Below are 112,383 nucleotides of genomic sequence, written 5' to 3'. Positions count from 1 at the left end.
CTGACCTCCTTGCCGGACGGCGGCGGCGGGGTCGCGCGTCGTTGGGCCGTCCCGCTCCATGTTGTGTCTTGGAAAAGCGTACGTCCCGGGAACAGCCTTTCCACGTGCTGGGTCCCGCCCGGTGAGACGACCTTCTCACGTAGGAGTCAGGGTTACCTTACTTGTGAGCGAAAGCACTGCTCGGAGGGCTACTCCACGGCCGGCATGTCGAGGGCGGTCGTGCTGTCGTCTTCTATACGGCGGCGTAGCGAGGTGGTCGCCAGCGTTATCGCCAGCACCACCAGCAGGACCGAGACGACCACCAGGGCCAGCGCGGTCTTCTGCACGCCGCTGAGGCCGCCTCGGCTGCCGGCGACCGGCGCGAACCCACCGATCGTGCCCTGCGAAGCGGTCGGCCCGATCGCGCCCTCCGGCGTCGGCGACGGCGTGGCGGTGGCCTCCGCGGCGGTGATCCGGAAGCTCATCTGCATCTGTTTGGTGCCCCGGCCCGAGGTCAGGGTGCCGAACACGGCGCCGGACAGCGGCGCGAGGCGCTGGGCCTCGAGGGTCGCCACCAGCGGCAGCGTCGTGGTCGCGGTCTGGCCCCCGCGCAGCCGGCCAAGGTCGCAATGCGTGCGCGGGCCGGCGGCCCGGCAACCGCTCGGCTGGCCGACGACCGTCACCCCATCGGGGAGCAGCACCTCGACCGAACCGGCCGGCGAGCCGTCACCGGTGTTGCTCAGCCGGACCTCGAGGTTGGCCGGCTGGGTCGGCGAGCCGAACGCGACCTCCGAGGCCGCCAAGCTGATCCCGGCCACCGGCGGACCGGGCGGGAAGAGCACCGCGAAGCCCTGGTTGTCGGTCACCGTGCCGAGGTCGGGCCGGCTGAGCGCACCGGCGGTGACGTCGACCGAGCCACCCAACGGCATCTTCCGCCAGGCGTCGCCGGCCACCCGGACCCGGATCGAGGCCGAGAAACGCAGGCCGGGCCCGGCGATCCAGGAACCGCACACATACGTACGCCCGGTGGCGAGCGAGCATCCCGGCGTGCCGGCGTCGGTCACGCCCACCGGCAGCGTGTAGCGCATCGCCACCCGTTCGACGATCGAACCGGTGTTGGCCACCGTCACCCGCAGGTCCGTGGCGCTGCTCGAGCGCGACCAGTAGGACCGGCCGAGGGTGATGTCACTTGTCCAGACCAGCGCACCCAACTGCGGCCGCTGGCCCGGCAGCACCGGGCCGGGCTGGCCCGGCGGCTTGATGGTCGGCCCCGGCCCGCCGGTCGGCTGCACCGGCGGCGCCGTGGTCGGCTCCGGGTCGGTGGTCGCCTCGCCGGTCGGCTGCTCGGTCTCGGGATCGGTCGGCGGCGGCGGGACGGTCGGCTCCTCCGTCGGCTGCTCGGTCGGCTCGGCGACGGTCGGCGGAGCATCGGGCTCGGTCGCGCCCGGGTCGGGCTCGCCACCGTCGCCGCCCGGATCGGCGCCTGGGTCGAACGCGACGGCGACGCCGCCCGGGCCGGTCGCGCCGGCTCCCATCGACGGGATCGTCACGACGAGCACCATCACACCGGCCGCGATCAGACCGGCGGCGAGCGCCCGCAGAAGCGCGAACGCGCGGCGTCTGCTCGACATGGCACCTCCGGCCTACGTTGGGGTGCTTCATTATTCGGCGATAGTTGCCTCCGGACACCAGTTGGGTCGGAAACAAAACCGTAACTACCGCCGCTCCGCCGACCAGCGCGGACTTATCGGTCGGCACGAATAGCCCGAACGGCGGTAAAGTCCCGGCCATGACGGGTTACCTCGGGTCCTACGTGACGCTGGGGCTCCTGTTGGTGGCCAGCGTCTTCATCTTCGTCGGCGCGTTCACGGCCAACCGACTGCTCAGCCCCGCCGATCCGGCCGAGCCGGAGGGCAAGCGCAAGACCTACGAGAGCGGCGTCGACCCGGTCGGCGGCGACTGGGCGCAGGTGCAGATCCGGTATTACGTCTACGCGTACCTTTATGTGCTCTTCGCGGTCGAGGCCGTTTTCCTCTTCCCGTGGGCAGTCGTCTTCGACCGCCCGGGCTTCGGTGTGACCACACTGGTGGAAATGGCCATCTTCGTGGCGGTCCTGGCGCTCGGCATCCTCTATGCCTGGCGGAAGAAGATCCTCAACTGGACCTAGGCCAGCCCGCGCCGGGAGACGGCCGGCGGGCGGTCGCCGCGGATCGACGAGACGGTGTCGAGCACCCGGCGGGTCTCGCGCACCTGGTGTGCCCGGAAGAGCCGGGCGCCGAGCCAGGCGGAGACCGCCGTCGCGGCGAGGGTGCCCTCCAGCCGCTGGTCGACCGGCAGGTCGAGGGTCTCGCCGATGAAATCCTTGTTGGACAGCGCGACCAGCACCGGCCAGCCGGTCGCGACCAGGTCGCCGAGCCGGCGGGTGAGTTCCAGCGAGTGCCGGGTGTTCTTGCCGAAATCGTGTGCGGGGTCGACGACGATGCCGTCGGGGCGTACACCCAGATCGGTTGCCCTCCGCGCCAGCGTTGTGACCGTCTCGACCACGTCGGCGACCACGTCGTCGAAGGCCGCCCGGTGCGGGCGCGTGCGGGGGCGCAGGCCGCCGGCGTGGGTGCAGACCAGCCCGGCACCGGTCGCGGCGGCCACCTCGGCCAGGTGCGGGTCGGCGCCGGCCCAGGTGTCGTTGATCAGGTCCGCGCCGGCCGCGACCGCCTCGGTGGCGACCTCGGCCCGCCAGGTGTCGATCGAGATCACCGTCTCCGGGAACGCGGCGCGCACCGCGGCCACCGTCGCCACCGTGCGGGTGATCTCCTCGACCGGGTCGACGTGATCACCGGGGCCGGCCTTGACCCCGCCGATGTCGATGATGTCGGCCCCGTCGCGGACGGCGGCCTCGACCGCGTGCAGGGCGGCGTCCGCGGCATATGTGGCGCCGCGGTCGAAGAACGAGTCCGGTGTCCGGTTGACGATCGCCATCACGACGAGGTCGGTCGGGCCGAAGGTCCGCGGTCCCAGCCGCAACTCGCCCGACATGCGCTCTCCTCGTGTGTCGCCCTGGGTCCTCCGGCTTGATCCTTGCCCGCGAAGGTGGACGACGGGGTGGCGGGGTCGACCCTCCCGGCCCGACATGCCACGATCGGGCGTATGGGTCAGCTACTCCTTATTGTGGTCGTGGCGGTCACCGTCGCGGCGGTCGTGTTCGGCGTGACCGTGTTGGTCAGCGGGCGCGACGCCGGGCTGCAGCCCGCCGAGCCCGACGGGCGGGCGTTGCCGCTGCCCACGACCCGGCCACTGCAGGAGTCCGACCTCGGCGAGGTGCGCTTCGACCTGGCCACCCGCGGTTACCGAATGGCACAGGTCGACCAGGCGATGCGCCGGGCGGCCTACGACATCGGCTACAAGGACGAGTTGATCGGAGTGCTGGAGGCCGAGGTCGGCGCGCTCCGCGAGGGCCGGGTGCTCGATGCCGACGCCCTTCGCCGGGCCCGCGAGGCGGCCCAGGCACCGGCCACGACGCAGGCCGGGGCGGCCGAGCCGGCCAAGCGCGACTGGACCGAGTTCACCCGCCCGGCTGAAGCTGACGAAATCGCGACCGAGCCGGCGGCGACCGAAACTGACCCGGCCGGCACCGCGGAGCCGACCGCCGACCGGGCCGCGGCGCCCGCCGACGAACCGGCCGCCGACCGGGCCGCGGCGGCCGCCGACGTACCGCCCGCCGACCGGGCCACGGCGCCCGTCGACGAACCGGCCGCTGCGGGCGAACTGGTCGACCGCTTGGTCGGGAGCGGGGCGACCGCCGGTTCCGACCAGCCTGCTGAGCAGCCGTCAAGCGACGAGCCGGCCACCCACCGGGCAGCCGACGAGCAGCCGGCCGCGGCCCCGTTCGACCAGGCAGCCGCCGGTCGGGCCGGCAATGACCTGGCAGCTACCGACCCGGCGGAGACGGACCGGGCGAGCCAGGCCCAGGAGCCGGTCGCCGAGGCGAGCGCCGAAGGCGCCTCGCCGGCGACGGCAGCCGAGCCGGCCACCGACGAGGCGGTCGCGCCGGCCAAGGCCCGCACCCCCGCGCGCCGCACGGCCACCCGGACCTCGCGTCCCACGAAGCGGACAGCGGCGCCGGCCGATCTGGGTCCTTCCGCAGAAGACGCGGATTCCGCCAAACAGCGCGACGAGGCCGAAACCTCTTCGGGCGTCGGCACGCCGACGGAGGACGCGGGATCGGCACGCCGATGAGGGAGGAAGACCTGCGCGAGGCCGCCCAGCCCGGCGCCGGAGAGGTCACCGCGACGGTCATCATCAAGGCACCCGCGAAGCAGGTGTACGAGGCGTTCACCGCCTGGCGCCGGCAGGGCGAGTGGATCCCGTTCACCACCGTCCGGGTGGTCTCCGGCGACGGCGGCGAGGGCACCGTGATCGAGGCCGTCACCGCACTCGGGCCGGCCGTGCTCCGCGACGAGTTCCGGGTGGCCCGGCTCGACCCGCCCTACGAGGTGCGGGTCATCCACCAGGGCCGGCTGCTGCGCGGGCCGGGCGTGCTGCGCTGCACCCCGATGGGCACGGACCGCACCCAGGTGGTCTGGCACGAGTGGTTCCACCTGCCTGGTGGCGCCGCCGGCCGGGTCGCCTGGCCGGTGCTCTGGCCTGGTTCGAAGCTGAGCCTGACCCAGGCCCTCAAGCGCTTCGCCCGGCTGGTCGAGGCCGGCCGGCTGCCCTGACGTTCTGTCGTACCCCACTCATAGGGTTTTGCCTGTGACAGACCTCGTGATCGGCGCCGACGGCAAGGCGCGCTGCCCGTGGGGCAGCAGTCCCGACTACCTCGCCTACCACGACACCGAGTGGGGCCAGCCGCTGCACGGCGACGATCACCTCTACGAGCGGATGACCCTGGAGGCGTTCCAGTCGGGCCTGTCCTGGCTGACCATCCTGCGCAAACGGGAAAACTTCCGGAAGGCGTTCGGGAAATTCAAGATCAAGACCGTCGCGGCGTACGACGAGGGCGACGTCGCCCGCCTGATGGCCGACACCGGCATCGTGCGCAACCGGCAGAAGGTCGACGCCGCGATCAGCAACGCCCGCGCCGCACTGTCGGTCGAGGGCGGGCTGAGCAAGCTGCTGTGGTCCTACGCGCCGCCGCCGCGCGAGCACCGGCCGCGCTCGGGCGCCGAGGTCCCGCCGATCACCCCCGAGTCCACGGCGATGGCCAAAGACCTCAAGAAGCGCGGCTTCCGCTTCGTCGGCCCCACGACGGCCTACGCGCTGATGCAGGCCACCGGCATGGTCGACGACCACATCGAGGGCTGCCACGTGCCGCCGCACTGACCCGGCCGCCCGCTGTGATGGGATGGTTGACATGGCACAGTGGGCGGTCGTCATCCCCGAGGCTCGGCTGGCCGCCGAGCGGCTCTTCCACCACGAGACGCTGGAGCTCTCCGACGTCGGCGACGCCCCCCGCCCCGTCGCGGGCGACGAGGTGCTGGTCATCGCCGAGGCCGAGCCTCCGCAGATCGTCGCCCTGGGCCGGGTCGCCTCGGCGGCCGGCCGTTCCGACGACGACCCCGACAACGCCGACGTGGCCGCGCCCGGCCCGGTGGTGGTCACCTACACCCGGCGGTTCTTCGACGACCCGGCCGCGGCCGCCGAGCTGACCCCGGCCGGCCCGGTCACCCCGGTCGACGGCAGCACCTTCGCGACCCTGACCGCCCGCGTCGCGCCCGCCGTCGACAACCGCACCTGGCTGGTCAGCCTCGACCTGCCCATCGAGGCACCCAACCCGGCCGAGGCCGTCCGCCTCTTCTGGTCCTACGTGATGGAACTGGGCCCGCGCGAACTCCCCACCTACGTCTCACCGTCCGACGACGAGCTGGCCATGCAGGCCTTCGTCCTCGGCGAGGAAGCCAACCAGGACCCGGAAGAAGACGACTAGAACCGCGCGGCCTTGATGCCGCCGCTAGCGGCCCTCGAACGTGGGCTTGCGCTTCTCGACGAAGGCCAGCGTGGCGTTGCGGTGGTCGGCCGTGGCGCCGCTGATGGTCTGGGCCTGGGCCTCCGCGGCCAGCGCGTCGTTGAGCGTGCCGGCGTCGCCGACCGAGAGTTCGCGTTTGATCGCGCCGTAGGCCACCGTCGGGCCCGCCGCCAGCCGCGCGGCCAGTGCCTGGGCCGCCGGCAGCACGTCGGCGTCGGCCTCGACCACCCGGGTGAGCAGGCCCAGCCGCTCGGCCGCCTCGGCCTTGACCGGTTCGGCCAGCATCAGCAACTCGATCGCCTTGGCGTGGCCGACCAGGCGGGGCAGGGACCAGGACAGGCCGGTGTCGGCGGCCAGGCCGACGTTGGCGAACGCCATCAGGAACGAGGTGCTCGGGCCGCCGATGCGGAAGTCGGCCAACAGGGCGAGGCCCGCGCCGGCGCCGGCCGCCATCCCGCCGACCGCGGCGACCACCGGTTTGGGCATGCTGCCCAGCCGGGACGCGATCGGGTTGTAGTGGCGGCGGACCGTGTCGAGCGAGTCGGACGTGCCCGACTCGAGCACCCCGACGTGCTCGCGCAGGTCCTGACCGGCGCAGAACGCCCGGCCGGCGCCGGCCAGTACGACCGCGCGGCAGGACCGGTCGGTTTCCAGCGCGGCCAGCGCGTCGCGGAGCGCCTCCTTCAGCGGCACGTCGAGCGCGTTCATCGCCTCGGGCCGGTTGAGCGTCAGCGTCACCACCGCGTCGGTGCGGTCGACCAGCAGCACGTCACTCACGTCTCAGGAACCTTTCGATCGGGCGGCCCGCAGGCCCGCGTCGAGACAGCTTTCCACGTAGCGGTCGGCGGCCGGGCGCAACCGCGTCGCGTGCCGGTCGAAGAACGCGGCCGCGTTGCTGCCGGCCCAGCGCTCGGGCAGCAGGGCCGGCGGCAGTTGCGGGTCGCGGAACAGGAACGTGCGCCAGGCGTGCACGAGCCGGAACCGCGCCGCGTACGCGAGTTCGTCATCGCTGCGCGGCGTGACCTGGGACAGCAACGGCCGCTGCTCGGCCACGAACGTCTCGTAGGCGTTGCCGATCTCTTCCAGGTCCCAGGCGCGGCGCACGACCGCCATCGCGCCGGACGTGCCGGCGGCGTGGGTCGCGGTGAACCGCTCGTAGCCGATGCCGGTCTCCACCAGGAGGGCGTCGACGTCGGCGCCGGGCCGGGTGGCGACCCAGGTGCGCTCGTCGAGCATCCCGTAGCCGAGATAGCTCAGGTTGGCGCCGAGCCGCTGCCGTTCCCGGCGCGCGGCCGGCGCCTCCAGGACGATCAGGTCGAACCGGCCGTCCCAGCCTGCCCGGTTGGTGCGGTAGATCCGGGCGGCGGCCTCGTCGAGTCGCCTGGCCGCTTTGGACGTGATCAGATAGCCGGGCCCGGTGCTCAGCCGCAGCGGGTGCAGCCAGCCTTGTCGCACCATGCGGGACACGGCTGTGCGCACCGCGGGCGGTGCGATGCCGAGGGGTGCGAGCAGGCGCACCAGGGCGGCGACGGGAGCCCTGCCGCCACGGGGGCGCAGGTAGTCGCCGTAGAGGTCGAAGAGTGCCGACCGTGCCTGCATGACCGCACATTGTGACAGCCACTTTCAAGATAAGCTAGATGCTGTCACATCAATACCGCCTCGGTTTGGGTCCAGCGGTGGTTATCAGGGAAAATCATTGGTCGGCGCCCTGCGAGGCGCCCTCGGGTAATACGGTGCCACGGGCCGTAGCGTGGTGCCGCTGTAACGAAGTGGCTGTGGGATAACCCACCACCCTGGCGAGTCTGAGGGGAGACAACATGGCGGCGATGAAGCCGCGGACGGGCGATGGTCCGCTGGAGGTCACCAAGGAGGGCCGGGGCATCGTGATGCGGGTTCCGCTGGAAGGCGGAGGGCGGCTCGTCGTTGAGATGACCCCTGACGAGGCCAACGCGCTCGGTGACGCACTGAAGACCGCCGCCGGCTGACGTCCGACCGCGCCCGCCGGCACGCCCACCCGGGCTGCCGGCGGGCCTCCTTGTTCAGCGACACAGTCTCGAAGCGACACCAGTTCCACAGCACAGAGCCCGGGAGGCCGGCGTGCCCACAATCCGTTTCATCGACCCCGCAGACGCCGACGCCGACACGATCGTCGTGCCCATCCGGGCCGGCGCGCCGCTGACCGAGGGCCTGCCCGACGACGTGGTCGCGATGGCCGCGACGCACAGCGGCAAGCCCGGCGCCGTGGAGGTGCTGCCCCGACCGACCCAACGACCGTCGAAGGTGCTGCTGGTCGGCGCCGGGGAGGGCGCGAGCGGCTGGCGCGCCGCCGGCGCGGGCCTGGCCCGTTCCACCGCCCGCACCGCCTCGGTCACCGTCGCCCTGCCGACGGCCGAAGACCCCGACATCCGCGCGTTCGCCGAGGGTGTCCTGCTCGGCTCCTACCGGTTCCGGCTCGCCGGCCCCCGTGCCGACGGCCCGCCTGAGCTCACCGAGGTGCTGCTGGCCGGCCCGGCCGACGAGGCCGCGCTCGCCGCCGCCCGGGCCACCGCGGCCGCCACCACGCTGGCGCGCGACCTGACCAACATGCCGTCCGACGTGAAGACCCCGCAGTGGTTCGCCGAGCGGGTCACCGAGGCCGCGGCCGCGTACCCCGGCTTGACCGTCTCGGTTCGTGACCCTGAGCAACTGGCGGCCGAGGGCTTCGGTGGCATCCTGGCCGTCGGCGGCGGTTCGTCGCGCGGCCCCCGCCTGGTCGAGATGTCGTGGGCGCCGGAGGGCGCGTCCCAGCACGTGGTGCTGGTCGGCAAGGGCATCACCTTCGACACCGGCGGCATCTCGATCAAGCCGCGCGACTCGATGAAGCTAATGCGCAAAGACATGGGCGGCGCCGCGGCCATCATCGCCGCCACGATCGGCGCCGCCGCCCTCGACCTGCCGGTGCGGATCACGGCGCTCGCCCCGCTCGCCGAGAACATGGTCAGCGGCTCGGCCTACCGGCCCGGCGACGTGATCCGGCACTGGGGCGGCCGCACGAGCGAGAGCAACAACAGCGACGCCGAGGGCCGCCTGGTCCTGGCCGACGCGCTCGCCTACGCGGTCGCCCGGCTCGAGCCCGACCTGATCGTCGACCTCGCGACGCTGACCGGCGCCAACGCGGTCGCGCTCGGCAAGCGCACGGCCGCGCTCTTCAGCGACAACGACGCGCTGGTCAAGGCGCTCAGCGACGCCGCGGCCGACGCCGGGGAGCAGGTCTGGCGGATGCCGCTGACGACCGACTACCGCGACTTCCTCAGCAGCGAGGTCGCCGACCTGAGCAGCGTGACCTCCGAGGGCGGGGCCGGTGCGGTGATGGCCGCCCTCTACCTGGCCGAGTTCACCGGGCCGCTGCGCGACCGGTGGGCCCACATCGACATGTCGGCGCCGTCCTGGGTCGACAGCGACAGCTCCGAGCTGACCAAGGGCGCCACCGGCTGGGGCGTACGCACGCTGCTGCGCTGGCTGGCCAACTTCTAGCGGCGGACGGCGGTGAGCAGGCCGGCGCCGGTGGGTAGCAGCGCCGGCACCCAGTCGTCGGCGTCGCGCAGGTCGCGGACCACCTCGCGGATCAGCACGGTCTCGGGGTCGCGGGCGGCCGGGTCACCGATCCGGCCGCCGGCCAGCGCGTTGTTGACGGCCAGCACCCCGCCGGGCCGCAACAGCCGGCCGGCGGCGGCGACACAGGCGGCGTACTCGGTCGGGTCGGCGTCGACGAAGACCAGGTCGTACCCCCGGTCGGTGAGCCGGGGCAGCACGTCGAGCGCACGCCCGGTGATGATCCGGGTACGCGACGGCGCGAACCCGGCCTCCTGGAAGATCCGCCGGGCCACCCGCTGGTGTTCGTTCTCCACGTCGATCGTGGTCAGCACGCCGTCGGGGCGCATGCCGCGGAGCAGCCAGACACCGCTCACCCCCGTGCCGGTGCCGATCTCCACCAGTGAGCGGGCGTTGCCGGCGGCGGCGAGCAACCGCAGCGCCGCGCCCGAGCCGGGCGACACGCACGGCAGCCCCACCTCCTCGGCGAGCCGCCGGGCGGTCTGCAACACCAGGTCCTCCGGCGGGTACGCGTCGGCGAACTGCAGCGCCTGCGCTGTGGTCGGGCCGGCGGTGCCCATGGGTGAACCTCCGTGCGAGGGGAGCGGGGGGACCGGGTATGAGCGTAGAACCCACCGTCGGTGTTGGATGGACGGGCGGGTGGTTGGGCGTTCGGCAACTTCTGAATGCTCTTCAGCTATCCATGCAATCCTTGAGTCGGGGTAATGGGCGGGCGATCGGGAGGCGATGTGACCGACGGCTGGAATTGGCAGCAGCCTGGCGGCGGCCGGCCCACGGGCCAGCCGGTCCCGGGCGCCACGCCACCCAGCCACGGGCCGATCCCACCCAGCCACGGACCGTCGCCAGCCAGCCACGGGCCCACGCCAGCCAACCACGGGCCGATGCCGCCCGGTGCGGGTGCCGCGCCGACCAGCCCGACGCCCTACAACCCCGGCAGCGCGCCGGCCAGCCCGGTGCCCTACAACGCCGGCAGCGAGCCGACCAGCCCGATGCCCTACAACCCCGGCAGCGTGCCGGCCCGCCCGGTGCCCTACAACGCCGGCAGTGTGCCGGCCAGCCCGTGGTGGTCCGACGCCCTCGGCGACCCGTGGCGCGACCCGCACGCACCGGCCGCGGTCGTGTTGCGACCGACCACGACCGGCGCGGCCGAGCCGGAACCCGTCGTCGACCCCGACGCGCCGCGGCCGCCCGGCAACCGCTCGGTGCTGCTCGTCGCCGTGGTCTCCGCGCTTCTTGCCGGCCTGCTCGGCGGCTCGCTCGGCTACGCGTTCGCGGCCCGCAACGGCATCGGCGGCAGCCACACCGCGCTCGGCGGCAACGGCGCCTCACCGCCGGCCGCCGCCAACCGCCCGCCCGACTCGCTGGCCGGCGTCGCCGCGCGGCTGCTGCCCAGCGTGGTCACGGTGCGGGTGGCGTCGAGCGCCGGTTCGAGCCTCGGTTCCGGGTTCGTGGTGTCGCCCGACGGCTATGTGATCACCAACGACCACGTGGTCGAGGGCGGTGGCACGCAGACCTTCACCGCCGTGTTCAGCGACGGCAACACCGTGTCGGCCAAGCTGGTCGGGCAAGACCCGGAATCCGACATCGCGGTGATCAAGCTGGCCAAGGACGGCCTGACACCGGTGCAGTTCGGCGACTCCGACGCGATCGCGGTCGGCGACCCGGTGCTGGCCATCGGGTCGCCGCTGGCGCTGGCCAACACGGTCACCTCGGGCATCGTCAGCGCCGTCGACCGTACGATCCAGGCCGGCGACCCGGGCGGTCCGGTCCGCTACTACGCGGCGATCCAGACCGACGCGGCGGTCAACCAGGGCAACTCCGGCGGCCCGCTGGTCGACGGCGGTGGCCGGGTGATCGGCGTCAACGCGGTGATCAAATCGCTGGCCGCCGACGAGCAGAGCGCCGGCAACATCGGCCTGGCCTTCGCCATCCCGATCAACCAGGCGAAGCGGGTGGCGCAGGACATCATCGACACCGGCAAGGCCCGCCGCACGGTGATCGGGGCCAAGGTCACCAGCGGCCGCACCACCGGCACCGGGGTGCGCCTCGACACGGTCGAGCCGGGTGGCCCGGCGGCGTCCGCCGGGTTGCGGGCCGGTGACGTGGTGACCCGGATCGACCGGCACCCGCTGGAAGAGGCCACCGACCTGATCGCGTTGGTCCGCAAATACGCGCCGGGCGCCGTCGTCACGGTCGAGTACCGGCGTGGCTCGGAGACCCAGACCGCGTCAGTGACGTTGGCCGCAGACGCCCAGTAGCCGGGGTCCCGGGGCGTTCCCTTCCGGCGCGGGCCGCGCGTATGGTTGCGCCGGGGATCGCAAGAGGGAGGCCCGGGTGTTCGAAAACCTCAACTGGTGGGAGATCGGTCTCCTGATCCTGGTGGCCCTGTTGATCTTCGGCGACAAGCTGCCCAACGTGATCAGCGACGGCCTGCGGATGGTTCGCAACCTGCGCCGGATGGCCAGCAACGCGACCGGTGACCTGAGCCGCGAGCTCGGCACCGACATCCAGCTCGAAGACCTGCACCCGAAGGCGTTCATCCGCAAGCACCTGCTGAGCGAGGAAGAGCAGGAGAACCTGCGCAAGCCGCTGCAGAAGATGTTCGAAGACGCCAAGTCCGACCTCAGCGGCGTGCACCAGGATCTCAAAGACGTGGCGCAGGCCGCCGACCTCAAGTCAGCGACCCGCAAGCCGGTCACCGACACGGCGGCGAGCACCCCGCCGCCGCGCCGCTCGTTCGACGACTTTACGTAGAGCCCGTCAGCGACCCGCCGGGCGCAGGCCCAGCGACTTGCCGATCAGGGAGTCGCGCCGCACCGCGAGCCGGTCGGCGACCGCCGAGATGGCCTGGGCGGCCGGGGCGGTGGGCTCCGAGAGCACGATCGGCAGGCCGGCGTCGCCCGATTCCCGGACCCGGGTGTCGAGCGGGATCTGACCCAGCAGCGGCACCTCGGCGCCGAGCGTGCGGCTGAGCTTCTCGGCCACCACCGCGCCACCGCCGGAGCCGAAGATCTCCATCCGCTCGCCGGTGGGCAGTTCCAGCCACGACATGTTCTCCACGACGCCGATCAGGCGCTGGTGGGTCTGCAGCGAGATCGCGCCGGCCCGCTCGGCGACCTCGGCCGCTGCGAGCTGCGGGGTGGTGACCACCAGGATCTCGGCGCTGGGCAGCAGTTGGGCCAGCGAGATGGCCACGTCACCGGTGCCCGGCGGCAGGTCGAGCAGCAGCACGTCGAGGTCGCCCCAGTAGACGTCGGCGAGGAACTGCTGGAGCGCCCGGTGCAGCATCGGACCGCGCCAGACCACCGCCGCGTTCTGCGCGGTGAACATGCCGATCGAGATCACCTTTACGCCGTGCGCTTCCGGCGGCATGATCATGTCTTCGACCCGGGTGGGCCGGCCGGCCGCGCCCAGCATCCGGGGCACCGAATGGCCGTAGATGTCGGCGTCGACCACCCCGACCGAGAGGCCGCGGGCGGCCAGCGCGGCGGCCAGGTTGACGGTGACGCTCGACTTGCCGACGCCGCCCTTGCCGCTGGCGATCGCGTACACCCGGGTGCGGGATCCGGGCTGGGCGAAGGGGATCACCGGCTCGGCGCCGCCACCGCCACGGAGCCGGGTCTGCAGGTCCTGGCGCTGCTCGGCGCTCATCACGCCGAAGTCGATTTCCACGCCGCGCACCCCGGGGACCGCCGTGACCGCACTGGTGATGTCGGTGCGCAGCTTGTCGCGCAAGGGGCAGCCGGCAACGGTCAGCAACAGCTCGACCAGAACGAGCCCGTCTTCGTCGATCTTGAAGGATTTGACCATGCCCAGGTCGGTGATCGGGCGGTGGATCTCCGGGTCTTCGACCGTGGCGAGGGCGGCCTGGATGGCTTCCTCACGAGACGTGGCAGGTGCAGACATGGTGCAACTGTATGTCGCGGACGCGGTCGGGTCAGGCGTCGGTGTCGGCGTGGTCGTCGGGCTCACCACTGGGCGCCTTCGACCGCTTCTTCTTGCCCCGCTGCCGGTCCTCTAGTTCCTCGGCCAGGCGACCCAGCTCGGACCGCAGGAAGTCACGGGTGGCGACCTCACCGATCGCGAGCCGCAGCGACGCGATCTCCCGGGTGAGGTATTCGGTGTCGGCCTTCTGCGCCGCCGCCCGCCGCCGGTCCTCCTCCAGCGAGAGCCGGTCGCGGTCGGCCTGCCGGTTCTGCGCGAGCAGGATCAGCGGCGCCGCGTAGGACGCCTGCAACGACAGGATCAAGGTCAGGAACGTGAAGGTGTACGGGTCGAAGCGCCACCCCGACGGCGCCAGTGTGTTCCAGCCCACCCAGAGCAGGATGAACACGCTCATGTAGACCAGGAACCGCGCGGTGCCGAGGGCCCGGGCGATCGCCTCCGACCAGCGGCCGAACGACTCCGGGTCGAAGCGGGGGAGCTTGAGCCGGCGCGGCTCGCGCGGCTGGTCGAGCCGCGGTGCCTGCCGGGGCTCAGCCATCGGCGTTGCCGTTGCGCCCGTTGGGCGTCGTCGCGCGCGGCGGCACGGCCACCGGCGACGCGGGCGGCTCGTCGGGCACGTCGCGGTCGCGCCAGTCCGGCGGCAGCGTGTGGTCGAGCACGTCGTCGACCGTCACGGCGCCGACGAGCCGGTTGTTTGCGTCGACGACCGGCATCGCGACCAGGTCGTACATCGCCATCCGGCGGGTGATCTCGATCAGTGGAGTCTCTGGCCGCAACGGGCTGATGCCGCTGTCGACGACGCCGCCGATGATCTCCGACGGGGGCTCCCGGAGCAGTTTCTGGAAATGCACCATGCCCAGGTAGCGACCGGTCGGCGTGGCCATCGGGGGCCGGGCGACGAAGACCTGCGCGGCCACCGCCGGCGGAAGCTGCGGCTCGCGGATCCGGGCCAGCGCGTCGGCGACCGTCGCGTCCGGGGTGAGGATCACCGGCTCCGAGGTCATCACGCTGCCCGCCGTGCCGGCCGCGTATTTGAGCAGCTGCCGCACCGGCTCGGCCTCGTCGGGCTCCATCAGGTCCAGCAGCGCCTGGCGGTCGGGGCCGGGTAGCTCACCGAGCAGGTCGGCCGCGTCGTCGGCGTCCATCTCCTCCAGGATGTCGGCGGCCCGTTCCTGGTCGAGCACGGCCAGGATCTCCACCTGGTCGTGTTCGGGCAACTCGCTGAGCACGTCGGCGAGGCGCTCGTCGTCGAGGGCCGCGGCGACCTCGTTGCGCCGGGTGTCGGACATCTCCTGCAGCGCGTTGGCGAGGTCGGCCGGGCGCATCTGCTCCAACACGGCCAGCAGGCCGGCGGTGCCCTGGGTGTCGGTCAGCCCGATCAGCCCGCGGACCCGGTCCCATTCGAGCTCGACGAGCTGGCCCCGGCGGGTCAGCCGCCGGCTCGGCTGCCGCACGGCGACCCGGGCCAGCGACCACTCACCGGTGCGATTGGTGTCCATCGCCAGGTCGACCACGGTGCCGGGGGTCTCCTCGGGCATGATCGTGACCCGGCGGTCGAGCAGGTCTTCGAGGACCAGCAGCTCGTTGGGGCGCTTCTCGAACCGCCGCAGGTTCAGCATGCCGGTGTTGAGCACGACCGCCTCGGGGTCGATCGAGGTGAACCGGCCCATCGGCAGGAAGATCCGGCGGCGGCTGGTCATCTCGGCCACCAGGCCCACCACCTGGGGCGGGCGGTTGGTGGTGCGCAGCCGGGCGACGGCGTCACGGATCCGGCCGACCTGGTCACCGTTGGGGTCGTAGACCGGTAGGCCGGCGAGCCTGGCGATGTAGACCCGCGCCGTCGTCACTACCCAAGACTAATTGCCTAGGCTGATCCTCATGACGAGCGTGGCGTACGAGATCGTCGACGTCTTCACCGACCGGCCGTTCACCGGCAACCCGTTGGCGGTGGTGTTCGGCGCCGAGGAGCTGGCGGGCTCCCAGATGCAGGCCCTGGCCCGCGAGTTCAACCTGTCCGAGACGGTGTTCGTGCTGCCCCCGTCGCCCGGTGCCGACGCGACCTACCGGGCCCGGATCTTCACCCCGAACAGCGAGTTGCCGTTCGCTGGCCACCCGAGTGTCGGCGCGGCGGTGACCGCGAGCAACCGTGGGGTGTTCGCCGCCGGCCCGGTCGTGCAGGAGTGCGGCGCGGGTCTACTCCCGGTCGTGGTGTCCGGCTCGACCGCCACCCTGACCGGCGGCGTGGCCACGGTCGGCGAACCGCTCGACCCCGGCCCACTGCTGGCCGCGGTCGGCCTGACCGCCGAAGACCTCGACCCGGTCGCCCCGCCCCGGGTCGCCGGCTGCGGTCTCGAGTTCCCCTACCTGCCGGTCCGACCCGACGCGGTGGCCCGGGCCCGGCTCGACAGCTCCATGTCCACCGACGTGGACGTGTTCGCCTGGGACCCGCTGACGCGGACCGCGCACGTCCGGGTCTTCGTACCCGGCCTCGCGGTCCCCGAGGACCCGGCCACCGGCTCGGCGGCGCTGGGCCTCGGCGTGTGGCTGGTGACCGGGGGATTGCTGCCCGCCGACGGCGAGTCGAGCTACGTGGTGCACCAGGGCCTCGAGCTGCACCGCCCGTCGGTGCTGGAGTGCGTGGTCACCGCCGCGGACGGCGCGGTCACCAACGCCCGGGTGACCGGCAACGTCGTCCCGATCGCCCGCGGCGAGATGACGGTGCCGCCCTTCGTTGGATGAGCCGACTACCGGTATATGCCGATGGTCGGTAGCATCGACGCATGGCCATGCAGGAGCCGACCTTCTTCATCCTGACCGCGCTCGCCGGGCAGCCGTTGCACGGCTACGGCGTGATCCGGGCCGTCGCGGACCTGTCCGGCGGGCGGATAACGCTGCGCGCCGGCACCCTCTACGCCGCCCTCGACCGGCTGACCGAGGAAGGGCTGCTCGTCCTCGACCGGGAAGAGGCCGTCGACGGGCGGCTGCGCCGCTACTACCGGCTGACCGACGACGGCGGCGCCGCGCTGTCGGCCGAGGCCGACCGGATGCGGGCGAACGCGGCCATGGCCACCGCGCGGTTGCGCCGCATCGCTTTCGGGCCGGCGTCGTGAACACGCTCGAGCGCCGCTACCGCCGCCTTCTGCTGGCCTTCCCGCCGGCCTATCGCCGCCAGCGGGGCGAGGAGATGCTGACGACGCTGATGGACGGCGCCCCGCCCGACCGGACCCGCCCACCCGCGTCCGAGGCGTGGGAACTGCTGCGCGTCGGCCTGCGCCTGCGCCTCGGGCCGCCGCGTGGCCGGGTCTTCGGCGCGGTGACCGTCGTCGCGGCGATCACGATCGGCTACGCCGGCCTGAGCGCGGTCGCTCGGCAGACGGCCGACATGGGCCGCGAGACGATGGTGACGGCCATGTCGCTGTTGCCCGAGTCGATGGTGACGGGCAATGCCGACCGCATGCTGACCGCTTTCGGCGGCCCGACCGAGGTCGAAGCCATCTATCCGGCGGGGCCGGAGGCGCTCGACGGGCTGGCAACCGGCCTGCGCGACCGCGCGGTGGCCGACGGCTGGGCGGCGGGCCCGATCGGCCCCGGCCACCGCTTCACGTTGGATCGGGCCGGCGAGAGTCTGGTCGTCAGCGTCCTGCCCGGCGACCCCGGCCCGGGGAGCGGAGCCGCCTTCCAGGTGCGCTATCCGTGGCCGGCCTGGGCCCTACCGGTCGGTGCCGCCGTGGTCCTGCTGGGCGGGCTGACCGGTTGGCTGGTCGCCGCGTGGGTGCTCCGCCGCTTTCGGTCCCGTGTGCCGGCGGCCCGACTCGGGCTGGCGCTGCTCGGCCTGCCGAGCCTGCTGTTCGTCATCGCGGGCGGGGTCAGCACCGCGGCGGCCCTCTGGTCCGGGGCCATCCAGGTGGGCTTCGCCGGGCCGCTGACCGAGCGGCTGGGCCTGCTCGGTCTCGCGGCGACCCTGGTCCTGGCGCTGGTCCTGCCGGCCGAGCGCGCCACGGCCACGCCGCCGCAGCCGACCGACCCGGTCCGGTGGGGTGCCCGGCTGGTCCTGGCCGCGCACCTCGCGTTCGGCCTGGCCATTGCCACCGTCCTGGTCACCTTCACGGCCCGGATGCTCACCAGCGGCGTCGACCGGGCAACCATGCTCAGCGGCGCCCAGGACCCGAAGGACCTGTTGCCGCTGCCGGTGTTTCTCCCGGTGGCGCTGCTCTACTACGCCGGCGTGATCCTGTCGCCGCTGCTGCTCACCGTCTCGGTGCCGCTGCTGGCGACCGGCCGCCAGCGGGTCGGGCCGCTGGCCTGGAACGTGCTGCTGGTCGCGGCCGTCTCGGCCGTGGCACTGCCGGCCCTGCTGCTCACCCCCTACGGCGGCGACGCCGCCCGCTGGTGGCTCGACTAGCGCCGCTGGCCGCGCACCTTGTGCAGGCGGAACGGCTTGCGGGTGGGGCTGGTCGCCGCCGTCTCCCGGGGCGGCTCGGCCAGGCTGCCGTCGGGCAGGTCGGGCCGGGTCACCGCCGGCGTGTCCGCGGCCGGGGTCAGGCAGCTCAGCGTGCAGTCCATCGCCCAGCGTTCGAGCAGCTTCTCGGTCGGGCCCGAGGCGTTCAGCCGCTTGCCGCCCACCTGGGGCGCGACCGAGTTCCACTCCTCGTCGCCGGGCTGCACGCGGCGGACCTCGGCGGTGAAGGTGACGATCCGCCCACCGTGGTCGCCGCGCAGCGTCACCTCGGCGGTCGCGGCCTTGGCCAGGCCGGGCGCCTGCTGCTCGCCGATGCCGCTGACCAGGTAGAGCGCCCCGTCCACCGGCACGCACCAGAGCACCCGGGGTGCCGCGCCGTCGACAGACACCCAGGCCACGGCCGCCTTCTTGATCGCCTCTTGCACCACCGGGTCGCTCACCCCCTCATCCTGCCCGGCGCCGTGGCCCGCTGGCCATGGTCGACCTCGTCGAGCACGCCGCCGAGTCGGGTCACCGCGCGGCCGGACCAGTCGACGTCGGCGCCGAAGACCAGGTGGTCGACGAGGTCGGGAGCGGCCAGCCGGACGGCGGTCATGCCGACCTCGACCGCGCCGGTCAGCTCGTGGCTGCCACCGTCGCCGACGTAGAGGCACTCGGCCGGCGCGACACCGAGCCGCTGGCAGGCGGCCAGGTAGATGTTCGGGTCGGGCTTGCAGACGCCCTCCTCGACGGAGAACACGGCCGTGTCGAGCAGCGGGGCGACCGACAGGCTGGGCAGCAGCAGCGGCAACTCGTGGGTGCAGTCACTGACCACTGCCGTACGCAGCCCGCGCAGCCGCAACGCCCACAGCACCGGCACGGCCTCGTTCCGCAACTCCGTGTCGTGCCGGACGGCCCGCAGCCGGCTCGCCACCGCCGCCTGGACCGTCTCGTCGGACGGGTCGGCGCCGGCCCGGGCGGCGATCCAGCGCAGGTTGTCGGCCGCGGAGCCGAGGTCGCCGCTGGCCCGCCGGTAGTAGGACGCGTCCAGTAGGGCCGTCATCAGCGCCGGGTCGCATCCCAGGATGCGGGCGGTCTCGAGGTGGTCGGGGCCGCGGCGGACCGGCCGGGTCAGAGTGCCGAAGAAGTCGAACACGACCGCGCGTAATGCGGGCACCGTCAGCCTCCATGGCATGACCCGGGGCAGTAGCTGGCAAGACCGGGGAAGCTTATCGACGGCGACCGGAGAGACCTATCGGCTGATCGACCGACCGTAGTCGGATAGCCGCAGTATGTGATTTGTGAGGATGGTTCACTGTGCACCGCCCCTCGCTCGACCCCGCCGCCACCCTGGCGCTGGTCGTCGCCGTCCTCGCCGTCTCCACCTCGGGCCCGCTGATCGCGTTCGCCGCCGCCGCGCCGGCCCTGGCCATCGCCTTCTGGCGCAACGCCCTCGCGGTCGGGGTGCTCGGCCCGATGTCGCTGATCGCCAAGCGCCACGAGTACGCCAACCTGGGCCGCCGCGAGGGCCTGTTCTGCGTGCTGGCCGGTGTCGCGCTCGCGGCACACTTCGCCGCCTGGATGCCCAGCATCCGGTTCACCACGGTCGCGGCGTCCACAGCGCTGGTCGCCACCCAGCCGGTCTGGCAGGGGTTGATCTCGGTCGCCTCGGGCCGCCGGCTGCGCACGGTGACCTGGATCGGCATCGGCGTCGCGGTGCTCGGCGCGGCGCTGGCCACCGGCGCCGACTTCGGCGTCTCGTCCCGGGCGGTGCTGGGTGACCTGCTGGCGCTGGTCGGCGCGATGATGGCGGCGGCATACACGGCGCTCGGCGAGCGCGCCCGGGTGACGCTCAGCACCAGCACGTACACCACCATCTGTTATGGGGTCTGCGCCGTGCTCCTGCTGGTCATCTGCCTGGCGTCGGGGCAGCGGCTGGGCGGCTACCCGGGCTCCAGTTGGCTGGCGATCCTCGGCCTGGTGGCCGGTGCACAGTTGCTCGGGCACACGATGTTCAACTACGCGCTGCGCCGGGTCTCGGCGACCACGATCAGCGTGCTGATCCTGCTGGAGGTCCCGGGCGCGGCGATCATCGCCTGGCTCTGGCTCGGCCAGGTGCCGCCGGCCAACTCGCTGCCGGGCCTGGCCCTGCTCCTGGTCGGCGTCGCGATCGTGGTGCTCGGCGGCGCCCAGGCCGGCCGCCGGGAGCGGGCCCGCGCCGCCCGCGATCTGGAAACCGCCGCCCTGCCCTAGCCTGTCGCCTGCTCGCTGGCCTTCCAGAGCGCGGCGGCCAGGGCCGGGTCGGTCGCCTTGGCCGAAACCCGGCGCGGCTTCTTGTCGTAGTAGTAGGCGCCGTTGACCAGCCGAGCCGGGTCGGCGGTGGCCAGCCAGACCAGCGTCTCGGCGCCCTTGTCGGGGCCGCGCAGCAGCGGGCTGTGCTTCATGCCCCAGGCGACGAACCGGTTGTCGTTGTAGAACCGGGTGCGCACCGCGCCCGGGTGGAACGAGTAGGCCAGCATGCCCGGGAACTGCCGGGCCGCCTCGCCGGCGAACAGGATGTTCGCCTGCTTGCTCGTGCCGTAGGCCAGGAACGGGATGTAGCGCTCCAGCGGCCGGTTGAGGTCGCGCGGGTCGAGGTTGCCCCAGCGGTAGGCGCCGGACGCGGTCACCACCGTGCGCCCGATCCGGTCGTGCAGCAGCACCGTCAGCAGGAAGCTGGCCAGGTGGTTGGCCTGGATGGTCAACTCGTTGCCGTCGACGGTGGTGGCCGGGTGCAGCACGATCGCGCCGGCGTTGTTGGCGAGCACGTCGATCCGGTCGTACGCGGAGCGCAGGTGCGCGGCCAGCGTGCGCACGTCGTCGAGCGAGGAGAAGTCGGCGCGGTAGGAGGCCGGGAGCGTGCCGGTCGCGTCGCGTACTTCGGAGGCGGCCGCGGTGAGTCGGGCCGGGTCGCGACCGACCAGGACGACCTGGTCACCGCGTCGGGCCAGGGCGACAGCGGCGGACAGACCGATGCCGGAACTGGCGCCGGTGATCACTACGACTCGCCCGGTCACATCTTCCACTGCTTGGTTCTCCTCGGTCTTCGCGCGAGGTTACCGTTTGGCTAACTGTAACGATCGTGAGGAGCAGTCGATGGTCGCTGCCGGCCGCCCGCGCCGATCCTGTCTCGCCGTACCCGGTTCCAGCCTGAAGATGCTCGACAAGGCCCGGGGACTGCCGGCCGATCAGGTGTTCCTCGACCTGGAGGACGCGGTCGCGCCGCTGGCCAAGCCGGAGGCCCGCAAGAACGTGGTCGCCGCGCTCAACGAGGGCGACTGGGGCGACAAGACCCGGGTGGTGCGGGTCAACGACCTGACGACAGCGTGGACGTACCGCGACGTGGTCGAGGTGGTCGAGGGCGCCGGGGCCAACCTGGACTGCGTGATGCTGCCCAAGGTCCAGTCGGCCGCACACGTCGAGTGGCTCGACCTCACGCTCACCCAGATCGAGAAGACGATCGGCCTGCCGGTCGGCGGGATCGGCATCGAGGCGCAGATCGAGAACGCGGCCGGGCTGGTCAACGTGGACGCGATCGCGGCCGCCTCGCCCCGGGTCGAGACGATCATCTTCGGGCCGGCCGACTTCATGGCCTCGATCAACATGCGGTCGATGGTGGTCGGCGGGCTGATCCCGGACTATCCCGGCGATCCCTACCACTACATCCTCATGCGACTGTTGATGGCCGCGCGGATGCACGACAAGCAGGCCATCGACGGCCCGTTCCTGCAGATCCGCGACGTCGACGCGTTCCGCGCGGTCGCGAAGCGCTCGGCCGCGCTCGGGTTCGACGGCAAGTGGGTGCTGCACCCGGGGCAGATCGACGCGGCCAACGAGATCTACGCGCCGGCGCAGGACGACTACGACCGGGCCGAACTGATTCTCGACGCCTACGAGCACGCCACCTCGGAAGCGGGCGGCAAGCTCGGCGCGGTGATGCTCGGTGACGAGATGATCGACGAGGCGTCGCGCAAGATGGCCCTGGTGATCGCGGCCAAGGGCCGGGCCGCCGGGCTGACCCGCACCACCAGGTTCACCCCACCGGAGTCCTGAGGTCAGGCCCCGTCGTTGCCGGTGTTGACCGGACCGGGCAGGATCGCTGGCATGGAAATCGACACTCAGGCCGACGACGGGTTGACCAGCGTTCGCCTCGACGGCCGGGTCGCCGTGGTCACCGGCGCGGGCAGCCCCGACGGCATCGGCTACGCGACCGCCCGCCGGCTGCGCCAACTCGGTGCCAAGGTGGCCATCGTGTCGACCACCCGCCGTATCCACGACCGCGCCACCGAACTCGGCGCCGTCGGGTTCGTCGCCGACCTGACCGACGAGGCCGAGGTCGGCGCGCTCGCTGACGCCGTCACCGAGCTGCTCGGCGACGTCGAGGTGCTGGTCAACAACGCCGGCCTGGCGAGCCGGGCGAGTCCCGAGGTGCTCCGCCCGGTCGCCCAGCTCACCTTCGACGAGTGGCGCTCCGAGATCGACCGCAACCTCAGCACGGCGTTCCTGTGCAGCCGGGCGTTCATCGGCGGCATGTCGGAACGCGGCTGGGGCCGCATCGTCAACCTCTCGGCCACCGCCGGCCCGGTCAACGCGTTGCCGACCGAGGCCGCCTACGCCGCGGCCAAGGCCGGGGTGATCGGCCTGACCCGGGCGCTGGCGATGGAGATGGTTGCCGACGGCGTGACCGTGAACGCGGTCGCGCCCGGCACGATCTACACCGCCGCGTCCACGGTCACCGAGCTCAAGCAGGGCCTCGGCACGCCGATCGGGCGGCCGGGCACCCCTGACGAGGTGGCCGCCGCGATCGCGTTCCTGTGCTCGCCCGCCGCGTCCTACATCACCGGCCAGATGCTGGTGGTCGACGGCGGCAACAGCGTGCGCGAGGCCCAGTTCCGCTAGGGCTAGTAGCCGCCGGTGTTGCCGATGCTGTCGTTCGTCGCGCCGAACCAGCCGAGCCCGAGGATTCCGCAGCAGATCAGCACCGAGAGGCCGGTGAAGATGTAGCTCAGCACCAGGCCCGCCGTGGCCAGGCCGCTGCCGTCTTCGCCGGAGGTGCGCAACTGCTTCTTCGCGATGTGGCCGAGCACGATGCCGGCCGGCGCGAAGACGAAGGCGAACACCAGCGACAGGATCGCCATGACGTTGGTGCCGCGCGCCTGCGGATATCCGTAGGCCGGCTGCTGCGGCGCGTAGCCGGGGTAGGCCTGCGCGTAGGGGTCCGGCTGCCCATAGGCGTTGGGCTGGGCGTAGGGGTCCGGCTGCCCATAGGGTGCGGGCTGGCCCGAGCTGGGCTGCCCCGGGATCTGCTGGCCGGGCGCGGGCGAGCCGGAGACCGGCGGCCCGTACGCCGGCGGGCCGGACTGCTGCGGGTCGTAGGGCTGCCCGGGCTGATAGGGGTCGGACTGGTTGCCGGGCGGTGGGTAGGTCATCGTCACTCTCCTGAGTCGTCCCCGGCACGCTACTAAACGCGAGGAAGCGAATCGCATCCCGAGTACGCCGTCAGGAGGAAAGATGTGGTCATGGCGCGCCTTGCCCAGACCCCCGGCCTCACCGACGTGCAGGCGTCGATCCTCGAAACGGTCCGCGAGTTCGTCGACAAAGAGATCGTTCCGCACGCGCAGCGACTCGAGCACGCCGACGAATATCCGGCCGACATCGTCGACGGCATGCGCGAGATGGGCCTTTTCGGACTGACGATCGACGAGGAGCACGGCGGCCTCGGTGAGTCGCTGCTGACCTACGCCCTCGTCGTCGAGGAGTTGTCCCGCGGCTGGATGTCGGTCTCGGGCATCGTCAACACCCACTTCATCGTCGCCTACCTGGTCGCACAGCACGGGTCGGCCGAGCAGCGGGCCGCCCTGCTGCCGCGGATGGCGACCGGCGAGGTGCGCGGCGCCTTCTCGATGTCGGAGCCGGGCTGCGGCTCCGACGTCGCCGCCATCCGGTCGACGGCCCGGCGCGACGGCGACGCGTACGTCCTCGACGGTCAGAAGATGTGGCTGACCAACGGCGCCCAGTCCGGGGTGGTGGCGACGCTGGTCAAGACCGACCCGGCCGCGGAGCCGGTCTACCGCGGCATGACCTGCTTCCTGTTGGAGAAGGAGCCCGGGTTCGGCGAGACCGCACCGGGGCTGACCATTCCCGGCAAGATCGCCAAGATGGGCTACAAGGGCGTCGAGACGACGGAGATGATCCTCGACGGCGTCGCGGTGCCGGCCTCGGCGGTGCTCGGCGGCCCCGACCAGGTCGGCCAGGGCTTCTACCAGATGATGGACGGCATCGAGGTGGGCCGGGTGAACGTCGCCGCGCGCGCCTGCGGCATCGCGATCAGGGCCTTCGAGCTGGCCATCGCGTACGCCCAGCAGCGGCACACGTTCGGCGAGCCGCTCGCCGGCCACCAGGCCATCGCCTTCAAGCTGGCCGAAATGGCTACGAAGATCGAGGCCGCACACCAGATGATGGTCAATGCCGCCCGGCTCAAAGACGCCGGCGCGCGCAACGACGTCGAGGCCGGGATGGCCAAGCTGCTCGCGTCGGAATACTGCGCCGAGGTGGTGCAGGAGTCGTTCCGCATCCACGGCGGGTACGGGTACTCGACCGAATACGAGATCGAGCGGCTGATGCGCGAGGCCCCGTTCCTGTTGATCGGCGAGGGCACCTCGGAGATCCAGAAGACGATCATCTCGCGGGGCCTGCTGAAGGAATACCGCCTCTAATGTGAGGGCGTGTCCTCACCGCCGCTGCGCCGCGACCGCAACTTCGTGCTGTTCTGGATCCTCCAGGGTGTCTCGGTCGCCGGTGACTCGCTGACCACACTGGCCGTGCCCGTCCTGGTGCTGGCGCTCACCGACTCGGTCTTCCAGATGGGCCTGGTCACCGGCGCGGTCGGCGCCGCCTGGCTGGTCTCCGGCGTGCTGGCCGGCTCGATCGTCGACCGCTTCGACCGCCGCACCGTGATGGTCGCCTGCGACGTGGCCCGGGCCGCCCTCTACGCCCTGGTCCCGCTGGCCTGGCTGGTCGAGCCGCACCTCTGGGTGCTCTACGTGGCGATGCCGCTCGGCGCCGCGGCCGGCATGCTCTATTCGGTCGCCTACATCACCGCCGTGCCCGCGCTGGTCGCCCGGGACCAGATCACCGAGGCCAACGGCCTGCTCTCGGCGACGTTCGCGGTCGCCGGCATCACCGGCCCGCTGATCGCCGGCGCCCTCTTCGCGGTGCTCGACCCGGCGTGGGTGATCGGCATCGACGCGGTCACCTTCGGGTTGTCGGCGGTCGCGATGTCGTTCGTGCGGATCAGGCCGCGGGAGGGCGCGCCCGAGCGCGAGTCGCCGATCCGCGGCTTCCTGACCGGGGCCAGGTTCCTCTGGGAGAACCCCGTGCTGCGCACCCTCACGCTGCTGCTGTGTGGGGTCATCCTGTTGACGTACACCATGGATGATCTGCTGATTTTCCGCCTGAAGAATGATTTGCACCAGGGCGGCGGCGCGGTCGGGGTGGTCTTCGCGATCGGCGCCGCCGGCAGCGTCGTGGCGGGCCTGGTCGTCGCGGCCGTGCGCCGGCGGCTCGGTTTCGGCGCGTGCTGGATCGGCGCCTACGCGCTGTCCGGGGTCGCCCTGGCCGGCGCCGGCAGCGCCACCGTGGTGCCGCTGCTCGCGGGCCTGGTCGCGGTGATCCTGTTCTGCCAGGGGATCGCCGGCACCTGCTCGATGTCGCTGCGGCAGGAGATCACCCCGGAACCCCTGCTCGGGCGGGTCACCTCGGCGTTCTGGACCATCCACTACCTGCCGGGCCCGCTCGGCGCGCCGCTGATCACGTTCGCCGCCGCGCGCGCCGGTGTGCCGGCGGTGACGCTCGCGCTGGGCGTCGGCCTAGCCGCGATCGCCCTGATCGCCGCCTTCTCCCCGCTGCGGCTGGGCGGCTTCAATCGCCCGGCGCATGGTGAAGCTCTGTAGCCGGGTCGTGTAGCCCAGGTGCTCGTTGAGCCGCCGCATGTCGGCGTTGCCCTTCTGCGTCCAGGTGTAGACCTCGGTGATGCCGACCTTTGCGGCATGGGCCAGTGACAGCCGCTTGAGATGAGCGGCGACCCCGCGCCCACGCCAGTCGCGGTCGACCACGGTGAGCGCGTTCTCCGCCCGGTGCGGGTTGTCGTCGTCGGCGATCAGCCCGGCCAGCCCGACCGGCGCCCCGCCGGCGACGGCCACGAACATGGCGGCCGGGTCCCCGATCCAGCTCACCCGCCACTCGTCGATCGGCGCGTGCATCGGCGCGATCAACGCCATGTCCTGGAACGCCTGCAGCGCGAGCCGCTCGTAGACCACGTCCCAGATCTCCGGCCGCTCGGCCACGGTGACGACCTCGACGTCAGCGCGCGGCCGCGGTGTCGGCTCCTGCCCGATCGCGCGAACCTGCTCGACCTGGCGGTCCACCTCAGCGAAGCCATGCCGCTCGGCGAACGCTTTGGACCCTAGGTCGTCAGCATGCCCAAGCACCTGGTCGACGCCGAGCGAGACGGCGTGCGCGAGCAGATGCGGCATGACCCGGCTGCCGATGCCTCGCCGCCGAAACTCAGGCAACACCCGCGGCGTGACCGTGGCCGCACCCGTGATGCTGGACCGATCGGCGACGGCGCTGCCCGCCAGCTGGCCGTCGAGCTCGACCAGCAGCACCAGGCTGTCGCGGGTGAGCGACGCCCGCATCTCGGCAACCGACGGCGCCCGCTCATAGGGCACCACGGTCATCCGCACGCGCCGCACCATCGCGAGGTCGTCATCGGAGGTCGCCCGCCGCACCGTCAACATGCCCGGACGCTAGCTCCCCGCCGGTCTTGTCGCGAGCGCATTTGTCGGCAACCCCCGCTTGCTCTGCACCCCTGTGGGAAGCGCGCCAGTCGCGGGGCGCCTACTCCTCCGCTCCGGTGGACGTCTCCTCAATCTGAGGTGCGGGCTTCCTCGTCTTGAACAGCGAAGCCGCCGCGCCGGCGATCGCTCCGCCCACACCCTTCACCGCGGTCAGCGCCTGCGGTGCGTCCGGGATGCCGTCGCCGTCGAGGTCGACACTTCTGAACGGACGAGCCACAGCGCCCGCCGCGGTCGATACGCCGCCACCCACCGCATTTGCGGCGTCGGAGACCCAAGTCGCGTCGCCTTCGCCGCGTCTTCCAACGCGGCGAATGCCCGATTCGGTTCGGCCTCGTCGTCGTCCTCGGGCTTCGGCTTCTCCGGAACGGCCAAATGCGCCGGGAACTGCGCCGGAGCATCAGCGAAGGCTACCCGGGCGGCCTCGACCACCTCGCGACCGAATACGAAGCGCGTAACGCCTCCGGCCAATGCGCCGACTCCGTATTCGACCGCCGCTTGCTGCTTCCCACTCAAGTTGGGACGCACCGCGTCCAGCTGGCCCGTCCGGATGGTGCGAACGAGGCTCTGCGCCGCGCCCCCGGGAAGCGTGTCCGCGAGTGTGTTGGCCCAGTGCGACCAATCGGTCCGACCGGCGGCGATCGCGTGTCCGACACCAACCGCACCTCCCGTCGACACACTCGCGAGGTCGGTTGCCATCGTCGCGATCTGCTGTTGGCTCACGCGCCCGTTCGACAGCCCGTACACCAGGGCGTGTGCTTGCTCTTTGTCGAGGTCCATGTGGTGAATGTCAGCGATGGCGAGCCCGAAGATCGCCGTGATCTCGAACTGGAGCTGCTCGTCGCCCGCCGGGAGAAGCGCGGCGACCCGCTCGGCTCCCGTCTTAGCGGCACCGAGCGCCACACTCTTGGCCGCCTTCGCGGCCATGCCCTTTACGGCCTCCTTGCCCGCCTTCTTCGCCGCTTGCTTGCCCAGACTCTTGGCGCCGCTCGTCGCGGCGCCACCGAGAGGAATCAGTGCGATGCCGACCTCGGCCGCTATGGCGCCGGCGGTAATGACGGCGCCCGCGGTGCTGATGGCGGTGACGTAGTGCCGTTCGAGCAGCCGGATCACTTCGGCGGGCGTCGCATCGGGATTTCGGCGGCGGACGCGCATGACGTATTTGCGAGCAATCGAATGTCGAGCGCTGACCGCCTTCGCGATATCGCGCGCGGCCTCCTCTTCGACGAGTTCAGCCTCGAATGTGCCCTCGGTCATGTCGGTCATCGATCAACCCGCTCCGGCTCTTTGAATATCCACTCGCGGACGGCTGGCGCGACAGTCTGGCATTTCCCTGCGGCAGGGCGCTTCCTACAGGGGTGCAGAGCAAAGCCTCCGGAAGGTACCTTCCGCGGGTCCAGACGGGTGGGGATGCGGGGCTAGAGCAGGCTCAGGTTGGCGACCGCGCGTTCGACCGCGACGCAGCGGTTTTCGACATAGTCCAGGCCCGCCTCGGTGGCCAGCTTGCGGGCCTCGGCCGAGACGATGTCGAGCTGCAGCCAGACGGCGGGCGCCCCGGCCGCGATCGCGTCGCGGACCACGCCTGCGGCGTCGCGGGCCGGGCGGAAGACGTTGACCAGGTCGACCGGGAACGGGATCTCGGCGACCGTGCGGTAGACCTTCTCCCCGAACAGCTCGTCGGCGTAGGGGTTGACCGGGATGATGCGCCAGCCGTGGCGCTGCATCTGGCGAGGGACGGAATGCGCGGCCTTGTTGGGGTCGCGCGACGCACCCACGACCGCGATCACCTTGGCGTCGGCGAGGAGTTCCTGAGCATCACGCACGTTTCCGACTCTATCTCCGGTGCCCGGCCGGCGACTCGTCCGGCGCCGTGGCCTGGCGCACGATCGTCGGAGTGCGGCCGGGCGGCAGCGCCGGGGGAGCGCCGCCGTCGCGGAGGCGCCGGGAGAGCCGCTCCAGTTCGGCCGGGCGGCCGATCGCCGCGCGGTGCTCCGGATGCGCGACGTAATAGCGGATCGCGTCGGCCAGGAACCACGGGTGGATGTCGAGCACGTCGATCGGCACGTCGAGGCGTGGCCGGCGCTCGCGCGGCGGGCGCACCAGATAGCCGGTGCCGATCAACAGTTCCAATTTCTGGGTACGCAGCCGCGGCGCCCACGGCGTACCCGGGCGGATCGCCTCCCAGGGCACGTCGACGCGGTGCAGCCGGCCGGGGATGCGCAGCCCTTCCGGGCGCAGTTCGACCGTCGGCGGGATCAACAGCGAGTGCAGCAGCAGCGCGGCGGCGAGCAGGGCGGGCAGCGCGGACAGGGCGACGTCGACCGCGCCGCCGTCGGACGCGATCCAGTCGATGCCCAGTGCGGTCGCGGAGATCAGCACGACCAGCAGCGCGGATACCTCGATCGTGCGACGGCGGTTGGTCGGCGCCACGAACGAGTCGGCCTGGACGTCGAACGTGGCCGGCCCGGCCGGGCGCCAGCCGACCAGCGCGACCGTCACCACCACGCCGGCCAGCAGCGGGCCCAGGTGCAGCAGGAAGTCGAGGATCCAGACGGGGATGTCGAACGCGATCGCCGCCGCGCCCCAGACCACTCCCACGGTCACGGCGCCGAGCAGCCATCGCTGGTGCATGGCCGGAGCGTACCGGGGATAGGCGATCGTCAGTCGTCGTGCCCCGACCGAACGGGTTCGTCGCCGTCGCACCTGATCTTGATTTCGAACCTGCCACGCGGGCCCCGGAACTTCAGCTCGGCCTCGCGGCCCGCTCCCTGCTCGAGGTCGTCCACCGCGTAGCCCAGAGCCGGCGAGTAGCTCTTGATCGTCGCGACCCCGTCGACACACAGAGCGAAGGCGGTGCCGCCCGGGCTCGAGAAGCTCTTGAGCCCGGGTTCGGTGGCCGGGGCGGTCGTCGGCGCGGCCGTCGGCGCGGCCGTCGGGCTCGGTGTCGCGGTGCCGGTTGACGGCGCCGGTCGCGCAGTGGCCGCCGCCAGGTCGCGGGCCACGTCGGCCTGGCTGCGCACGCCACCGGGTGTGCTGGCGAGGCTGTCACCGACGAGCCGCAGGGCGCCGACGCCGGCCAGCGTCGCCACGATCACCACGGCGAGCCATCCGAGGACGGCGAGGCTCCGGCGGGACATCACCCGACTATGCCCTGCCCCGCGCTAAAAGCGGCACCGGCCGACGCTAAGAGAGGGTTAAGGGCTCCGCCGGCCGGCGCTGCGGGGGATACCGTGCGAGCTGTGCCGCGCCTGCTGCTCATCGAAGACGACCCCGCGATCCGCACCCCGCTGCTGCGGGCGCTGCGCGACCGCGGGCATGCCGTCGCGGCCGCGAGCACCGCGATGGAAGGGCTGCGGGCCGCGCTCGACGACAAGCCCGACCTGGTCGTGCTCGACCTGGGCCTGCCCGACGTCGACGGCGCCGAACTGCTCCGGATGCTGCGCGCGGTCAGCCGGGTGGCGGTGATCGTCGCCACGGCCCGCGACGCCGAGTCGGAGATCGTCCGGGTGCTCGACGCGGGCGCCGACGACTACCTGGTCAAGCCGTTCACCGCCGCACAGCTCGACGCCCGGGTGCGGGCGGTGCTGCGCCGCGGCGGTTCCGCCGCCGCGCCCGACGAGGCCATCGTCGTGGGCGGTCTGGAGATCCAACCAAGGTCACGCGGCGTACGCCTGGACGGTGCGCCGCTGGACCTGACACCCCGCGAGTTCGACCTGCTGCACCATCTCGCCACCCGGCGGGACGAGGTGGTCACCAAGCGCGAGCTGCTCACCGAGGTGTGGCAGATCCCCTATGGCGGCGCCGACAAGACGGTCGACGTGCACCTGTCCTGGTTGCGCCGAAAGCTCGGCGAGACCGCCTCCGCGCCGCGCTATCTGCACACCGTGCGCGGCGTGGGGGTCCGCCTGTCCGCACCCGGCGGCACCCCGTGAGGCGCCGGCTCACCCTGCTCGTCGCCGCGACCACGACGCTGACCCTGATCGCGTTCCTGGTGCCGCTGGCCCTGCTGCTCCGCGCCGTCGCCGAGGACCGGGCGACCGGCCGGGCGACGGCCGACATCCAGGGCATCGTGCCGGTGGTCGGCACCGACGACCGGCCCACCATCGAGCTCGTCGTCGGCCAGTTGGTGGCGATGTCCGGGCGGCCGGTCACGGTCTTCCTGCCCGACGGCGGTGCCCCGATCGGCACAGCGGTGAACCGCACGCCCGCGGTCGACCTGGCGGCGACCGGCACGAGCCTGACCGCCGAACTCGACGGCGGTCGGGAGATCGTGATCGGCGTCGGCCGCGCTGGTGGCACCGCGGTGATCCGCACGGTCGTTCCCCGGTCCGCCCTGACCGCCGGCGTGACCCGGGCCTGGTTGGTGCTGGCGGCGCTGGGGCTGCTCCTGGTGGTTCTCGGGCTGCTCGTGGCCGACCGGTTGGCGCGCAGCCTGGTGCGGCCGATCGACGAACTGTCGGCCGTCTCGCACCGGCTGGCCCGGGCCGAACTCGGAGCCCGGGCCACGATGCCGCCGGGTCCGCCGGAACTGCGCCAGGTGGCCGGGGCGCTCAACCACCTGGCCGAGCGGATCCAGGTGCTGCTGCGCGAGGAGCGCGAGCAGGTGGCCGACCTGTCGCACCGCTTGCGTACCCCGTTGACGGCGTTGCGCCTGGAAGCCGAGTCGGTCGGCGACCCCGATGACCGGACCCGCGTGACCGCGGGCGTCGACTCGCTGGAGCGGGCGGTCACCGGGCTGATCCGGCAGGCCCGCTGGCGCAGCGCCGAGTCGACCGACGCGTTCTGCGACGCGGTGGCGGTCGTACGCGATCGGGTCGAGTTCTGGACGGTCCTGGCCGAAGACACCGGGCGCGCGATGCGGTTGTCGCTGGTCGAGGGCCCGTTGCTGGTCGGTGTCGCCGCCGACGACCTGGCCGCGGCCGTCGACGCCCTGCTCGGCAACGTCTTCGCGCACACGCCCGACGGGACCCCGTTCGCGGTGTCGCTGTCGGCCGACCGGGTGCTGGTGGTGTCGGACTCCGGCCCGGGCCTGGCCGGCGCGGTGGTGTCCCGGGGCGTGTCGCGGGACGGCGGCACCGGCCTGGGTCTCGACATCGCCCGGCAGGCGGCGGGTGGCGCGCTCGACATCTCCGAGAATCCGGGTGGCGGCGCGGTCGTCGCGCTGCGGCTCGGGCCGCCGTCGCGTTCTTAACGCGTCCTTAGCGATCGCACAGCGCGGTGCTATCCGTCGCTCAGCGAACCTCGTCGGTATCGAAGCCGATACGGAGGTCACAAGAATGAAGCGCACACCGGTGATCGTCACGCTGGCCGGCCTGGCGGCTCTCGCCGTCACGGGTACGGCGCTGGCCGCGACCGACGACCCCTCGCCCGCGGGCAGCGCGGTCGCCAGCACCGCCGAGCCGACGCCGACGTTCGACGACAACCCTGGCCCGGACGACTCGCCGAGCCCCGACGCCGTGCCGACCGACGACGCGGCGCCGACTCCCAGCGACTCGGCGACCGACACCCAACCCCCGCTGCGCGGCAACGTCAGCGCCGCGGAAGCCGAGCGGATCGCGCTCGCCAGGGTCGGCGGTGGGAGCGTCACGAAGATCGAGTCCGAGTACGAGCACGGGTTCTCGACCTGGAAGGTGGAGGTCGTGCGGTCCGGCGTGGAGCACGACGTCTACGTCGACCGGGCCACCGGCCGGGTCATCAAGTCCGACAGCGAGGCGACCGACGACCGCGTCGGTGGCGGCCGGGACGACGGCCCGACCCACGACGCCGACGACGACAAGGGCGGCGACCGAGCCACCGGCGGCGACGACGACGGCCCGAACGACGACGCCGGCGACGACAAGGGCGGCGAACGCGGCGGCCGGCACTGAGCTCACCTTCCTGGCCACCCCCGCCCGCACCAGGGCGGGGGTGGCTCCGTCGTGATCCAGACTGGCGACATGACGTTGATCCTTGGCCGCAGCGACATCGCCGCGGCCGTCGACCTCGACGCGGTGTTGGACCTGCTGGCGTCGGGCTACCGGGCCGCCGCCGCCGATCCGGCGCCGCTGCGGATCCGCACCGGCCTGCCCGGCCCGGGCACCGCGACCTGCCTGCTGCCGGGCCTGCTGGCGGACGTGCCGGCGTACACGGTGAAAGTCAATGCGAAGTTTCCCGCCACGGCGCCCGCGCTGCGCGGTGTCGTCTGCCTGCACGCCCTGGCCGACGGTGAGTTGCTCGCGCTGCTCGACTCGGCGAGCGTGACCGCGTGGCGGACGGGCCTCGCGGCCGCGCTGGCTACCCATACGCTCGCGCCGCCGACCGCCACGACGCTCGGCTTCGTCGGTGCCGGCGCGCAGGCCACGACCACCCTGGCCGGCCTGCGCCACCTGCGTTCCTGGTCGCGGATCGTGGCGGCCGACCTCGACCCGGCCCGCGCGGCGGCTCTGCCGGCAGCGGTCGTGCCCACCGCGGTCGCCGCCGCGGCCGACGTGGTCGTGCTGGCCACCTGGTCGCGGGAGCCGTTGGTCGGCCTCGCCGACGTCCGCCCGGGCCAGCACCTGACCTCGCTGGGCGCCGACGAGCCCGGCAAGCGCGAGTTGGCCACCGACCTGCTGCGGGCCAGCCGCTTGATCGTCGACGACGTCGACCTCGCGCTCGCGGGTGGCGCGCTCGGCAGCGCCGGCCTCGACGCGGCGGCGTGCGACGGCACGCTCGGCGAGATCCTGCGCGGCACGCTGCCGGCAGCCGCACCGCCGGAGCGGCCGAGCGTCTACAGCCCGGTCGGCCTACCGTGGCAGGACCTCGCCCTGTCCTGGGCGGTCTACCGACACGCGGTGCGCACCGGCGCCGGCACCCGCGTCGACCTGCTGGGTTAGGAGACTGAAAACCATGACCTATCGGCGTTCGGCCGGTTCGCCGCGGGGCGAGGCGCGGCGGCGGGAACTGCTCGACCTCGTCACCGAGGACCTGGCCGTCAACGGTCTGGTCGACTTCTCCCTGCGCCGGGCGGCCCGGGCGGCCGGCACGACCCACAAGGTGCTGCTCTACCACTTCGAGAGCGCCGAGGATCTGCTCGGGCGGGCGGTGGAGCAGTTGCGCGAGCGGCGGATCTCGCGCAGCCTGGGCGCCGCGGCCGACGAGCCCACGCTCGCGGGGCGGGTGCGGGCCCTGTGGCCGGTGTTGACCAGCGGCGAGTCGTGGGTGCTGGACCAGGCGATCGGCCTGGCGATCTACGACGCCGATCGGCACGGCGGTCTGGCCCGGGGTGGGACACAGCAGTACCTGCCGGCACTCGTGTCCCTCTGCCCGCCCGGGTGGTCGGCCCAGCGCAAGGCCGAGGTGGCCGCGATGATCCTGGCCACCCTTCGCGGTTTCCTGATCGACCTGCGCACCAGCGGCGGCGACCCGGTGAGCGTGGAGGCGGGCTTCCTCGCGCTCAGCCGGGCCCTCGACCGCGAGGAAGCAGCGGGGTAGACGCTTTTGCGAACCGCGTGGTTCACTTCGAGGTAGACGACCTGGAAGGGGGACCCCGACATGGAAACCATCCAGACCTCGGCGGGCCCGATCGCCTACACCGACACCGGGGGCACCGGACCGACCATTGTGTTGCTGCACGGCATGCTGATGGACGGCTCACTGTGGGACGACACCGTCGGCGCTCTGGCCCGCGGCCACCGTTGCATCGTCCCGACCCTGCCGATGGGCGCTCACCAGGTGCCCGCGCGGCCGGCCGCCGACCTCTCACTGCCCGGCCTGGCCCGCGTGGTGACCGACCTGCTGGCGGCGCTGGACCTGCACGACGTCACCCTGGTCGGCAACGACACGGGCGGCGCCCTGGCCCAACTAGTCGTGGCCGCCGGCGCTCCGCGGGTGTCCCGGTTGGTGCTGGCGTCGTGCGAGGCCTTCGACAACGTCCCACCCGGCCTGACGGGCCGCACCCTGGCGCTGACCGGCCTGCTTCCGCCGCGCCTGTTCGGCCTGTTCATGGAGCAGATGCGGCTGCGCGCCCTGCGCCGCCTCCCGATCGCCTTCGGCTGGCTGACCAGACGCGGCGACGCGCACACCGCCCGCTGGATCCGCCCGGTGCTGCGTGACCAGGCCATCCGCCGCGACGCCACCCGGATGCTCCGGGCGATCCGAGCCGATCGCGAGGTGCTGAACCGCGAAGCCGTGCCGCGACTGTCCGCTTTCGACGGCCCGGCCCTGATCCTCTGGGCCCGCGGCGACCGCGTCATGCCGCCCGCACACGGCCGCCGCCTGGCTTCGTTGCTGCCGCACGCCCGCTTGGTCGAGGTCGACGACACCGCGACGCTCATTCCGCTGGACCAGCCCGATGTCTTCGCCGCCGCCGTGGCCGAGTTCGTCCGGGCGGAAGAACTCATTGGATGAGCTGCGCGCGCTGGTGACAGCGTGCCCCTGGCTGATGGCCGCACTCACCGCCGTGCGCGACTCGGGCCTGCCGGACGCCTGGATCGGCGCGGGCGTGCTGCGTGACCTGGTCTGGGACGAGCGTTTCGGGTCCGGCTTCGACCCGGCCCGGGTCAAGGACGTCGACGTCGCGTTCTTCGACCCGACCGATCTGGCCCGCGACGGTAAGGCGACCGAGTTGCTGGCGACCCTGCTGCCGGCGGTGCCGTGGGAGGCGACGAACCAGGCCGCCGTACACACCTGGTTCCACACGCATTTCGGCGGCGCGCCGGTGCCGCCGCTGGTCAGCCTCGCCGAGGCGGTCGCGACCTGGCCGGAGACGGCAACCGCCGTGGCGGTCCGCCTCGACGCCGCCGGCGGGCTGGAGGTGTGCGCCCCCTACGGCCTGACCGACCTGCTCGGCGGCGTCTGGCGGCACAACCCGCGCCGGACCACGATGGAGCAGTCCCGCCGGCGGCTGGCCCGGCAACAACCGACCCAGCGCTGGCCCGGCGTCCGGGTGGAGCCGGCTACGGGGTGATCAGCGCGGCGCTGCGACCGGCGGCGGCCAGGGCGTCGAGGTGACCGGTGCTCGACCGCCGTGCCGGTGAATTTGTTGATCGGGCTACGGCTGGTAACGCGCCGCCCGGAAGGCCAGCTCGTGCGCCGGCTCGGCCAGCGACTGCTCGTTGCGCGCGCGTCGGTGATCCGGTCGCTGGGCGAGGGCAGCGGGTCCAGCCGGCGCCCGTAGCGGTCGACGACGTTCGGCGTACCCCCGTCTGATCATGACCTCGACCGCCATCGGGCCGTCCAGCGCCGCATCCTTCGTCGTCATGGCGGCATCCCGACGCGCGGCCGAGGCACCGTCATCCGTGGTGACCACCCACCTACCACCTATCGGTTGCGATCTCGGTCGGGTTGGTGACATCGGCGACGGAACGGAAATCGTCATTGGAGAAGCTGTTCGAGGGGCCGGTCGTCTTGTCGGAAACAGCGCTCGACGGTCGCCGGGATGGGGCAGGATCGCAATGCGGGAAGCGAGCAGGAGGCCGCCGGTGAACGACAGGAAACGGTTGTCCCGGGCCGGGTTGGCCGACCTGTTCGCGGTCGGTCCGCACCGGGCCGAACTGGTCGGTGTCGAGGTCGAGCACGGTCTGGTCGACCAGGCCACCGGTCTGTGCATTTCTTATCCGGCCGCCCGTCGACTGCTGAAAGCGTTCGTTGACGAGTTCGACGGCGCGCATTTCTTCGATGGCGAATTTCCGGTGGGAGTCGATCTGCCCAATGGTGCGAGCCTGAGCCTGGAGACCGGGGGCGCACTCGAATACGCTTCGGCGCCGCACGCCACCCTTTCGGCCACTGTGGAGCAGACCCGCGGCGACCTTCAGCGGGCCGCGGGGGTGGCGGCCGGGCACGGTGTGGCGCTGCTGTCCGGCGGCAACATCCCGTTCGCCGCGCGCGCCGGCATCCCGTGGATCCCGAAGCCGCGCGTCGACATCATGCGACGTTACTTCCGCAGTCTCGGCGCTGACGGGGCGTACGCGGACGAAGTGATGGGCCTGACCCTGTCGACACAGACCTCGCTCGACTACGTCTCCGAGTCGGACCTGCTGGAAAAGGTCCGCCTGCACGTGCTGGCGGCGCCGGCGGTGAGCGCGCTGTTCGTCAACTCGCCGATCGCCGAGGGCGTCGAGACGGGGGTGCTGTCCCGCCGGATGCAGTATTGGCGGCGTTTCGAGCCGGCCCGCTGTGGCGTGCTCGGCGCCGGTTCGCGGGCCGACTGCACCGTGTCTGACCTGGTCGACTGGGCCGCCCGACTCCCGATGATCTACCGCCTGGTCGGCGGCGCCCACGTGCCCGCGCCCGCGGTCCCGTTCGCGATTGTGCTGGAGCAGGGCTTCGGCGACGGCACCTGGCCCACCCTCGACGACTGGGCGCTGCACCTGTCGCAGACCTGGCCGCACGTCCGCGTCCGGCGCACGATCGAGGCCCGCGCCTGCGACGGCCTGCCCTGGCCGTTCTTCGCGGCCGCACCGGCCATGTGGGTTGGGCTGACCTATGACGCGCAGGCCCGCCGCGCCGCCATCGCACTGCTGGAGAGCCTGACCGTCGACCAACTCGAGCGCGCGACGGACGAGGTCGCGACCAAGGGCCTGGCCGCGGCGATCGGCCCGTTCAGCGCCTGCGACCTGGCCCGCGAACTCCTGCGGTTGGCCCGCGGCGGGCTGGCGGCCCGGGTGGCCGCCGGTGTGGAGCCGCCCGGGGTGCTGTCCTACCTCGACCCGCTGGAGCGGATCTGCGACAGCTACCAGACGATGGCGGAGCAGACCCTGTCGCGCTGGCAGGCGGGCCTCGCCTCGTCACCGGCGGCGTACGTCGCCGAGTTCCGAGTGTGCTGACCGGTTAGACCGCGCCGCGGGCCGATCTCCGGGAGGGCGGGGCGAGGTGGTGCCTCCCATGGACAGCCGACCATCCGCAGTTGATCCGGCGGCCGCCTCGGGCGACGATCACACCAATGCCCACCGACCCGAGTGACGACGAGTTCCTGGCGTGGCGCGCGTCGCTGCACCGGCTCACCGACAGCCGTGACGCCGCGCGCTCCTGGCGTAAGCGGCGCTATGCCTTCGCGCACCGGCTGGGTGAGGCGCTGGCCGGACCGACCCCGGACAGCCCCGCGATCGACGGCCCGGTCGTCTACGGCATCTGGCTCCGGATGGGCCTGCTCTATGTCGGCCAGACCACCGAAGCGCAGCGCCGGCTACGCGACCTGCCGGTCGGTGAGAGCCACCATCTGGCCAACACCTTCCCGCCCGAGATCTGGCACAAGGTGCTGGTCGTGGCGTGGCCCCGGCTGCCCGAAGCGGCGCCGTTGACCGAGGCGCTCGGGCCCAAGCTCGTCGGCCTCGCGCTGGAGCACCGGCTGCAGGAGCGCCCGCATCCACTCGCCAACTCGGAACGGCGCACGCCGGACGGGGGATGGCGCGAGGTGGTCAGGACGAGCAGCACGTCTCGAGGTGCTCGCGCCGCCAAGCAGGTCGAGGTGCTGTCGCGTGCGGTGGAGCGGGTCTGGGACGAGGCCGACGGCGGCGGTCCGCTGTCGCCGGCCTGCCGGCTCGTGCTCCCTGAGCGGTGCAGCTAGCCGGTCAGGGCGCGATCGACCGCCGCCCACTGGTCTTTGGCCGGGAGGTCTGCCCCGGCCGGGCAGGAGCGTTTGAAGTCGCACCAGCCGCACATCGGGCCCGGGGTCGTCGGGAAGGCCTCGTCGGGGTCGGCGCCGGCCGCGACCGCCTTTTCGGCGTCGAGGATGTCGCGGGCCGTGTCTTCGGCCCGGGAGACCTGGCGGGCGATCGAGGCCTCGGTGTGGTCGTGTGCGGCGACCGTGCCGGTCGGGAGGTGGTGCAGCTCGACCCGGCGGCACGGGCGGCGGAACACCCGCTCGGCCGCGAACGCGTAGAGCGCCAGCGCCTGGGAGCCGCGGGCGTCGTCGGTGTCGAGGCCGGTGCGGCCGGTCTTGTAGTCGACGATGGCCAGCTCCTTGCCGCGGGCGTCGATGCGGTCGGCCCGGCCGTTGAATGCCAGCACCGCTGTCTTGACCGCGACCACCCGCTCGACGCCGACCGGCTCGGCGTCGGGGTCGAGGCCGTCGACGTAGGCCTCGAGCCACTCCAGGGCGCGCCGGTAGATCGCCCGCTCCTGCTCGTCGTCGCGATAGCCCTCGCGGACCCAGGTGCCCTTGAGCAGGGCCGGCAGGGCCTCGCGGGTGCGCCGCTCGGGTGGCAGCGCGAACCAGCCACGCAGTGCGGTGTGCACGCTGGCGCCGAGCGAGTTGTGTGCCCACGGCGGACCTTTGGGCGGCGTCGGACGGTCGACGTAGGAATAGCGGTAGCGGCGGGGGCAGTCGGTGTAGGCGCCGAGCTTGCTCGGCGTGCACACGAACAGCCGCTCGGGCATGCCGGCGAAGCCGAGCTGCTCGGACCGGGGCGCCGGAGCCCGGCCGGCTGGGGAGGTTGGCCTGCGCACGGGAGAATCCTCCCATCCGGGTACGACAACCCCGGATGGTCACCCTGTCTGGTAGGTGTGGACGAAGGCGAAGATGGCGTCGGCGATCAGTTGCACCGCGATCGCCGCGAGCAGCAGGCCGGCGATGCGGGTCAGCACCTCGATGCCGCCCGGGCGAAGGATCTTGACGACGATGCCGCAGTAGCGCAGCACCAGCCAGACCACCAGCATCGCGACCAGGATGCCGAAGCCGACCGACACGTAGTCGGCGGCGCCGTCGGAACGCTGCACGAACAGCATCGTCGCCACGATCGCGCCCGGGCCGGCCAGCAGCGGCGTGCCGAGCGGCACCAGCGCGATGTTCGACGTCGAGTGCGGCGACGGGTCGTCGGTCTTCCCGGTCAGCAGTTCCAGCGCGATCATGATCAGCAGCAGACCGCCGGCGCCCTGCAGGGCGGGCAGTGAGACATGCAGGTACTCGAGCAGGTTCTGGCCGGCCACCGCGAACAGCACGATCACGCCGAGCGCGAGACACACCGCCTGCCACGCGGCCTTGTGTCGGTCGCGCGCGGCCATGTTGCCGGTCATCGCGACGAAGATCGGCACCATGCCAGGCGGGTCCATGATCACCAGCAGAGTGACGATGACCTCGCCGAATACCTTCAAATCCACGCGATGACGGTACGTGACGATCTTTCGCGTCAGCGCAGCACGGGTGTCACCCCAGATGCGGCGGCGACCAGGCGCTCGTACACGCCGGGTGTGGTGGTCTCGGCACCCAGCGTCACCGACTTGTGCGTGCCGTGGAAGTCCGACGATCCGGTCACCGCCAGCCCGAGGCTCTCCGCGAGAGCGCGCACGTGGGCCCGCTCCGCCGGCGAGTGGTCGGTGTGGTCGCCCTCCAGCCCGAAGAGTCCCTCCCGGGCCAGCGAGACGATCAGGTCGTCGGCGACGATCCGGCCCCGCCGGGTGGCCCGTGGGTGCGCGAACACCGCCACCCCGCCGGCGTCGCGCACCAGCCGCAGCGCGTCGAAGACGTCGAGTTCGGCCTTCGGCACCCGGTAGCGCCGGCCCAGCCACTCGGGCGCGAACGCCTCGCTGGTCGAGCCGACCAGGCCGGCCCGGGTCAGCGCCTGCGCGATGTGCGGCCGGCCGACGGTGCCGCCCGCGGCGTAGCCGAGCACCTCGTCCCAGGTCAGGTCGACCCCGTCGGCGCGCAGCAACGAGACGATCCGTTCGGCCCGCACCTCGCGCGCGGCCCGCACTCGGGCCAGTTCCGAGACCAGCGACGGGTACGCCGGGTCGAACAGGTAGGCCAGCAGGTGCAGCGAGATCGGCGGCTCGGCACCGTGCCACCGGCAGGACAGCTCGGCACCGCGCACCAGCGAGAGGCCCGGCGGGCGCGCGGCCGACGCCGCGGCCCAACCGGCTGTCGTGTCGTGGTCGGTGATCGCGACCACGTCGAGCCCTGCCGTGGCCGCCGCGGCCATCAGCTCGGCCGGGCTCAGGGTGCCGTCGCTCGCGGTCGAGTGCGCGTGCAGGTCGATGCGGATCATCGAGGCCGAGGCTACCGGCCTCAACCTCCGGTGGAACCCAGCCGGGGGACCAGGTCCCACCCGCTGCCGGCCGCCTTCGGCACCGACAGCACCTTGCGCGAGCCGTCGGTCTGGCAGCGGACCACGCCGTCGTCGTAGGCCGCGACCACCGTGTGGCTGTCGATCCAGATCGGCGAGCGTACGCCGGCCGCCGCGCACTTCTTGGCCGTGCTCGGTTCCAGCACCAGCGCGGTGTCGACGCTGACCAGGTCGAGTTGGTCACCGGACGGCTCGGCCAGCCAGCCGCCGTCGGGGGAGAGGCTGTGTGTCAGGCCCTCCGCCGGCGGCTCGAAACCGCAGACGCTGGTCATTTTGATCGACAGGCCCAGGCCGCCGGGGCTCAGCGCGGCCAGGCAGAGTTGCTCCTCGTCGGCCGTCCAGGCCAGCCCGACCGCGGCGTCGCTGCGGACGCCGAACACGCCGGAGACCGTCGGGTTCCAGATGGGAGTCGTCGTGCCCTCGTTCTTGTCGACGGTCACGAACTCGTAGCCGCGCTCGCTGGCCGTGTTCCCCGCGAGCAGCACCCGGCTGCCCAGCATCGCGGTCGGCGCCGCGTCAGGCGGCACCGCGACGGTCTCGCCCGCCTTCGCGCCCTCGCGGCTCAGCTCGGCGACCGACAGCTTGCCGCCGGTCACCACGGCGATCCGCAGGCCGTCTTCGCTCACCGACCAACGGCTGCCCTCGGGGGCGATCTGCACCGCCCGGCCGTCGACCGGCTGCAGGTAGACGCCGCCGGTGCTGCCGAACAGCCAGCCGGCCGGAACCCGGTAGGCCCGGTCGACGGCGCCGAAGCCGCCCAGGTCGAGGCGGCGGCCGTCGGTGGTCCACAGCAGATCACCGATCCGCAGGTCGAGGCCGAGCGAGGCGACGTCGTGCGCGTTGATCGCGCCGGTGATCGCCGGCTGGGGAAGGGCCGTCGGGTCAGCCGCGAAGACCGAGGTGTCGTAGCCGGTGCGCGGCGTGCGGAGCAGTTGCCAGCCGGTCACGCCGCCGATCAGCAGCACGAACGCCAGCACCGCGCCGAGCGTGGTGGCCACCTTGCGCAAGCGGCGGCCCCGGCGGGTGCGGCGGATGATCGCTTCCGCGCGGTCGGTGCCGGCCGGGGTCAGCTCGACCCGGTCGCGAAGCGCGCGGCGCAGTGTCTCTTCGAGCATCACCGCCCCTCCAGTCCTCCCGCCGGCGCGGGAATGCGGGGGGCGGGGGCGCGCACCGGGCGCACCGGTGGTGGCGGCGCCTGGCGCGGGATGCGCGGGGGTTCGGCCTGCGCGGCCAACTCGTCGACGCGGGCCTGGTCGGCGGCTCGCTCGGCACCGAGCCGGGCGCGCAGCGTGGTGAGGGCGCGCGAGGTCTGGCTCTTCACGGTGCCGGTCGAGATGTCGAGGATCGCGGCGGTCTGTGCCTCGGAGAGGTCTTCGTAGAAGCGCAGCACCAGCACCGCGCGCTGGCGGGCCGGCAGCGACTGCACGTGTCGCCACAGTGCGTCGCGTTCGAGTTGCTCGTCGACCCGGTCGGCGACGGCCCGCTCGGGCAGCACCTCGGTCGGGCGCTCGCCGTGCCAGCGCCGGCGCCACCAGCTGATCGAGGTGTTGACCAGCACCCGCCGGGCGTAGGGCTCGACCGCTTCGATCTCGCCGAGGCGGCGCCAGGCCAGGTAGATCTTGGTGAGGGCGGTCTGCAACAGGTCTTCGGCCGTCGCCCAGTCACCGGTCAGCAGGTAGGCGGTGCGCAGCAGCGCAGGCGAACGGGCGGCGACGAACTCGCGAAAGTCGTCTTCGACCGAGTGCCTGTCCGTCACCGGACGCCCTCCCTGCGTTGCGCGTGGGAGCAGACTTACACACGGCGGCGAATGGGTAAACGGGGCGAACGGTTGCCATGCGGAATCGATCGGCGGGTGTCGTTATGCCCCGTCGTCGGCGCGGGCCTCGTCGGCGTCCTTGCCGAGCCGGGCCTCGACGGCCTGCGGCTCGTACATCTCCTCGACCACCCGGAGATAGAGCTCGTTGGGGTTGGGCAGGTGCTTGATCTCGCGCAACGCCTGCTCCTGGCCGGCGGACTCGAGCACGAACGTGCCGTAGTTGAGCGCGCGGCCGAGCGGGGACTGCTCGTATTTCATGTCGGTGACCCGCAGCAACGGCATCATCGCGACCCGGCGGGTGATGATGCCGCTGACCACCATGACCCGCTTGTTGGTCAGGATGAAGCGGTCGAAGTACCAGTCGCCGACCTTCCAGGCGACCCATCCGAAGATCGCCACCCAGACCAGGATCGCGGCCGTGGTCAGGCCGGTGGCGTCTTGCCGGAAGAGGAAGCCCGACAGATAGCCGAGGATGAACGTGGCCAGGATGATCACGAGCAGCGGCGTGCTCAGGTGGATCCAGTGCCGCTTCCACTCGCCCCGGTAGCGCTCGGTCGGGAAAAGATAGCGGGAGACCAGCGGCGTCGGCTCGTCTTCGAGGGGCAGCACCCGGCGCGGACCGAGGGGGAGCCCGGACGCGTCGACCTGGAGACCTGCGAGTTCCTCTTCGGAGATGTCGGTCGCGGTGTAGCCGCCACGCGGCCGGGCACTCTCGCCGCTGGCGTAGTCGGCCGAGTCGCCGAAGCCGGCACTCTCCGAATAGCCGGCGCTGGGTGAGTAGGCCGGGCCGTCGCTGTAGCCGGGTCCGTCGTCGATGGGCGCGCCTTCGCGCGCCCAGCGGTCGCGATCGGACTCGTCAGGGTCTGGTGGCGGGGTGGACGGTCGGTCCATAGGTGACGGAGGCGCCTAGGCGACGAGGCTCGTGAAGAAGTCGCCAAAGCCCTCGGCGACATCCATGATGCCGCCGCCGATGTTCTTGAAGACATCGGCAGACTCGTTAGGGCGGAAGGCAATGAAGAATATGAGGAACGCGATTCCGCCCCAAGTGAGGATCTTCTTGAGCATTGCGGCCCATCCCCCTCTGTCGCGGCGCCGGCAACTTGCCGCGGCAGGACTCAGCGTATCAGTCGTCGCGCTCATGTTGAATCAACTGCGCAGAATCCGCACAAGCGGGAACGCCCGCCTCAGGCTAGGCCATGCAGGTACGGAGAAGGAGCACCATACACGAGTTCCGGGGGGAGCCACTCGCAGAGATCGTGCAACATAACGTCTTCTGCGAGGACGTAGCCGGCGTGTGCCGGCCAAGCTATGGCATAAAGCCACATTCCACGCGCCTCCCCGACGTACGCGCTGCGGTCCTCAGCGGACGAAACGGACCACAGTGGAGTCGGGTGTCCATCTACTTTGATCTTGGCATGCGCACCGAGCGCCTCGCCCGGGCCCGGGTCGATCTGGGTCAGGTCGCGCACCAGATAGGCGCCGGGATCGGTGCCCGGCAGGCCGGCGAAGCGGTTGCCCAGGCCCACGCCCGGCTCCTCGGCGACGATCACGAGGTCGGCCGGCCCGCCACCGAGCGGCGCCGGTCCGCTGCAGGCCAGGGCGGTCGCGCGGACGCCGGAGTGATCGTCACCGGCCCACGCGACACCGGTCACCGTCCAGTCCAGCAGCAGCGGCCAGGTGCACCAGAGCGGCACCGCCGGGCGGTGGGCGGGCGTACCCGCGGCGATCGTGTTGATCACCGACTTGGCGATCTCGGCATTGTTGTGCTCGGCGATGTGCAGCGGCGGAACGTCGCCGCACCCGTCGCAGCGCCAATCGACACGCATCAGGTCCGGTGGCCGAACAGCGCCGCCGCATCTCGGGCAACTCACCGACATGCCCACACCGCTACGCTCCTCGCGCTGCCCACCGGGAGTCAAGCATTCCGGCTCTTTCGGTCAAACCCCTTCGGGCGGGGGCTCTCCATAGGTCCGGATCCAGGCATGCATCGCGATGCCGCTGGCCACGCCCGCGTTGATGGACCGGGTCGAGCCGTACTGCGCGATCGAGAACAACTGGTCACAGGCGCCGCGGGCGGTCTCGGAGAGGCCCGGCCCCTCTTGGCCGAAGAGCAGCACGCAGCGGCGGGGGAGGGTCACCGTCTCCAACGGACGCGACCCCGGCAGGTTGTCGATGCCGATCACCGGCAGGTCGGCGCCGTGTGCCCAGCCGACGAAATCCTCGATGGTGGGATGGTGCCGGACGTGCTGATACCGATCGGTCACCATGGCGCCCCGGCGGTTCCACCGACGGTTACCGACGACGTGCACCTCGGCCGCCAGAAACGCATTTGCATTTCGCACCACAGTGCCGATGTTGAAATCGTGCTGCCAGTTCTCGATGGCCACATGAAAGTCATGCCGGCGGAGGTCGAGGTCGGCCACCACCGCTTCGTGCCGCCAGTAGCGATAACGGTCGACGACGTTTCGGCGGTCACCCTCCGCGAGAAGCTGCGGGTCGTATTTCGGGTCGGACGGCCACGGACCGGGCCACGGTCCGACGCCGACCTCACCCTCCGGTTCCACGTCCGGCAGATTATGGGGTACGCGCGACCGCGCGCGCACCGGCCCGATGATCAGACCATGCCCAGGGCATGTCCGAGATCGGCCAGGAACCGCCGGTCGACGGGGCCGAGCTGCTCGGCCGCCGGGCCCCGCGCGCCGCGGCCGCCGGCGCAGACCCGGGCGGCGATCGACTGCACCCATTGCCGGTAGGCCGCCGAGTCGGCCGGGTCGGCCCGGTTGCCGAGGACCCGGACCGCCGCGCGGCACTCGTCGAGCAGGTCGCCGGCGGGGCGGGTCGGCCCGTTGGGCAGCCGTTCCGCGTAGACGGCGGCGACCACCGCGCGCACCAGGTCGCTGTCGAACGACCGGCCGGCGGCCATCGCTTCGAGGCCGGCCAACCCTTCCTGCACGGTGCGCCCGGGTGTGCCGGTGTGCGTCGCCGCCACGATCACCCGGCCGGGTAGCCGCACGAGCAGCTCCCACTCGGCTGCGGTGAACACGTCGATGGCGACGTTCGGAAATCCGTGGGTCGGGTACGAAAGCGGATCGCCGGGCGCGGACTGGCTTGGCATAACGACCTCCCAAGGTCAGCATATGCCGGATTTGGCCCGTTGCGACCAGCCAGTTTGGTGGGGCGCGCTAGTGGGCGAGCGGCTCGGGGAAGCTTGGGCGTTCCGGGTCCCGCCCGTCGACCCGGGCCGCGTGCTCCCGCTTGGGCACCATCACCTTGCGCCGGAAGACGCAGACCAGCGTGCCGTCCTGGTTGAGGCCGCGGGTCTCGACGGAGACGACGCCGCGGTCGGGCTTCGAGGCGGACTCGCGCTTGTCGAGCACCGTTGTCTCGCCGTAGACGGTGTCGCCGTGGAAGGTCGGCGCCACGTGCCGCAGCGACTCGACCTCGAGGTTGGCGATCGCCTTGCCGCTGACGTCGGCCACCGACATGCCCAGCAGCAGGGAGTAGACGTAGTTGCCGACCACCACGTTGCGCCCGAACTCGGTCGCGGTCTGGGCGTAGTGCGCGTCGAGGTGCAACGGATGGTGGTTCATCGTCAGGAGGCAGAAGAGGTGGTCGTCGGCCTCGGTCACGGTCTTGCCCGGCCAGTGCCGGTAGACGTCGCCGACCTCGAACTCTTCGTAGTAGCGCCCGAACCGCATTCCCGCACCATAACGGCTCGAGAACCGGGGGGAGACGCAATGAACGGCGGGGCCCTCCCCGGCACCCGCCGTCCACGCTTGTCCGTCTGATTTTGCCGGACCAACCGGTACCGGAAAACCCTTCAGGAAGTGACGGGGGTCACCCGTTACTGTTTCGCAACCTTACTTATCGTGAGAGTGATCGACTTCCGGACGGTTCGTCACCCGTGCCGTTTTCCCTTGACCGGGCGGGGTAGGTGAATAACGGCGGCAGTATGGGCCAGACGGTATGGAATCGCTCCCATCACCGTACGCGATGCGGATCTTGAAGTCTGGCGCCGCCCCGGCGGCGCGTCGCGGGGAATGTGGCGTGCCTCCGGGTCGTTAACACCGTCGGATGCCCCGTATGGGGCGCGAACGAGACCGATCGGAGTGATCCATGGCGACCGTTGAGCTGACGACCGAGAACTTTGACAAGGTCACCGGCGGTGACGGCATCGTTCTGGTGGACTTCTGGGCAAGCTGGTGCGGGCCGTGTCTGCGCTTCGCGCCGGTCTACGACCGGGTGTCCGAGAAGCACGAGAACGTGGTGTTCGGCAAGGTCGACACCGAGGCACAGGTCGAGCTGGCCGCGCGCTACGACATCCGGTCGATCCCGACCCTGATGGCGCTCCGCGACGGCGTGATCGTCTTCGCGCAGCCGGGCGCGCTGCCCGAGTCTGCGGTCGAGTCGCTGATCTCGCAGGTCGAGGCGCTCGACATGGACGACGTGCGCAAGCAGCTCGCCGAGCACGAGCACACCGGCCACAACCACTGACCTCCCCATTTCGAACAGGGCGTCCCGTTGCCACGGGGCGCCCTGTTCGCGCTGGTGACCTGCGCGCTTGCAATCTTGCTCGTACACGTGTTCGAATCGGGTAATGCGTTGGGACAACCTGTCGGCTCTCCCCGATCCAGGCGTCCCTGACGGGGCCGACGGTCCCGCCCGGGCGGCGTCGGCGACACCACCCCTGCCGCTGGCGCTGCCCGGCGCAGTAGCGCGCACCTTCGACACGCCGGGCTTCGCCGGCATGACCTTCTACGAGGTCCGCGCGAAGTCGATCATCAATCGGGTGCCCGCCAACTCGCGGATGGGCTTCGACTGGACGATCAACCCCTACCGGGGCTGCAGTCACGCCTGCACCTACTGCCTGGCCGGCGACACCCGGATCCTGATGGCCGACGGGCGCACCCGGGCGCTGCGCGACCTGGTCGTCGGCGACCGCATCTACGGCACGGAGCGCAACGGCACCTACCGGCGCTACGTCACGACCGAGGTGCTCGCGCACTGGACGACGACCAAGCCGGCCTACCGGGTCACCCTCGCCGACGGCACCGAGCTCGTCGCCAGCGGCGACCATCGCTTCCTCACCGAGCGCGGCTGGAAACACGTCACCGGCACGATGGGCGGCGCTGACCAGCGTCCCCACCTGACCAGCGGCAACAAGCTGATGGGGGTGGGCCAGTTCGCCGCCGGCCCGGCCGACACCGACGACTACCGCGCGGGCTACCTCTGCGGCATGAGCCGCGGCGACCTCAACGTGACCGAGCGCGAGCCGCTCGACCGCACCCGCCGGTTCCTGCGCGAGGCGTCGCCCGAGGTGGCCCGGTCGGCCGCCGCCGGCCGGATCGTCGCGCCGTCCGCCCCGTCCGTCGATTGGCGAAAGGGCTTCCTGGCCGGTGTGTTCGACGCGCAGGGCGCGCACAACGGCAGCGCCCTGCGGATCGGCAGCATCGACCGGGAGACGATCGACGAGGCCGCGGCCGCGCTGCGCGAACTCGGCTTCGACTTCGTGGTCCGCCGCACCGGCGGCGGCGAGCGCGGCTGGTATGTCCGGGTCGTCGGTGGCCTGGCCGCCCGCCTGCGTTTCCTGCACACCACCGACCCGGCGACCACCCGCAAGCGCTCGATCGAGGGCCTGGCCCTCAAGTCCAACGTGCCGCTCGACGTGGTCAAGGTCGAGCCGCTCGGCGTCGAGACGACCCTCTACGACATCACCACCGGCACCGGCGACTTCATCGCCAACGGCGTGGTCAGCCATAACTGCTTCGCCCGGAACACGCACACCTACCTCGACCTGGACCCGGGCCACGACTTCGACAGCAAGATCATCGTCAAGGTCAACGCCGGCGACCTGGTCCGCAAGGAGCTGGCTGCCCGCCGCTGGCGCGGCGAACACATCGCGATGGGCACCAACGTCGACGTCTACCAACGCGCCGAGGGCCGCTACCGCCTGATGCCCCAGATCCTGTCGGCGCTGCGCGACTTCGCCAACCCGTTCTCCATCCTCACCAAGGGCACTCTGATCCTGCGTGACCTCGCACTGCTGCGCCAGGCCGCGTCGGTGACCTCGGTCGGCCTGTCCTTCTCGATCGGCTTCGTCGACGAAGAGCTGTGGCGCCGGGTCGAGCCCGGCACACCGAGCCCCCGCCGCCGCCTCGACGCGGTCCGCACCTTGACCGACGCGGGCTTCGCGGTGGGCGTCCTGGTCGCCCCGATCCTGCCGGGCCTGACCGACAACGAGGAGTCGATCGACCGCACAGTGGCGGCGGCCGCGGCAGCCGGGGCTTCCGGCATCGCCGGAATCTCGCTGCACCTCCGTCCGGGCACGCGCGACTGGTATGCCAAGTGGCTGGCCCGCGAGTTTCCCGCGTTGGTGCCGCGTTATCGGGCGCTCTATCGGGGAGGGTCCTATCTGCCGAAGGAATACCAACGGGAGATCACCGCCCGGGTCCGGCAGGCGGCCCGCCGGCATGGCCTTGATCGCAAAGACAACTTCGAACGCCAACTCCCCGAGCCACCGCAAGAGCCAGAACAACTGACGCTTCTTTGAGCCCGCGGGATTGCTCCGCGGGGACCCTGCGGCAATCGCGATGTTGCTAGCGTGCTCCGGTGCGGATCGGTGTCTATGTCGACGGATACAACCTTTATTACGGTGCCAGGGGGCTTTGCGGTCGTGGCACGCCGGGTTGGCGGTGGCTCGATATCCGGGCGCTCGCCGAGCGGCTCGTGGGCCGGGCCGTGCATTGGCCGCAGGCTTCGATCGACCGGATCGTCTACTGCACAGCCCGGATCAGTGCTGCCAGCAACCAGTCCGGCGCGACCGACCAGGACTTATACCTCAGGGCGATCACCGGTGCGGGAAGCGTCGACCACATCGAATACGGCACCTACGTGTCGCGGGTCAAGACCGCACCCTTGGCGGTCATGGCTGCGAGCCGGCAGGGTGGGCCACAGATCGTCAACCCTGGCTGGCCCGTGATGATCCGTGACGGCCAGGGGAACCCGGTTCCTGACGCCCAGTTCATGGTGTCCTTCGCACATCGCGAGGAAAAGGGCTCCGATGTCAACGTCGCCTCGCACCTGCTTGTCGATGTGCTCACCGCACGCGTCGACGCGGCAATGGTCATCTCGAACGACAGCGACCTGAAGTTCCCGATCTCGCACGCCCGGTCGATTGTTCCCGTCGGCCTGGTGAACCCGTCGAATAAACACCTGGCCGGCGCCCTTCGAGGACGATCCGACGAAGGCGTCGGAGGCCATTGGTGGCGGCAGCTTACAAGCGCTGATCTTCGAGCCTGTCAGCTGTCCGATCCGGTTGGTTCGGTGGCCAGGCCAATGGGTTGGTAAGCCGGGTTGCGGGTCTGGCTCTGTGCGACTAGCCTTTCCCGCATATACCACCCGGTTCCCCTCGTGGGGCCGGGTCTTTTATTGTCTTGCGAAACCCCGAAAATTTCAGGCCCAGACGCGCTGAGCGTCTGGGCCTCAAAGTGGTGGAGCTGAGGGGATTTGAACCCCTGACCCCCTCGATGCGAACGAGGTGCGCTACCGGTCTGCGCCACAGCCCCGCCGCTGAACAACGTCCAGCGAACCGGCGATAAGGCTAACAGGTAGGCCCTCCAGACCGCGAACCGCCCCAGGGAGTGTCTCCTGCATCAGGCCCTACGCCGTGTTGCTGCGGCGGGCCTCGTAGGGGCGGCCGCGCAGGCCGCCGGCGCGGCGGTAGGAGACCGAGCCGGTCGCGGCCGGCGGTAGGTCGGCCGGGCGGTCCAGGCCCATCGCGGCCCGGCGGACGGCCTCCCGCTGGGCGGCCAACCGTCGCTGCTGCTCGCGCCGCGCCTCGGCCCGTCGTGCCTGCTCGGCCCGGACCTCCGCCTGGCGGGCGGCCAGCCAGGCTGCCCGGCGGGCCATCCGGCGGCGCCGGGCCCGGTCGGCCAGCGCCCGGCTGCGCAGGTGCGCGAGGTAGACGACCAGCAGGCTCCCGGTCACCGCGACACCGACCCAGAACCCCGGACCGACCAGCAACACCCCGACGAGTTCGACGAGGTTGAGCAAGACCAGCGCGGCCAGCACCCGCCGCCGGCGGTAGACCGCGGTCGGGTGGCGCCGCGGGGGGCGGCGGCGCGCGGCCGGTCGGGCCAGGACGCCGGGCGGCACGGCCCGGAGCCGGGGAGAGCGACGCGGCGCGGGCGGCGCGGAGACCGGCGGCGCCGAGACAGGAGGAGCGGAGACGGGAACCTCGGGGCGCAGTGGCGGGAGCACCGCGCGGCTGCCGCGGATCGGGCGGCGGCCGGGCACGGTGCGGGCACGGCGGCGGCGTGAAAGCACGCGCGCCGTCGACAGTGCCCTCTCCGCCACGAGGCGCTCGGTCGCGTCGTAGCGCCGGACCAGGGCCGGCGCCAGAGCGAGTAGCCCGGCTGCGGCGAGGACAGCGAGGAGCACCGAGGTCGGCACCCTCACCCCTCCCGTCATTTACGGAGTGACAACCCGATCATGCGGATTGATGAGGTTGCCGTACGTTCGTAATTCGAGATTACGGGCGGGTGTTCAACTATGTGGCGCAACGCGCCGACTTGCTCAAGATCAGGATGCGTTCGCCCGCAGTCGGTGCCAACGGGCCAGCAGGCCGCCTTCGGCCGCGATCTCCTCGCTGGTCATCGCGTATCCGATGTGGTCACGCCAGGCACCGTCGATGTGCATGTAACGGGGATGGTAGGCCTCTTCGCGGAAACCGAGCTTCTCCACCACGCGCCGGGAAGGCTTGTTTTCCGGCCGGATGTTGACCTCGATGCGGTGCAGACCCCCATGGCGGAACGCATGGTCGACCACGAGCGCGAGCGCGGTGGGAATCACACCGCGGCCCGCCGCGCGGCCGTCGACCCAATAACCCACATAAGCCGAACAGAACGCCCGGCGTACGACGTTGCCGAGGTTGATGTGCCCCACGAAGCGGTCGTCGAGGCAGACGGCGAACGGCATGCTCTCGCCGCGCCGAGCTGACTTGCGCTGGTCACGATGGACGAACCGGTAGGCCGCCACCGAGTTGAGCTCGTTCCAGTCGCCCGGCGCCGACGGCTCCCACGGAGCCAGCCAGGCCCGGTTGGAGCGGCGCACCTCCGACCACGCCGCGGCGTCGGACCGGCGGTAGGGACGCAGCAGGACCGGCCCGTCGCGCAGGACGACGGGCCAACCCGGTGCGGCGCCGAACGACATCACTTGCGTCGGTCCAGCAACAGAACATCTACTGTGGAGCCAGCGGCGGCGGCGGTCACCCGCTCGCCCAACACGACCAGACCGTTGGCCTCCATCAGGCCGGAGAGCGTGTAGGGGCCACCGTGCAGCGGCTGCACCGTGTAGCCGCCACCGCGACGCTCGGCGACGTGTGCGGGGCGGAACTCGCGCAGGCCGGCCGGCGACGTCACGGTGTCGAGCAGGTGGGCCCGCACGCTCGGGCGGAAGACCGGCTCGGCGCCGGCCAGCAGTTGGATCGCGGGACGGGCCAGCACCTCGAAGCCGATCAGCGCGGCGCCCGGGTCACCAGGCAGGCAGACCACGGGCACCTCCTCCGCGCCGACCGTGCCGAATCCGAGCGTGGTGCCAGGGTAGAGGGCGACCTCGGTGAATGCCACGGGGCCGGCACGCCCCTGGTCGCGGCGGGACAGGATGCGGCGCACCATGTCGCCGGGACCGGTGCCGGTGCCGCCGGTCGTGATGATGAGGTCGGCCCGCAACGTCTGGTCTTCGAGCAGCGCGCGCAGGCCTTCCGGGTCGTCGTCGCAGATGCCGACGCGGTAGGCCAAGGCCCCGACCTCGGCCGCCGCCGCGGTCAGCGCATGCGAGTTGGCGTCGACCACCTGGCCGGGCTGGCTGCCCCGGCCGACCTCGACCAGTTCGTCGCCGGTGGCGATGATCACCACGCGGGGGCTGGAGCGGACCACCACGTGCCCGATGCCGGTGGCGGCGAACGCCGCCACCAGGGCCGGCGTGATCGTCGAGCCGGCACGGGCGAGCACCGAGCCGGCCGCCAACTCGTCGCCGGCGCGGCGCAGGCCCGAACCGCGCTTGGGCGGCTGGAAGATCTCGACCGCGGCCATGCCCTGGTCGGTCCAGTTGATCGGCACGACGACGTCGGCGCCGCCGGGCAGCGGAGCGCCGGCCGCGACGGAGAAGCAGGTCGACGGCGTCAGCCGGACCGGGCGCCAACTCGACGCCGAGAGGTCGCCGATGACGTTGAGCCGCACCGGTGCGCCGCGGCCCGCGGTGCACACGTCTTCCCAGCGGGCCGCGTAGCCGTCGATGGCCGCCAGGTCGAACGACGGGAAGGCGTGCGGCGCGAGCACATCTTGGGCCAGCACGTTCCCGTAGGCCTGGGTCAGCTCGACGTCGAGCGGCGGCAGAGCGCGCAACCGCCGCAGCGCGCTGCCCAGGTAGTCGGCCAGCGGGGTCAGCTCTCGGGCGGCGAGATCCGCCGCGTCGGCCGTCTGCGTCATGAGCCGACTCCTCCCGCTCGGACGAACTCTTCGAGCCAGGAACGGAACGCCGGGCCCAGGTCGTCGCGCTGGCATGCGATCTGCACGACCGCCTGCAGATAGCCGAGCGGCATCCCGGTGTCGTAGCGGGTGCCGCGGTAGATGATGCCGTGCACCGGCGTGCCGTCGTCGAGCAAGGTCTGCATCGCGTCGGTGAGCTGGATCTCGCCGCCTCGGCCGGGCTTGGTCTGCCGGATCGTCTCGAAGATCTTCCCGGGCAGCACGTAGCGGCCCAGCACGGCGAGGTTGCTCGGCGCGTCTTCCGGCGCCGGCTTCTCGACCAGCCCGGTCACCTTGACCACCTCGGCGCCGGGCACCAGGCCCTCCTCGGCCGGCGCCACCGACGCGATGCCGTAGCGCTTGACCTCCTCGCGCGGCACCTCGAGGAACGCCAGCACGATGCCGCCGGTCTGGGCCTGCAGGTCGAGCATCGCCGGCAGCAGCGGCTCGGACTCGTCGACGAACTCGTCGCCGAGCAGCACCGCGAACGGCGCGTCGCCGACGTGTGAGTCACCCATGCCGACCGCGTGCCCGAGGCCGAGCGGCTCGCCCTGCCGGCAGGTGTAGATCTCGGCCAGCTCGGCGGGCCTGCGCACGGCCGCCAGGCGTTCGGCGTCGCCCTTCTCCTCGAGCCGGCTCTCCAGGTAGGGCTGCCGGTCGAAGTGGTCGACCATCGACGTCTTGCCTCGGCCGGTGACCAACAGGATGTCGGTGATGCCAGCGGCGGCCGCCTCTTCGACGATGTATTGCAGGACCGGCCGGTCGACCACCGGCAGGAGCTCCTTGGGCACCGCCTTGGTGGCGGGCAGGAATCGGGTGGCGAGACCGGCGGCCGGAATCACCGCCTTCACCGCCCGCTGGCGCGGCTCGGTCGAGTTGGAGGGCGGTCGCGGGGTCGCTGGCACGTCCGACATTCCGCGAGACTATCCGCCCCTCGTCTGTCGCGGTGGCTGCGTCCCGCTTGACGCGCCGCCAGCAGGTCGTATCGTGCTCGCGCCGCCGGCCCGGGGCAGGTCGTCGTCGGGCGGCACGGCACCGGCGGCCACCTTTATCTCGGCCATCGCCGACCGCTCGCCCGGCGCCGTCCGGTAGCCGTCGCGACCGGCCGCCTTCGCGGCGTAGAGCGCGTCGTCGGCGGCGTCCAGCACCCCCTGCACGGTGGTCGCGTGGCTCGGGAACACCGCGATTCCGATGGAGACGGTCACCTCGATGCCGCCGGTGCCCTCGACCTCGATGGGATGGTCGCGGACGGCGGCGCCGAGCCGCTGTGCGACGGTCGCGGCACCGTCGGCGTCGGTCTCCGGCAACAGCACCACGAACTCCTCGCCACCCTGCCGGAACGCCAGGTCGACCTCGCGCACCACGCCGCGGATCCGGCCGGCGAACTCGAACAGCACCGTGTCGCCGGCCGCGTGCCCGTAGGTGTCGTTGACCTCTTTGAACCGGTCGAGGTCGAGGGCGAGCACGGCCAGCATCCGGCCGAACCGGCTGGCCCGCTCCACCTCACGCCGGATCGACTCGCGCAGGTAGCGGTAGTTCCACAGCCCGGTCAACGGGTCGGTCAACGACAGCCGCTGCGCCTCCTGGTGCACGCGTACGTTGTCGACGGCGACCGCGGCCTGCCCGGCGAACGTGCGCAGCGTGATGAGGTCGGCGTCGTCGAACTCGTCGCTGCCCAGCCGGTCGTAGAGGGCCAGCACGCCGGACGCGGTCGGCGGCTCGGGCGGCTGCACGCCGGGCACCGGCACCGCCTCGGCGACCGGGCCGGCGACGTTGAACGGCACAGCGACATAGGTGCGGCAGCGGGGCTCGAACGGCGACAGCGGCGGCCCGTCGCGGTCGACCCGGCCGCGGAGCGGTACCCCGGTCGCGGCCACCCAGCCGAGCAGCCCCTCGCCGACCGGCACCCGCCGGCCGGCGACATCGACCGCCAGCCCGCACTCGCCGACCAGCGTGCCGGTCGCCGGATCGAGCAACAGCACCACTCCGCCGCTGGCGCCGGTCGCGGCCCGCGCCGTCTCCAGGATCACCTGGAGGATCCGCTGCAGGTCGTGCGTGCTGGACAGGGTGTCGCCGAGCACCGCCAGGTTGCCGCGGAGTTGGTCCCGGCTGGTCGTCAGGGCCCGCACGTAGGCCTGTGTCTCCCGGGTCATCCGGTTGAACGCGACCGCCAACCGGCCGACCTCGTCGCGCCCGCGCACCGGCACCCGCGCGGCCAGGTCGCCGCCGGCCGCCCGGTCGGCCGCGCCGGCGAGTTCGGCCAGCGGCCGGGTCGTCGTGCGGGCCAGCCACCAGGCGGCGCCGACCGCGAACAGGCCGGCCAGCACCACGGCCGCGACCAGCAACGCGTAGAGGCCCTGCGGCTCGCCGGCGGGCACGGAGAGCACCAGCGGCAGCGGCTGGCCGGGCGCGGGGCCGACCCGGCGGACGAACCGGCCGCCGGCGGTCTCGGCCACGGCGTCACCGCGTACCGAGGCGGCGGCGGCGACCACGTCGGCGAGCGCGGCCGGCGACTCGGTGCTGTGCACCGCGGACCCACCCTGCAGCAGGGTCACGGCCGTGCCGGTGGCCCCGCCGAGCCGGCCGATCGTGGTGGCGTCCAGGTCGTGGGTCGCCCAGATGACGCCGAGCCGCGCGCCGGTCGCGTCGCGCGTCTCGATCCCGACGGCCAGGCCCAGGAACGGGCCGGCGGACGAGGCGGGTCGGGAGCAGTCGGCCCACGGGCGCGCGGGGGAGCCCGGCGTGCGCAGCACCGGTATGCCGTCGGCGCCCTCGACCACCACCCCGGAGGCGAGCCCGCGGGCCACCACCTGGCTGGCGATGTCGGTCCGCCGGGCCGGGTCGGCGGTCACCGCGACCGCGTCGGCGGCGGCCTGCAGTTGGAGGCAGAGCGAGCTGACCGACGTGCGCACCGAGGTGGCCGCGACACCCAGCCGGTCCACCGCGCGGTCGCGGCCGACGGCGGTCACGGTGCCGCCGACGAAGAGCGCGCCGAGCAGCACCGGTCCCAGCACGACGGCCAGGAACGCGGCGGTCAGCCGCCCGCGCAACGTCACGACTCCCCCTTCGGCCTGCCAGACTCGGCTTGGCCCCCAGGGGTCTAACCGGGTGAGGGTCGGGAGTGTTGCGTGCCGGATTTATCGCATCGTGGGGTGACTAAGGCTGACATGCGGGCGGAACTGCTCGCCCGCCGCCGCGCCCTGCCCGGCGAAGCGCTCGTCGCCGCCGCCGCCCGGGTGACCGCCGCGGTCGCCGACCTGGTCCGCGCGAGCGCACCGCGGCTGGTCTGCGGCTACGTGCCGATGGCAGGCGAGCCGGGCGGCGCCGACCTGCCGGACGTCTTGCGGGACGCGTTGACCGAAGAAGCGGAGTTGTTGCTACCGGTGTTGCGCCCGGACAACGACCTCGACTGGGCCGCGTACGCGGGAATGTTCGTCCCGGCCCGGCGCGGCCTCCGGGAGCCACCCGGGGAGCGCCTCGGGCGGTCGGCGATCGCGACCGCCGACCTGATCGTGACCCCGGCGGTGGCGGTCGACCGGCGCGGGTTGCGACTCGGGCGCGGTGGTGGCTCGTATGACCGGGCGCTGGCCCGGGTGCCGGGCGGCGTGCCGATCGTGGCGCTGCTGCACGACGGAGAGGTGGTCGACCAGGTGCCGGACGCGGCACACGACCAGCGGGTGACCGGGGTGATCACCCCGGCCGGCGGGCTGGCCTGGCTCTAGCTGGCCGAGGAGGAGGGCGTGCTGCTCGCGGCCTTGGCCGGCTCGGACTTCGGCTTCGACTCGGTCTTGGTCTCGGTCTTCGACTCCGACTTGCTGTCGGACTTGGACTCGGACTTGACCTTGGTGTCGCCGCCGTTGGCGCCGTTGCGCGAGTCGGTGCGGTAGAAGCCGGACCCCTTGAACACGATGCCGACCGAGTTGAAGACCTTACGCAGGCGACCCTCGCACTCGGGGCAGACGCTCAGCGGCGCGTCGGCGAACGACTGGACGGCCTCGAGCTGGTGTCCGCACTCGGTGCAGGCGTACTGGTAGGTCGGCACGGCTTCCTCCGGATCTGGCGCGGTGGGTGCGGTGGGGCTGGCACTCAGCCTATCCGAGTGCTAATAGTGCGGCACGGAGCGGCGTTCGTCCAGCTACAACGTCAACTCCAGTGGGGCGGGACGTCTTCCCACAGCCGCGCGTCGTTGCTGTCTGACTGCTCACCCCAGCCGCGGTCGGTGTCGTCGGCCGTCTGGTCGGGCAGCAGGAACTCGTCGCCGGTGAGGTCGACGGGACGCTCGTCGTCGGGTGTTACTGGCGGTTCCACGCGGTTCACGCAGGCAGCCTACCCGCGCGTTCGGTAGCGTCGGTGGCCGTGACGTACGACGACCAGAACGCTGACCTTTGGCGGCGCCCCGACGCCGGCGCCGAGCCCGGGCAGACAACACCGCCTGGTCGCGTACCCCCGGCCGGTTATGCGGGCCCGCCACCGACGGACCCGCCGCCGGCCGGGTGGCGGCCGCCCACCTATGTGCAGCCGCCGCCGCCTCGCCAACTCGCCCCGCAGGACTTCGACAAGGTCGAGGCCCAGGAGAAGGAGGCCCGGACGCTGACCTACGGCGTCGCGCTGGTCGCGGCCGCCGTGATGGTCGTCCTCAGTTGCCTGCTCTGCTCACGAGTGCTGTTCTAGGGGACCGCGCCTTCCCAGACCGCGTGCGCACCGCTGTCGCCGGTGAGGAAGACGTAGATGGCGGTCGCCACGGCGAGCGCGATGATCACGATGCTGAACGCCAGGTTGGTCCAGACCGGAACGTGGGGGACCCGCCGGCTGCCGCTGGTGATGAAGAGCATGACGAGCGTCACGACGCCGAGGGCGAGGGTGAACCACCAGGTGCGGTCGCCGTAGCTCTGGTGCTGGTTGACCTTGTCGAGAATCTCGGCGGAGAAGCCGGCGGCGACGAGCCGGTCGCGCAGGTCCTCGCCGGACTCCATCGCGAACCAGGCCGCGAGCGGTGCGATCACCGCGAGGGCGAGCGTGGCCCAGCCGATTTGGCCGCGGACCTTGGGAACCAGCGCGTAGACCACCGCGGCGAGACAGAGCAATGGGATGAAGACCACGGCCGCGTGGATGATCAGGGGGTGGGCCGGTATGCCCAGGATCTGGTTCAGCACGCGGGCCTCCTATTTCAATATCTTGGACAGCGTACGGCCGGTCCCCGTCGCTGAAGAGTCCTTACGACGGGGACACGTGGGGTGGGCGGGGTTCGGTTCACCGCGTCGCCAAATCGTCGCTGTCGTGCGGATGAACTGGTCCTATCTTGAACGTTTCCAGGCTGCGTGCTTCCATTGCGCCATGTCCGAGACGGCGGGGGAGCGGGAAGCGGTGCTGCTGCGATCCCGCGGCATGCGGGTCACCCGCCCGCGGATCGCCGTGCTCGAGGTCCTGGCCGGCGGCGGCCACCTCGAGGTCGACGAGATCGCGACGGCGGTCCGCGCGCGGCTCGACTCGGTCTCCACGCAAGCGGTCTACGACGTGCTCGGCGCGCTGTCCCGAGCCGGCCTGGCCCGGCGGATCGAGCCGGCCGGCAGCCCCGCCCGGTTCGAGGCCCGGGCCGGCGACAACCACCACCACGTGGTCTGCCGGGCCTGCGGCGCGATCGCCGACGTCGACTGCGCGACCGGTTCGGCGCCCTGCCTCGACCCGGTCGGCGCCGGCGGGTTCGTGGTCGACGAGGCGGAAGTGACCTTCTGGGGCCTCTGCCCGGCGTGCCAGGAGCGCAAAGCCACCGACGACTGAGGCGTGGCAGGCTAGATCCCATGACGGATCTGGGGCTTTTCGGACCGGGCACGGTGACCTGGCGGGTGCATGCCGAGCCGATCCTGTTCGTCGGCGGTCTCCGTTCCCTGTACCTGCAGGCCCTGCACCCCAGGGCGATGGCCGGGGTGGCGCAGAACTCGCACTACAAGGACGACCCGTGGGGCCGGCTGGTCCGCACGTCGATCTACGTCGCCACCGCGGTCTACGGCACGACCGAGGAGGCGGTGGAGGCCGGCCGCCGGCTGCGCGGCATCCACGCCCGGATGCGCGCTCGTGACCCGTTCACCGGGGAGGAGTTCCGGATCGACGAACCGGAGTTGCTGCGCTGGGTGCACGTGACCGAGGTCGAGTCGTTCATCACGACGGCCAAGCGGTCCGGGGTGCCGCTGACCGACGCCGAGGTCGACACCTATTACTGGGAGCAGCGCCGGGTGGCCGCACTCGCCGGGCTCGACCCGTCGACCGTTCCGGCGTCGGCGGCCGAGGTCGCCGACTACTACGAGTCGATGCGCCCGGTTCTGAAGGTCACGAAGGACTCGGCCGAGGCGCTGGTGTTCCTGACCGCGCCGCCGGTGCCGTGGAAGCTCAACCCCGCGCTGCGGCTGGGCCTGGAGTTGGGCGGGCCGCGGCTGGCCTACCTCGGGATCGCCTCGACCGCGCTCGGTCTGCTCCCCGGCTGGGCGCGGCGGCTCTACGGCGGGCTCGGCCTGCCGATCGAGGGCTTCACCGCGGGCCTGTCGGTGCGCGCGATCCGATCGGCGCTGGCGGCGCTGCCCAGTCGCTACACGCAGGGGCCGATCTACCAGGGCGCGATGGCCCGGGCCGCGGCGGCTCAGGTGTAGCTGGCCGCCAGCGCGGTCAACTCCGGGTCGTCACGGCCGGCGATCACCCGCACCGTGCCGGCGACGATGTCGGCGACCTGCACTCTCGGGTCGTCGGCGGAGTCGACCAGGGTCAGCCCGGCCAGGTCGGGTGCGGCGGCCTGGAGCCAGGCCACCCGGGTCGGGGTGAGCGTGCTCTGGAAGTCGTGCACGATCCGCACCGGGCCCCAGTGGGCGACCGCGTGCACGATCGCGGGTGCCAGCAGGTCGACCGGCGCGAACGCGGGCGGGTCGGCGCGCACCCGGTCGCGGAACTCGTCGGCCCGGGCCCGGGCCTTGCCGAGCAGGGCCAGCGTCTCGTCGGCGGCCGCCGGGACACCGGTGCGGCGCAGGTCGTCGATCGACCAGAAGAGCGCGTCGGCCGCGGTCGGGTCCAGCGGTTCGCGCGTGCGCATCAGGGCGTTGGCCGAGACCAGGAAACGGCGCCAGCGCGGCTCGTCGGTGACCGGCAGCGTCGCCGCCCGCCCGGGCGCGTCGATCAGCAGGGCGAGCAGGGTCTGCACGAGGAAGCCCGGCTTGTCGACGAGCTGGACGTGGGCGTGGCCGTGCACCGGGCCACCGTCGCCGAGCAGCCAGACCAGGACCTTTCGGTGTTTCTCGCGCAGCAGGTGGTTGGCCTTGTATTCGGTGGCCGGCGAGCGGATCCGGGCCCGCAACTCGGCCATGCAGTCGGCGGCCGCCGCCCACGACAGGTGCACGCTGCCGTGGGCGAACACGGTGGTCGGCGAGCTGACGAGCTGTTGGCCCTCATAGCCGGACTCGTCGCAGGCGATCTCCCGGATCTGCGCCGCCATCCGGCAACCATCCCACGGCCGGGTCAGCCCGGCACAGCCGATTTCCGCCTCCGCCGGGCCGCGAGCGCGATGAAGATGACCAATGCCAGCAGGCCGGGCCCACAGTGGACGGCCAGCGCGCCGGCCAGGCTCGGCCCGCCCCAGTCCTTGTCATAGGTGGACGGGTCGTTGAAGTCGATCACGAACGGCTCGATGACGGCCCGGACGATGAGGAACGCCCCGAAGACGATCCCGATGACCGCGAGTAGCTTCTTCATGCTCTTCAGCCTTACGTCCGCCGTCCCTGCCGCCCATCCGGCTGGCTCCCCTTCGCTGGTGCGGCCAACCGCACCCGCCATGTTCGGCCGACGGATTAATGGGTATCACCGCCTGGTCCGACGCGACGAGGAGGCGGTGCGGCGATGATTCGGTTCGAACGCATGATGACGGCGACCGTCGCGGGCCTCGCGCTGGTCGTCGGCCCGGCGGTGCCGGCTCTGGCCGCCGATCCGGCGGCGCCCGGTGGTCCGGGCGTCGACGAGCAGTTCCTGCCGGCCGACAAGTCCGGCTTCGCCACCTCGACCACGACGGCCAGCACGGTGTGGCTGACCGTGCAGAAGGAGGGTGGCCTGGGCGAGATCTACTATCCCGACCTCAGTACGCCCAGCGCGCGGACGCTCGACTTCGTGGTCGCCGACCGGCACGGCCACGCCACCCGGGCCGCCGATGCCAAGGTGCGCACGATCCAGACCGACCCGCGCAGCCTCTCCTATCGCCAGGTGTTCGTTGACCGGCGCGGCGGGTGGTCGCTGACCGCCGATTACACGACCGACCCGGCTCGGGCCGGCGTGCTCGTCGACGTGCGGTTCACGGCCTCCAGGCCCGGCTCCTACGAGCTCTACGCCGTCTACGACCCGGCGCTGTCGAACAGCCGCGGCGACGACACGGGCCGCACCGCCGGCCGGACCCTGGTCGCGAGCGACGGCACCAGCGCGAGCGCGTTCGCGGCCCGACCGGCCTTCACCGCGACCTCCAACGGGTTCCGCGGCTCCAGCGACGGCTGGACCGACCTGCTCGCCGACGGCCGGCTCGATGGCCGCTACGCCTCGGCCGGCGCCGGCAACCTGGTGCAGACCGCGGCCACCGGCCTCACCGGGGCCCGCGGACGCCAGCACGCCACCTTGGCCATCGGCTTCGGCCGCACCGCCGGCGCCGCCCTCGGCACCGTGAACGCCTCGCTGGGCAGCGGATACGCCCGCACCGCGGCCGCGTACGCGCACGGCTGGCACGACTACCTGGGCAAGCTCAAGCGCGCACCCGCGTCGCTGTCCGGCCGCGACCAGCGGACCCTCTACGATGTCTCGGTCATGGTGCTCGCCGCCAGCGAGGACAAGACCCACCGCGGCGCGTACGTCGCCTCGCCGTCGATGCCGTGGATCTGGGGAAACGACGACCCGTCCGGCCCCTACCACCTGGTGTGGTCGCGTGACCTCTACCAGATCGCCACGGCGCTGATCGCCGCCGGCGACCGGGCGGGCGCCAATCGGTCACTGAACTATCTCTTCGACGTGCAGCAGAAGGCAGACGGTTCGTTCCCGCAGAACTCGCGGGTCGACGGCTCCCCGGTGTGGACCGGCCTGCAGCTCGACGAGGTCGCCCTGCCGATCGTGCTGGCGCACCAACTGGACCGCCGGGACGCCGGCACCTGGAGCCACGTCAAGCGGGCGGCCGACTTCCTGCTCTCCTTCGAGCAGGACGGCAACCGGGCGCCGTGGTCGCCGCAGGACCGCTGGGAGAACCAGTCCGGCTACTCGCCGGCGACCATCGCCGCCGAGATCGCCGGCCTCGTCTGCGCCGCCGACATCGCCCGTGCCAACGGTGACGCCGCGTCGGCCGAGCGCTACCTGGCCACGGCCGACGACTGGCAGGCGCGGGTCAAGGGGTGGACGGTGACCGCGACCGGTCCCTATTCCGCCGATCCCTATTTCCTGCGCCTGACCAAGGACGGCAACCCGAACGCCGGCACGGCGTACACCATCGGCGACAGCGGTCCGGCCGACGTCGATCAGCGCCGCGTCGTCGATCCCAGCTTCCTGGATCTCGTGCGGCTGGGCGTGCTTCCGGCTGACGACCCGGCGGTGGTGAACACCCTCGGCGTGATCGACGCCCAGCTCGGCGTGCCGACGGCTCGGGGCCTTTACTACCACCGCGCCTCGTTCGACGGGTACGGCGAGAAGGTGGACGGCAGCCAATGGGAGTTCGGGCTGCCGGACGGCTCGCGGATCACCCGTGGCCGGGCGTGGCCGCTGCTGAACGGCGAGCGCGGGGAATACCAGATCGCCGCCGGCCAGCTCGGCGCTGCCCGCCGCCAGATCGGCACGATGGCCCGCGCCACGGGGCCGGGCGCGATGCTGCCCGAGCAGGTCTGGGACAACCAGCCGCCGGGCTTCGCTCCGGGCACGCCGACGTTCTCCGCCACCCCGCTGGCCTGGACACACGCGCAGTTCGTGCGGCTGGCCCAGAACGTCGCGGCCGGCCGGGTGCTCGAGCAGCCGGCGATCGTGGCCGAACGCTACGGGAGCGCGGCACAGACCTCGCGAAGGTAGCGCAGGCCGTTGGTGGCCAGGGCGTCCTGGCTCGGAGCGAACGGCCGCCAGATCGAGGCGGCCACCGCGATCGCCGCGTTCTCCCCGGTGAACGACTCGATGCAGATCGGGCCGCGGTAGCCGGTCGCGGCCAGCGTGGCGAGCCAGCGCGGCCAGTCGATGTGGTCGTCGCCCGGTGCGCCGCGGTCGCTGCCGCTGACCTGCACATGCACCAGGCGCGGGCCGGCCGCCATGATCGCGGCGTAGGGATCCGCTTCCTCGATGTTCATGTGGTAGCTGTCGAGCATGATTCCGACGTTGTCGGGCAGCCCGTCGAGCGCGGTCAACGTCTGCGCCACGGTGTTGACGACCGAGGTCTCGTAGCGGTTGAGCGCCTCCAACCCGATGGCGACGCCCGCTGCGGCCGCGTATTCGGCCACCGGCAACAGCGCGGCCCGCAACGACGCGTAACAGGACGCGCGCTCCGCGGGCAGCATCCGCCAGACCCGGCCCACCGAGGCGTAGGCCGGGCCGCAGACGGACGGCGCGCCCAGGACCACTGCGGCGTCCACAAGGGAGCGTAGGTAGTCCTGGGTCGCCGTGACGGTGCCAGGATCGGTGTTGACCAGGTCACGGCCGGGTGGCGTGACCGAGAGGACGGCGGCGGCGGTCAGCCCGTGCGTGGCCAGCAGGTCGCGGGTCCGCGACGGCGACCAGTCGCCGACGTTCTCCACCGGGATCTCGATCGCGTCGAAGCCCCACGCGGCGATCTGCGGCACCAGGGTGGCCAGCGCGTCGTCGGTGACCGGCGAGGTCCAGATCCAGGGGTTGGCACCGATCGGGAACATGGTTACTTGCCGCCCCAGTCGCCCGGGTAGCCCGGGAAGTCGCTGCAGCCGCACATCGCGTAGTGCAGCGGCGGCATGCTCGGGTCGACGTACTGCGAAAGGTTGCCGTCGTTGATGGTGGGTTGCGGCAACTTCCACGGGCTGGGCACCGGTTCGCCGCCCAGGATCTTCAGAGCGGCGATCACGGGGGTACGCCACTGATAGGTGGGATAGGTCGGCGCCACCGCGGTCAACTTCTTGTCCTGCCACATGCGCAGGAAGTCCTGCTGGTCTTCGCCGACGATCGCCGGGAACGGTTTGCCGGCGTCTTCGAAGGCCTCGGCCGCCGCTACCGCCGTCGCGCCGGCATCCATCCAGATGCCGTCGATCGAGCCGAAGCGCTGGATGTAGTTGTTGACGATGGTCTTCGTCTTGGCCGGGTCGCCGTCGGTGAACTCGACGCCGACGACCTTGAGCTGGGACTTGTCGAAGGCCACCTTGGCGGCGCCCCAGCGGGCCTCGAGCACGTCGACGCCGGGCAGGATGCGCAGCGCGAGCACGTTGCCGCCCGGCTTGACCTTCTCGACCAGGAACTCGGCGCCGGCGGCGCCGAACGCGTACCCGCCGATGGGGTTGATGAACGTGACCGGGCACTTGGTGTTGACGCCGCGGTCGAAGACGATGACCGGCACCTTCGCGCACGCCTGCTCGACGGCCGGAGTGAGCGTCGCGGTCGTGTTGGGCGAGACGATCAACGCGTCACAACCCTTGCCGAGCAGGTCGGTGATGTCGGAGATCTGCTTGTCGTCCTTGCTCTCCGCGTCGGCCACCTGGAACGACTTGATCTCCGGGTGCAGTTTCACCTCGGCCTGCATGTTCTTGAAGCCGACCTGCCGCCAGGGGTTGCCGACGCCGGCGTTGGAGAAGCACAGGTTGTAGGGGCCGGCCTTCTTGTATTTCGCGGTCTCGGTGTTGGTCGGGTTGAGCGCCTGCTCCCACGGCTTGTCGCTGGGCCCGGTGGCACTGGCCGTGCGCAGCGCCATCTCGTTGTCGTAGTCGGCCTGGACGAAGAACGACGAGGTCTCGCCCGTGCCGGCGCCCGCGTCGGCCGACGCGCTGCCGCTCGGGTTGGCCGCCGGGACGTCACTCGAACAACTGGCCAGTGCCAAGGCTGCGACGGCGAGTAGAGCCAGGGCGCTGCCTGTCCTTTTGCGCATCTCTCCTCCTACTTAGGTGCGTGTGGTCAGGTGCGTGCCCGTAGCCCGCCGATGGCCACGGCAGTGAGGATGATCAGGCCCTGCACCGCGGACGCCAGTGCGCCCGCGACGCCGAGCAGGTTGAGCAGGGTCAACAGGGTCTGCAGGGTGAGCGCGCCGAGCATCGCGCCGACGGCCGAGCCGCGGCCGCCGCCGAGCACCACGCCGCCGAGCACGACCGCGGTGATGGCGGTGAACTCGAGCCCGGCGCCGACCTGGAAGCTCACCCCGCCGAAGCCGCCCAGCAGGATTGCCGCAACGGCCGCGCAAGCCCCGCTGACCACGAACGCGATCGTGCGGACGCCGGCCACCCGGCCGCCCGCGAGCCGGGCGGCCCGCGGGTTGTCGCCGACCGCGAGCAACACCTTGCCGAAGTCGGCCCGCATCGCGAGGATCGCCAGCGCGGCCACGACGAGCAGGATCAGCACGGCGTACGGGATTTCGCCGAGCCACGGCACGCCCTCGATGCCCCGCCGGCCGAGCACCCGGAACTCTTCGGAGAGCGCGCCGCGCGGCGAGCCTCCGGTCCACGTGTAGACCGCGCCGACCAGGATCAGGTACATGCCGAGCGTGGTGATGAACGACGGCACCAGCAGCAGCGTGGTGACCAGCCCGTTGACCAGGCCGACGAGCAGCCCGAAGCCGAGCACCAGCGCGATGACCGGCCAGGTCGCGGCCGGGTCGCCGTCGATCATCCGGGCAGCGATCACCACCTCGGCGGTGACCAGCGAGCCGACCGACAGGTCGAAGTCGCCGGCGACGATCACGAAGTATTGGCCGGCGGCCAGGATGATCAGCGGTGCCGATCGCTTGAGGAACGCCAGCAGGGCGGGCGGGTCGTAGAAGTCGGGCTGCCGGATCGCGATCGCGGCCAGCAGGACCACCAGGATCGCCAGGACGGGCAGCACGCTGCCGGTGCCCCAGCGGGTCCGGCGGGCCTGGCCGGTTTGGCCGAGGGTGACCGTCTCGCTCATGCCGACCCCTTCCGGCGCAGCCGGAGTGCGTAGATCGCCACCGCGGCGACGATCACGACACCGCGGATCACCTGCTTGAAGAACGGGTCGACGGCGAGTTGGTTGAAGATGCCGTCGATGACCGCGAGCAGCAGCACGCCGCCGACGGTGCCGGCGACGCCGCCCTTGCCGCCGGCCAGCACCGTGCCGCCGAGCACGACCGCGGCGATCGACTCCAGGTCGTAGCCGCCCTCGGCGCCGACCCGGGGCGCGCCGGCGCCGAGCCGGCTGGCCAGGTAGAGGCCGGCGATGCCGGCGCAGATCGAGCAGATGACGTGGGTGCGGATCAGCACCAGGTCGGTGCGGACACCCGAGAGCCGGGCCACGTCGAGGTCGCCGCCGGCGGCGATCAGGTGGTGGCCGTAGCGGCTGCGGTTGATGACCACCCAGGCCACCGCCGCGACGCCGACGAACAGCAGGAACGCGACCGGCACCGGGCCGACCCGGTCGTAGCCGAGGTGTTGGAAGGAGACCGGGACCTGGCCTGCCGGACCGGCGTACCCCTGCTCGAGATAGCCCTTGATCAGCAGGCCGACGCCGAGCGTCGCGATGAACGCGTTGATCCGCAACTTGGTGATCAGCAGCCCGTTGACCAGGCCGATCGCGGCGGAGACGGCCAGCACGGCGAGGATGGCCGGCAGCACCCGGCCGTCGCTGCCGGCCATCGTCTCGGCCGCGATCAACGACGTCAGGCTGATCACGTACGCGACGGAGAGGTCGAGCGACCCGGCCAGGATGGCGAACGTCTGGCCGACCGCGACGATGCCCAGCCCGGCGGCCCGTTGCAGCAGGCTGACCGTGCTGTTCTGGCCGAAGAGCGAGCCGCCGTCGGTGGCGACCAGGATGCCGCCGACGATCAGCGTGACGCCGAGCGCCAGCCAGACGCCGTTGGTCGAGTCGATCCGGGGCCTGCTGAAAATGTCGGACAACACTGGGCGGTGCCGGCTGATTCGCTCGCTGCGCTCGCTCATGCGGGCACCTCGTGCACCGTGCCGGTGGCCAGGCTCAGGACCGCCTCCTCGCTCGCGTCGCCGGGCAGTTCGCCGGCGATGGCTCCGTCGCGCATGACGACGATCCGGTCGCTCATGCCGAGCAGTTCGGGCAGTTCCGACGAGATCATCAGGACCGCCGCGCCCTTGTCGGCCAGATCGCGGATCAGTTCGTGGATGGCCGCCTTGGCGCCGACGTCGATGCCCCGGGTCGGCTCGTCGAAGAGCAGTACCCGCGGCGCCATCGCCAGCCAGCGGGCCAGCACCACCTTCTGCTGGTTGCCGCCGGACAGGTAGCGGACCTCCTGGTCGAGGCCGGCCGCGTGCACCTCGACGGCGGCGAGCAGGTCGCGGACGGCGGTGGCGCGGAGGGCGCCACCGAACCAGCGCGGTGTGGCGGCGCGTGTGGCCAGCAGCGCGTTGTCGAGCACCGACTGGCTGAGCACCAGCCCCTCGCCCTTGCGGTCTTCGGTGACGTAGGCGACGCCGGCCCGGACCGCCTGCCGGGGCGAACGGATCCGCACCGGCTTGCCGGCGAGCGTCATCCGGCCGGAGCGGAAACCGTCGACCCCGAACAGCGCCCGGGCCAGCGCCGAGCGGCCCGAGCCCTGCAGCCCGCCGACGCCGAGCACCTCGCCGGCCCGCAACTCCAGGTCGACGTCGCGCAGTCGCGCGTTTCCGGCGCCGGTCACCGTGAGCAACGCCGGCCCGGTCGTGCCCGTCCTGGGCGGGTAGTAGGCAGCCAGGTCGCGGCCGACCATGTGCCGGACCAGGGCCTCGGGCGTGGCGTCGCGGGTGGCGAGGGTGACCACCCGCCGCCCATCTTTGAGCACGGTGATCCGGTCGGACAGGTCGAAGACCTCGGCGAGCCGGTGTGACACGTAGAGGATGCCGATGCCGCGCGCCTGCAGGCGGCGGACCAGCGCGTAGAGGAGTTCGACCTCGTGGTCGGCCAGTGCCGCGGTCGGCTCGTCCATGATGAGAATGCGGGCGTCGAGGGACAGCGCCTTGACGATCTCGACCACCTGCTGCTGTGCGATGCCGAGGTGGCGCACGCGGTCGGTCGGGCGGACCGACTCTTCGCCGATCGACGCGAGCAGGTCGGCGGTGCGGTCGCGGATCGCCCGGCGGTCGACCAGGCCGCGCCGCAGCGGCTCGCGGCCGAGGAACACGTTCTCGGCGACGGTGCGCTCGGGGAGCAGGTTGAACTCCTGGTGGATGATCCCGACACCGGCCGCCTGTGCGGCTCGCGGGCTGTGCAGCACGACGGGTTGACCGGAGATGTGCAGAGCACCGGCGTCGGGCTGGTGCACGCCCGAGGCGATCTTCATCAGGGTGGACTTGCCGGCACCGTTCTCGCCGACCACCGCGTGCACTTCGCCGGGATGCACGTCAAGGTCCACATCGGACAAGACGGGCACTCCGTAGAAGGATTTGCCGACGCCGAGCATCGTCAACAGCGCGTCCGGCGGTGCGGGCGAATCCATGAGATCACCACAACTTTCGCTTGCCACGCAGGAGCTTTTGCTGAGCTGACCGAAAGCGCTATGGCGTCGCATCGTAAGCGGCCGAACACGAGCCGATCAAGACCGCAACGGCCCGGACACGATCACAGTTCGGCATTGATTGATTCATCTGTGCGACTGCCTCCGTTGACGGGCGGCCGTGGAACAAGTCAAACTCATCCGCGTCGATGCGCTCTGGCGCCTCGACCCAGACGCGAACTTCGGCGGACGCGTTGCACCGCAAGCCCTCCTGCACGCCCTCACGGCATCCCTGAAGGAGCTCGCATGCGCCGCCGCAGACCTGTCCTCACCCTGCTCACGATCGCTGTCACGCTGCTCGGCCTCGGTGTCGTCCAGGCACCGGCGCAGGCCGCGCCCGCCTTCCGGGCCCTCGTGTTCAGCGAGACGGCCGGCTATCGGCACGACTCGATCGCCGCCGGGGTCACGATGTTCACTCAACTCGCCGCGGCCAACAACTTCGAGGTGGTGTTCAGCGAGGACTCCACCGTGCTGAACACGGCCAACCTCGACACGTACGACGTGTTGGTCATGTTCCAGACCTCGGGCATGGTGTTCGACAACGACGCACAGCGCACCGCGGTGCAGAACTACCTGCGGGCCGGCAACGGGATCGTCGCGATCCACAACGCGACGGACATGGGCATCGACACCACCTTCCCGTGGTGGGACCAGACGATCAACGGCGGCGCGCACATGCCGTCGCACTCGCCGGGCTCGCTGCCGGGCTACGCCCGGGTTGCCGACAAGGCGCACCCGTCGACCGCGGGGTTGCCGGACAACTGGCAACGCACCGAGGAGTGGTACAACTTCGACGTCAACGCGCGCGGCAACGTGCACGTGCTGGTCACCGCCGACGAGCGCACCTACACCCCGGGCGCCGACGCGATGGGCATCGACCACCCCATCTCGTGGTGTCGCGAGACCGAGGGCGGCAAGGTGTGGGCCACCGCGATGGGCCATGACATCGCGTCCTACAGCGAGACCAACTTCCGCAACCACATCCTCGGCGGCGTCCGTTACGCGGCCGGCAACCTGGCCGGCGACTGCGGCGGCACCGTGTGGGACAACTTCGAGAAGGTGAGCCTCGACTCCAACACGGTCGACCCGATGGCGCTCGACATCGCGCCGGACGGCCGGGTCTTCTACGTGCAGCGGGGCGGCCAGATCAAGATCTTCAAGCCGGCGCAGCAGAGCACGGTCACCGCGGGCACCCTGTCGGTCTACACCGGCGGCGAGGACGGCCTGGTCGGCATGGCGCTGGACCCGAACTTCGCCACCAACGGCTGGATCTACCTCTACTGGTCGCCGGCCTCGTCGTCGACCGACGTCAACCGGCTGTCACGGTTCACCGTCAGCGGCGACACGGTCAACCTGGCCAGCGAGGTGGTTCTGCTGTCGGTGCCGGCCTATCGGGACCGGACCTTCCCCGAGCCCGGGCACACCGGCGGCTACGTGGGGTTCGGGCCGAACGGCAACCTCTACCTGTCGACCGGCGACGACACACCGCCCAACCTCGACCCGGCCTGGCAGGGCTACGCACCGCTGGACTGGCGGCCCGGCAAGTCCAACCTGGACGCGGCCCGCAGCGCCGGCAACACCAACGACCTGCGCGGCAAGATCCTGCGGATCCACCCGGAGAGCAACGGGACCTACACGATTCCCTCCGGAAACCTGTTCGCGCCGGGCACCGCGCAGACCCGCCCCGAGATCTACGCGATGGGCTTCCGCAACCCGTTCCGGTTCGAGGTCGACAAGCAGACCGGCTGGATCAACATGGCCGACTACGGCCCGGACCGCGGGCTGCCGACCACCAACCGCGGGCCGGAAGGGCTGGTCGAGCTCAACGTGATCAAGCAGGCCGGCAACTTCGGCTGGCCGTTCTGCCACGGCGACAACCAGCCGTACGCGCCCTACAACCCGGACACCGGCGTGGTCGGCGCGAAGTTCAACTGCAACGCGCCGGTCAACGACTCGCCGAACAACACAGGGTTGCGGGTGTTGCCGCAACTGGTGCAACCGCAGATCTGGTACGGCTACGGTGCCTCACCGCAGTTCCCGGAGATGGGGTCCGGTGGCGCGGCACCGATGGGCGGCCCGGTCTACCGCTACAACGCGGCCAGCACGTCGGCGACGAAGTTCCCGCCGTACTACAACGGCGTGCACTTCTTCTACGAGTGGTCGCGCAACTTCGTGCAGGAGATCCACTTCGACGCCAACGGTGGGTTGGTGAAGATCAACCCGTTCCTGCCCGGTGAGTTCTTCAACAAGCCGATGGCCATGCGGTTCGGCCCGGACGGCTCGCTCTACCTGCTGGAGTGGGGCGCCAACTTCGGCGGCGGCAACAACGACTCGGGTCTCTACCGGATCGACTACGTGAAGGGCGGCCGGGCGCCGGTCGCGGTGGCCACCGGCACGCCGACCAACGGCCTCGCGCCGCTGACCGTGCAGTTCTCCAGCGCCGGCACGCACGACCCGGACACCGGCGACACGATCAGCTACGCCTGGGACTTCGACAGCAACGGCAGCACCGACTCGACCGCGGCCAACCCGTCCAGGGTCTACAGCACCAACGGCAACTACGTGGCGAAGTTGACCGTCACCGACAACACCGGGCGTTCCTCGTTCGCCAATGTCCCGATCACGGTGGGCAACAACGCGCCGGTGGTGACCATCACCGGGCCACCCAACGGCGGCATGCTCGACTTCGGGCAGAACGTCGCCTACTCCGTGTCGGTGACGGACGCCCAGGACGGCACGGTCAACTGCCAGCAGGTGTTCACCAACCCGGCGCTCGGCCACGACGACCACGAGCACGGCACCACCGACCTGCCCGGCTGCTCGGGCACGGTGTCGACCGGCAACCTCGGCGGGCACCCGGACGGCGCCAACCTGTTCTACGTGCTGAACTCGCGCTATCAGGACAACGGCAACGGCTCGGTGGCCCGGCTGACCGGCTATGCCAAGGTGATCCTGCAGCCCAAGCACAAGCAGGCGGAATACTTCACGGCCCAGTCCGGCACCCGGATCGTCGCGCAGACCGGCGCGGAGAGCGGCAGCCGGATCGGTGACGTCAGCAACAACGACTGGATCATGTTCGACCCGATGAGCCTGCAGGGGATCTCGACGGTCAGCTACAAGATCTCGTCGCCGACGGGTGGCGGCAGCATCGAGTTGCGGGCCGACTCACCGACCGGCACGTTGCTGGCCACCAACCCGGTCGCGGCAACCGGCGGCTGGGACACCTATGTGCAACAGGCCCCCGTCAACGTGGCAACGCTGGCCGGCACGCACAAGCTCTACATGGTGTTCAAGACCTCGGTCGCCAACAACTACGACGTCGACGCGTTCACCTTCGGCGGCAACGGGGTCGGCACCGCGCCGGCGGGTGGCATCGCCGGTCGCACCTACACGTTGACCGCGCAACACAGCGGCAAGCTGGCCGATGTCAACGGGGTGTCAACGGCTGACAACGCGGTCGTACACCAGTGGGCGGCCACCGGCGGTGCCAACCAGCGGTGGCAGGCGGTCGACGCGGGCGGCGGCAACGTCTACCTCAAGGCCGTGCACAGCGGTAAGTGCATGGCGGTAGCCGGCGCCTCGACCGCCGACGCGGCCGGGGTGGTGCAGCTGACCTGCAACAACCAGGCCAACCAGCAGTGGACGCCGATCGCGTCCGGCGGGGTGTATCAGCTCCGCGCGGTGCACAGCGGCAAATGCCTCGACGTCAACGGCGCCTCGACGGCCGACGGCGCGATCCTCATCCAGTGGCCGTGCCACACCGCGACCAACCAGCAGTGGCGGTTGACCCAGCAGTGACGCCGCCGGGCCGGGAAGGGCTCGCCCTGTAAGGGCCCTTCCCGGCCCGGCGCGGGTTGTCCCAGCAGTGAGGCCCCGGCGGATCGGCGAGGCGCCAACGGATCGGCGAGGCACCGCCGGATCCGCGAGGCCCCTCCGGATCGGGGGCGCTGCCGGATCGGCGAGGCCCCTCCGGATCGGGGGCGCTGCCGGATGGGCGAGGCCCCTCCGGATCGGGGGGCGCTGCCGGATCGGCGAGACGCCAACGGATCGGCGAGGCGCCAATGGATCGGCGAGGCGCCAACGGATCGGCAAGGCGCCAACGGATCGGCGAGGCCCCTCCGGATCGGCGGGTCCCGCGCGGCGACCTTGTTGGGGCCTTTCCCGATCGGCTGCGTGGACAGGGTTGACCTGGCGGTGACGTGCCGCCGGGTCGGGGAAGGGCTGCCTAGTAGGGGGCCCTTCCCGGCCGGCTGCGCAGGCCTGGGGTGATCGGCATGTCGAGGCGGATCGGCTCGGCCGTCGGGGGCGCGAAGCCCGCGGCGGCCAGGCCGACCGGCTCCTTCGTCCCTGTCGCCGGGCCGACGCCGGCGAACTCCTCGGTGGTCATCGCCTGCAGGGCGACGGTCGCCATCAACGTCATCGCCACGGCGAAGACGAGCGCGACGGAAACGATCAGGGCGAGCGGGCGTACGCCGTCGACCGTCGCGAGGCCTGCGTGGTCGAGCTCGACGCGTACCGCTGCCATCGCGGTGTAATGCATGCCGCATACGCCGGCCGCCATCAGCGCCGACGCGACGGCGATCGGCCGCCGCCCGGCGACCGTGGCGCTGAACCACAGCGCGGCGGTGGCGGCGACGACCGCGATGATCGCCGAGAGTGCGACGAGTTGTGGCTGGTAGGAGATCTCGCCGGCCACGTCGACCGCGGCCATGCCGGTGTAGTGCATGCCGAGCAGCCCGGCACCGGTGATCCCGCCGGCGCGCAGGATCGCGGCGGTGCTCGGCTCGCGGTAGCCGACCAGGAAGAGCCCGATCCCGACGGCGGCGAGGGAGAGCGCGAGGCTGGCGGCGGTGAGGGCCGGGCTGTAACGCACCGGACTGTCGGCCACGTCGAAGCCGAGCATCGCGGTGAAATGGGCGAGCCAGACGCCGGCGCCGCCGATCGCGACGGTCGCGATGGTCAGCCACTTCACCCGGGCCGGACCTTGGCGCAGGGTACGGGCGCGGGCGGTGCAGTAGAGGCCGATCAGGGCGCCGACGACGGCGACCACGTAGGCGAAGCCAGGGTTGAGCCAGCCGTGGGTGAAGTGGTGCACCTCTGCCATGCGAACAGTGAGCCAGCTGGATAAAGTGGTGTGTCGCACATCTCGTCCGCCCTCACCCGATCGAGGTGGCTTGCGTTATATGTCCTTTTGGCCCGTTGACCCGCGGAAGTGGCCCCGCCTACGGTCGCTCGGCGTGGGACAACGCATTCGACGGCACGGCTGGCTGTTCGCCGGCGTCACCGCACTCGCGGTGACGCTGGTCCTGGCCGGCACGTACGTGGCACACGCCGACAGGACACCCGAAAACACCGGCGCGATCCCGGAAAACACCGAATCCGGCTGGCGGCAACCTGAGGAACGGATGCCGACGATGTCGGCGACCGCGCGCCCCACCGCCGACCCGGCGCCGGAGCACTTCACGACCCTGCCGCCCGGTGCCGCACTGCCGTCGGGCGCCCAATGCGCGACCTGGGTGCGGGCCCGTCCCACGCCGGAGAACCGGCAGATGAACCTGATGGCCAATGCCACCACCGGACACCACGTCGGCCCCGACATCTATGACGACGCGCGCTCCGACAGCCGGATAGCACCACGCGTCGACGGGGCGTTCACGGGGTCCACAAGAGACATTCTGCGGTGGGCGGCGTGCAAGTGGGGCATCGACGAGGACGTCGTATTCGCACAGGCGGCACAGGAGAGTTGGTGGCGGCAGACGGTGCTGGGCGACTACAGCGCCGACCCGACCCGCTGCGCGCCCGGCCACGGCATCGGCGCCGACGGCCGCGCCGGCCAGTGCCCGGAGAGCTTCGGCATCCTGCAGGACCGGCATCCGTACCAAATGTCGGCCTGGCCCGGTGTGCTCCGTTCGACGGCGATGAACGCCGACCTGGCGTACTCCATCTGGCGGGGTTGTTTCGAGGGTTGGGAGGGTTGGCTCAACTCCGAGGAGCGCGGGGAGCCCTATGCAAAGGGCGACCTGTGGGGATGTGTCGGGCGCTGGTTCAGCGGGCGCTGGCACACGCCGGAGAGCGAGGACTACATCGGCCTGGTCAAGGACCTGCTCGCCCAGCGGGTCTGGGAGACGGCCGAGTTCCGCGAGCCCTGATCCCTGCTATGGCAACCAGGGTTGCTTGGGTCCGCTCCCGGCACGACCGGCTCCTGACGCTCCGGCGTTGGGCGTGGCTCGGTGTGTTCCTCGATTGGTCCCGGTGAGCGCACGTGGGGCCTAAGCGACGAGACTCACGACGGACTGTCGCCCGGACCGGCTCGTCTTGCGGACTAGCGTCCGCGCCGCGACCGGCGTCGAGACGCGGGGTAGGTCCGCCTGCCGGTCGCGTACCTGCCGCACCGTGAGCGCGACCAGCCACGCCCGGAAGCGCGCCGCAGCGTGACGTCACTGCAGGGAGCGGGCGACCATGGTCGCGAAGCTGCTGGCGGCCTCGGCGTCGGGGCGGCGGTCGGGCCACTGCATGTGGCCGAGGAAGGCGTGTTGGAAGCACGCTCCGAGCAGGAGGCTGGCCGCCGCGTAGAGGTCGGCGTCCGCGCGGACCAGCCCTCGGTCCTGCTGGCGGCGCAGGTACCCGATCACGGCCTCGTTCGCCTTGTGCGGGCCGGCACCCACCTGGCGCAGCCCGGCCGTGTGCGCGGCCAGGATCAACGGATCCGAGAAGATCGAGCCCAACATGGGGAAGCTGTCCGTGTAGAACGTGATCATCGCGGCCGCGATCGCCGTCAGGCCGGCGGGTAGGTCGTCGCCGGCCGTGTTGACTGACCGGGCCAGCTGCGCCAGCCCCGGCGTGCGCTCGTGCAACACCGCCACCAGGAGTTCGATCTTTCCGGCGAAATGTTTGTAGAGCGTTGCCTCCGAATAGCCCGCCGCCTTCGCGATCTCGCGTGTTGTGGCATTGGCGAGGCCGCGGGTGCGGATGACCTCGGCGGCAGCGTCGAGGATCACGTCCCTGGTTCCCACTGGGCCCCCTTGACAGGTTAGTAAGCGCTCACCCATCCTAGTGGTGAGTGAGCACTTACTAACCACGGGAGGCCATGATCATGAAGATCACCGTTCTGGGTGCGACCGGCGGGACCGGGCAGCATCTCGTGCGCCGGGCGATCGCGGCCGGGCACCACGTCACCGCGGTGGTTCGGGATCCGGCCCGGCTGCCGGTCGGCGCCGATCCCCGGCTTGAGATCGTCGTCGCCGACGCGCTCGACCCCCACGCCATCGGCGCCGCCGTCTCCGGGCGCGATGCCGTCGTCGACACCCTCGGGCCGCGCGGCCGCGACGATGCCACCGTCTGCTCGCGGGGGGCAGCCTCGGTGGTTGCGGCAATGGCGGTCAACAACCCGGGCGCGCGGCTGCTCGTCGTGACCGGCAGCGGCCACGTCAAGGACCCAGGCGACGGCCCGCTCACCCGCTTCGTCTTCAAGCCGTTGATCGGCAGCACGCTGCTCAAGGCGCAGTTCGCCGACTTCGCCCGCACCGAGCGGATCGTCTTCGACAGCCGCCTGCGCTGGACGGTGCTGCGCCCGCCGCAACTCACCACGGGTAAGCGCAAGCCCTACCGCACCGCCATCGACCGCAACGTCCGCGGCGGCGTCCAACTGTCCCGCGCCGACCTGGCCGACGCCATCCTGGTCGCCCTCGGCGACCCGAGCACCGAGGGCCACACCATCGGCCTGGGCTACTGACCGCCGCAGCCGCCGCGGTCGCGACCGGGCAACCGTCCCGGCCGGCGACCGGGCGATCTGGGTAACCGACCACCGTGGGCGTCTCGGTCGTGACCGGGCCAGGTTGATCCCGAGGGGTTACCAGCGGCAGCCGGGCGATTTGACCCGCTGGCCGCCGTGGGCGTCGCGGTCGTGACCGGGTCAATCGGTCCCGAGGGCCACTGTCGGGAGAAGGCCGATACCCAGCCGACGACGACTACTGACCGCCATACGTGTCGCGGTAATAGCCGGCCAGCCGGTCCCGGTAGTCGGGCCCGGGGGTGAACTCGGGAGCGTCCTTGATCTGGGACCGCGTGCGGTCGACCCACACCGTGCGTGACTGGTGGTCGACCCGGTCCACGACGCCGGCTGGCAGCAGCACCGTGCGGCCGAAGATCCACGGGCCCGTGTCGACCACCAGATCCGTTTCGCTGGCCTTCTCGACCTTGCCGATCTCACCGTCGACCGCCATCACGGCGTAGCCGGTCAGGTCGAGCGAGAAACCCGGGCCACCCTCGTCGGCGGCCGCGACCGCGGGCGCCGGCTCGCCTTCCGGGCCCTGGTCCGGCGTGGTCTGGTCGTGGCCACCCCCGAGAGCGGGGGTGCGCCACGACCACGCGTTGAAAACGGAAGCCTCCACGACCACCGCTTACCCCGAACTCACCAGGGCAGAACCCCGTTCTGGTCGCCGTCCAGGGTGATCAGGTGACCCCACAACACGCCGGACGGGCCGTCGGCCGGCAGGGTGGCCAGGTGCACGTTGACCAGAGCGGCCTGTTCGGGCGTACGGAATCCCGCGTTCTGGTTGAAGTCGGTCTTCGTGTAGCCGGGGTTGGCCGCGTTGACCTTGATCGCCGTGTCCCGCAGCTCCTTGGCGTACATCGCGGTGATCATGTTTAGTGCCGCCTTCGAGGCGGGGTAGGGCACCGAGGTCAACACATACAGCGGGCTCGCCGGGTCGGTCAGCGAGGTGATCGAGCCGACCTCGCTTGAGACGTTGACGATCCGCGCCGCCGGCGCCTGCCGGAGCAACGGCAGGAACGCGTTGGTGACCGCGACCACGCCGTAGACGTTGGTCTCGAACACCTCGTGGATCGTCCCGACGATCGTCGCGCTCGGCTCGCCGGTGCCGTCGGCGCGCACGATGCCGGCGTTGTTGACCAATACGTCGAGCCGGCCGAACTCGGCCGCCACCAGGTCGACCGCGGCCTGGATGGTTGCCGCATCGGTGACGTCGAGGCGGACGAAGCGGGCGTCCAGTCCCTCAGCGGCCAACGACGTCGCCGCCGCCCGACCGCGGCCCTCGTCGCGGGCGCCGACCAGTACGGTCATACCCAGCGAACCCAGCGCCCGCGCGGTCGCCAGACCGATACCCCGGTTGGCCCCGGTGATCAATGCAATCTGCGTCATGGGGTCGAGCCTGTCCAACGGACGGGGCCGGCAGGCAGGACCAATGCTGCCTGGTACCAGCCGTACCACCCTGCAGAACCCGGGTTGCGGCACCCTTGACGGGTGACGGTCAACCGGCAAGAGCTCGCCGCGTTCCTGCGTACCCGCCGCGAACGGCTGCGCCCGACCGACGTGGGCCTGCCCGGCGGCACCGGCATGGGCCCGCGCCGCACGCCGGGCCTGCGCCGGCAGGAGGTCGCCGAACTGGCCGGCATGTCGATCGACTACTACATCCGGCTGGAGCAGGCCCGCGGCCCCAAGCCGTCGCGGCAGGTGCTCGGCGCGCTGGCCCGGGCGCTCATGCTGACCATCGACGAGCGGGAGTACCTGTTCCGGATCGCCGGCGAGGCGCCGCCGGTCGTGGTCGGGCCGAGCAGCGAGTTGCTGCCCGCGGTGCGCTACCTGCTCGACTCGATGCCGCTGACGCCGGCGTACGTGGTCGACGCGAAATACGACCTGCTCGCCTGGAACCCGCTGGCGACCCGGTTCATCGGGGACCTGTCGGCCCATCCGGTCAGCGACCGCAACATGCTGCGCTGGATGTTCCAGCGCCCGGTCGACGACCTGCACTGGTCCGACGAGGACGCGCTGGGTTTCACCGCCGCGTCCGTCGCCGACCTGCGCGCCGCGTACGCCCGCTATCCCGGCGACCCGGGCATCCAGGCCCTGGTCACCGAGTTGCTCGGCCTGTCGCCGATGTTCGCCCGGATGTGGCACAGCCACGACGTGGTGGTGCGGCGCGGCGTACGCAAGCGGATCGAGCACCCCGACGTCGGCCCGCTCGAGTTCGAGTGCCAACTGCTGCACATCAGCGACAGCGACCAGAGAATGATCGTCTACTGCGCCGAGCCGGGCTCACGGACGGAGGACGCGTTCCGCCGCCTGGCCGCGCTCCCGGCCCCGGTGCCAGCCCGGCCCTAGAGGCCGAGCAACCGGCGCAGGCCCTGGTCGACCTGGCCCAACAGGGCGGTCGACACCCGGCCGCGCCGGTCGCCGAAGGCGTCGGGGTCGGCATAGCGGATGCGCGACAGGTCGATGGTGCCGCCGCCGGCGATGTCGGCGGGCAGCGGGAGCAGCAGGCCGGGCACGTTGCCGTCGGCGCGGTCGTGAATCAGCACGACGACGGGGTAGTCGGCGGCGAAGGAGGTGGCGCCGACCACCAGCACCCGAACCCGGCGGCTCCCGAACGTGTAGTCGAAGACGTCACCGCGGGCGATCGACCCGCGGGTCACCACGCGGCGTCGACCTCGGCCAGCGCGGCGGCGTCGTCGCCGTCGAGCGAGGCGTGCCAGGCCTTGGCCGCGGCGATCGCGTGTCGGTCGAGGTAATCCCGGATGGCCGCGGCCACGAGCGCCGAGCGGTTGCCGCCGCCGACCGCGGCGTTGAGCGCCTGGGCGAGGTCGTCGTCGAGGGTGACGGAGATGGCCGCGGTCATGCGGGGGACACTACCAATGATCGTATCGAGAATAGTGTCGGCGATCGGCGTGTCGCTATCACCCAGTCGTCGTGGCGCCCCACTCCTCCGGCGGCACGTCGCGGGTGTGCTGGCTGAACATCCAGCGGTGTCCTTCACAATCTTCGACCCGATAGCTGCGTATGCCGTACGGCCGGTCCTCCGGCTCGCTGAGCACCACGGCACCGGCCTCGCGGGCCCGCTTGGCATGCGCGTCGACGTCGTCGACGTACACCATGATGCCGTTGACCAACCAGGGTTGTGACGCCCAGCGCAGCGCGGTCGTGCAGTGCTCCCGATGGTGCTTGGGGCTCTCGTAGCCGATGCCCGGCGGCGTGGCCAGGGCGATGACCGCGTCGCCGAGGGCGAGTTCGGCGTGCCCGATCGTGCCGTCGTCGTTGGTGTAGCGCATCCGCTCCGTGAAACCGAACGCCGCCCGCAGGAACTGGATGGCCGCGACGCCGTCTTCGTAGGCGAGCATCGGCATGATCGCCGACGGATAGTCGGCGGGGCGCGTGTTGCGCTCCGGACCGGTGTCGGTGTCGGTGTCAGTGGTCATGCCGCCGACGATATCGACGCGGTTCGCCGCCCGCTTGGACAAATGGGAAGCCGGCGCAACTGGAGGATCGCCCGTGCGTTAGCCGGTTGTGGGACCGGCCGGCACGCTGATCGCGCGCCTGGTCGAGGTGGTCCTGGCCGTCGGCGGGCTGCTGTTCACCATCGTGGGCAGCGAGGCCGAGCCCAACGTGGTGCTCTTCCTGCTGTTCTGGGGCCTGCTGGCGGCCACCTACCTGCTGGTCGGCACGATCCGGGTGCGCCGCGAGCGGCTGACCGACCCCTACGTGCCGGCGCCGCCGCCCACCGGCTGGAACGCCCGGCTGATCGGCCGCCGGTTCAGCTTCTTCTTCACCGTCGCCGCGAGCATCACCGGGCTGGGCGCCTCGCTCGACGTGCTCGCGGTCGACGAGAACAGCGACTACAGCGGGCTGGTGCAGGGGCTCGGCGCGTTCGTCACGATCTGCGCCTGGCTACTGCTGCAACTCGGATACGCCCGCTTCTACATGCAGTGGACCGGCTGGCGGTTCCCCAAATGCCCGTACCCGCGGCTGATCGATTTTCTGTATTTCGCGGTGACCGTCGGCGTCTCGTTCGCGGCGTCCGACGTGGAGGTACAGGGCCGCGCGGTGCGCTATCACGTGATGGTGCACAGCGTGATCAGCTTCCTCTACAACGCGATCGTCCTCGCCATCGCGGTCAACATCATCACCGGATAGCCGTCCTCCATTCAGGGGATTCCCTTCGGGCCATTCGGGTGTGTTCCGGCATATAGGATCTTTTACGAGTATGACTGTCAAGTGACGTCCGAACCCCCCAAGACGCCCGAGCCCGAGCCGGAGCCCGTCCCCGCACCGGGGCGGCCCTGCGCACGCGTGGTCGGCGGCTGCTACGAGCTGATCGAACAGATCGGCGGCGGCGCCGGCGGCAGCGTGTGGCGCGCGCTCAGCCAGGCGACCGGCGAAGAGGTCGCGATCAAGCTGCTCCGCGAGGAGTTGGTGCCGCAACCCAAGGCGGTGATGCGTTTCGTGCAGGAGCGGGCGATCCTGGCCGCCCTGCGGCACGACAACATCGTGCCGGTCCGCGAACTGCTCACCGTCGGCGACTCGCTCGGCCTGGTGATGGACCTGGTCGCCGGCGGCAGCCTGCGCGACGTGCTGCGCAAGCGCGGCACGCTGACGCCGGCCGAGGCCGCGACTCTGATGGCCGCGGTGGCCGACGGGCTGGCGCACGCGCACCACCTCGGTGTCGTCCACCGCGACCTGAAACCCGACAACATTCTGGTGGGTACGCGCGACGCGCTCGACCACGATCCGCAGGTGCGGCTGACCGACTTCGGTATCGCCCGGGTGATCGACGCGCCGGCGTTGACCACCACCGGCGCTCTACTCGGCACGCCCAACTACCTGGCGCCGGAGGTCATCCACGGTGGCCGTCCGTCGCCCGCCTCTGACGTCTACGCGTTCGGCATGGTGCTCTACGAGTTGCTGACCGGCCAGCCGCCGTACGCCGGGCACCCGCCCCGCTCGGTCGTCCGCCGGCACGTGGAGACCCGGCCGCGCCGCAACCCGGGCATCCCCGACGTGCTCTGGAAGATCATCACGTCGTGCGTGGACAAGAACCCGACGCGGCGGCCCGCGGCGGCCGGCCTCGGCGCCGCGCTGCGCACGGCCGCGTTCCGCCTCGGTGCCACGCCGGCCCTGCCGAGGCAACACCGGCTATCGATGCAGTCGGCGCTGACCGGCGTCCGCCCGTTCGTACCGACCCAGCGCCGCCGGTCACCGGCCTGGCACGCGATCACGACGGTGGTCACCGCGTTCGTGCTGCTGGCCGCCGCACTGGTCGCCTTCGAGTGGCCGGGCCCGGGCAGCGGCACCAGGGCCGAGGCGGACCAACCGAGCGCGGTACCGAACCCGAGCCCGACCGCCGCGAAAGGCGGCAAGCGGGTCCACGCCGGGCAGCCGGTCACCAGCGAGGCCGCCCGGCTGGCCGCCAACCGGTTGGGCAAGCCGGCGGAGGTCAAGCCGCGGACGTCGGAAAGGGCCCGGGTCGCTCCGCTGCCGACGGCTTACGGAACGGCGCGGTGCACCGGTTTCCAGTGGAAGTTCCTGCAACCCGCGTTCTCCAACACCTGTTACGCGACCGGCCCGGGCATTCGCGTCTCCGGGATATTGCGCTCCAAGGCGGTCACGGCCGACATCACGCTCACGCTGAAGGACCCGGCCGGCAAGCAGGTCGGCGAGGCGCACACCTGCGAGCGGTTGGCCTTCGCGCCGGAAATGTCGGAGCGCACCTGCGGCCCGTTCGACCTCACCGCGCCGCGCGGCCAGCGCTACGTGCTGGTGCAGAGCTGGCGGGTGTACGGCAACAACGGCAGCGCGATCCTCGGCGAGGCGAAGAGCGCGGAGTTCGCCTTCTAGGCGACGGCCTGTGCCTGAGACCGCCTCGCGCGTAGGCGTCCAGGTAGAACCGGTAGCGTTCCGCCGATGAGCGTCGAGCCACTGCGGGGACGACCGGCCCGGATCGTGCGGGCCGTGCTGCGGCTGCTGCCCACCCCGGTGCGAGACCGGGTGCTCCGGCACCGAGAGGTTCTCAAGTTCCTGATCGTCGGTGGCACGTGCTTCCTGGTCACGATCGCGGTCAACTACGCGCTGAAGCTGACGATCCTGTCCGACAAACCGGTCACCGCACTGACGGTCGCGACCATCGTCACGACCGTGCTCTCCTACATCCTCAACCGCGAGTGGGCGTTCCGCACCCGCGGCGGCCGCGAACGCCGCCACGAGGCGGCGCTGTTCTTCGCCGTCAACGCGATCGCCGTGGGCGTCAACGACGTTCCGCTGCTGATCGGCCGCTACGTCTTCGACCTGCGGGTCCCCGACGTGAGCCTGATCGTGCAGGAGATCAGCGACTTCGGCTTCGGCATCGTCGCCGGCACCCTGGCCGCGATGACGTTCCGCTTCTGGGCCTACAAGAAGTGGGTCTTCCCGCACCCGAAGGTGCAGCTCGTCCGCTCGGAGCAGGACTCGCGGGCCGCCTAGCGGCGACCGCCACTGGTGGTCAGGCCGCGCTGGGCCAGCCAGCGGGTGTATTCGCTGCGGTCCAGGGGGTTGCCGTCGGTGCGGGCGCGGCGTGGCGGGCGACCCTCGACCGGGCGGTCGCCGGCCGGGGTCGAGGTCCACAGGCCCTCGCCGTTGGTCAGGTTGGGCAGCCGGCGTTGGGCCTCGGCGACCAGGCGCGCCGGGATCGAACCGCTGACCCGCCACGTCTCGCCGGTCGGCAGCGTCTCGTCGACCCGGCCGCCCAGGTGGGCCAGTGTGCCGGTGACCGGGCCGAGCGACGCCGCCGGGATGTCGGCCTCGAAGTGGTGGCACGGCTCGTAGACGCGGGTGCCGGCCGCGGCCAGGGCGCGCAGCAACACGTGCGGGGTGAGGTCGCGGAAGTCGCCGGCCGTCGTGATCGGTGACCAGTAGCCGCTGTGTGTCAGGGTCACCCGCACGTCGGTCACCGGCCAGCCGCACAGACCCTGTTCGAGCGCCTGGACGACCGTTTCCTCGATCGCCTTGTGATACGCCGGCGGCAGCGAGCCGAGTTCGACCGCCAGGTCGTACTCGATGCCGGTGCCGGGCGCGACGCGCAGGCCGACCGTGCCGAAGAAGCCGTTGCCGATGATCTCGCACGCGGCGCCGACGCCGGTCGGGCGTTCGAGGTGGACCAGCTGGCTCGGCGCGAACTCCGCGGTGATGCCGAAGGCGTCGGCCAGCGTCGTGGCGATGACCTCCTTCTGCACCTCGCCGTAGAGGCGGACGCTGCTTTCCCCGGACGCGGTGACCGAGGTGTGGATCAACGGGTCTTCGTCGGCCATCCGCAGCAGCGCGGCGTGCAACGCCGAGGCGTCGCCGCCGTCGCCCCGGCGGACCACCGTCTCCAGGCTCGGGCGCGGGAAGTGCGCGTCGACGACCAGGCCGGCGGCCGAGCCCACCTGGTCGCCGATCCGCACGCCGGGCAGGCCGTGCAGCGCCGCGATGTAGCCGGCCGTCAGCGCCGGCGCCGCCGGGTCGCCGACCACCGACACCGCCGTGAGCTGGGCGCGATGCGACTCGACCCGGCCGTCGGCAGCCGTTCGGTAGACCGCCACCCGCTGGCGGGCGGCGAGCGCACCACCGTAGGAGCGGGCGTACGCGACCTTGGCGCCGCCCGGCCCGCGGGTGATCGCGAAGACCCTGGCCCGCGGGTCGGGCTCGGCCGGCGGTGCCGCGGGGAGCAGGTCGCCGATCGCGTCGAGCAGTGCCGGCACGCCCGTGCCGGACAAGGCCGACCCGAACAGCAGCGGGTGCACCAGGCCGGCCGCGGTCTGGTCGCGCAGGGCCGCCCGCAGCGCCGCGGTCGGCACGGCCCGGTCGGACACGAACGCGTCCAGCAGCGCGTCGTCGTGTTCGGCCAGCACCGGCAGCCAGCCATCGGTGCCGCCGGAGGCGAACCGGGCCGACGGGGTGCCCTGGGAACGAACCGTGCCCAGCGGCACGACAGCCGGCGTCAGCAGCCGGCGGATGTCGGCCAGCAACTCGGCCGAGCGGGCGCCTCCGCGGTCGATCTTGTTGACGAACAGCAGCGTAGGCAGGCGCAGCGCCCGGCAGGTGCGCATCAGCAGCCGGGTGTGCGGCTGCACGCCCTCGACCGCGGAGAGCACCAGCACGGCGCCGTCGAGCACGCCGAGGGCCCGCTCGACCTCGGCCATGAAGTCGCGGTGCCCGGGTGTGTCGATGAGGTTGACCTGGCGGTCGCCGACCCGGAACGCGGTGACCGCGGAACGGATCGTGATGCCGCGCCGGCGCTCGATCTCGCCGGTGTCGGTCTGCGTGGTGCCCGAGTCGACGCTGCCGAGCCGGTCGATGACCCCGGTGTCGAACAGCAGTCGCTCGGTCAGGCTGGTCTTACCGGCGTCGACATGCGCCAGAATCCCGATGTTGACGGTATGCATATGCGGAGGTGTCCTCGAAAACTCGGCAGCCGGATGGGCGGAAGTTTTCGAGGCCTCGCATTGCACGCTCCTGTCGTCGGGTGCGCCTGACCCGCCGAGAGTCGCACGGGAAGCGGGTCAGGCGCAGCCGAATTAACCCGCTTGGTCGGCCACCCAGGCGCCGGTCAGGCCCCGGAAGTGCGCCACGAACCGATCATGTTCTTCGACGGGGTACGTGTTGCGCACGGTCTCCACGAGCAGGGTGTCGAACTCCGGGGAACGGACCCAGTCGTAGACCATCTCGTCGACGTGGGTGAGCCGCGACGCGCAGAAGTCGGCATAGCGCTCCGACTCGAAATGTTCGTCGGCCAACGACCGGTAGCGGGCCAGCTTCTCCTGGTAGGTCAGGTCGGTGCGGTCGGCGATCTCGAAGTACCGGCGGGTGTTGAGGTCGACCTGGAAGCGGCGGCCCGTCACCACGCAGAACGTCGTCCAGCGCAGCAGCGCTTTCATCGCCCACGGGAAGTAGTAGTGCAGCGAGGTCAGCGCCACGTCGGGGCAGGCATTGGCGTAGTCGATCGGGTAGACCTCGTTGCCCCGCACGAGCGACTCGCAGGAGTTGAACTCCCAGCCGAAGAACGCGTTGACCAGCCGGGAGATGGTGACCACCTCGTCGCCGGTCGCGGCGTCGAGGAAGTTGTGCTCCACCGCGTAGCGGTCGTGCATCGGCAACTCGGGCCGGAACTTCATCACCATCGTCTCCGGCCCGATCGACAGCGACCGGGTGAACACGTCGTAGTTCTCCACCGACTGCTGCAGGTGCATCAGCCGCTCACCGGACGCGTCGTAGGCGGCGTGCAACTCCGCACTGTCACGGATCTTGGAGACGCCGACCCAGGCGCCGCCGTCGTAGGGCTTCATGAAGAGCGGATAGCCGAGCTCCGAGGCCACCGCGTCGAGGTCGAACGGCTGGTTGTAACGGGCCGCGGTGTAGGCCCAGCGCGAGTTCTCCAGCGGGTGCTTGTAGGGCACCAGCACGGTCTCCGGCACCTTGAGGCCGAGCCGCATCATCGCGCAGTAGGCCGCGTGCTTCTCCATCGACTGGAAGGTGAACGGGCTGTTGAGCAGGTAGACACCGTCCATCATGGACACCTTCTTGAGCCACTCGCGCGGGTGGTAGTACCAGTACGCGAGCCGGTCGATGACCAGCGAGTGGCGTGGCTTGTCGCGCAGGTTGAACGGCTCGATGGTGACCCGGGTGGTCTTCAGCCGGTGCTTGCGCCCCGCGCCGTCGACGACCGGGCCGAGCCGGTCGACCAGTGCCTCGTAGGCCCGTGGCCAGTCGTCCTCCGTACCCAGCAGCATTCCGATGATGTGTTCGACGTCGGCCACGTGCAGCCTCCCCAGTCAACAGAACCGCGGCAGATGATGCGCCCATTGCGCGCGCCACGACGGCCAGTCGTGTGGCACGTCGTAGCCCCACAGGTCCAGCTCGTGCCGGATCCCTTTGTCGGCAAGCAGTCCGGCCACCTGCCGTGTCGAGTGCAGGGCTCCGGTGGTGTCCTCCCATTGCCCCTGACCGCAGACCAGCAGGACCGACAGCCGGGTGCGCAGCCAGTCGAGGTGGTCGCCGTGCATGTGGCCGAGATAGTCGGTCGGGCTGTTGAAGTAGGCCGCGTCGCCGCGTTCACCCCAACCGTGCCAGGCGGCCGGGTCGTAGTTGCCGGAGAAGCACATCGCCAGCGGAAACAGGTCGGCCCGCCGGCAGGCGAAGTTGAGCGCGTGGAAGGCGCCCATCGAGCAACCGGCCACGCCGATCTCGCCGCCGCCACCACCCTGGTCTTCGTGGATGAACGGCACGACCTGGTCGACGATCCACGACTCGAAGGCACCGTGCCGCCTGGCCCGCTCCTCCAACGGCAGGTCGCGCGACGCCCAGGAGCCGGCGTCGTAGGAGTCGACGCAGAACAGCTTCACCCGGCCCGCGTCGATGAGATCCCGCACCGCGCCGACCATGCCGTTCGCGGCGAAGTCGCCCGCGCGGCCCTGCTCCGACGGGAACACCAGCATCGGCCGGCCGTAGTGGCCGTAGCGAACCACCGACCCGGCCGTCCCGATGGCCGGGGAGAACAGCTCGACCCAGTGTTCCCGCACGCTAACCTCCCGACGGCCCACCCCACGAGCCCGGACCCCACGAGCCCAGGCTCCACGACGTCTCGCCCCACGACCGGGCCAGCAACCGGGTCAGGTGCGGGTCGAACGCGTCCCGCCAGGCGGTGAACTGGTGCCCGTCGGGCACTTCCACCAACTCCGCCGGATAGCCCTGCCGGGCCAACGCGTCGGCCATTTCCCGGTTGTTGGCCAGGTTCTCCTCGACGGTGCCACAGGTCAGCAGAGTCGGCACGGGATGCGCGGCGAACGCCGAGGCGACCACCGGCCCGGTGAACCGGGTGATCCGCTGGAAATAGCGGAAGCCGGACTCCTGCGGATCCAGTCGCGGCCGGAAGAAGCTGCCGGACTGCAGGAACAAACCCCCGAACGCTGCTGGGGTACGGCGTTGCGCGTGGAGCATCGCCAGGCCGCCCAGGCTCGCGCCCATCCCGGTCACCTTGCCGTCGAAACCGAGCTCCGCGCGGAGCCGGTCGAGGACCGGGTCGGTCAGCGTGGCGGCGTAGGCGTTGTTGGCCGAATACCAGTCGCTGCGGTCGCCGGGGCCGAGCAGCACCAGGTGGAACGGCGGCAGGGCGCCCGAGCCGACCATCGCCGCCGCGTAGTGGCCGAGGTCGGCCAGCTTGTCGAACTCGGGACCGTCGTGGGCGACCAGCACCCGGTTGCCCGCGCTGGGCGGCGACCAGGTGCGGATCCAGACCTCCGCGTCGAGGGCCGGTGCGGCAACGGTCAACTCGCGCCAGGTGCCGAGCGCGGCGGGCAGGTCGAGCCAGACGGGGTCGACGTAGTCGCGCCGGTGCAGCACCGACTTGTCGCCGAACGCGCCGGCCACCCGGGCCGGGTTGACGGGGTCGTTGACGGTCTCCTCGCGGCCGTCGGGGTGGCGCAGCCGCAGCTGGTATTCGAGCCGCCAGGCATCCGGCGCCGGGAGGTCGAGCACCCATTCCTGGCCGCGGTAGACGAAATCGAGCCGGTCGCCGGGCAGGCCGGCATGCTGCTCCAGGCGGACGCCGGCGAGGTGGCGCCGCGGGTCGGGATAGCGGAACGTCAGCCTGCCGTCCACCCATCCCATCGGAGAACTCTAACTTTCTTCAGGGTCGCACAGCGAGAAAGACGAAAGCCGCCACCAGGGCCAGGTGTACGCCGCCCTGCAGCGCGGTCGCCCGCCCCGGCACCACCGTGAGGATGCCGACGACGACCGTCAGCGCGAGCAGCACCAACTGCGTCGCCGGTAGGCCGAGGATCAGTGGGCCGTCGAGCCAGATCGACGCGACCGCGATGGCCGGGATGGTCAGGCCGATGCTGGCCATGGCCGACCCGTACGCCAGGTTGAGGCTGGTCTGCACGCGGTCGCGCAGCGCCGCCCGGGTCGCGGCCAGCGTCTCGGGGAGCAGCACCAGCAGCGCGATGATCACGCCGACGACGGTGGGCGGGAAGCCGGCCGCGGCGACGCCGCGTTCGATGGTCGGCGAGACCGACTTAGCGTCACCGACCACGGCGACCAGGGCGGCCAGCAGGACCAGCAGGCTGATCAGCGCGTCCCGGTTGGACGGTGGGTCGGCGTGCTCCTCGGCGTCGATGACCGTGCCGCTGGTGGTGATCGGCAGGAAGTAGTCGCGGTGCCGGACCGTCTGCACGGCGACGAACAGGCCGTAGAGCGCGAGCGAGGCGACCGCGGCGAAGGTGAGTTGGGAGCCGGAGAACTCCGGGCCGGGCTCGGTGGTGGTGAACGTCGGGAACACCAGGCTCAGCGTGGCCAGGGTGGCGACGGTGGCAAGCGCGCCGCCACTGCCCTCGGGGTTGAACACGGCGATCCGCCGGCGCAGCGCGCCGAGCAGCAGGGCGAGCCCGACGATGCCGTTACACGTGATCATCACGGCCGAGAAGACGGTGTCGCGGGCCAGGGTCGCGGTCTTCTCGGGGGTGCCGCTGATCATCAGCGTGACGATCAGCGCCACCTCGATGAAGGTGACCGCGACGGCGAGCACCAGCGAACCGAACGGCTCACCGACCCGCGCGGCGACCACCTCGGCGTGGTGCACGGCGGCGAGCACGGCACCGGCGAGGCAGATCGCCACGAGCCCGACCGCCCATCCGGCGAGATCACGACCCCAGCTCAGGCCCAGCGCGACGAGCGCGACGAAAGGGACGACGACGGTCCAGTTTGTCAGGTAGGCGCGTCTGGCCATCGCTGCTGCCATGCCGACAAGAGTGCCAGAAGTGCAGCTAGACGCTTTCGAAGAAGAGGTCGGCGGCGCTGAAATGTGCTGGATCGAAATCGTCGGACCACGGCAGGTGCGGCAGGATCGTGGCCCGCAGTAGATCGGGCGACCCACGCAGATCGTCGGCGTCGTAATCCGGAATGGCGATGACGGTGACCGCCGGGTCGGCCGCGCGCAACCTCGCCGCCAACTCGTGGTCGGCGAACGCGAGCGGATAACGCACATGCACGGTGGCGCGCACGTCGTCGTCACCGGCCAGCCGGACCCATTCGTCGTCGCCGGGCTCCCAGCTCACCGCGAGCAGGTCGTCGCCGGCCGCGACCCGCTTGGCGAGCCGCACGGCGGCGGCGCTGCTCCATTCGGGCGGACTGGTGACCCAGGCTCGCAGGGTGTCGTCGAGATCGATCATCGGATGCTCCCGCCCCATTCGGAGACTATCGACGAGAATAGATCACTAATCAAGGGTGGATCCGATGATTCGGAACGCTTCCGGAATGATCGTCTGCCAATAGTCGAAGGTGTGCCCGCCATCGGTGTAGCGCCCCGCGACCGGCGGCAGGGGAAGCGCCCGCTGCAGCGCCTGCACGTTTTTCAGCAACCGGTCGTCGAGGCCGCACCAGAGCCCCAGGGGTTGCGACCGGAGCCGGCCGACCTGCTCGAAGACCTGGTCTCCGAGTGCGACCGCGGGAGAGAATGCGGCGGTCAGCCGGGCGAACGACCGGAACGTCTCGGCCAGCAGCAGTGCGCCGGCGCCGCCCGTCGACCAGCCCCAGAGCGCCAGGCGGGTGATGTCGAAGCCGCGTTCGGCACACCAGTTGGGCACCTCCTCGTACGCCATCCGCTGTGGGTCGTCGCCGGGTTTCGGCCGCCAACCCCGCCGGCCGCCGTTGGCACCGGCGAGCACGAATGGCGGTGCGCCTTTCTCGACCGCGCGACTGAGGGCGCGACCGAAACCGAGCCTGGCGAAATCGCCGGGCCGTTTCGCCGCACCGTGCAGCACGATGCAGACCGGCAGCCCTTTGCCGTCGCCATGCCCGGCCGGCACGGCCGTATAGAAGTCGACGCTCCTACCCCGCGAAACGGAATCCTTCTTCTCGACCCGTTCGGCGCCGGGCTGGATCTCCGCGGCACGGGATAGCCCATTGACCCCGACCACCCCGACCCCACCCGCGGCGGCGATGGCGCTCCTGAGCAACGTCCGACGTCTCACACCGGCTCAACGGATCGCATTGCCGGCGCGTTATGCGGCCGCTAGGCTGCGGCGTCGAGAAACGCTGGGTGCGTCGTGCGTGGCGTGCGGGTTGTCCCTCGAATCAACCCTTCACCTGACCCTTGTCGGCAGCCTTGAGGGTTCAGCGCACGTCTATGCGGACCATAGTCTGCCGTCCATGTTGGGCATCTCTCGTGCCGGGCGACGTCGCTCGGCTGCCGCGCTGGTCGCTGCCGCGACCCTGTCCGCGTTCACTTTGACCAGTGCGCCCGCGCATGCCGCACCGACCGCGGCCCCGGCGAGCGCGCCCACGCTGACCTACCTGGTGCAGACCACCGACGCGCCCGCAGCCACCTACAACGGTGGGATCGCGGGGCTGGCGCCCACCCGCGCCGGCGCCGGTGCCAAGCTCGACAGCGCCAGCAAGAACGTGCGGGCCTACCGGCAGCACCTCGGCCAGGTCCGCGACCGCGTGCTCGACCGGGCCGGGGTCAGCGCCGGCAAGGTCAAATATGACTACACGCTGGTCTTCGCCGGGTTCTCGGCGGAGTTGACGGCCGCCGAAGCGGCGCGGCTGCGACAGACGCCGGGTGTCGCCAACGTGTGGAAGAACGAGTTGGTGCACTCCGAGACCTTCACGACGCCGGCGTTCGTCGGGCTCGACGGCAACGACGGTGCCTGGCGCAAGCAGTTCGGCAGCCCGGAGCGGGCCGGCGAGGGCATCATCATCGGCGTCATCGACTCCGGCTTCTGGCCGGAGAACCCGAGCTTCGGGCCCCTGCCGGCGCCGCGCCGCGACCAGAAGACGATCGACGCCAAGTGGAACGGCAGTTGCGACCCGGGCGTGGAGAGCCCGGTCAGCTGCAACAACAAGGTGCTCGGTGCCCGCTGGTACGCGTCCAACAACATCTCGCACGCCAACCCGGGTGAGTTCGACTCGCCGCGCGACTACTACGGGCACGGCTCGCACACCGCGAGCACCGCGGGCGGCAACCACGGCGTGACCGCGACCATCAACGGCGCCGTCGCCGGCGTGATCTCGGGCATGGCCCCGGCCGCCCGCCTGTCGATCTACAAGGTGCTCTACGCCAACGCGGCCGGCACGCAGTCGGTCGGCAACAGCGTCGACATCGTGGCCGCGATCGACCAGGCCGTCGCCGACGGCGTCGACGTGATCAACTACTCGATCGGCGACGACAACGACAACTTCAGCGCCGTCGAGCTGGCGTTCCTCAACGCCGCCAACGCCGGTGTCTTCGTTGCCACCTCGGCCGGCAACGCCGGGCCGGGCGCGTCCACCGTCGACAACGGCATGCCGTGGACGACCACCGTCGCCGCCGGTACACACGACCGGTCCTCGACCAAGACCCTGACGCTGGGCAACGGCCAGACGTTCCATGGCGTCGGCACCGGGCCCACCGCCGTCACCGCGCCGGTCGTCGACGCCCGGACCAGCGGGCTCGCGGGCAGCACCGAGATCCTCGCCGCCCAGTGCGTGAGCACTCCGCCGCAACTCGACCCGGCCAAGGTGACCGGCAAGATCGTGCTCTGCGAGCGCGGCAACAACAACCGCGTCGACAAGAGCCTCGCGGTCAAGAACGCCGGCGGCGTCGGCATGGTGCTGTTCAACCCGACGCCCAACACGCTCAACGCCGACTACCACGCGGTGCCGTCGATCCACGTCGACCAGGCCACGGGCGCCGCGGTCAAGGCCTACATCGCGGCCGGTGGCGACCCGACCGCCACGATCTCGGCAGCCAGCAACGCGAAGGTCCGGGCGCCGGTGGTGGCCACCTTCTCCAGCCGCGGCCCCGGCGCGTCCAGCGGTGGCGACCTGCTCAAGCCCGACATCATGGCGCCCGGCGTCGACGTGGTCGCCGCGACCGGGCCCGCCAGCCACAACGGCAACCTCTGGGACACCAACAGCGGCACCTCGATGGCCAGCCCGCACATCGCCGGCATCGGCGCGCTGCTCCTGGCCAAGCACCCGACCTGGTCGCCGATGATGGTCAAGTCGGCGCTGATGACCACGGCCGGCGTGCGCGACAACGAGGGCCAGCCGATCCAGGACGAGGCGGACGGCAGCAACGCCAACCCGCTGGAGATGGGTGCCGGCCAGGTCGCCGCGCGGGACGCGTTCGACCCGGGCCTGGTCTACGACTCGGGGGTCACCCAGTGGCTGCAGTACTCCTGCGGCATCGGGGTCCACCTGGTCTCCGGTGGGCAAGACGTGTGCACGAGCGTCGGCACGGTCGACCCGAGCGACTTCAACAGCCCGTCGCTCGCCGTCGGTGACCTGGCCGGCAAGCAGACCCTGACCCGCACGGTGACCAACGTGAGCAAGCTGCCGGCGCTCTACCTGGCGACCGTGCAGGCACCGGCCGGCTTCAAGGTCGACGTCTCCCCGAAGATCATCGCGCTCCTGCCGGGCAAGAAGCAGACCTTCAAGGTGACGATCACACGTACCGGTGGCGCCATGGGTGAATGGTCCTTCGGCTCGTTGCGCTGGCGCGACCTGCTCGGCCACGACGTGCGCAGCGCGATCGCGGTCCGGCCGGTGCCGGTCGCGGTGCCGCCGGAGGCCACCGGTACGGGCACGACCGGCCAGGTCGCGTTGCCGGTGACCGCGGGCTACGCCGGCAACCTGGCCGCACAGGGCCATGGCCTGGTTGCCGCAACCGTTGACCGGTGGAACCTGACGCCCAACCCGGCGACGGCGTTCAACGTCAACGCCCCGGCAACGGCGAGCGACATCGTCTCGGTCAACACGACCGTCCTGGCGGGCGCGAAACTGACCCGGTTCGCGACGTTCGACGCCGACTACCCGGCGGGCACCGACATCGACATCTTCGTCTACCGGCAGGCCGCCAACGGCGCGCTGACGCTGGCCGGGCAGAGCGCCGGCGGCTCGGCGCAGGAATCGGTGACGGTCACCGAACCCGGCACGTACGTGACGTTCGTCGACCTCTTCGCGGCTGCCGGACCGGTCAACGTGCAGCTCGACCGCTGGGTTGTCCCGGCCGGCAACGCCGGCAACCTGACCGTCACACCGGCGACCCAGGCGGTGACGGTCGGCGCCGCCGCGACGGTGACGGCCGCGTGGAGCGGCCTCACGGCGGGGCAGCGCTACCTCGGCGTCGTCGAATACTCCGACGGCACCACCACCCTCGGCACCACGAACCTGTTCGTCGCAGGCTGACCGTCGCATCGGCAGGGCGCCCCGCGAGGGCGCCCTCCTTGCTCTGCACCCCTGCGGGAAGCGCCGGCCGCTCCGGCGCGCTTCCCGCAGGGGTGCGGAGCAAAGCCTCGCGGGCCTTTCCCGGGTCCGCGGTGGGCGCGACCGTTGCTCCCGCCGGGGACCGCTCCGCTGCGCTGCGCTGCCAGGTCCGCCGCCGCTCGCGGCAGCAGATACGGTTTTTGTGTGGCGCTGGACATCTCGATCGCGCGAGCGGGGGCGGCCGACGACGACGCGTTCGTCAGCGAGGTCGCCGAGTTGGTCAACGACGTCTATGCCGAGGCGGAGAAAGGGCTCTGGCAGCCCGGCGCCCGGCGCACCCATCCGGCCGAGATGGCGGCGGTCATCCGGGCCGGCGAGCTGGCCGTCGCCCTGGCCGGCCCGCGGCTGGTCGGCCTGGTCCGGGTCTGCCGGCTGCCGACCGGCGAGGGTGAGTTCGGCATGCTGGTCGCCGACCCGGCACACCGCGGTGTGGGCGTCGGTCGCGAGCTGGTCGGGTTCGCCGAGGCCTGGGCCCGCAGCCAGGGCCTGCACCGGATGCAGCTCGAGCTGCTCGTGCCGCGCGACTGGGCGCATCCGGTCAAGGAGTTCCTGCGCGAGTGGTACACCCGCCTGGGCTACCGCGAGGTCCGGCGCGATCCGTTCGAGGAGGCCCACCCCGCGCTCGCGCCGCGACTCGCCACCGCCTGCGACTTCGTCGTCTTCCACAAACCGCTATAGGCCGCCGAGGCGGCGCACCAGCGGGAGGGTGGCCTCGACGATGCGTTCGCGGTCGTAGCAGACGCCCACCTCGAAGGCGCCTCGAGTCTCGCGGGCGTCGCAGGGTGAACGGGTCGAGGTTGACGAACAGCGCGAGATCGGTGAAGTAGCGGCCCGCCGGCCAACGGGCCAGGGCCTCGAAGCCCGCGACGGACCGGTCGGCGATCGCGACGACCGGCTGGAAGACCGTATGGACCGCGCGGTCGCGCAGGATGGCCTCGAACTCGTCGTCTGCTGACCGTTCGGCACCCACCCGGCTCGGGCCTCCCTCGGCGACGCGGCGACCTTCGCAACCGCGACGGTAACAACCACGAGCCCGGGTGAACGCCGGCTGGTCAGGGGCTAGGTGTCCCGCCCAGGGCGCGGGTGAGCTGGGCCCGGTTGCGCACGCCGTGCCGCCGGTAGAGGCGGGTCAGCTTGGCCTCGATGGCCTTGACCGACAGGTGGGTGGCGCGGGCGATCTCGCGGTTGGTGGCGCCGGCCAGCAGCAGGTCGACGATCCGCCGCTCGGTCTCCGAGAGCCCCTGGCCCTGGCCGCCGTCGAGCCGGGACAGCTCGGCCTCGGCCGCGGCCAGCCACGGCGCCGCGCTGGCGGCCGCGTACCCGCCGATCGCCTCGACGAGCGCGGACCGCGCCGCGCCGCGTCGGTGGGCGCGCCGCTCGAGCGTCGCGAGCGTGTGCCAGGCCTTCGCGACTTCCATCGGGTACGGGTGGTCGCCCGCTTCGGCCAGCGCCTCGGCCAGGTCGACCGCCGCATCGCGGGGCTCGCCGCTCGCGGCGGTCACCAGAGCGCCGGCCCGCGACAGTCCGAGCTGGACGACGTCGCGGTTGAGCGCAGCGGCGACCGCGCGGGTCTCGGTCAGCACCTCGGCCGCGTCGTCGAGCGCGCCGACCGCGGCGAGGGCCTCGACGAAGTCGGCATGCCAGAGGAAGAGGGCCGGGTCGTTGCGGGCGAGCCGGCGCTCCAGCTCCCGGGCCTTGCGGAACTCGGCCACCGCCGCGTCGGGCGCGTCCTGGAAGAGCAGCACCTGGCCGTGCGCGGCGTGCGCCAGGCGCAGCCAGTCTTCGTCGCCGGCCGCCGAACACGCCTCGATCGCCTGGACCAGCAGCCCGGCCGCGACCGCGGGAGAGCCGGCCAGTGCCTCGCCAAGGGCGCCGACGACCAGGCCGTGCCCGGGTGTCGCCTCCATGTCGAGGATCAGCCGCATCGCCTCGCGGCCGGACCGCAGCGCGTCGGGACCGCGACCGGAACGCGAGTAGATCGACGCGGACGCGAGCAGCACGGTGGACAGATCGCGCAGGGTGCCGGAGCGCAGCACCGCGTCGCGCTGGGTCTCGATCACCCGGATCGCCTCCGCCATGTCACCGGCGTAGACCCGCCCGCGCGCGTACATCGCGGCGGCGTGCACGCTCTCGGTGCTCGGCGGCAGGTCGGCGGCCAGCGAGGCGGCGTGGCTGAGCAACCGGGCGCTCTCCGGGTCGCGCGCTCCGTGGATCAGCGATCGGGTGGCCAGCAGGGAGACCAGATGCTCGGTGGCGCCGGCCTCGCGTGCCTCGCCCTCGCCCCGCTTGAGCTCGGCGTCGGCCAACTCGATGTCGGCGTCGTAGTAGGCCTTGAGCGCCCGGTAGTGCCGGACCCGGCAGAGCAGTGCCGGGTCGTCGCCGGCGTCGGCGAAGGCGGCGTCGAGCACCGGGCCGACGGCCGACTGGTCCTGGCCGGCGAGGTCGACGATGAGCAGCCGCGCACCGACGCGTACGCCCGGGTCGTCGGCGGCGGCGAGGGACGCGGACGCCAGCCGGTGCGCGTCTGCGGTGAGACCGGCGGCCTGCGCGTGCTCGGCGGCCGCGTAGCGGCGCGCGGCGGCCAGGCCCGGCAGCTCGGCCGGGGTCCGTTCGGCGGCCCGTTCGGCGAGGTCGGCGGCGACCGCCGGCGCGCCCCGCATCCGCGCCGTGGTGGCCGCCTCGACCAGTTGGGCGGCGAGGTCTTCGTCGTCGTGCGGTCGGGCCAGCGCGAGGTGCCGGGCCCGTTCGACCGAGTCGTCGGTACGCGCGGCGATGTGCTCGTGCGCCGCCGCGCGGGCCGCGGGCGGGGCGTCGGCGTAGACCAACTCGCGCAGCAGCGGGTGGGCGAAGCGGACCATCTCGTCGGGACCGACGGTGGCGAGCCCGGCTTCCATCGCCGCTTCGAGCCCGGCCTTGGCGTCGCCGTCGCCGCCGACCAGGGCGACCGTCGGGCGGGCAGCGGCGGCCGCCCGCAGCAGCACCGGGCCGCTGTGCGCGGGCAGGCTGGCCAGCCGCTGTGCGAGCAGCGGGCGGAGCCGTTCGGGGACAGGCAGCGGCTGGTCGACACCGATCGTGCCGCCCCGGGCGACCAGGGTGCGGCCCAGCTCGACGGCGAGCAGCGGGTTGCCCTGGCTGGCCTCGTGCACCCGGGCGATGGTCGACAGCGACAGCACCGGGCCAAACCGCACCCGCAGCAGGTCGGCGGTGTCGTATTCGGTCAAAGGCGGAAGCAGCAACTCGCTGGTCGGCGCCGGGCACAGGTCGGTGTGTCGCGGCCCGGCGGCGTTCTCGACCCGTTCGGCGCCGAGCAGCCGGACGCGGGCGCCGGCCAGCCGGCGGGCGACGAAGCGGAGCACGCCGGCGCTGTGCGGGTCGACCCACTGCAGGTCGTCGACCAGCATCAGGACGGTGCGGTTGGCGGCGAGGCGGCGCAGCACCTCGAGGGTGGCGAGGCGGACGGCGAGCTGGTCCTGCGCGGTGACCGGGGCGGCGCCGCGGAGCAGGGCGCCGTCGAACGCGGCCCGCAGGTGACGGGGGAGGCCGTCGCCGCTGACGCCGTCGAAGAGGTCGACCAGCGTCAGGTAGGGCAGGCCGGACTCGACCTCGGCGGCGTTGGCGTGCAGCACCAGCGGATCGCCGGCCAGCGCCGGGTAGGCGGCGAGCACCGTGGACTTGCCGATGCCGGCCGGGCCGTAGACGACCACGCTCTCGCCCGCGCTCAACCGGGCGTGCAGCAGGTTGAGCACATCGGACCGGCCGACCGGGGCGGCGTCGCGGTTGAGTGCCACGAAACGAGTCTGCCTTGCGATTTGTGCGCTGTCGGTCGTCGATCCGGCCTTTTTTGCTAAAGCGAAACGTTAACGACGATCCTGGATGGTCACGCAGTTGCCGGTGTCGACGCCGCCGTCGGTGTCTTTCACCAGGGCGTCGGCCGCGTCGGCGATGCGGGCGCAGACCTTCGGGTGGCCGGCGATGATGTCCTGGTAGTTGCCGCCGGTGACGGAGCGTACCGACGGCTGTTTGTCCTCCAGATAGAACCGGCCCTGGGGACTCTTACCGTCGCCGCCGTAGATGTGCAGGTGGAAGCCGCCGCTGTTGTTCGGCGTCGCGCCGCTCCATTCCGCTCGGTATTCGACGACGAACTTCTCGTTGTCGACGAATGCCTGGGTGATGCAGACCCAGCGCGGGTTGCCCTGGATCGCGTCGGTGCACCGCTCGGCCGGCGGCAAAACCGGGGCCGTCGGCCCGGCCGCGGTGGTGGCCGGCGTGGTGGGGCCGCCATCGGCGCTGGTCAGGCCGAGGCGGTCGCGGTTGACCCAGACGGCGGCGCCGGCGAGCGCGACGACCACCACGGCGACGGTGGTCAGCAGCGCGACCCGCCCGCCGCGCTTGGGCGAGGTGGGCGGCGGCGGCGCGTAGTCGTAGGTGCTCGGGCGCGACCAGGCCGGTGCGGGGGAGGTCGGTGCCGAGCCGGCCCGGCCGGAGGCGAAGACCGTCGGCATCCGGGCCGTCGGCTGCTCCGGTTGCGGCGGGCGGGGCGGCGCGGTGGGCCGCTGCTGGCTGCCGACCGGGCCCGAAACCGGGCGGCCGGGTGGCGGGCTGACCGGGGCGCTGGACATGTATCCGACCGGGCGGGGCGGACTCGAAACCGGGCGGCCTGGCGGTGGGCTGACCGGCGCGCTGGGCATCGGTGGCGGGCCGGCCGGAGCGTGCGGCATGCCGGCGGCGCCGACTGGGCCGGGGGTGCCGGCCGGGCCGGCGGCGCTGACTGGGCCGGGGGTGCCGGCCGGGCCGGCGGCGCTGACTGGGCCGGCGGTGCCGGCCGGGCCGGCGGCGCTGACCGGGCCGGCGGCGCTGACCGGGCCGGCGGCGCCGACTGGGCCGGCGGCGCTGACCGGGCCGGCAGTGCTGACCGGGCCGGTGGCGCCGGCTGGGCCCGGCGAGGTCGGTCGTGGCGGCGCGCTCACGGGTGCGGAACCGGTGCTGCGGGTCGGCGGGTGGTGGATGGTCACCGTCGCGGAGCCGCGGGCCGCCGCTGTGCCGGGCGCCGGCCCGGACGCCGGTGCCAGCGGTGCGCCGGCCAACCGGGCCGCGCCCAGCGCCACCGCGTGCTTGGGGTGCGCGTCGACCGCAACCGGCCGGTTGAGCTCGGCGGCGACGAGTTGGGCGACGATCGGCATCCGCGAGGAGCCGCCGACCAGCAGCACCGAGTGCAACTGCTCGGCCTCGACGGCGGCCGAGCGCAGCGCCCGGCGCAGCGCCTCGATCGAGCCGTAGAGCGCCGGCCGGACCATCGACTCGAGCTCGCCGCGGGTCAGCCGGACCTCGGTGGAGACGTTGGGCAGCAGCACCGGGATGGACGCGTCGGTGTCGGCGGACAGCGCCTCCTTCGCGGCCACGCACTCCTCGCGCAACCGGGACACGGCGGCGATCGCGCTCGGGTCGTCTTCGTCGAGTTCGTCGAGCTTGCCGCCGAGCGCCTGCACGACGTGGTGGAAGACGGCGGCATCGAAGTCGATGCCGCCGAGCCGCTCGATGCCCTCCGGCTGGCCGAGGATCTCGAAACCGGTCGCGGTCTTGCGCAGCACCGCCGCGTCGAACGTGCCGCCGCCAAGGTCGTAGACCGCGACTACGGCGCCGGTGTCGATGCGCTGCTGGCTCGCGTAGAACACCGCGGCGGCCTCGGGCTCGGTGGTGAACGAGACCGGCTCCTCGATGCCGGACAGGCGCACGGCCTGGCGCAGCAGGTCGGTCTTGTAGGGACCCCAGTTGGCCGGGTGCGAGACGGTGATCGCCCGCGGCCGGCCACCCTCCCGGGTGGCCACCTCGTCGAGGGTCCAGCGGAGCAGGCGGCCCATCAGCGCCTCGGCCGAGTACGGCACGCCACCGAGCAGGATCGGCGTGGTGTCGCCGAAGCGACGCTTGAACTCGCGGGCCACCCGGTGCGGCTCGGTCAGCCCGCGCCGGTTGGCCGGCTCACCGGTCAGGAACGTCTCGTCTTCCCGGAGCAACACGACGGAGGGTACGGCGGCCGCCCGGCTGCCCAGCGCGGCGATCTCCGCATGGCCCGCCCGCCAGGTCGCGGCCGCGGTGAACGTGGTGCCGAGGTCAACGCCGAGTGCGTACATCGCGGTCGCTCCGGTGGTCGTGGGCAGGGTGCTGGATCGAGTGTTCTTGATGGCACAGCGGCGCGCCGGATGCTGTCGGGAGTCCGACCGCAGGGTCGCGTCGAATGGGGGACCGCACGGGGAAGTCCCCGACGGCGGCGGCGCACCGGCGGCCATAGTGTTGACGCATGGACGCGCGACCACTCAAGGACGTCTTCTCCGACCTGGTCGGCGACCCGTCCGCGGGTGCGGACGCGCTCGCCGCCGCCGGCCACGACCTGCCGGCCGACCTGGTCGCCGAAGCGGTGGTCAGCTTCGCCGGCACGGCGCCGGCGGAGGTCGCCGAGCACCTGGCACCGTTCGTCACGGCCAACAGCGGCGTGCCGGCGGAGACCGACGGCACCGGCACCGAATGGTTCGACCTGCTGGCGACCGCACCTGACCCGGACGCCGCCGAAGACCTCGACGCCGTGTTCGACGCGGCGCCGGACGCGCACGCCGGGATCGGCGAGTTCGAGTTCGGCGCGGGTGCCGATGCGGATGCCGACCTCGGCACCGACGCCGCCGGCGACGACCTCGACGACGCGGCCGACGACGGGGCCGACGACGCGGACGGCGACGACTTCGACGACGCGACCGACGGCTTCCAGGTCGACGATCCTGCTCTCGACCTGGTCGACTCCACCCTCGATCTCGACGACGGAGACGACGGACTCGACGGCGACGACCCGGGCGACCCGGACGACCCGGACGACCCGGACGACGACCTCGACGACGGCGATCTGGACGGCTGACCGCCCGGGCGACACCGCATGATCAGCGCGCCCGGCCGTTGAGATCGGCCAGCAGACCCTCGCACGACCGCACCGCCACCCGCGCCGCGACCGCCATCTCGTGGGCGGTCATCGGGTTCTCCGCACGCCGCTGCCAGCGCAGCAGCGCCTCCGAGGCGGCCGAGCGCAGTTGCCCCGCCGCCGCGTCGGGTGGGAGGTCGAGGCGGATGTGCGGTGCGGTGCCCGTACCCCCGATGACCCGCTCCAGTTCGTCGACCACCGCCGGCTTGCCACCCAGCCAGCCGGCGCGCAGCGTGGCCAGCACCCGCAACTCGTTGAACGGATGCGCGGACGCGACGATCTCCTCGACCTCCGCCGCGACGGCCGGGCTGCCCGGTCGGGGCCGGCTGCGGGCCAGCGAGTCGAGGGCGAGCAGCGCCGATCGGGCCTTGAGCACGTCGCGCCGCTCGAAGAAGAGCGACCCGAGCACCTCCTGGAGGTCGGTCAGCCCGCTGCGCTCCGTCAGCTCGCGGGCCAGCGCGGTGGCGGTGGTCAGCGCGCCCTGGCGCAGCAGCGTGCTGGCCAGGCGGATGCCGTAGAGGCCGAACCGGGCCAGCAGCGCCTCCCGCTCGATCGAGGTCAGCCCCAGCTCGGGCAGCGTGTTGACGAACCGGTCGGCGGTGAGCATCAGTTCCTCGGCCGGCTTGACCTCCAGCGCCGCGACCGCGCGCAGTTGCCGCACCTCGGTCTCGGTCAGGGTCGCCGCGGTCTCCGCGAGCAGGCCGGCCACCGGTACGACGGTCTGCACCACCCGCCGCACGTTGGCGTCGGTGGCCAGCCGGGTGGCGATCCGGCGGGCCGAGGCCATCGCGTCGAGCCGCCCGACACCGATCTCGTCGGCCCGCGACAGCACGCCGATCGCGTTGACCGGGTTGGGCCGGGACACCTCGGTGTCGTGGAACGCGTGCAGGAACTCCAGGTCTTTGGCGTGTAGATGGCGCATCAGGTAGAGCACCGCGTCGGCCGGCGTCTCCTCGTCGTCGGGCGCCAGCAGCTCCCAGGCCCGGCGCGAGACCCGCTCGGACAGCGAGCCGATGCCGGGCGTGTCGATCAGCGTCGCACCGCGCAGCGCCTGCGACGGCCAGGTGATGTCGAGCGAGTGCACGTCTTCGGGCCGGGTGCCGCCGAGGTCGACCTCGATCGCGCCGTCGTCGCGGGTGAATCGCAGTTGGCGCGGCGCGCCGGAGCGCGGGTGCAGGGTGACCCGGTAGGTGTGGCCGTCCCGGTACCAGGTGACGATCCGGGTGCACTCGCCGGCGTCGGTCGGCGCGAGCCGGTCGGCGATCAGCGCGTTGAGCAAGGTGGACTTGCCGGACTTGACCCGACCGGCGATCGCCACCCGCAACGGTTCGTCGAGCCGCTCGCGCACCTCGGCGATGCGCTGGTCGAAGCCGCTGCCCCGGTAGACCGTCGCGGCCCTGGTCAACGCGGCGCGGGTGCGTTCGACGAGCGTCATGAGAGCTTGGCCGCCCGCTCGCGGAGTTGCCGCAACCGGGTCAACTCGGCGTCCAGGTCCTTGAGCCGCTTCTGTCGCTCGGCCTGGGTGCGCTTGGCGGTGTCGCTGGCGCCGGCCAGGGCGGTCGCGGTCGAGCGGTTGAGCTCCTCGGCCAGCCCGGTGTAGTGGTCGCGGAGTTGGCGTTGCACCCGGCGTACGGTGTCGCGGCTGTCCTTGCCCATCACGAAGCTGATCTCGTCGCAATAGCGGCGCATCGCGTTCTTGGCCTGCGCCCGGCGCCGTTCGAGCTGGCGTTTCTTCTCGTCCTTGAGGCCGCGATGGCCCATCACCACGCCGATGCCGATGCCGATCGGGCCCAGCGCGACGCCCATCAGGCTGCCCAGCATGGTGAACATCAGGGCGCCGCCGTACGCACTCTTGAGCGCCACCATCACCTGCTTGCCGGCGGTCATCTTGGCCAGTTCGATCCGGTGCTCGAGCGGCCGCTCCTCGACCAGCGGCGTCGGGTTGTAGACCTTGAGCAGTCCGACCGCCTCGCCGGACGCCTCGTGGAAGTGTGTCGCCACCTGCTCACTCAGCTCGGTCGCCCGGCGGCGCAGGTAGGTGTAGTTGCCCAGTAGGTCGTAGGAGATCCGGGCGCGCAGCCACTCTTCCATCTCCGGCCACATGTCGGCCGGGTCGACCTCGTCGATCGCGTCGTCGGCCTCGCTGGTGATCTTGCGGATCCGGTCGCGCAGGTCGAAGTCGACGTCGGCGGTCAGGTCGGCGGTGCCGTCGTTGAGCGTCACGTTCCACCGGGCGGCCGCGGTCTTCAGTTCTTCGACCCGGCGCTTGGCGCTGTTGAGGTCTTCGACGATCCGCTGCGCGCCGGCCGGGTCGGCCAGCGCGTCGCGTTCGCCGGAGAACTGGCTGACCAGCTGGTCGCAGACGGCGACAACCTCGGCGGCCGCGTCGGCGGAGCGGCGGGTCGCGGCTCCGCCGCCGACCCGTTCCTGCACGAACTTGACGACGTCCGGGAAGCCGGACTCGGTGTTCAGCGCCTGGTCGTTGGCGCGCACGGCGCGGGCCCGCAGCGGCGAGGCGACCGGCATCAGCGGCAGGTCGCCGACCATCCGCAGGTGGCTGGCGTTGAGGTCGCGGATCCGCCGCCAGGCCGGGTAGAAGTCAATCTTGGTGAGCACGCAGACCACGGTCGGGCAGAGTTCGTGGGCCTGGCGGAGGAACTCGACCTCACTGCGGGTCAGTTCCTGCGCGGCGTCGGTGACGAACAGGACGGCGTCGGCGACGGAGATCGCGGCGAGCCCGGCCGCGGCGTGTGCGGAACCGAGCCCGCCGACGCCCGGGGTGTCGACCATGACCAACCCGCCGGCGAGGATCTTGCGCGGGACGGTGACGTCCACCCGGGACACCCGGCTGCCCTGGTCGCTCTCGACGACGTGGCGGCGCAGGTCGGCGAAATCGACCTGCTCGCGGCGCGGCGGGTTGTCGTCGTAGACCAGCGTGGCGGTCTTGTCGGCACCGTGCCGGACGAACGTGGGCACCGCGGTGGCCACGTCGTCGTCGACCGGACAGACCGCCATCCCGAGCAGTGCGTTGATCAACGAACTCTTGCCCTGCTTGAACTCGCCGGCCACGACGATGTGCACCGCCGGGTCGTCGAGCCCGCCGCGGGCCTTGCCGAGCCGGGCGGCGAGGTCCTCCCGGCCGTACGCCGCGCAGGCCTTGATGCCCAGGTCGACCAGCGCGCCGGCCGGCGCGGTGGCTGGCCGGGCCGCGCCGTCCGCCGGTGCGGTAGCGGGCTGGGTCATCGCTGCGATCCCTCCGGTGTGTACGGCGCAGCGGGCCGGCCGGACCTTCCGGTCCGACCGCCCGCTGTCGGCGCGAGATGTGTAGTTGGGTGGTGGATCAGACCGGGGCGTCCGCGTCGTCGTGGTCGTCGGCGTCGTGGAGCACGTGCTCCTCGGGCTCGTCGAGCGTCCGGACCGGGTGCGGCAGGCTGAAGTCGTTGTCCTGGTCGAAGTGGGAGTCCTGGTCGCCGTCGCCCTGCTCGGTGTTGACCACCGAGTCGTCGGCGTCGATGTTCGTGGTCTCCTGGGTCGTCGTGTCGTTGTCTTCGTGCACGTTGCTCGTGTCGCCGTCGCCGAGGCCGATCGCCGAGTCGTCGTTGTCGGTGATGTTGGTGCCGGAGCCGACGTTGGAGTCGTCCAGGTCAGAGTCGTTGACGCTGGTCACGTCGCCGTCGCCGAAGTTGATGACGCCGTCGTTGTCGCCGTCGACGTCAACGTCGTTGGCCTGCTGCTGGTTGTGGTCGCCGACGATCGCGTCGTCGACGTCGCCGTCGGCCACGATGCCGGTGTTGGTGCCGGTGACCACGGGTGCCTCGTTGTCGCCGTCGATCTGCACCGCGCCGTCGCTGTTGACCAGGTTGTCGCCCTCGATGTCGCCGTCGACGACCTGCGAGTTGTCACCGGTCGCGGCGTTGACGTCGCCGTCGGCCTGGCCGACCGCCACGGCGCCGTCGCCGTCGGCGAACGCGTTGTTGGTGTCGACGTCGATGTCGCCGTCGAAGTCGTCGCCGACCTCGATGTTGGTGCTCTGGTCGACGATCTCGTTGATCACGTCGTTGTCGTTGGTCACCTGGGTCACGTAGGTCAGGTGCTGCACGACCTGCTCCATCGACTGCGGGCCGGAGGTCACGTGCTGCGCCGGCGGGGTGTATTGCCCGCCGCCACCGCCGCCGCTGGTGTAGCTCTGCAGTGCGCCGCGGGCCTCGGCCGGGAAGCCGGGCTCGCCGCAGGCCTGCTGCACGATGCCGGGCATGTCCAGACCGGACAGGTCGTGCTCGGTGATGCCCTGTGCGACGAGTTCGCCGTTGGGGTTGCTCACGAACTGCAGCGCCTTGTTGGGGTCCGTCGCCAGCTCCTTGATGAAGTTGACCAGGAGGTTGGTGATCTCGACGTTCTGCATTTCCCGTGCCTCCTCTAGAGGATTTCTCCCGGCCTGTCTGGCGGGTATGGATACAGCCTGGCCGCCGACCCACCCCCCGGACATCGGGAAGACCCCCCTCGGTGTGGGAGGCGGATAGGGGGTACTCAGCAGACCGCGAAACACCCCCGGCATTACGCGGAGTGTCAGGAATCCAGCAGGGATTTCAGAGCGGCGACGAACTCGGCCCGATCGGTCGCGCCGACCTTGGTGCGGATCCGCGCGACGTGGTGCTCGACGGTCTTCGGCGAGATGAAGAGCTGTGCCCCGATCTCCTTGTGGGTGCGGCCGTCGAGCACCAGCCGGGCAACCTCGATCTCGCGTTCGGACAGTCCGGCGGTGTTGGTCTCCGCCGCCGGCGCGGCCACACCGGACAGTTCCCGGGCCACCTCCAGCAACCGGCGGGCCGCCGACGGGTCGCCGGTGCGGATCGCGGCGTGGCCGGCGAGCCGGGACGCCTCCCAGGGGAGTTCGGCGCCGGCCAGCCGTTCGACGGCGGCGACCACCTCGGCGACCTCGACCGCGCCGGCCATCGAGCGGGCCCACGCCGCCGCGGCGGCCGCCTGGGCGCGCTGGCGCTCCCGGCCCGGCCGGGCGGCGGCGATCGCGGCGGCGGCGGCCTTGACCGCCGTCGGGTCGTCGGCCGCGACCGCGACCTGCAACCGGATCCATTCAACGGTGACCCGCCAGGCCGGCGGTTCACCGAGCCCGGCGACCGCGGCGTCGAGCGCGGCCAGCACCGGCGCGATCCGTTGCGGCCGGCGCAGCCGGGTGGCCGCCACCGCGAGCTCCTCGACCTGCTCGGCCTGGAAGAGGTCGACCGACTGGCGGGCCAGCACCGGCTCGACGCTGACCCACGCGGCGCGCAGTTCGGCGATGTCACCCGAGCGCCGGGCCAGGCCCGCGCGCAACGCGGCCGCCAGCAACGCTTCGCGCCCGGCCAGCCCGGCGCCGAGCCGGCGCAACTCCGCGACCGCGCTGTCGTAGCGGCCGGTCCGCAGCCGCACCCAGGCCAGCAGCAGCCGGTGCCGCTGCACGCCGACGGGCCCGCCGCTGCCGGCGTCGAGCGCGCCGCGCAGCAGGTGCTCGGCGGTCGCCGCGTCGCCGGCGGTCACCGCGACGACCGCACCCCACGCGTGCGCGGTGTCGGGCAGGACCACCGCCGGCGGCATCCGGTCCGCCGCTTCGGCCGCCTCGATCAGCAGGGGTACGGCCGTCGCCGGCTCCTGCCCCGCCGCCAGCACTCCCTCGCCCAGCAGCCGCAACGGCCCGGTCGCCGATGCCAGGATCTCCCGCTGACCGTCCCCCTTCGGCACGCCCTCGCCGAGCAGGCGCCGCGGACCGGGCGCGGATGCCAGGATCTCCCGCGCGGCCGCCTGCCGCCCGAGCGCGACCAGCGCCGGCACGGCCAGCAGCGGGCCGGGCGGGTCGCCGGCGGTGAGGGCGTCGGCCGCGCGGGCCGGCCGCCCGTCGTGCGCGGCCGCGGCGCCGGCCACCAGGGCGAGCCGTTGTGCGGTGGCGGGATCGCCGGCCACACCGGGGTCGACCGGCAGCCCGACCAGCGCCGCCGCTTCGGCCCGGCCGGCCACGATGGACCCCGGGTCGATGCCGGCGTCCACCGCGTCGTCGTACCAGCCGATCGCGGCCGCCGGGTCGGTGAACCGCAGCCGGTCGCCGGCGGCGCGGAAGACGTCGCCGCCGGCGCGGATCCCGGCGGCTCGCAACTGCACCGCGGCGGTGACCGGGTCGGCACCGGAGTCGGCGAGCGCCCCCGCCACCCGGCCGTGCAGCCGGCGCCGCTCGGCCGGCGCGAGGTCGGCGAGCAGCGCCTCGGCCACCGCGGGCACGATCCGCTCCGCACCCGGCGCCAGGAAGCCGAGATCGCGCAGGGTGCGCATGGCGGCGGCCACCGCGTCGGCGTCGTGCCCGGTGGCGGCGGCGAGCACGTCGTCGCCGAGGTCCAGGCCGAGCGCGGCGACCCGCGCGACGTCGCCGACGGGCGGTGGTTCGGCGGCCAGCCGGCGCTGGACCCGGGGCAGCAGGGCGCCGGTCGCGGCCAGGGCGGCGATGGCGGGCCAGCCGCCCGACGCCACCAGCAGATCGGCCCGGCCGGTCAGCGCCGTGATCGTGGCGGCGTCGAGCGGGCCCAGCGGGACGACGCCGTCGCTGGCGGCCAGCTCGTCGAGCTCGCCCAGCGCCGGCGGGTCGAGGGTCGGGCGCCGGGCGAGCAGCACCGGCGTGCCGCGGCGGGCCACCTCGGACAGCCGGCGCAGGGTCGGCTGGTCGAGGCGGTGCGGGTCGTCGACGACGAGGGCCGGTGCGGAATCCGGAACCTCGGGGTGGTCGGGCGTGACCCAGACCGCGCCGGGCGGGGCGAGCGCGCGCAGCCGGTGCGTCCGACCGGCTCCGTCGACCCCGACCACGACCGCCACGACCGTTCAGCCTGCCAGAGGACGGGGCCGCGGCGCGCTGACGGATTCCCGACCGGTCATTCGAGCTCGGCGACCAGTCGCTTCGGCGCGACGGTCCGGTAGGCGTCGACGGCCAGCTCGCGAATCTCGGCCCAGTCGGGGTCGCGGTCGAGCCGCACGCCCAGCCAGCCACGGTGCCCGACGTAGGGCGGCCGGAAGAACACGTCGGGGTTCTCGGCGATCAGTTCGCCCTGCACGCCGGCCGGCGCCGCACAGCAGAAGTGCGGGAACGTGTTCTCGTGGTGGCCCTCGACGGCCAGGGTCAGGAAAGACGTCTTGCCGCGGACGAACCAGGTCGGCTCGCCGTGGCTGAGCCGCTCGGTGGTCTCCGGCAGCGCCAGGCAGATCTCGCGCATCCGTACCAGCAGGTCCATCCGCACAGTCTGCCGGCTACGGAGCGGTGACCGGTCAAATCGCCGCCCCGTTTCGCTCCGCTAGCTGTGCACCGCGGCCTCGCCGGTGCGCACCAGCTTGTGCCAGCGCAACCGGCCGCCGGTCAGCGCGGTGACCAAAGACTGGATCAACACCAGATACATCAGTTGGCGGTACGCGAACTGCTGCAGCGGAAGTGTCCAGAGCGGCGTCAGGCGCTCCTTGTCGAGCTTGAAGGCGACCACGCCGGTGACCAGTTGCATGCCGAGCATGGCCAGCCAGGCCAGCGCGGTCTCGGTCCGGCCGGCGAACAGCACGCCGTAGACGGCGAGCAGGTCGATGACCGGCGCGAGCAGCGGCAGGGCGATGCTGAACAGCGCGAGGAACGGCAGCCCGCGGCGGCCGAACCGGCCCGACGCACCGCTGTCGACGATCGACCGGCGGTGCTTCCACATCGCCTGCATCGTGCCGTAGCTCCAGCGGTATCGCTGCCGCCAGAGCTCGGCGAGCGACGCCGGCGCCTCGGTCCAGGCGCGGGCCCGGCCCTCGTAGACCACTTTCCAGCCGGCGCGGAGGAACGCGATCGTCACGTCGGTGTCCTCGGCGAGCGTGTCGTCGCTCATCCCGCCGACCGACAGCAGCGCGTCCTTGCGCCACGCGCCGATCGCGCCCGGGACGGTGGGCATGCAGCGCAGCGCCTCGTAGAGCCGGCGGTCGAGGTTGAAGCCGATCACGTACTCGATGTGTTGCCAGCGGGCGACCAGGCTCTTGCGGTTGCCGACCTTGACGTTGCCGGCGACGGCGCCCACCCCGGGGTCGGCGAACGGCTGCACGAGTTGGCGCACCGAGTCGTTTTCGAAGACGGTGTCGCCGTCGACCATCACGATGATGTCGGCGCTGGCCGCGGCGACGCCGGTGTTGAGCGCGCTGGACTTGCCGCCGTTGGGCTTGCGGATCACCCGCACGTTGGGCAGGCCGAGCGACTCGGCGATGTCGGCGGTGCCGTCGGTCGAGCCGTCGTCGACGACGATTACCTCGATACCGCCCGGATGGTCGCCGCCGGCCAATGAGCGCACCGCGGACTCGATGCCCTCCCGCTCGTTGTAGGCCGGCACGATCACCGAGACCTTCTCGGTCACTGGCGGACCCCACGACCAGTCGCCGCGGCGACGCCGGGCCTGCCGGCTGGAGAGCACGAAGAGCAGCAGGGTACGGGCCAGCGTCAGGGCGCCGACGACCAGGAACAGGATGGCGAAGAAGTCGAGCGACCAGTCGGCGATCCGCACCGCGCTGGCCAGCGCCAGACCGCGCTGCTGGTCCTCCGCCGACGCGGGCGTGTTGCGCAACACCGTCGGCGCGGCACCGGTTTCCGGGTCGGCCAGCGTGCGGCGCAGGCCGTCGGTGACCGTCACGAAGGCGTACCCCCGGGCCTGCATCATGGGGATGAACCGGTCGAGGGCCTGGACGGTCTCCGCGCGGTCGCCACCCGCGTCGTGCATCAGGATCACCGCACCGGCGTCGCCCGTCGGCGTCATGTTGGCGATGATCCGGTCGACGCCGGGTCGGGCCCAGTCGTCGCTGTCGAGGTCGTTGACCACGGTGACGTAGCCGAGGCCGCCGGCCTGGGTGATCATGCGCCAGGCGGCGTCGTCGATCGCGTCGACCCGCGACGAGTAGGGGAAGCGCAGCAGCGACGTGCGCACCCCGGCCGCTTCGGCCAGCGCGAGTTGAGTCTGCGAATACTCCATCCGGCGGCGCCAGTCGGGAAGATTCGCGACGTCCGGGTGGGTGAAGGTGTGCACGCCGAGTTCGTGACCCTTGTCGACGAGGTTCTTCGCCTCGTCCGGGTAGCGCACCACCTGCGAGCCGACGACGAAGAACGTCGCCTTGGCGTTGTAGCGGTCCAGCGCCGCCATCACCTGCGGCGTCCAGACCGGGTCGGGCCCGTCGTCGAAGGTGAGGGCGATGGTCTTCGGCGGGAGGCGATAGGAGCGGGCGTCCTGGCCCGGTGACGCGTTGATGATCGGGCCGCCGTCGACGATCTGCTCCGGCACGATCGTCGCGTCGCCGGCTTCGCCCTGGTGGTCGGGGGCGAATTGGGCGTTGGCGTACGCCTCGACGAGCAGGAGGCTGACGAAGACGAAGACCAGGACGGCGGCGACGACCCACTTGGGCTTGGGTACGACCCGGCGGCCGGCCTTGCGGGGCGGGGTGGGTGTCTCCGGGCCGACGGCGGTCGCGGGCGGTGGTGTCGGCGGCAGTGGCGGTGCGAGCACCACCGCGGTGTCCGTCGGTCCGGGTGGGTCGAACGCGCGCTGGCCGGGCACCGCGCGGGCGATGCCGGTCGCGGTCCGGGCGGCGTTGACCGGCCACAGTGGCGGGTGGTCGCCGGGGACCGTCGCACGGCCGGTCGCCGGTGGGTCGGGGATCGGCACGGTGTCTTCGTCGTACGGCGACGTGCCCTGCGGGCCGATCTTCAGACCGGCCGGAACGGTGGCCTTGCCGCGGACGGGCTCGCCGGCAGCGCCGGCGAGCCCGTCCCGCGGATCAAGGGTTGGTGCGCTCATGCGGCGCTGTCGGTCGGGGAGGGCTCGGCGGTCGCCGTAGCCGTGGGCGTCGACTCCGGCGCGCTCGGCGCGTCCGGAGTGGAGCCGGAACCGCTGCCGGTGTCGCCGGACCCGGTCCCGGTCCCGGTCCCGCCGGCCTCCGTGCTGCCGCTCGTGCCGCCGCCGGTCGTGCCGCCGCCGGTCGTGCCGCTGCCGCTCGTGCCGCTGCCGCTCGTGCCGCTGCCGCTGCCGCCGGTGTCGCCGCCACCGACGCCGGTGGGCGGGGTGCCGGAGCCGCTCGGGCCGGGGTCGGTCGACCCGCCGCCGTCGCGGGGGCCGGGGACGTCGTTGCCACCCGTTCCGCCGCCGGTGCCGCCGGTGGAGTCGCCACCGGTCTCGGAGCCGCCGTTGTTGCCGCTGCCCGTGCCGCCGCCGTTGCCGGTGCCGCCGTCGTTGGTCGGTGGCGGGTCGGCGGGCTCGCCGCCACCGCCGCCGCCCTGCTGGTCACCGGCCGGTGGGTCAGACGGCTGCTCCGCCGGCGGGCTGGTCGGCTCCGCCGGCGTCGGCGTGGCCTCCGACGGCCGGGTCGGCTCGCTGGTCGCGGGCGGTGGCGACACCGGGGCGGTGCCCTTGGTCGGGCTCGGCGTGGGCCGGGCCGCGACGGTCAGGGCCGAGGTGCTCAGGCCGCCCGGCCCACCGGGTGCGGTCGGCGGTGGCAGCGGTGCCACGAATGGCCCGGGGTTCGGCGGCCGGAAGGCCGTATGCAGGGCGTTCTTGGTGGTGGCGTCTTTGTCGGGCTGTTGGACCCGGTCGGGAAACGGCATCAGCGCGTGCGGCAGGGCGGGGCCGCCGGCGATGCTGACACCGAGCAGCGCGGTGTAGCTGAGGCAGATGGCGCCGATGCCGTAGGCCGCGAGGCGCACGAGTCGGCGGCGGCGGCCGGTCTCGTCGACGAAGATGGGTGCCGCGAGATCCTGCCCGAGGGTCGCTCCGGGCACGTCGACGGGCTCTACGGCGCTGACGATGATGTCGGTTTCGGGCTCCTGATCCGGAATCACGGTGAGAAGCGTAGGGACCACTCTGTGCTATGCGGAGGCAAATGTCACCCGTCAGAGCGTCGGTGGGTCTGGTCATAAAACTGCCCGAACCGGCCGTCACCTGGCGGCCAAACCGCACATGAATCCGGATAGATCGGACTCATGCCACCCTGACCAGCGCGGACGCCCAACATCAAAAAAGGTGACGGCAAAGCCGTGCGATACCTACTGTCCGATAAGTGACACTTGCGACTCTTGTTCGGCGATGCTCGCGTCGGGAATCCGACCGCACATCTACCCCGCTTCACCCGTTGTGCCAGTGATCGCCGGTCGTTAAGCTCTCATGTGCGCGCCCCTATCGCCCGCTTCCCCCGTGGCAGGCGATCGGGGCGCGCACCTATGTGTAGGGCCCGCCGCGTCTGCGCCGGGCCCTCGCCGTTTCCGGTCGCCCGCGCCGCTTCCGGGTCTGCGCCGCTTCCGCATCCGCCTGACTCGGCGACGCACCCGCTCCGCTTCCGGGCTCGCGCCGCTTCCGGGTCCGCGACGCTTCCGCGCCCGCCCGACTCCGCGACGCCTCCGCGTCCGCCCGACCCGGCGACGCACCCGCGCCGCTTCCGGTTCCGCGCCGCTTCCGCGCCCGCCCGACTCGGCGACGCACCCGCTCCGCTTCCGGTTCCGCGTGACTTCCGGGTCCG

109 protein-coding genes, 1 tRNA gene and 2 pseudogenes are annotated in these 112,383 nt (G+C 71.9%); 44 read left to right on the top strand and 68 right to left on the bottom strand.

Annotation, left to right across the window (positions count from 1 at the left end):
* Positions 1-188: 188 nt before the first annotated feature.
* The gene (locus AB0J74_RS05735) at positions 189-1,610 is read right to left on the bottom strand and encodes a hypothetical protein (protein WP_363445058.1); all 1,422 of its coding nucleotides are present in this window, start codon (positions 1,608-1,610) and stop codon (positions 189-191) included.
* Between the two features lie 158 nt (positions 1,611-1,768).
* On the opposite strand from AB0J74_RS05735, the gene ndhC reads away from it, so the two are divergent.
* Entirely contained in the window at positions 1,769-2,146 is a 378-nt protein-coding gene (gene ndhC, locus AB0J74_RS05730) for an NADH-quinone oxidoreductase subunit A (protein WP_363445056.1), read from the top strand.
* Here ndhC and folP read toward each other — a convergent pair.
* Entirely contained in the window at positions 2,143-3,012 is an 870-nt protein-coding gene (folP, locus tag AB0J74_RS05725) for a dihydropteroate synthase (protein ID WP_363445054.1), read from the bottom strand. The genes ndhC and folP overlap by 4 nt on opposite strands.
* Before the next feature lie 111 nt (positions 3,013-3,123).
* Here folP and AB0J74_RS05720 point away from each other — a divergent pair.
* The 4 genes and pseudogenes from AB0J74_RS05720 to AB0J74_RS05705 all read left to right on the top strand — a co-directional run.
* Positions 3,124-3,624, top strand: a pseudogene (locus tag AB0J74_RS05720) (DivIVA domain-containing protein); the annotation flags it as partial.
* 584 nt (positions 3,625-4,208) lie between these two features.
* The gene (locus AB0J74_RS05715) at positions 4,209-4,694 is read left to right on the top strand and encodes an SRPBCC family protein (protein WP_363445052.1); all 486 of its coding nucleotides are present in this window, start codon (positions 4,209-4,211) and stop codon (positions 4,692-4,694) included.
* Between the two features lie 34 nt (positions 4,695-4,728).
* Positions 4,729-5,298: a DNA-3-methyladenine glycosylase I gene (locus tag AB0J74_RS05710; RefSeq protein ID WP_363445050.1), complete on the top strand. Its 570-nt coding sequence runs from the start codon at positions 4,729-4,731 to the stop codon at positions 5,296-5,298.
* 22 nt (positions 5,299-5,320) lie between these two features.
* Complete coding sequence (locus AB0J74_RS05705) at positions 5,321-5,902, top strand: hypothetical protein (RefSeq protein WP_363445048.1); 582 nt, start codon at positions 5,321-5,323, stop codon at positions 5,900-5,902.
* Positions 5,903-5,926: 24 nt separating this feature from the next.
* Here AB0J74_RS05705 and AB0J74_RS05700 read toward each other — a convergent pair whose 3' ends face one another.
* Positions 5,927-6,718, bottom strand: a complete 792-nt coding sequence (locus AB0J74_RS05700; RefSeq protein WP_363445046.1) for an enoyl-CoA hydratase-related protein — start codon at positions 6,716-6,718, stop codon at positions 5,927-5,929.
* A 3-nt stretch (positions 6,719-6,721) separates the two neighbouring features.
* Entirely contained in the window at positions 6,722-7,540 is an 819-nt protein-coding gene (locus AB0J74_RS05695) for a PaaX family transcriptional regulator C-terminal domain-containing protein (RefSeq protein WP_363445044.1), read from the bottom strand.
* A gap of 218 nt (positions 7,541-7,758) precedes the next feature.
* On the opposite strand from AB0J74_RS05695, the gene AB0J74_RS05690 reads away from it, so the two are divergent.
* Both AB0J74_RS05690 and AB0J74_RS05685 read left to right on the top strand, forming a co-directional pair.
* Complete coding sequence (locus AB0J74_RS05690; protein WP_089253522.1) at positions 7,759-7,926, top strand: DUF3117 domain-containing protein; 168 nt, start codon at positions 7,759-7,761, stop codon at positions 7,924-7,926.
* Between the two features lie 130 nt (positions 7,927-8,056).
* Entirely contained in the window at positions 8,057-9,454 is a 1,398-nt protein-coding gene (locus tag AB0J74_RS05685) for a leucyl aminopeptidase (RefSeq protein WP_363445465.1), read from the top strand.
* On the opposite strand, the gene AB0J74_RS05680 is transcribed toward AB0J74_RS05685, so the two are convergent.
* The gene (locus tag AB0J74_RS05680; RefSeq protein ID WP_363445042.1) at positions 9,451-10,092 is read right to left on the bottom strand and encodes an O-methyltransferase; all 642 of its coding nucleotides are present in this window, start codon (positions 10,090-10,092) and stop codon (positions 9,451-9,453) included. The genes AB0J74_RS05685 and AB0J74_RS05680 overlap by 4 nt on opposite strands.
* Positions 10,093-10,521: 429 nt before the next feature.
* Between AB0J74_RS05680 and AB0J74_RS05675 the strand changes: the two genes are divergently transcribed.
* Positions 10,522-11,790, top strand: a complete 1,269-nt coding sequence (locus tag AB0J74_RS05675) for a trypsin-like peptidase domain-containing protein (RefSeq protein WP_363445463.1) — start codon at positions 10,522-10,524, stop codon at positions 11,788-11,790.
* A gap of 76 nt (positions 11,791-11,866) precedes the next feature.
* Positions 11,867-12,286: a preprotein translocase subunit TatB gene (locus AB0J74_RS05670; RefSeq protein ID WP_363445040.1), complete on the top strand. Its 420-nt coding sequence runs from the start codon at positions 11,867-11,869 to the stop codon at positions 12,284-12,286.
* A 6-nt stretch (positions 12,287-12,292) separates the two neighbouring features.
* Here AB0J74_RS05670 and AB0J74_RS05665 read toward each other — a convergent pair whose 3' ends face one another.
* Genes AB0J74_RS05665 through AB0J74_RS05655 form a run of 3 tightly spaced genes read right to left on the bottom strand, consistent with a single transcriptional unit; the run spans position 12,293 to position 15,324 of the window.
* Complete coding sequence (locus tag AB0J74_RS05665; protein ID WP_363445038.1) at positions 12,293-13,438, bottom strand: Mrp/NBP35 family ATP-binding protein; 1,146 nt, start codon at positions 13,436-13,438, stop codon at positions 12,293-12,295.
* A gap of 31 nt (positions 13,439-13,469) precedes the next feature.
* Entirely contained in the window at positions 13,470-14,015 is a 546-nt protein-coding gene (locus AB0J74_RS05660; RefSeq protein ID WP_363445036.1) for a DUF1003 domain-containing protein, read from the bottom strand.
* Positions 14,008-15,324: a CBS domain-containing protein gene (locus tag AB0J74_RS05655; protein ID WP_363445034.1), complete on the bottom strand. Its 1,317-nt coding sequence runs from the start codon at positions 15,322-15,324 to the stop codon at positions 14,008-14,010. The genes AB0J74_RS05660 and AB0J74_RS05655 overlap by 8 nt, the downstream gene beginning before the upstream one ends.
* A gap of 31 nt (positions 15,325-15,355) precedes the next feature.
* Here AB0J74_RS05655 and AB0J74_RS05650 point away from each other — a divergent pair, with 31 nt between their 5' ends.
* The 3 genes from AB0J74_RS05650 to AB0J74_RS05640 are packed head-to-tail and all read left to right on the top strand — an operon-like array spanning position 15,356 to position 17,879.
* Positions 15,356-16,216, top strand: a complete 861-nt coding sequence (locus AB0J74_RS05650; protein WP_363445031.1) for a PhzF family phenazine biosynthesis protein — start codon at positions 15,356-15,358, stop codon at positions 16,214-16,216.
* Between the two features lie 41 nt (positions 16,217-16,257).
* Complete coding sequence (locus AB0J74_RS05645) at positions 16,258-16,587, top strand: PadR family transcriptional regulator (protein WP_363445029.1); 330 nt, start codon at positions 16,258-16,260, stop codon at positions 16,585-16,587.
* Complete coding sequence (locus AB0J74_RS05640; protein ID WP_363445027.1) at positions 16,584-17,879, top strand: hypothetical protein; 1,296 nt, start codon at positions 16,584-16,586, stop codon at positions 17,877-17,879. The genes AB0J74_RS05645 and AB0J74_RS05640 overlap by 4 nt, the downstream gene beginning before the upstream one ends.
* On the opposite strand, the gene AB0J74_RS05635 is transcribed toward AB0J74_RS05640, so the two are convergent.
* Positions 17,876-18,376: a hypothetical protein gene (locus AB0J74_RS05635; protein ID WP_363445025.1), complete on the bottom strand. Its 501-nt coding sequence runs from the start codon at positions 18,374-18,376 to the stop codon at positions 17,876-17,878. The two genes, AB0J74_RS05640 and AB0J74_RS05635, sit on opposite strands and share 4 nt — an antisense overlap.
* Positions 18,373-19,092, bottom strand: coding sequence for an HAD-IA family hydrolase (locus AB0J74_RS05630; RefSeq protein ID WP_363445023.1), 720 nt, complete (start codon positions 19,090-19,092; stop codon positions 18,373-18,375). Before AB0J74_RS05630 ends, AB0J74_RS05635 begins: the two co-directional genes overlap by 4 nt.
* A 140-nt stretch (positions 19,093-19,232) precedes the next feature.
* Here AB0J74_RS05630 and AB0J74_RS05625 point away from each other — a divergent pair, with 140 nt between their 5' ends.
* Positions 19,233-20,168, top strand: coding sequence for a DMT family transporter (locus AB0J74_RS05625; protein ID WP_363445021.1), 936 nt, complete (start codon positions 19,233-19,235; stop codon positions 20,166-20,168).
* Here the strand turns inward: AB0J74_RS05625 and AB0J74_RS05620 are convergent.
* Positions 20,165-20,980, bottom strand: a complete 816-nt coding sequence (locus tag AB0J74_RS05620; RefSeq protein WP_363445020.1) for an SDR family NAD(P)-dependent oxidoreductase — start codon at positions 20,978-20,980, stop codon at positions 20,165-20,167. The two genes, AB0J74_RS05625 and AB0J74_RS05620, sit on opposite strands and share 4 nt — an antisense overlap.
* Positions 20,981-21,050: 70 nt before the next feature.
* Here AB0J74_RS05620 and AB0J74_RS05615 point away from each other — a divergent pair, with 70 nt between their 5' ends.
* Both AB0J74_RS05615 and AB0J74_RS05610 read left to right on the top strand, forming a co-directional pair.
* The gene (locus tag AB0J74_RS05615; protein ID WP_363445018.1) at positions 21,051-22,007 is read left to right on the top strand and encodes a CoA ester lyase; all 957 of its coding nucleotides are present in this window, start codon (positions 21,051-21,053) and stop codon (positions 22,005-22,007) included.
* A gap of 81 nt (positions 22,008-22,088) precedes the next feature.
* Positions 22,089-22,853: pseudogene (locus AB0J74_RS05610) on the top strand (SDR family NAD(P)-dependent oxidoreductase); the annotation flags it as partial.
* Positions 22,854-22,855: 2 nt separating this feature from the next.
* On the opposite strand, the gene AB0J74_RS05605 reads toward AB0J74_RS05610, so the two are convergent.
* On the bottom strand, positions 22,856-23,383 hold the full coding sequence (locus tag AB0J74_RS05605) for a DUF4190 domain-containing protein (protein WP_363445016.1): 528 nt from the start codon (positions 23,381-23,383) through the stop codon (positions 22,856-22,858).
* A 90-nt stretch (positions 23,384-23,473) separates the two neighbouring features.
* On the opposite strand from AB0J74_RS05605, the gene AB0J74_RS05600 reads away from it, so the two are divergent.
* Positions 23,474-24,670: an acyl-CoA dehydrogenase family protein gene (locus AB0J74_RS05600; RefSeq protein WP_363445014.1), complete on the top strand. Its 1,197-nt coding sequence runs from the start codon at positions 23,474-23,476 to the stop codon at positions 24,668-24,670.
* A 9-nt stretch (positions 24,671-24,679) separates the two neighbouring features.
* Positions 24,680-25,906 carry an MFS transporter gene (locus tag AB0J74_RS05595; RefSeq protein ID WP_363445012.1) on the top strand — a complete coding sequence of 409 codons (1,227 nt, stop codon included), beginning with the start codon at positions 24,680-24,682 and terminating at the stop codon, positions 25,904-25,906.
* Here the strand turns inward: AB0J74_RS05595 and AB0J74_RS05590 are convergent.
* The 5 genes from AB0J74_RS05590 to AB0J74_RS05570 form a co-directional block, all read right to left on the bottom strand.
* Positions 25,823-26,752 (bottom strand): GNAT family N-acetyltransferase, encoded by a 930-nt coding sequence (locus AB0J74_RS05590; RefSeq protein ID WP_363445010.1) that lies wholly within the window; start codon positions 26,750-26,752, stop codon positions 25,823-25,825. The genes AB0J74_RS05595 and AB0J74_RS05590 overlap by 84 nt on opposite strands.
* A gap of 210 nt (positions 26,753-26,962) precedes the next feature.
* Positions 26,963-28,075: a hypothetical protein gene (locus tag AB0J74_RS05585; protein ID WP_363445008.1), complete on the bottom strand. Its 1,113-nt coding sequence runs from the start codon at positions 28,073-28,075 to the stop codon at positions 26,963-26,965.
* Between the two features lie 152 nt (positions 28,076-28,227).
* On the bottom strand, positions 28,228-28,632 hold the full coding sequence (locus AB0J74_RS05580) for a CoA-binding protein (protein ID WP_363445007.1): 405 nt from the start codon (positions 28,630-28,632) through the stop codon (positions 28,228-28,230).
* A 10-nt stretch (positions 28,633-28,642) separates the two neighbouring features.
* Positions 28,643-29,440: a hypothetical protein gene (locus tag AB0J74_RS05575; protein WP_363445005.1), complete on the bottom strand. Its 798-nt coding sequence runs from the start codon at positions 29,438-29,440 to the stop codon at positions 28,643-28,645.
* A gap of 29 nt (positions 29,441-29,469) precedes the next feature.
* Complete coding sequence (locus tag AB0J74_RS05570) at positions 29,470-29,946, bottom strand: septum formation initiator (protein WP_363445003.1); 477 nt, start codon at positions 29,944-29,946, stop codon at positions 29,470-29,472.
* A 102-nt stretch (positions 29,947-30,048) separates the two neighbouring features.
* On the opposite strand from AB0J74_RS05570, the gene AB0J74_RS05565 reads away from it, so the two are divergent.
* The 7 genes from AB0J74_RS05565 to AB0J74_RS05535 all read left to right on the top strand — a co-directional run bounded on the left by AB0J74_RS05565 (position 30,049) and on the right by AB0J74_RS05535 (position 35,735).
* Positions 30,049-30,741 (top strand): response regulator transcription factor, encoded by a 693-nt coding sequence (locus tag AB0J74_RS05565; protein WP_363445001.1) that lies wholly within the window; start codon positions 30,049-30,051, stop codon positions 30,739-30,741.
* A complete protein-coding gene (locus AB0J74_RS05560) occupies positions 30,738-32,000 on the top strand; it encodes a HAMP domain-containing sensor histidine kinase (protein ID WP_363444999.1) in 1,263 nt (420 codons plus the stop codon). Before AB0J74_RS05565 ends, AB0J74_RS05560 begins: the two co-directional genes overlap by 4 nt.
* An 85-nt stretch (positions 32,001-32,085) precedes the next feature.
* The gene (locus AB0J74_RS05555; RefSeq protein ID WP_363444997.1) at positions 32,086-32,676 is read left to right on the top strand and encodes a PepSY domain-containing protein; all 591 of its coding nucleotides are present in this window, start codon (positions 32,086-32,088) and stop codon (positions 32,674-32,676) included.
* 69 nt (positions 32,677-32,745) lie between these two features.
* Positions 32,746-33,663, top strand: a complete 918-nt coding sequence (locus AB0J74_RS05550; RefSeq protein ID WP_363444995.1) for an ornithine cyclodeaminase family protein — start codon at positions 32,746-32,748, stop codon at positions 33,661-33,663.
* Between the two features lie 13 nt (positions 33,664-33,676).
* The gene (locus AB0J74_RS05545; RefSeq protein ID WP_363444993.1) at positions 33,677-34,261 is read left to right on the top strand and encodes a hypothetical protein; all 585 of its coding nucleotides are present in this window, start codon (positions 33,677-33,679) and stop codon (positions 34,259-34,261) included.
* Between the two features lie 60 nt (positions 34,262-34,321).
* Positions 34,322-35,176, top strand: a complete 855-nt coding sequence (locus AB0J74_RS05540) for an alpha/beta hydrolase (RefSeq protein ID WP_363444991.1) — start codon at positions 34,322-34,324, stop codon at positions 35,174-35,176.
* Complete coding sequence (locus AB0J74_RS05535; RefSeq protein ID WP_363444988.1) at positions 35,169-35,735, top strand: nucleotidyltransferase family protein; 567 nt, start codon at positions 35,169-35,171, stop codon at positions 35,733-35,735. The genes AB0J74_RS05540 and AB0J74_RS05535 overlap by 8 nt, the downstream gene beginning before the upstream one ends.
* A gap of 84 nt (positions 35,736-35,819) precedes the next feature.
* Here the strand turns inward: AB0J74_RS05535 and AB0J74_RS05530 are convergent, their stop codons facing one another.
* Complete coding sequence (locus AB0J74_RS05530; protein WP_363444986.1) at positions 35,820-36,029, bottom strand: hypothetical protein; 210 nt, start codon at positions 36,027-36,029, stop codon at positions 35,820-35,822.
* 220 nt (positions 36,030-36,249) lie between these two features.
* On the opposite strand from AB0J74_RS05530, the gene AB0J74_RS05525 reads away from it, so the two are divergent.
* Both AB0J74_RS05525 and AB0J74_RS05520 read left to right on the top strand, forming a co-directional pair.
* Entirely contained in the window at positions 36,250-37,593 is a 1,344-nt protein-coding gene (locus tag AB0J74_RS05525; RefSeq protein WP_363444984.1) for a glutamate-cysteine ligase family protein, read from the top strand.
* Between the two features lie 116 nt (positions 37,594-37,709).
* A complete protein-coding gene (locus AB0J74_RS05520; RefSeq protein WP_363444982.1) occupies positions 37,710-38,333 on the top strand; it encodes a hypothetical protein in 624 nt (207 codons plus the stop codon).
* On the opposite strand, the gene AB0J74_RS05515 is transcribed toward AB0J74_RS05520, so the two are convergent.
* The 11 genes from AB0J74_RS05515 to AB0J74_RS05465 all read right to left on the bottom strand — a co-directional run bounded on the left by AB0J74_RS05515 (position 38,330) and on the right by AB0J74_RS05465 (position 46,341).
* A complete protein-coding gene (locus tag AB0J74_RS05515) occupies positions 38,330-39,145 on the bottom strand; it encodes a PD-(D/E)XK nuclease family protein (RefSeq protein ID WP_363445461.1) in 816 nt (271 codons plus the stop codon). The genes AB0J74_RS05520 and AB0J74_RS05515 overlap by 4 nt on opposite strands.
* A 108-nt stretch (positions 39,146-39,253) precedes the next feature.
* On the bottom strand, positions 39,254-39,865 hold the full coding sequence (locus AB0J74_RS05510) for a MarC family protein (protein WP_363444980.1): 612 nt from the start codon (positions 39,863-39,865) through the stop codon (positions 39,254-39,256).
* A gap of 29 nt (positions 39,866-39,894) precedes the next feature.
* On the bottom strand, positions 39,895-40,749 hold the full coding sequence (locus AB0J74_RS05505) for a PHP domain-containing protein (protein ID WP_363444978.1): 855 nt from the start codon (positions 40,747-40,749) through the stop codon (positions 39,895-39,897).
* Between the two features lie 20 nt (positions 40,750-40,769).
* The gene (locus AB0J74_RS05500; protein WP_363444976.1) at positions 40,770-41,942 is read right to left on the bottom strand and encodes a hypothetical protein; all 1,173 of its coding nucleotides are present in this window, start codon (positions 41,940-41,942) and stop codon (positions 40,770-40,772) included.
* Positions 41,942-42,583, bottom strand: coding sequence for a SigE family RNA polymerase sigma factor (locus AB0J74_RS05495; protein WP_363444974.1), 642 nt, complete (start codon positions 42,581-42,583; stop codon positions 41,942-41,944). Before AB0J74_RS05495 ends, AB0J74_RS05500 begins: the two co-directional genes overlap by 1 nt.
* Positions 42,584-42,685: 102 nt before the next feature.
* The gene (locus tag AB0J74_RS05490; RefSeq protein ID WP_363444972.1) at positions 42,686-43,534 is read right to left on the bottom strand and encodes a PH domain-containing protein; all 849 of its coding nucleotides are present in this window, start codon (positions 43,532-43,534) and stop codon (positions 42,686-42,688) included.
* A gap of 15 nt (positions 43,535-43,549) precedes the next feature.
* Complete coding sequence (locus AB0J74_RS05485) at positions 43,550-43,708, bottom strand: hypothetical protein (RefSeq protein WP_170215836.1); 159 nt, start codon at positions 43,706-43,708, stop codon at positions 43,550-43,552.
* A gap of 119 nt (positions 43,709-43,827) precedes the next feature.
* Positions 43,828-44,520: a DUF6758 family protein gene (locus AB0J74_RS05480; protein ID WP_363444969.1), complete on the bottom strand. Its 693-nt coding sequence runs from the start codon at positions 44,518-44,520 to the stop codon at positions 43,828-43,830.
* Between the two features lie 60 nt (positions 44,521-44,580).
* On the bottom strand, positions 44,581-45,207 hold the full coding sequence (locus AB0J74_RS05475; RefSeq protein ID WP_363445460.1) for an RNA methyltransferase: 627 nt from the start codon (positions 45,205-45,207) through the stop codon (positions 44,581-44,583).
* A 50-nt stretch (positions 45,208-45,257) separates the two neighbouring features.
* On the bottom strand, positions 45,258-45,758 hold the full coding sequence (locus tag AB0J74_RS05470) for a hypothetical protein (protein WP_363444967.1): 501 nt from the start codon (positions 45,756-45,758) through the stop codon (positions 45,258-45,260).
* Between the two features lie 67 nt (positions 45,759-45,825).
* Positions 45,826-46,341, bottom strand: a complete 516-nt coding sequence (locus AB0J74_RS05465; RefSeq protein WP_363444965.1) for a MaoC family dehydratase — start codon at positions 46,339-46,341, stop codon at positions 45,826-45,828.
* A gap of 418 nt (positions 46,342-46,759) precedes the next feature.
* Between AB0J74_RS05465 and trxA the strand changes: the two genes are divergently transcribed.
* The 3 genes from trxA (at position 46,760) to AB0J74_RS05450 (ending at position 49,990) form a co-directional block, all read left to right on the top strand.
* Entirely contained in the window at positions 46,760-47,137 is a 378-nt protein-coding gene (gene trxA / locus AB0J74_RS05460; RefSeq protein ID WP_363444963.1) for a thioredoxin, read from the top strand.
* Between the two features lie 103 nt (positions 47,138-47,240).
* Positions 47,241-49,193, top strand: coding sequence for an intein-containing Rv2578c family radical SAM protein (locus AB0J74_RS05455; protein WP_363444961.1), 1,953 nt, complete (start codon positions 47,241-47,243; stop codon positions 49,191-49,193).
* 59 nt (positions 49,194-49,252) lie between these two features.
* A complete protein-coding gene (locus tag AB0J74_RS05450) occupies positions 49,253-49,990 on the top strand; it encodes a hypothetical protein (protein ID WP_363444959.1) in 738 nt (245 codons plus the stop codon).
* A gap of 141 nt (positions 49,991-50,131) precedes the next feature.
* Here AB0J74_RS05450 and AB0J74_RS05445 read toward each other — a convergent pair.
* From AB0J74_RS05445 to AB0J74_RS05420, 6 genes are all read right to left on the bottom strand, one after another.
* Positions 50,132-50,208 (bottom strand) — tRNA-Ala (locus AB0J74_RS05445).
* 94 nt (positions 50,209-50,302) lie between these two features.
* Positions 50,303-51,112 carry a hypothetical protein gene (locus AB0J74_RS05440; protein ID WP_363444957.1) on the bottom strand — a complete coding sequence of 270 codons (810 nt, stop codon included), beginning with the start codon at positions 51,110-51,112 and terminating at the stop codon, positions 50,303-50,305.
* 111 nt (positions 51,113-51,223) lie between these two features.
* Positions 51,224-51,853 carry a GNAT family protein gene (locus tag AB0J74_RS05435; RefSeq protein WP_363444955.1) on the bottom strand — a complete coding sequence of 210 codons (630 nt, stop codon included), beginning with the start codon at positions 51,851-51,853 and terminating at the stop codon, positions 51,224-51,226.
* Positions 51,853-53,130 (bottom strand): gephyrin-like molybdotransferase Glp, encoded by a 1,278-nt coding sequence (gene glp, locus AB0J74_RS05430; protein ID WP_363444953.1) that lies wholly within the window; start codon positions 53,128-53,130, stop codon positions 51,853-51,855. The genes AB0J74_RS05435 and glp overlap by 1 nt, the downstream gene beginning before the upstream one ends.
* A complete protein-coding gene (locus tag AB0J74_RS05425) occupies positions 53,127-54,083 on the bottom strand; it encodes a UTP--glucose-1-phosphate uridylyltransferase (protein ID WP_363444951.1) in 957 nt (318 codons plus the stop codon). Before AB0J74_RS05425 ends, glp begins: the two co-directional genes overlap by 4 nt.
* 9 nt (positions 54,084-54,092) lie before the next feature.
* Entirely contained in the window at positions 54,093-56,225 is a 2,133-nt protein-coding gene (locus AB0J74_RS05420) for a diguanylate cyclase (RefSeq protein ID WP_363444950.1), read from the bottom strand.
* Positions 56,226-56,336: 111 nt separating this feature from the next.
* On the opposite strand from AB0J74_RS05420, the gene AB0J74_RS05415 reads away from it, so the two are divergent.
* Positions 56,337-56,891 carry a 5-formyltetrahydrofolate cyclo-ligase gene (locus AB0J74_RS05415; RefSeq protein WP_363445458.1) on the top strand — a complete coding sequence of 185 codons (555 nt, stop codon included), beginning with the start codon at positions 56,337-56,339 and terminating at the stop codon, positions 56,889-56,891.
* Here AB0J74_RS05415 and AB0J74_RS05410 read toward each other — a convergent pair.
* Both AB0J74_RS05410 and AB0J74_RS05405 read right to left on the bottom strand, forming a co-directional pair.
* On the bottom strand, positions 56,888-57,211 hold the full coding sequence (locus AB0J74_RS05410) for an FmdB family zinc ribbon protein (RefSeq protein WP_363444948.1): 324 nt from the start codon (positions 57,209-57,211) through the stop codon (positions 56,888-56,890). The genes AB0J74_RS05415 and AB0J74_RS05410 overlap by 4 nt on opposite strands.
* Before the next feature lie 101 nt (positions 57,212-57,312).
* The gene (locus tag AB0J74_RS05405) at positions 57,313-57,486 is read right to left on the bottom strand and encodes a hypothetical protein (protein WP_363444946.1); all 174 of its coding nucleotides are present in this window, start codon (positions 57,484-57,486) and stop codon (positions 57,313-57,315) included.
* 39 nt (positions 57,487-57,525) lie between these two features.
* Between AB0J74_RS05405 and AB0J74_RS05400 the strand changes: the two genes are divergently transcribed.
* Positions 57,526-57,840 carry a translation initiation factor 2 gene (locus AB0J74_RS05400; protein ID WP_363444944.1) on the top strand — a complete coding sequence of 105 codons (315 nt, stop codon included), beginning with the start codon at positions 57,526-57,528 and terminating at the stop codon, positions 57,838-57,840.
* Here AB0J74_RS05400 and AB0J74_RS05395 read toward each other — a convergent pair.
* Positions 57,837-58,322, bottom strand: a complete 486-nt coding sequence (locus tag AB0J74_RS05395) for a DUF2231 domain-containing protein (RefSeq protein ID WP_363444942.1) — start codon at positions 58,320-58,322, stop codon at positions 57,837-57,839. The two genes, AB0J74_RS05400 and AB0J74_RS05395, sit on opposite strands and share 4 nt — an antisense overlap.
* A 181-nt stretch (positions 58,323-58,503) precedes the next feature.
* Here AB0J74_RS05395 and AB0J74_RS05390 point away from each other — a divergent pair, with 181 nt between their 5' ends.
* Entirely contained in the window at positions 58,504-58,947 is a 444-nt protein-coding gene (locus tag AB0J74_RS05390; RefSeq protein WP_363444940.1) for a Fur family transcriptional regulator, read from the top strand.
* A gap of 20 nt (positions 58,948-58,967) precedes the next feature.
* Positions 58,968-59,810 carry an oxygenase MpaB family protein gene (locus tag AB0J74_RS05385; RefSeq protein ID WP_363444938.1) on the top strand — a complete coding sequence of 281 codons (843 nt, stop codon included), beginning with the start codon at positions 58,968-58,970 and terminating at the stop codon, positions 59,808-59,810.
* Here the strand turns inward: AB0J74_RS05385 and AB0J74_RS05380 are convergent.
* On the bottom strand, positions 59,801-60,643 hold the full coding sequence (locus tag AB0J74_RS05380) for a hypothetical protein (RefSeq protein WP_363444936.1): 843 nt from the start codon (positions 60,641-60,643) through the stop codon (positions 59,801-59,803). The genes AB0J74_RS05385 and AB0J74_RS05380 overlap by 10 nt on opposite strands.
* A gap of 23 nt (positions 60,644-60,666) precedes the next feature.
* Positions 60,667-60,900 (bottom strand): hypothetical protein, encoded by a 234-nt coding sequence (locus AB0J74_RS05375; protein WP_363444934.1) that lies wholly within the window; start codon positions 60,898-60,900, stop codon positions 60,667-60,669.
* Positions 60,901-61,044: 144 nt separating this feature from the next.
* Here AB0J74_RS05375 and AB0J74_RS05370 point away from each other — a divergent pair, with 144 nt between their 5' ends.
* Entirely contained in the window at positions 61,045-63,228 is a 2,184-nt protein-coding gene (locus AB0J74_RS05370; RefSeq protein ID WP_363444932.1) for a glycoside hydrolase family 15 protein, read from the top strand.
* Here the strand turns inward: AB0J74_RS05370 and AB0J74_RS05365 are convergent.
* The 5 genes from AB0J74_RS05365 to AB0J74_RS05345 are packed head-to-tail and all read right to left on the bottom strand — an operon-like array spanning position 63,195 to position 68,779.
* Positions 63,195-64,055 carry a sugar phosphate isomerase/epimerase family protein gene (locus tag AB0J74_RS05365; protein WP_363444930.1) on the bottom strand — a complete coding sequence of 287 codons (861 nt, stop codon included), beginning with the start codon at positions 64,053-64,055 and terminating at the stop codon, positions 63,195-63,197. The genes AB0J74_RS05370 and AB0J74_RS05365 overlap by 34 nt on opposite strands.
* A 2-nt stretch (positions 64,056-64,057) precedes the next feature.
* Positions 64,058-65,251 carry a substrate-binding domain-containing protein gene (locus tag AB0J74_RS05360; protein ID WP_363444929.1) on the bottom strand — a complete coding sequence of 398 codons (1,194 nt, stop codon included), beginning with the start codon at positions 65,249-65,251 and terminating at the stop codon, positions 64,058-64,060.
* Between the two features lie 26 nt (positions 65,252-65,277).
* Entirely contained in the window at positions 65,278-66,264 is a 987-nt protein-coding gene (locus AB0J74_RS05355) for an ABC transporter permease (protein WP_363444927.1), read from the bottom strand.
* A complete protein-coding gene (locus tag AB0J74_RS05350) occupies positions 66,261-67,274 on the bottom strand; it encodes an ABC transporter permease (protein WP_363444925.1) in 1,014 nt (337 codons plus the stop codon). The genes AB0J74_RS05355 and AB0J74_RS05350 overlap by 4 nt, the downstream gene beginning before the upstream one ends.
* Complete coding sequence (locus tag AB0J74_RS05345) at positions 67,271-68,779, bottom strand: sugar ABC transporter ATP-binding protein (protein ID WP_363444923.1); 1,509 nt, start codon at positions 68,777-68,779, stop codon at positions 67,271-67,273. Before AB0J74_RS05345 ends, AB0J74_RS05350 begins: the two co-directional genes overlap by 4 nt.
* A gap of 303 nt (positions 68,780-69,082) precedes the next feature.
* On the opposite strand from AB0J74_RS05345, the gene AB0J74_RS05340 reads away from it, so the two are divergent.
* Positions 69,083-72,634 (top strand): ThuA domain-containing protein, encoded by a 3,552-nt coding sequence (locus tag AB0J74_RS05340; protein WP_363444920.1) that lies wholly within the window; start codon positions 69,083-69,085, stop codon positions 72,632-72,634.
* Between the two features lie 427 nt (positions 72,635-73,061).
* On the opposite strand, the gene AB0J74_RS05335 is transcribed toward AB0J74_RS05340, so the two are convergent.
* Positions 73,062-73,940, bottom strand: coding sequence for an MHYT domain-containing protein (locus tag AB0J74_RS05335; RefSeq protein ID WP_363444918.1), 879 nt, complete (start codon positions 73,938-73,940; stop codon positions 73,062-73,064).
* 133 nt (positions 73,941-74,073) lie between these two features.
* On the opposite strand from AB0J74_RS05335, the gene AB0J74_RS05330 reads away from it, so the two are divergent.
* The gene (locus AB0J74_RS05330) at positions 74,074-74,985 is read left to right on the top strand and encodes a hypothetical protein (protein ID WP_363444916.1); all 912 of its coding nucleotides are present in this window, start codon (positions 74,074-74,076) and stop codon (positions 74,983-74,985) included.
* A 288-nt stretch (positions 74,986-75,273) separates the two neighbouring features.
* On the opposite strand, the gene AB0J74_RS05325 is transcribed toward AB0J74_RS05330, so the two are convergent.
* A complete protein-coding gene (locus AB0J74_RS05325) occupies positions 75,274-75,849 on the bottom strand; it encodes a helix-turn-helix domain-containing protein (protein ID WP_363444914.1) in 576 nt (191 codons plus the stop codon).
* 80 nt (positions 75,850-75,929) lie between these two features.
* Here AB0J74_RS05325 and AB0J74_RS05320 point away from each other — a divergent pair, with 80 nt between their 5' ends.
* Complete coding sequence (locus tag AB0J74_RS05320; protein ID WP_363444912.1) at positions 75,930-76,568, top strand: NAD(P)H-binding protein; 639 nt, start codon at positions 75,930-75,932, stop codon at positions 76,566-76,568.
* Between the two features lie 235 nt (positions 76,569-76,803).
* Here the strand turns inward: AB0J74_RS05320 and AB0J74_RS05315 are convergent, their stop codons facing one another.
* Positions 76,804-77,226 (bottom strand): PRC-barrel domain containing protein, encoded by a 423-nt coding sequence (locus AB0J74_RS05315; protein WP_363444910.1) that lies wholly within the window; start codon positions 77,224-77,226, stop codon positions 76,804-76,806.
* Positions 77,227-77,246: 20 nt separating this feature from the next.
* Positions 77,247-77,996 carry an SDR family oxidoreductase gene (locus AB0J74_RS05310; RefSeq protein ID WP_363444908.1) on the bottom strand — a complete coding sequence of 250 codons (750 nt, stop codon included), beginning with the start codon at positions 77,994-77,996 and terminating at the stop codon, positions 77,247-77,249.
* Between the two features lie 102 nt (positions 77,997-78,098).
* On the opposite strand from AB0J74_RS05310, the gene AB0J74_RS05305 reads away from it, so the two are divergent.
* Positions 78,099-78,956 (top strand): helix-turn-helix transcriptional regulator, encoded by an 858-nt coding sequence (locus AB0J74_RS05305; RefSeq protein WP_363444906.1) that lies wholly within the window; start codon positions 78,099-78,101, stop codon positions 78,954-78,956.
* Here the strand turns inward: AB0J74_RS05305 and AB0J74_RS05300 are convergent.
* Genes AB0J74_RS05300 through AB0J74_RS05290 form a run of 3 tightly spaced genes read right to left on the bottom strand, consistent with a single transcriptional unit; the run spans position 78,953 to position 80,047 of the window.
* Entirely contained in the window at positions 78,953-79,270 is a 318-nt protein-coding gene (locus AB0J74_RS05300; protein WP_363444904.1) for a hypothetical protein, read from the bottom strand. The two genes, AB0J74_RS05305 and AB0J74_RS05300, sit on opposite strands and share 4 nt — an antisense overlap.
* A complete protein-coding gene (locus AB0J74_RS05295) occupies positions 79,264-79,470 on the bottom strand; it encodes a ribbon-helix-helix domain-containing protein (RefSeq protein ID WP_363444902.1) in 207 nt (68 codons plus the stop codon). The genes AB0J74_RS05300 and AB0J74_RS05295 overlap by 7 nt, the downstream gene beginning before the upstream one ends.
* Before the next feature lie 58 nt (positions 79,471-79,528).
* Positions 79,529-80,047, bottom strand: coding sequence for a VOC family protein (locus tag AB0J74_RS05290; RefSeq protein WP_363444900.1), 519 nt, complete (start codon positions 80,045-80,047; stop codon positions 79,529-79,531).
* 88 nt (positions 80,048-80,135) lie between these two features.
* On the opposite strand from AB0J74_RS05290, the gene AB0J74_RS05285 reads away from it, so the two are divergent.
* The 3 genes from AB0J74_RS05285 to AB0J74_RS05275 all read left to right on the top strand — a co-directional run bounded on the left by AB0J74_RS05285 (position 80,136) and on the right by AB0J74_RS05275 (position 83,084).
* The gene (locus AB0J74_RS05285) at positions 80,136-80,762 is read left to right on the top strand and encodes a DUF1345 domain-containing protein (protein WP_363444898.1); all 627 of its coding nucleotides are present in this window, start codon (positions 80,136-80,138) and stop codon (positions 80,760-80,762) included.
* Positions 80,763-80,843: 81 nt separating this feature from the next.
* A complete protein-coding gene (locus AB0J74_RS05280) occupies positions 80,844-82,463 on the top strand; it encodes a serine/threonine-protein kinase (RefSeq protein WP_363444896.1) in 1,620 nt (539 codons plus the stop codon).
* A gap of 66 nt (positions 82,464-82,529) precedes the next feature.
* Entirely contained in the window at positions 82,530-83,084 is a 555-nt protein-coding gene (locus tag AB0J74_RS05275) for a GtrA family protein (protein ID WP_363444894.1), read from the top strand.
* Here the strand turns inward: AB0J74_RS05275 and AB0J74_RS05270 are convergent.
* The 7 genes from AB0J74_RS05270 to AB0J74_RS05240 form a co-directional block, all read right to left on the bottom strand.
* Positions 83,081-85,024, bottom strand: coding sequence for a translation factor GTPase family protein (locus AB0J74_RS05270; protein ID WP_363444892.1), 1,944 nt, complete (start codon positions 85,022-85,024; stop codon positions 83,081-83,083). The genes AB0J74_RS05275 and AB0J74_RS05270 overlap by 4 nt on opposite strands.
* Before the next feature lie 132 nt (positions 85,025-85,156).
* Positions 85,157-86,395, bottom strand: coding sequence for a hypothetical protein (locus tag AB0J74_RS05265; RefSeq protein ID WP_363444890.1), 1,239 nt, complete (start codon positions 86,393-86,395; stop codon positions 85,157-85,159).
* A 15-nt stretch (positions 86,396-86,410) separates the two neighbouring features.
* A complete protein-coding gene (locus tag AB0J74_RS05260) occupies positions 86,411-87,157 on the bottom strand; it encodes an alpha/beta hydrolase-fold protein (RefSeq protein ID WP_363444888.1) in 747 nt (248 codons plus the stop codon).
* A 1-nt stretch (position 87,158) separates the two neighbouring features.
* Positions 87,159-88,244, bottom strand: a complete 1,086-nt coding sequence (locus AB0J74_RS05255) for an alpha/beta hydrolase-fold protein (protein WP_363444887.1) — start codon at positions 88,242-88,244, stop codon at positions 87,159-87,161.
* A gap of 19 nt (positions 88,245-88,263) precedes the next feature.
* Entirely contained in the window at positions 88,264-89,373 is a 1,110-nt protein-coding gene (locus AB0J74_RS05250; RefSeq protein ID WP_363444886.1) for an ionic transporter y4hA, read from the bottom strand.
* Between the two features lie 25 nt (positions 89,374-89,398).
* Entirely contained in the window at positions 89,399-89,803 is a 405-nt protein-coding gene (locus tag AB0J74_RS05245; protein ID WP_363444885.1) for a hypothetical protein, read from the bottom strand.
* Between the two features lie 45 nt (positions 89,804-89,848).
* Entirely contained in the window at positions 89,849-90,604 is a 756-nt protein-coding gene (locus AB0J74_RS05240) for an esterase (RefSeq protein WP_363444883.1), read from the bottom strand.
* Positions 90,605-90,782: 178 nt separating this feature from the next.
* On the opposite strand from AB0J74_RS05240, the gene AB0J74_RS05235 reads away from it, so the two are divergent.
* Positions 90,783-93,803: a S8 family peptidase gene (locus tag AB0J74_RS05235; RefSeq protein ID WP_363444881.1), complete on the top strand. Its 3,021-nt coding sequence runs from the start codon at positions 90,783-90,785 to the stop codon at positions 93,801-93,803.
* Positions 93,804-94,025: 222 nt separating this feature from the next.
* Complete coding sequence (locus AB0J74_RS05230) at positions 94,026-94,559, top strand: GNAT family N-acetyltransferase (RefSeq protein WP_363444879.1); 534 nt, start codon at positions 94,026-94,028, stop codon at positions 94,557-94,559.
* A 374-nt stretch (positions 94,560-94,933) separates the two neighbouring features.
* On the opposite strand, the gene AB0J74_RS05225 is transcribed toward AB0J74_RS05230, so the two are convergent.
* On the bottom strand, positions 94,934-97,669 hold the full coding sequence (locus AB0J74_RS05225) for a LuxR family transcriptional regulator (protein ID WP_363444877.1): 2,736 nt from the start codon (positions 97,667-97,669) through the stop codon (positions 94,934-94,936).
* 69 nt (positions 97,670-97,738) lie between these two features.
* Positions 97,739-100,009, bottom strand: coding sequence for an Hsp70 family protein (locus tag AB0J74_RS05220; protein ID WP_363444875.1), 2,271 nt, complete (start codon positions 100,007-100,009; stop codon positions 97,739-97,741).
* 167 nt (positions 100,010-100,176) lie between these two features.
* On the opposite strand from AB0J74_RS05220, the gene AB0J74_RS05215 reads away from it, so the two are divergent.
* Positions 100,177-100,782: a hypothetical protein gene (locus AB0J74_RS05215; protein ID WP_363444873.1), complete on the top strand. Its 606-nt coding sequence runs from the start codon at positions 100,177-100,179 to the stop codon at positions 100,780-100,782.
* Positions 100,783-100,804: 22 nt separating this feature from the next.
* On the opposite strand, the gene AB0J74_RS05210 is transcribed toward AB0J74_RS05215, so the two are convergent.
* The 7 genes from AB0J74_RS05210 to AB0J74_RS05180 all read right to left on the bottom strand — a co-directional run bounded on the left by AB0J74_RS05210 (position 100,805) and on the right by AB0J74_RS05180 (position 111,709).
* Positions 100,805-102,277 (bottom strand): dynamin family protein, encoded by a 1,473-nt coding sequence (locus AB0J74_RS05210; RefSeq protein WP_363444871.1) that lies wholly within the window; start codon positions 102,275-102,277, stop codon positions 100,805-100,807.
* Complete coding sequence (locus AB0J74_RS05205; protein WP_363444869.1) at positions 102,274-104,085, bottom strand: dynamin family protein; 1,812 nt, start codon at positions 104,083-104,085, stop codon at positions 102,274-102,276. The genes AB0J74_RS05210 and AB0J74_RS05205 overlap by 4 nt, the downstream gene beginning before the upstream one ends.
* A 97-nt stretch (positions 104,086-104,182) precedes the next feature.
* The gene (locus AB0J74_RS05200) at positions 104,183-105,244 is read right to left on the bottom strand and encodes a hypothetical protein (protein ID WP_363444867.1); all 1,062 of its coding nucleotides are present in this window, start codon (positions 105,242-105,244) and stop codon (positions 104,183-104,185) included.
* A 164-nt stretch (positions 105,245-105,408) separates the two neighbouring features.
* Positions 105,409-107,694 (bottom strand): helix-turn-helix transcriptional regulator, encoded by a 2,286-nt coding sequence (locus AB0J74_RS05195; protein WP_363444865.1) that lies wholly within the window; start codon positions 107,692-107,694, stop codon positions 105,409-105,411.
* 56 nt (positions 107,695-107,750) lie between these two features.
* A complete protein-coding gene (locus tag AB0J74_RS05190; protein WP_363444863.1) occupies positions 107,751-108,107 on the bottom strand; it encodes an MmcQ/YjbR family DNA-binding protein in 357 nt (118 codons plus the stop codon).
* A gap of 60 nt (positions 108,108-108,167) precedes the next feature.
* On the bottom strand, positions 108,168-110,672 hold the full coding sequence (locus AB0J74_RS05185; protein WP_363444861.1) for a bifunctional polysaccharide deacetylase/glycosyltransferase family 2 protein: 2,505 nt from the start codon (positions 110,670-110,672) through the stop codon (positions 108,168-108,170).
* Entirely contained in the window at positions 110,669-111,709 is a 1,041-nt protein-coding gene (locus tag AB0J74_RS05180; RefSeq protein WP_363444859.1) for a hypothetical protein, read from the bottom strand. The genes AB0J74_RS05185 and AB0J74_RS05180 overlap by 4 nt, the downstream gene beginning before the upstream one ends.
* Positions 111,710-112,383 lie beyond the last annotated feature (674 nt).

Origin of the sequence: Asanoa sp. NPDC049573, assembly GCF_040676615.1 — a bacterium.
GTDB lineage: Bacteria > Actinomycetota > Actinomycetes > Mycobacteriales > Micromonosporaceae > Asanoa.
This window is presented reverse-complemented; position numbering and strand designations above follow the sequence as displayed.

Coding starts and splice junctions, on each gene's coding strand:
- AB0J74_RS05690 (WP_089253522.1), top strand. CDS start 7,759: ATGGCGGCGATGAAGCCGCGGACGGGCGATGGTCCGCTGGAGGTCACC.
- AB0J74_RS05520 (WP_363444982.1), top strand. CDS start 37,710: ATGCCCACCGACCCGAGTGACGACGAGTTCCTGGCGTGGCGCGCGTCG.
- AB0J74_RS05345 (WP_363444923.1), bottom strand. CDS start 68,779: ATGGATTCGCCCGCACCGCCGGACGCGCTGTTGACGATGCTCGGCGTC.
- AB0J74_RS05380 (WP_363444936.1), bottom strand. CDS start 60,643: ATGGCGGCGCAGATCCGGGAGATCGCCTGCGACGAGTCCGGCTATGAG.
- AB0J74_RS05575 (WP_363445005.1), bottom strand. CDS start 29,440: ATGCACCAGCGATGGCTGCTCGGCGCCGTGACCGTGGGAGTGGTCTGG.
- AB0J74_RS05660 (WP_363445036.1), bottom strand. CDS start 14,015: ATGGCTGAGCCCCGGCAGGCACCGCGGCTCGACCAGCCGCGCGAGCCG.
- AB0J74_RS05650 (WP_363445031.1), top strand. CDS start 15,356: ATGACGAGCGTGGCGTACGAGATCGTCGACGTCTTCACCGACCGGCCG.
- AB0J74_RS05545 (WP_363444993.1), top strand. CDS start 33,677: ATGACCTATCGGCGTTCGGCCGGTTCGCCGCGGGGCGAGGCGCGGCGG.
- AB0J74_RS05605 (WP_363445016.1), bottom strand. CDS start 23,383: ATGACCTACCCACCGCCCGGCAACCAGTCCGACCCCTATCAGCCCGGG.
- AB0J74_RS05205 (WP_363444869.1), bottom strand. CDS start 104,085: ATGACCCAGCCCGCTACCGCACCGGCGGACGGCGCGGCCCGGCCAGCC.
- AB0J74_RS05455 (WP_363444961.1), top strand. CDS start 47,241: ATGCGTTGGGACAACCTGTCGGCTCTCCCCGATCCAGGCGTCCCTGAC.
- AB0J74_RS05335 (WP_363444918.1), bottom strand. CDS start 73,940: ATGGCAGAGGTGCACCACTTCACCCACGGCTGGCTCAACCCTGGCTTC.
- AB0J74_RS05465 (WP_363444965.1), bottom strand. CDS start 46,341: ATGCGGTTCGGGCGCTACTACGAAGAGTTCGAGGTCGGCGACGTCTAC.
- AB0J74_RS05675 (WP_363445463.1), top strand. CDS start 10,522: ATGCCCTACAACCCCGGCAGCGTGCCGGCCCGCCCGGTGCCCTACAAC.
- trxA (WP_363444963.1), top strand. CDS start 46,760: ATGGCGACCGTTGAGCTGACGACCGAGAACTTTGACAAGGTCACCGGC.
- AB0J74_RS05440 (WP_363444957.1), bottom strand. CDS start 51,112: ATGACGGGAGGGGTGAGGGTGCCGACCTCGGTGCTCCTCGCTGTCCTC.
- AB0J74_RS05715 (WP_363445052.1), top strand. CDS start 4,209: ATGAGGGAGGAAGACCTGCGCGAGGCCGCCCAGCCCGGCGCCGGAGAG.
- AB0J74_RS05480 (WP_363444969.1), bottom strand. CDS start 44,520: ATGTCGGTGAGTTGCCCGAGATGCGGCGGCGCTGTTCGGCCACCGGAC.
- AB0J74_RS05485 (WP_170215836.1), bottom strand. CDS start 43,708: ATGCTCAAGAAGATCCTCACTTGGGGCGGAATCGCGTTCCTCATATTC.
- AB0J74_RS05680 (WP_363445042.1), bottom strand. CDS start 10,092: ATGGGCACCGCCGGCCCGACCACAGCGCAGGCGCTGCAGTTCGCCGAC.
- AB0J74_RS05270 (WP_363444892.1), bottom strand. CDS start 85,024: ATGCATACCGTCAACATCGGGATTCTGGCGCATGTCGACGCCGGTAAG.
- AB0J74_RS05415 (WP_363445458.1), top strand. CDS start 56,337: ATGCGGGCGGAACTGCTCGCCCGCCGCCGCGCCCTGCCCGGCGAAGCG.
- AB0J74_RS05385 (WP_363444938.1), top strand. CDS start 58,968: ATGACGGATCTGGGGCTTTTCGGACCGGGCACGGTGACCTGGCGGGTG.
- AB0J74_RS05340 (WP_363444920.1), top strand. CDS start 69,083: ATGCGCCGCCGCAGACCTGTCCTCACCCTGCTCACGATCGCTGTCACG.
- AB0J74_RS05245 (WP_363444885.1), bottom strand. CDS start 89,803: ATGATCGATCTCGACGACACCCTGCGAGCCTGGGTCACCAGTCCGCCC.
- AB0J74_RS05350 (WP_363444925.1), bottom strand. CDS start 67,274: ATGAGCGAGCGCAGCGAGCGAATCAGCCGGCACCGCCCAGTGTTGTCC.
- AB0J74_RS05290 (WP_363444900.1), bottom strand. CDS start 80,047: ATGACCACTGACACCGACACCGACACCGGTCCGGAGCGCAACACGCGC.
- AB0J74_RS05235 (WP_363444881.1), top strand. CDS start 90,783: ATGTTGGGCATCTCTCGTGCCGGGCGACGTCGCTCGGCTGCCGCGCTG.
- AB0J74_RS05375 (WP_363444934.1), bottom strand. CDS start 60,900: ATGAAGAAGCTACTCGCGGTCATCGGGATCGTCTTCGGGGCGTTCCTC.
- AB0J74_RS05645 (WP_363445029.1), top strand. CDS start 16,258: ATGGCCATGCAGGAGCCGACCTTCTTCATCCTGACCGCGCTCGCCGGG.
- glp (WP_363444953.1), bottom strand. CDS start 53,130: ATGACGCAGACGGCCGACGCGGCGGATCTCGCCGCCCGAGAGCTGACC.
- AB0J74_RS05425 (WP_363444951.1), bottom strand. CDS start 54,083: ATGTCGGACGTGCCAGCGACCCCGCGACCGCCCTCCAACTCGACCGAG.
- AB0J74_RS05555 (WP_363444997.1), top strand. CDS start 32,086: ATGAAGCGCACACCGGTGATCGTCACGCTGGCCGGCCTGGCGGCTCTC.
- AB0J74_RS05600 (WP_363445014.1), top strand. CDS start 23,474: ATGGCGCGCCTTGCCCAGACCCCCGGCCTCACCGACGTGCAGGCGTCG.
- AB0J74_RS05255 (WP_363444887.1), bottom strand. CDS start 88,244: ATGGGATGGGTGGACGGCAGGCTGACGTTCCGCTATCCCGACCCGCGG.
- AB0J74_RS05500 (WP_363444976.1), bottom strand. CDS start 41,942: ATGCTCGAAGAGACACTGCGCCGCGCGCTTCGCGACCGGGTCGAGCTG.
- AB0J74_RS05590 (WP_363445010.1), bottom strand. CDS start 26,752: ATGTTGACGGTGCGGCGGGCGACCTCCGATGACGACCTCGCGATGGTG.
- AB0J74_RS05295 (WP_363444902.1), bottom strand. CDS start 79,470: ATGACCGCGGCCATCTCCGTCACCCTCGACGACGACCTCGCCCAGGCG.
- AB0J74_RS05470 (WP_363444967.1), bottom strand. CDS start 45,758: ATGCCAAGCCAGTCCGCGCCCGGCGATCCGCTTTCGTACCCGACCCAC.
- AB0J74_RS05185 (WP_363444861.1), bottom strand. CDS start 110,672: ATGAGCGCACCAACCCTTGATCCGCGGGACGGGCTCGCCGGCGCTGCC.
- AB0J74_RS05540 (WP_363444991.1), top strand. CDS start 34,322: ATGGAAACCATCCAGACCTCGGCGGGCCCGATCGCCTACACCGACACC.
- AB0J74_RS05735 (WP_363445058.1), bottom strand. CDS start 1,610: ATGTCGAGCAGACGCCGCGCGTTCGCGCTTCTGCGGGCGCTCGCCGCC.
- AB0J74_RS05570 (WP_363445003.1), bottom strand. CDS start 29,946: ATGTCCCGCCGGAGCCTCGCCGTCCTCGGATGGCTCGCCGTGGTGATC.
- folP (WP_363445054.1), bottom strand. CDS start 3,012: ATGTCGGGCGAGTTGCGGCTGGGACCGCGGACCTTCGGCCCGACCGAC.
- AB0J74_RS05695 (WP_363445044.1), bottom strand. CDS start 7,540: ATGCAGGCACGGTCGGCACTCTTCGACCTCTACGGCGACTACCTGCGC.
- AB0J74_RS05530 (WP_363444986.1), bottom strand. CDS start 36,029: ATGACGACGAAGGATGCGGCGCTGGACGGCCCGATGGCGGTCGAGGTC.
- AB0J74_RS05515 (WP_363445461.1), bottom strand. CDS start 39,145: ATGCCCGAGCGGCTGTTCGTGTGCACGCCGAGCAAGCTCGGCGCCTAC.
- ndhC (WP_363445056.1), top strand. CDS start 1,769: ATGACGGGTTACCTCGGGTCCTACGTGACGCTGGGGCTCCTGTTGGTG.
- AB0J74_RS05360 (WP_363444929.1), bottom strand. CDS start 65,251: ATGCGCAAAAGGACAGGCAGCGCCCTGGCTCTACTCGCCGTCGCAGCC.
- AB0J74_RS05705 (WP_363445048.1), top strand. CDS start 5,321: ATGGTTGACATGGCACAGTGGGCGGTCGTCATCCCCGAGGCTCGGCTG.
- AB0J74_RS05390 (WP_363444940.1), top strand. CDS start 58,504: ATGTCCGAGACGGCGGGGGAGCGGGAAGCGGTGCTGCTGCGATCCCGC.
- AB0J74_RS05250 (WP_363444886.1), bottom strand. CDS start 89,373: ATGGCAGCAGCGATGGCCAGACGCGCCTACCTGACAAACTGGACCGTC.
- AB0J74_RS05550 (WP_363444995.1), top strand. CDS start 32,746: ATGACGTTGATCCTTGGCCGCAGCGACATCGCCGCGGCCGTCGACCTC.
- AB0J74_RS05615 (WP_363445018.1), top strand. CDS start 21,051: ATGGTCGCTGCCGGCCGCCCGCGCCGATCCTGTCTCGCCGTACCCGGT.
- AB0J74_RS05365 (WP_363444930.1), bottom strand. CDS start 64,055: ATGTTCCCGATCGGTGCCAACCCCTGGATCTGGACCTCGCCGGTCACC.
- AB0J74_RS05435 (WP_363444955.1), bottom strand. CDS start 51,853: ATGTCGTTCGGCGCCGCACCGGGTTGGCCCGTCGTCCTGCGCGACGGG.
- AB0J74_RS05275 (WP_363444894.1), top strand. CDS start 82,530: ATGAGCGTCGAGCCACTGCGGGGACGACCGGCCCGGATCGTGCGGGCC.
- AB0J74_RS05585 (WP_363445008.1), bottom strand. CDS start 28,075: ATGACCGACATGACCGAGGGCACATTCGAGGCTGAACTCGTCGAAGAG.
- AB0J74_RS05215 (WP_363444873.1), top strand. CDS start 100,177: ATGGACGCGCGACCACTCAAGGACGTCTTCTCCGACCTGGTCGGCGAC.
- AB0J74_RS05355 (WP_363444927.1), bottom strand. CDS start 66,264: ATGAGCGAGACGGTCACCCTCGGCCAAACCGGCCAGGCCCGCCGGACC.
- AB0J74_RS05310 (WP_363444908.1), bottom strand. CDS start 77,996: ATGACGCAGATTGCATTGATCACCGGGGCCAACCGGGGTATCGGTCTG.
- AB0J74_RS05370 (WP_363444932.1), top strand. CDS start 61,045: ATGATTCGGTTCGAACGCATGATGACGGCGACCGTCGCGGGCCTCGCG.
- AB0J74_RS05490 (WP_363444972.1), bottom strand. CDS start 43,534: ATGGACCGACCGTCCACCCCGCCACCAGACCCTGACGAGTCCGATCGC.
- AB0J74_RS05190 (WP_363444863.1), bottom strand. CDS start 108,107: ATGGACCTGCTGGTACGGATGCGCGAGATCTGCCTGGCGCTGCCGGAG.
- AB0J74_RS05210 (WP_363444871.1), bottom strand. CDS start 102,277: ATGACGCTCGTCGAACGCACCCGCGCCGCGTTGACCAGGGCCGCGACG.
- AB0J74_RS05665 (WP_363445038.1), bottom strand. CDS start 13,438: ATGTCTGCACCTGCCACGTCTCGTGAGGAAGCCATCCAGGCCGCCCTC.
- AB0J74_RS05320 (WP_363444912.1), top strand. CDS start 75,930: ATGAAGATCACCGTTCTGGGTGCGACCGGCGGGACCGGGCAGCATCTC.
- AB0J74_RS05220 (WP_363444875.1), bottom strand. CDS start 100,009: ATGTACGCACTCGGCGTTGACCTCGGCACCACGTTCACCGCGGCCGCG.
- AB0J74_RS05505 (WP_363444978.1), bottom strand. CDS start 40,749: ATGATCCGCATCGACCTGCACGCGCACTCGACCGCGAGCGACGGCACC.
- AB0J74_RS05200 (WP_363444867.1), bottom strand. CDS start 105,244: ATGCAGAACGTCGAGATCACCAACCTCCTGGTCAACTTCATCAAGGAG.